The organism is Pseudomonas sp. FA-1 (assembly GCF_056856075.1).
On the sequence record NZ_JBWXTH010000008.1, the window covers coordinates 56,422 to 169,115 of the forward strand.

The 112,694-nt window shown below is 63.2% G+C and carries 101 protein-coding genes, 2 tRNA genes and 2 pseudogenes (2 of these 105 only partly in view); 62 read left to right on the top strand and 43 right to left on the bottom strand.

The genetic code is table 11. The annotated features are described in order from the left end of the window. Positions 1–413 carry the 5' portion of a glutamine synthetase family protein gene (locus AC1MHZ_RS15585; RefSeq protein WP_084856533.1) on the bottom strand. The gene continues 964 nt to the left of window position 1, outside the view, so only the first 413 of its 1,377 coding nucleotides appear in the window; it begins with the start codon at positions 411–413; its stop codon lies off the left edge, out of view. Between the two features lie 667 nt (positions 414–1,080). Here AC1MHZ_RS15585 and AC1MHZ_RS15590 point away from each other — a divergent pair. The 7 genes from AC1MHZ_RS15590 to AC1MHZ_RS15620 all read left to right on the top strand — a co-directional run bounded on the left by AC1MHZ_RS15590 (position 1,081) and on the right by AC1MHZ_RS15620 (position 9,395). Next, entirely contained in the window at positions 1,081–2,439 is a 1,359-nt protein-coding gene (locus tag AC1MHZ_RS15590) for a glutamine synthetase family protein (RefSeq protein ID WP_084856531.1), read from the top strand. 48 nt (positions 2,440–2,487) lie between these two features. Beyond that, positions 2,488–3,849, top strand: coding sequence for an aspartate aminotransferase family protein (locus AC1MHZ_RS15595; protein ID WP_482966591.1), 1,362 nt, complete (start codon positions 2,488–2,490; stop codon positions 3,847–3,849). A gap of 169 nt (positions 3,850–4,018) precedes the next feature. Continuing rightward, positions 4,019–5,116 carry a polyamine ABC transporter substrate-binding protein gene (locus AC1MHZ_RS15600; protein WP_480461728.1) on the top strand — a complete coding sequence of 366 codons (1,098 nt, stop codon included), beginning with the start codon at positions 4,019–4,021 and terminating at the stop codon, positions 5,114–5,116. Between the two features lie 161 nt (positions 5,117–5,277). Beyond that, entirely contained in the window at positions 5,278–6,372 is a 1,095-nt protein-coding gene (locus AC1MHZ_RS15605; RefSeq protein WP_084856526.1) for a polyamine ABC transporter substrate-binding protein, read from the top strand. A 73-nt stretch (positions 6,373–6,445) separates the two neighbouring features. Further along, positions 6,446–7,588, top strand: coding sequence for an ABC transporter ATP-binding protein (locus tag AC1MHZ_RS15610; RefSeq protein ID WP_084856524.1), 1,143 nt, complete (start codon positions 6,446–6,448; stop codon positions 7,586–7,588). Continuing rightward, positions 7,585–8,505, top strand: coding sequence for an ABC transporter permease subunit (locus tag AC1MHZ_RS15615; protein WP_084856522.1), 921 nt, complete (start codon positions 7,585–7,587; stop codon positions 8,503–8,505). The genes AC1MHZ_RS15610 and AC1MHZ_RS15615 overlap by 4 nt, the downstream gene beginning before the upstream one ends. Then, the gene (locus AC1MHZ_RS15620; RefSeq protein WP_084856521.1) at positions 8,502–9,395 is read left to right on the top strand and encodes an ABC transporter permease subunit; all 894 of its coding nucleotides are present in this window, start codon (positions 8,502–8,504) and stop codon (positions 9,393–9,395) included. Before AC1MHZ_RS15615 ends, AC1MHZ_RS15620 begins: the two co-directional genes overlap by 4 nt. A gap of 102 nt (positions 9,396–9,497) precedes the next feature. Here the strand turns inward: AC1MHZ_RS15620 and AC1MHZ_RS15625 are convergent, their stop codons facing one another. Beyond that, the gene (locus tag AC1MHZ_RS15625) at positions 9,498–9,947 is read right to left on the bottom strand and encodes an REP-associated tyrosine transposase (RefSeq protein WP_482966592.1); all 450 of its coding nucleotides are present in this window, start codon (positions 9,945–9,947) and stop codon (positions 9,498–9,500) included. A gap of 271 nt (positions 9,948–10,218) precedes the next feature. Here AC1MHZ_RS15625 and AC1MHZ_RS15630 point away from each other — a divergent pair, with 271 nt between their 5' ends. From AC1MHZ_RS15630 to AC1MHZ_RS15670, 9 genes are all read left to right on the top strand, one after another. Continuing rightward, positions 10,219–11,307 carry an efflux RND transporter periplasmic adaptor subunit gene (locus AC1MHZ_RS15630; RefSeq protein WP_084856517.1) on the top strand — a complete coding sequence of 363 codons (1,089 nt, stop codon included), beginning with the start codon at positions 10,219–10,221 and terminating at the stop codon, positions 11,305–11,307. Continuing rightward, positions 11,304–12,371: an efflux RND transporter periplasmic adaptor subunit gene (locus tag AC1MHZ_RS15635; RefSeq protein ID WP_482966593.1), complete on the top strand. Its 1,068-nt coding sequence runs from the start codon at positions 11,304–11,306 to the stop codon at positions 12,369–12,371. The genes AC1MHZ_RS15630 and AC1MHZ_RS15635 overlap by 4 nt, the downstream gene beginning before the upstream one ends. After that, positions 12,368–15,418 (top strand): efflux RND transporter permease subunit, encoded by a 3,051-nt coding sequence (locus AC1MHZ_RS15640; RefSeq protein WP_482966594.1) that lies wholly within the window; start codon positions 12,368–12,370, stop codon positions 15,416–15,418. The genes AC1MHZ_RS15635 and AC1MHZ_RS15640 overlap by 4 nt, the downstream gene beginning before the upstream one ends. A 198-nt stretch (positions 15,419–15,616) precedes the next feature. Beyond that, a complete protein-coding gene (gene oscA, locus AC1MHZ_RS15645; RefSeq protein ID WP_070092048.1) occupies positions 15,617–15,799 on the top strand; it encodes a sulfur starvation response protein OscA in 183 nt (60 codons plus the stop codon). 47 nt (positions 15,800–15,846) lie between these two features. Further along, entirely contained in the window at positions 15,847–16,854 is a 1,008-nt protein-coding gene (locus AC1MHZ_RS15650; RefSeq protein ID WP_084856511.1) for a sulfate ABC transporter substrate-binding protein, read from the top strand. Between the two features lie 179 nt (positions 16,855–17,033). Continuing rightward, entirely contained in the window at positions 17,034–17,852 is an 819-nt protein-coding gene (gene cysT / locus AC1MHZ_RS15655) for a sulfate ABC transporter permease subunit CysT (protein ID WP_084856509.1), read from the top strand. A 14-nt stretch (positions 17,853–17,866) separates the two neighbouring features. Beyond that, complete coding sequence (gene cysW, locus AC1MHZ_RS15660; protein WP_084856507.1) at positions 17,867–18,739, top strand: sulfate ABC transporter permease subunit CysW; 873 nt, start codon at positions 17,867–17,869, stop codon at positions 18,737–18,739. A gap of 3 nt (positions 18,740–18,742) precedes the next feature. Then, positions 18,743–19,732 (top strand): sulfate/molybdate ABC transporter ATP-binding protein, encoded by a 990-nt coding sequence (locus AC1MHZ_RS15665; RefSeq protein WP_084856505.1) that lies wholly within the window; start codon positions 18,743–18,745, stop codon positions 19,730–19,732. A 164-nt stretch (positions 19,733–19,896) separates the two neighbouring features. Further along, positions 19,897–20,094 carry a hypothetical protein gene (locus AC1MHZ_RS15670; protein ID WP_084856624.1) on the top strand — a complete coding sequence of 66 codons (198 nt, stop codon included), beginning with the start codon at positions 19,897–19,899 and terminating at the stop codon, positions 20,092–20,094. A gap of 63 nt (positions 20,095–20,157) precedes the next feature. Here the strand turns inward: AC1MHZ_RS15670 and AC1MHZ_RS15675 are convergent, their stop codons facing one another. Beyond that, entirely contained in the window at positions 20,158–22,245 is a 2,088-nt protein-coding gene (locus tag AC1MHZ_RS15675) for a TonB-dependent receptor (protein ID WP_480461740.1), read from the bottom strand. A gap of 498 nt (positions 22,246–22,743) precedes the next feature. Between AC1MHZ_RS15675 and AC1MHZ_RS15680 the strand changes: the two genes are divergently transcribed. Further along, entirely contained in the window at positions 22,744–24,051 is a 1,308-nt protein-coding gene (locus tag AC1MHZ_RS15680) for an OprD family porin (protein ID WP_224457622.1), read from the top strand. A 133-nt stretch (positions 24,052–24,184) separates the two neighbouring features. Here AC1MHZ_RS15680 and AC1MHZ_RS15685 read toward each other — a convergent pair whose 3' ends face one another. Next, a complete protein-coding gene (locus AC1MHZ_RS15685) occupies positions 24,185–25,849 on the bottom strand; it encodes an FMN-binding glutamate synthase family protein (protein ID WP_482966595.1) in 1,665 nt (554 codons plus the stop codon). Positions 25,850–26,136: 287 nt separating this feature from the next. Between AC1MHZ_RS15685 and AC1MHZ_RS15690 the strand changes: the two genes are divergently transcribed. Both AC1MHZ_RS15690 and AC1MHZ_RS15695 read left to right on the top strand, forming a co-directional pair. Further along, entirely contained in the window at positions 26,137–26,313 is a 177-nt protein-coding gene (locus AC1MHZ_RS15690) for a type II toxin-antitoxin system HicA family toxin (protein WP_482966596.1), read from the top strand. 18 nt (positions 26,314–26,331) lie between these two features. Continuing rightward, positions 26,332–26,739 (top strand): type II toxin-antitoxin system HicB family antitoxin, encoded by a 408-nt coding sequence (locus AC1MHZ_RS15695; RefSeq protein WP_480461745.1) that lies wholly within the window; start codon positions 26,332–26,334, stop codon positions 26,737–26,739. Between the two features lie 39 nt (positions 26,740–26,778). Here AC1MHZ_RS15695 and AC1MHZ_RS15700 read toward each other — a convergent pair whose 3' ends face one another. From AC1MHZ_RS15700 to AC1MHZ_RS15755, 12 genes are all read right to left on the bottom strand, one after another. Further along, positions 26,779–28,164, bottom strand: a complete 1,386-nt coding sequence (locus AC1MHZ_RS15700) for a flavin-containing monooxygenase (RefSeq protein WP_482966597.1) — start codon at positions 28,162–28,164, stop codon at positions 26,779–26,781. Between the two features lie 363 nt (positions 28,165–28,527). Continuing rightward, a complete protein-coding gene (locus AC1MHZ_RS15705) occupies positions 28,528–28,749 on the bottom strand; it encodes a DUF3079 domain-containing protein (RefSeq protein ID WP_084856493.1) in 222 nt (73 codons plus the stop codon). Between the two features lie 128 nt (positions 28,750–28,877). Next, positions 28,878–28,953 (bottom strand) — tRNA-Thr (locus tag AC1MHZ_RS15710). Positions 28,954–29,040: 87 nt separating this feature from the next. Next, the gene (locus AC1MHZ_RS15715) at positions 29,041–29,289 is read right to left on the bottom strand and encodes a hypothetical protein (protein ID WP_084856427.1); all 249 of its coding nucleotides are present in this window, start codon (positions 29,287–29,289) and stop codon (positions 29,041–29,043) included. A gap of 22 nt (positions 29,290–29,311) precedes the next feature. After that, positions 29,312–29,692 (bottom strand): hypothetical protein, encoded by a 381-nt coding sequence (locus AC1MHZ_RS15720; RefSeq protein WP_253249328.1) that lies wholly within the window; start codon positions 29,690–29,692, stop codon positions 29,312–29,314. An 18-nt stretch (positions 29,693–29,710) separates the two neighbouring features. After that, entirely contained in the window at positions 29,711–29,917 is a 207-nt protein-coding gene (locus AC1MHZ_RS15725; protein WP_043211003.1) for a helix-turn-helix domain-containing protein, read from the bottom strand. Positions 29,918–29,926: 9 nt separating this feature from the next. After that, positions 29,927–30,508 carry a hypothetical protein gene (locus AC1MHZ_RS15730; RefSeq protein ID WP_324816064.1) on the bottom strand — a complete coding sequence of 194 codons (582 nt, stop codon included), beginning with the start codon at positions 30,506–30,508 and terminating at the stop codon, positions 29,927–29,929. 368 nt (positions 30,509–30,876) lie between these two features. Further along, positions 30,877–32,112 carry a methyltransferase gene (locus AC1MHZ_RS15735; RefSeq protein ID WP_465001643.1) on the bottom strand — a complete coding sequence of 412 codons (1,236 nt, stop codon included), beginning with the start codon at positions 32,110–32,112 and terminating at the stop codon, positions 30,877–30,879. A gap of 68 nt (positions 32,113–32,180) precedes the next feature. Then, the gene (locus AC1MHZ_RS15740; RefSeq protein WP_084856422.1) at positions 32,181–32,870 is read right to left on the bottom strand and encodes an ABC transporter permease; all 690 of its coding nucleotides are present in this window, start codon (positions 32,868–32,870) and stop codon (positions 32,181–32,183) included. Continuing rightward, the gene (locus AC1MHZ_RS15745) at positions 32,867–33,562 is read right to left on the bottom strand and encodes an ABC transporter permease (protein ID WP_084856420.1); all 696 of its coding nucleotides are present in this window, start codon (positions 33,560–33,562) and stop codon (positions 32,867–32,869) included. The genes AC1MHZ_RS15740 and AC1MHZ_RS15745 overlap by 4 nt, the downstream gene beginning before the upstream one ends. 55 nt (positions 33,563–33,617) lie before the next feature. Further along, positions 33,618–34,370, bottom strand: a complete 753-nt coding sequence (locus AC1MHZ_RS15750) for an ABC transporter substrate-binding protein (protein WP_482966598.1) — start codon at positions 34,368–34,370, stop codon at positions 33,618–33,620. An 11-nt stretch (positions 34,371–34,381) separates the two neighbouring features. Further along, positions 34,382–35,155 (bottom strand): ABC transporter ATP-binding protein, encoded by a 774-nt coding sequence (locus AC1MHZ_RS15755; protein WP_482966599.1) that lies wholly within the window; start codon positions 35,153–35,155, stop codon positions 34,382–34,384. 195 nt (positions 35,156–35,350) lie between these two features. Here AC1MHZ_RS15755 and AC1MHZ_RS15760 point away from each other — a divergent pair, with 195 nt between their 5' ends. Next, positions 35,351–35,698: a hypothetical protein gene (locus tag AC1MHZ_RS15760; RefSeq protein WP_084856412.1), complete on the top strand. Its 348-nt coding sequence runs from the start codon at positions 35,351–35,353 to the stop codon at positions 35,696–35,698. Positions 35,699–35,761: 63 nt separating this feature from the next. After that, on the top strand, positions 35,762–37,162 hold the full coding sequence (gene gabP, locus AC1MHZ_RS15765; protein WP_482966600.1) for a GABA permease: 1,401 nt from the start codon (positions 35,762–35,764) through the stop codon (positions 37,160–37,162). Between the two features lie 131 nt (positions 37,163–37,293). Here the strand turns inward: gabP and AC1MHZ_RS15770 are convergent, their stop codons facing one another. The 5 genes from AC1MHZ_RS15770 to AC1MHZ_RS15790 form a co-directional block, all read right to left on the bottom strand. Beyond that, entirely contained in the window at positions 37,294–37,737 is a 444-nt protein-coding gene (locus tag AC1MHZ_RS15770; RefSeq protein WP_084856409.1) for a hypothetical protein, read from the bottom strand. A 206-nt stretch (positions 37,738–37,943) separates the two neighbouring features. Next, positions 37,944–38,019, bottom strand: a tRNA-Phe gene (locus AC1MHZ_RS15775). A 90-nt stretch (positions 38,020–38,109) separates the two neighbouring features. Continuing rightward, positions 38,110–38,382 (bottom strand): oxidative damage protection protein, encoded by a 273-nt coding sequence (locus tag AC1MHZ_RS15780; protein WP_084856406.1) that lies wholly within the window; start codon positions 38,380–38,382, stop codon positions 38,110–38,112. Beyond that, on the bottom strand, positions 38,379–39,446 hold the full coding sequence (gene mutY, locus AC1MHZ_RS15785; protein WP_324817230.1) for an A/G-specific adenine glycosylase: 1,068 nt from the start codon (positions 39,444–39,446) through the stop codon (positions 38,379–38,381). Before mutY ends, AC1MHZ_RS15780 begins: the two co-directional genes overlap by 4 nt. Beyond that, the gene (locus tag AC1MHZ_RS15790; protein ID WP_482966601.1) at positions 39,443–41,692 is read right to left on the bottom strand and encodes an AsmA family protein; all 2,250 of its coding nucleotides are present in this window, start codon (positions 41,690–41,692) and stop codon (positions 39,443–39,445) included. The genes mutY and AC1MHZ_RS15790 overlap by 4 nt, the downstream gene beginning before the upstream one ends. 286 nt (positions 41,693–41,978) lie before the next feature. Here AC1MHZ_RS15790 and hisB point away from each other — a divergent pair, with 286 nt between their 5' ends. Genes hisB through hisF form a run of 5 tightly spaced genes read left to right on the top strand, consistent with a single transcriptional unit; the run spans position 41,979 to position 45,016 of the window. Then, the gene (gene hisB, locus AC1MHZ_RS15795) at positions 41,979–42,572 is read left to right on the top strand and encodes an imidazoleglycerol-phosphate dehydratase HisB (RefSeq protein ID WP_084856616.1); all 594 of its coding nucleotides are present in this window, start codon (positions 41,979–41,981) and stop codon (positions 42,570–42,572) included. Then, positions 42,572–43,210 (top strand): imidazole glycerol phosphate synthase subunit HisH, encoded by a 639-nt coding sequence (hisH, locus tag AC1MHZ_RS15800; RefSeq protein WP_084856400.1) that lies wholly within the window; start codon positions 42,572–42,574, stop codon positions 43,208–43,210. The genes hisB and hisH overlap by 1 nt, the downstream gene beginning before the upstream one ends. After that, positions 43,211–43,471: a DUF2164 domain-containing protein gene (locus AC1MHZ_RS15805; protein WP_084856398.1), complete on the top strand. Its 261-nt coding sequence runs from the start codon at positions 43,211–43,213 to the stop codon at positions 43,469–43,471. It abuts the gene before it with no gap. A 27-nt stretch (positions 43,472–43,498) separates the two neighbouring features. After that, entirely contained in the window at positions 43,499–44,236 is a 738-nt protein-coding gene (gene hisA / locus AC1MHZ_RS15810; RefSeq protein ID WP_084856396.1) for a 1-(5-phosphoribosyl)-5-[(5-phosphoribosylamino)methylideneamino]imidazole-4-carboxamide isomerase, read from the top strand. 9 nt (positions 44,237–44,245) lie between these two features. Then, entirely contained in the window at positions 44,246–45,016 is a 771-nt protein-coding gene (gene hisF / locus AC1MHZ_RS15815; protein ID WP_084856393.1) for an imidazole glycerol phosphate synthase subunit HisF, read from the top strand. A 122-nt stretch (positions 45,017–45,138) separates the two neighbouring features. Here hisF and choV read toward each other — a convergent pair whose 3' ends face one another. From choV to AC1MHZ_RS15830, 3 genes are all read right to left on the bottom strand, one after another. Continuing rightward, positions 45,139–46,317: a choline ABC transporter ATP-binding protein gene (gene choV, locus AC1MHZ_RS15820; protein ID WP_084856391.1), complete on the bottom strand. Its 1,179-nt coding sequence runs from the start codon at positions 46,315–46,317 to the stop codon at positions 45,139–45,141. After that, the gene (gene choW / locus AC1MHZ_RS15825) at positions 46,314–47,162 is read right to left on the bottom strand and encodes a choline ABC transporter permease subunit (protein WP_172403014.1); all 849 of its coding nucleotides are present in this window, start codon (positions 47,160–47,162) and stop codon (positions 46,314–46,316) included. The genes choV and choW overlap by 4 nt, the downstream gene beginning before the upstream one ends. Before the next feature lie 88 nt (positions 47,163–47,250). Beyond that, positions 47,251–48,198: a choline ABC transporter substrate-binding protein gene (locus AC1MHZ_RS15830; RefSeq protein WP_084856387.1), complete on the bottom strand. Its 948-nt coding sequence runs from the start codon at positions 48,196–48,198 to the stop codon at positions 47,251–47,253. A gap of 442 nt (positions 48,199–48,640) precedes the next feature. Here AC1MHZ_RS15830 and AC1MHZ_RS15835 point away from each other — a divergent pair, with 442 nt between their 5' ends. Together AC1MHZ_RS15835 and gbdR are read left to right on the top strand one after the other, a co-directional pair. Next, a complete protein-coding gene (locus AC1MHZ_RS15835) occupies positions 48,641–50,017 on the top strand; it encodes an L-serine ammonia-lyase (RefSeq protein ID WP_324817216.1) in 1,377 nt (458 codons plus the stop codon). A 387-nt stretch (positions 50,018–50,404) separates the two neighbouring features. Next, positions 50,405–51,511, top strand: a complete 1,107-nt coding sequence (gene gbdR, locus AC1MHZ_RS15840; RefSeq protein ID WP_084856383.1) for a choline metabolism transcriptional regulator GbdR — start codon at positions 50,405–50,407, stop codon at positions 51,509–51,511. 135 nt (positions 51,512–51,646) lie between these two features. Here gbdR and AC1MHZ_RS15845 read toward each other — a convergent pair whose 3' ends face one another. After that, entirely contained in the window at positions 51,647–51,904 is a 258-nt protein-coding gene (locus AC1MHZ_RS15845; protein ID WP_084856381.1) for a hypothetical protein, read from the bottom strand. Between the two features lie 333 nt (positions 51,905–52,237). On the opposite strand from AC1MHZ_RS15845, the gene AC1MHZ_RS15850 reads away from it, so the two are divergent. Then, on the top strand, positions 52,238–53,818 hold the full coding sequence (locus AC1MHZ_RS15850) for a zinc-dependent metalloprotease family protein (protein WP_482966602.1): 1,581 nt from the start codon (positions 52,238–52,240) through the stop codon (positions 53,816–53,818). Between the two features lie 57 nt (positions 53,819–53,875). Here the strand turns inward: AC1MHZ_RS15850 and AC1MHZ_RS15855 are convergent, their stop codons facing one another. From AC1MHZ_RS15855 to choX, 4 genes are all read right to left on the bottom strand, one after another. Continuing rightward, a complete protein-coding gene (locus tag AC1MHZ_RS15855; protein ID WP_084856377.1) occupies positions 53,876–54,346 on the bottom strand; it encodes a thioesterase family protein in 471 nt (156 codons plus the stop codon). Positions 54,347–54,356: 10 nt separating this feature from the next. Then, a complete protein-coding gene (locus AC1MHZ_RS15860) occupies positions 54,357–55,322 on the bottom strand; it encodes an L-carnitine dehydrogenase (RefSeq protein ID WP_084856375.1) in 966 nt (321 codons plus the stop codon). Between the two features lie 19 nt (positions 55,323–55,341). After that, positions 55,342–56,226 carry a 3-dehydrocarnitine:acetyl-CoA trimethylamine transferase CdhC gene (gene cdhC, locus AC1MHZ_RS15865; RefSeq protein WP_084856373.1) on the bottom strand — a complete coding sequence of 295 codons (885 nt, stop codon included), beginning with the start codon at positions 56,224–56,226 and terminating at the stop codon, positions 55,342–55,344. A 177-nt stretch (positions 56,227–56,403) separates the two neighbouring features. Continuing rightward, positions 56,404–57,348 carry a choline ABC transporter substrate-binding protein gene (gene choX, locus AC1MHZ_RS15870; RefSeq protein ID WP_084856371.1) on the bottom strand — a complete coding sequence of 315 codons (945 nt, stop codon included), beginning with the start codon at positions 57,346–57,348 and terminating at the stop codon, positions 56,404–56,406. A gap of 146 nt (positions 57,349–57,494) precedes the next feature. On the opposite strand from choX, the gene AC1MHZ_RS15875 reads away from it, so the two are divergent. Further along, positions 57,495–58,442, top strand: coding sequence for a GlxA family transcriptional regulator (locus tag AC1MHZ_RS15875; RefSeq protein WP_084856614.1), 948 nt, complete (start codon positions 57,495–57,497; stop codon positions 58,440–58,442). A gap of 120 nt (positions 58,443–58,562) precedes the next feature. On the opposite strand, the gene AC1MHZ_RS15880 is transcribed toward AC1MHZ_RS15875, so the two are convergent. Further along, positions 58,563–58,964, bottom strand: a complete 402-nt coding sequence (locus tag AC1MHZ_RS15880) for a lysozyme inhibitor LprI family protein (RefSeq protein WP_084856368.1) — start codon at positions 58,962–58,964, stop codon at positions 58,563–58,565. A gap of 283 nt (positions 58,965–59,247) precedes the next feature. Here AC1MHZ_RS15880 and AC1MHZ_RS15885 point away from each other — a divergent pair, with 283 nt between their 5' ends. The 6 genes from AC1MHZ_RS15885 to etfB all read left to right on the top strand — a co-directional run bounded on the left by AC1MHZ_RS15885 (position 59,248) and on the right by etfB (position 67,082). Then, complete coding sequence (locus AC1MHZ_RS15885; RefSeq protein WP_084856366.1) at positions 59,248–60,225, top strand: dipeptidase; 978 nt, start codon at positions 59,248–59,250, stop codon at positions 60,223–60,225. Positions 60,226–60,301: 76 nt separating this feature from the next. Then, entirely contained in the window at positions 60,302–60,832 is a 531-nt protein-coding gene (locus tag AC1MHZ_RS15890) for a DUF5943 domain-containing protein (RefSeq protein WP_043211077.1), read from the top strand. A gap of 15 nt (positions 60,833–60,847) precedes the next feature. Beyond that, positions 60,848–62,908, top strand: a complete 2,061-nt coding sequence (dgcA, locus tag AC1MHZ_RS15895) for a dimethylglycine demethylation protein DgcA (protein WP_224457653.1) — start codon at positions 60,848–60,850, stop codon at positions 62,906–62,908. A 208-nt stretch (positions 62,909–63,116) separates the two neighbouring features. Further along, a complete protein-coding gene (gene dgcB, locus AC1MHZ_RS15900) occupies positions 63,117–65,069 on the top strand; it encodes a dimethylglycine demethylation protein DgcB (protein WP_084856360.1) in 1,953 nt (650 codons plus the stop codon). Next, positions 65,069–66,301 carry an electron transfer flavoprotein subunit alpha gene (gene etfA, locus AC1MHZ_RS15905; RefSeq protein WP_480461856.1) on the top strand — a complete coding sequence of 411 codons (1,233 nt, stop codon included), beginning with the start codon at positions 65,069–65,071 and terminating at the stop codon, positions 66,299–66,301. Before dgcB ends, etfA begins: the two co-directional genes overlap by 1 nt. 10 nt (positions 66,302–66,311) lie before the next feature. Beyond that, positions 66,312–67,082: an electron transfer flavoprotein subunit beta gene (etfB, locus tag AC1MHZ_RS15910; RefSeq protein ID WP_324816913.1), complete on the top strand. Its 771-nt coding sequence runs from the start codon at positions 66,312–66,314 to the stop codon at positions 67,080–67,082. 758 nt (positions 67,083–67,840) lie between these two features. On the opposite strand, the gene gbcA is transcribed toward etfB, so the two are convergent. Continuing rightward, positions 67,841–69,133, bottom strand: a complete 1,293-nt coding sequence (gbcA, locus tag AC1MHZ_RS15915) for a glycine-betaine demethylase subunit GbcA (protein ID WP_084856355.1) — start codon at positions 69,131–69,133, stop codon at positions 67,841–67,843. A gap of 293 nt (positions 69,134–69,426) precedes the next feature. Between gbcA and gbcB the strand changes: the two genes are divergently transcribed. From gbcB to AC1MHZ_RS15940, 5 genes and pseudogenes are all read left to right on the top strand, one after another. Then, on the top strand, positions 69,427–70,530 hold the full coding sequence (gbcB, locus tag AC1MHZ_RS15920) for a glycine-betaine demethylase subunit GbcB (RefSeq protein ID WP_465001647.1): 1,104 nt from the start codon (positions 69,427–69,429) through the stop codon (positions 70,528–70,530). 198 nt (positions 70,531–70,728) lie between these two features. Next, positions 70,729–70,959 (top strand): hypothetical protein, encoded by a 231-nt coding sequence (locus AC1MHZ_RS15925; RefSeq protein ID WP_070090739.1) that lies wholly within the window; start codon positions 70,729–70,731, stop codon positions 70,957–70,959. Beyond that, positions 70,956–71,258: a cell division protein ZapA gene (locus tag AC1MHZ_RS15930; RefSeq protein WP_084856348.1), complete on the top strand. Its 303-nt coding sequence runs from the start codon at positions 70,956–70,958 to the stop codon at positions 71,256–71,258. The genes AC1MHZ_RS15925 and AC1MHZ_RS15930 overlap by 4 nt, the downstream gene beginning before the upstream one ends. A gap of 167 nt (positions 71,259–71,425) precedes the next feature. Continuing rightward, a pseudogene (locus tag AC1MHZ_RS15935) lies at positions 71,426–72,454 on the top strand (cache domain-containing protein); the annotation flags it as partial. 135 nt (positions 72,455–72,589) lie between these two features. Beyond that, positions 72,590–73,318 carry a methyl-accepting chemotaxis protein gene (locus AC1MHZ_RS15940; RefSeq protein ID WP_465002210.1) on the top strand — a complete coding sequence of 243 codons (729 nt, stop codon included), beginning with the start codon at positions 72,590–72,592 and terminating at the stop codon, positions 73,316–73,318. Positions 73,319–73,430: 112 nt separating this feature from the next. Here AC1MHZ_RS15940 and AC1MHZ_RS15945 read toward each other — a convergent pair whose 3' ends face one another. Then, positions 73,431–74,471, bottom strand: a complete 1,041-nt coding sequence (locus tag AC1MHZ_RS15945) for a threonine aldolase family protein (protein ID WP_084856344.1) — start codon at positions 74,469–74,471, stop codon at positions 73,431–73,433. 174 nt (positions 74,472–74,645) lie between these two features. Between AC1MHZ_RS15945 and AC1MHZ_RS15950 the strand changes: the two are divergent. After that, positions 74,646–74,840 (top strand): annotated as a pseudogene (locus tag AC1MHZ_RS15950) (integrase core domain-containing protein); the annotation flags it as partial. Between the two features lie 128 nt (positions 74,841–74,968). Here the strand turns inward: AC1MHZ_RS15950 and AC1MHZ_RS15955 are convergent. Further along, positions 74,969–75,412, bottom strand: a complete 444-nt coding sequence (locus tag AC1MHZ_RS15955; protein WP_084856339.1) for a hypothetical protein — start codon at positions 75,410–75,412, stop codon at positions 74,969–74,971. 382 nt (positions 75,413–75,794) lie between these two features. On the opposite strand from AC1MHZ_RS15955, the gene glyA reads away from it, so the two are divergent. The 6 genes from glyA (at position 75,795) to purU (ending at position 83,371) form a co-directional block, all read left to right on the top strand. Continuing rightward, a complete protein-coding gene (gene glyA, locus AC1MHZ_RS15960) occupies positions 75,795–77,048 on the top strand; it encodes a serine hydroxymethyltransferase (protein WP_465001648.1) in 1,254 nt (417 codons plus the stop codon). A gap of 15 nt (positions 77,049–77,063) precedes the next feature. Continuing rightward, on the top strand, positions 77,064–78,314 hold the full coding sequence (locus tag AC1MHZ_RS15965) for a sarcosine oxidase subunit beta family protein (protein WP_043211104.1): 1,251 nt from the start codon (positions 77,064–77,066) through the stop codon (positions 78,312–78,314). 16 nt (positions 78,315–78,330) lie between these two features. After that, positions 78,331–78,663: a sarcosine oxidase subunit delta gene (locus AC1MHZ_RS15970; RefSeq protein WP_043211106.1), complete on the top strand. Its 333-nt coding sequence runs from the start codon at positions 78,331–78,333 to the stop codon at positions 78,661–78,663. Next, a complete protein-coding gene (locus AC1MHZ_RS15975; protein WP_084856334.1) occupies positions 78,660–81,677 on the top strand; it encodes a sarcosine oxidase subunit alpha in 3,018 nt (1,005 codons plus the stop codon). The genes AC1MHZ_RS15970 and AC1MHZ_RS15975 overlap by 4 nt, the downstream gene beginning before the upstream one ends. A 192-nt stretch (positions 81,678–81,869) precedes the next feature. Then, a complete protein-coding gene (locus tag AC1MHZ_RS15980) occupies positions 81,870–82,502 on the top strand; it encodes a sarcosine oxidase subunit gamma (RefSeq protein WP_084856332.1) in 633 nt (210 codons plus the stop codon). An 11-nt stretch (positions 82,503–82,513) separates the two neighbouring features. Further along, positions 82,514–83,371, top strand: coding sequence for a formyltetrahydrofolate deformylase (gene purU, locus AC1MHZ_RS15985; RefSeq protein ID WP_084856331.1), 858 nt, complete (start codon positions 82,514–82,516; stop codon positions 83,369–83,371). A 6-nt stretch (positions 83,372–83,377) separates the two neighbouring features. On the opposite strand, the gene AC1MHZ_RS15990 is transcribed toward purU, so the two are convergent. Further along, positions 83,378–83,716, bottom strand: a complete 339-nt coding sequence (locus AC1MHZ_RS15990) for a hypothetical protein (protein ID WP_084856329.1) — start codon at positions 83,714–83,716, stop codon at positions 83,378–83,380. A gap of 273 nt (positions 83,717–83,989) precedes the next feature. Between AC1MHZ_RS15990 and fdhA the strand changes: the two genes are divergently transcribed. Then, positions 83,990–85,189, top strand: coding sequence for a formaldehyde dehydrogenase, glutathione-independent (fdhA, locus tag AC1MHZ_RS15995; protein WP_084856327.1), 1,200 nt, complete (start codon positions 83,990–83,992; stop codon positions 85,187–85,189). Between the two features lie 148 nt (positions 85,190–85,337). Further along, positions 85,338–85,916 carry a DUF2780 domain-containing protein gene (locus AC1MHZ_RS16000; RefSeq protein WP_084856324.1) on the top strand — a complete coding sequence of 193 codons (579 nt, stop codon included), beginning with the start codon at positions 85,338–85,340 and terminating at the stop codon, positions 85,914–85,916. 93 nt (positions 85,917–86,009) lie between these two features. Here AC1MHZ_RS16000 and AC1MHZ_RS16005 read toward each other — a convergent pair whose 3' ends face one another. Together AC1MHZ_RS16005 and AC1MHZ_RS16010 are read right to left on the bottom strand one after the other, a co-directional pair. Next, the gene (locus AC1MHZ_RS16005; RefSeq protein ID WP_482966603.1) at positions 86,010–87,371 is read right to left on the bottom strand and encodes an APC family permease; all 1,362 of its coding nucleotides are present in this window, start codon (positions 87,369–87,371) and stop codon (positions 86,010–86,012) included. Positions 87,372–87,602: 231 nt separating this feature from the next. Then, a complete protein-coding gene (locus AC1MHZ_RS16010; protein WP_084856320.1) occupies positions 87,603–88,490 on the bottom strand; it encodes an acyltransferase in 888 nt (295 codons plus the stop codon). A gap of 182 nt (positions 88,491–88,672) precedes the next feature. Between AC1MHZ_RS16010 and rloA2 the strand changes: the two genes are divergently transcribed. From rloA2 to creD, 4 genes are all read left to right on the top strand, one after another. Next, positions 88,673–89,173, top strand: a complete 501-nt coding sequence (gene rloA2 / locus AC1MHZ_RS16015) for a retropepsin-like aspartic peptidase RloA2 (RefSeq protein WP_084856318.1) — start codon at positions 88,673–88,675, stop codon at positions 89,171–89,173. A gap of 204 nt (positions 89,174–89,377) precedes the next feature. Continuing rightward, positions 89,378–90,058: a two-component system response regulator CreB gene (gene creB / locus AC1MHZ_RS16020; RefSeq protein ID WP_084856316.1), complete on the top strand. Its 681-nt coding sequence runs from the start codon at positions 89,378–89,380 to the stop codon at positions 90,056–90,058. Further along, on the top strand, positions 90,058–91,491 hold the full coding sequence (gene creC, locus AC1MHZ_RS16025; protein WP_084856314.1) for a two-component system sensor histidine kinase CreC: 1,434 nt from the start codon (positions 90,058–90,060) through the stop codon (positions 91,489–91,491). Before creB ends, creC begins: the two co-directional genes overlap by 1 nt. Before the next feature lie 147 nt (positions 91,492–91,638). Next, positions 91,639–92,967: a cell envelope integrity protein CreD gene (gene creD, locus AC1MHZ_RS16030; RefSeq protein WP_482966604.1), complete on the top strand. Its 1,329-nt coding sequence runs from the start codon at positions 91,639–91,641 to the stop codon at positions 92,965–92,967. A 192-nt stretch (positions 92,968–93,159) separates the two neighbouring features. Here creD and AC1MHZ_RS16035 read toward each other — a convergent pair whose 3' ends face one another. From AC1MHZ_RS16035 to aceE, 5 genes are all read right to left on the bottom strand, one after another. Next, positions 93,160–93,783 (bottom strand): glutathione S-transferase, encoded by a 624-nt coding sequence (locus tag AC1MHZ_RS16035; RefSeq protein WP_084856308.1) that lies wholly within the window; start codon positions 93,781–93,783, stop codon positions 93,160–93,162. Between the two features lie 10 nt (positions 93,784–93,793). After that, positions 93,794–94,459 (bottom strand): peptide-methionine (S)-S-oxide reductase MsrA, encoded by a 666-nt coding sequence (msrA, locus tag AC1MHZ_RS16040; RefSeq protein WP_084856306.1) that lies wholly within the window; start codon positions 94,457–94,459, stop codon positions 93,794–93,796. Between the two features lie 150 nt (positions 94,460–94,609). Next, the gene (locus AC1MHZ_RS16045) at positions 94,610–97,303 is read right to left on the bottom strand and encodes a putative bifunctional diguanylate cyclase/phosphodiesterase (protein ID WP_084856304.1); all 2,694 of its coding nucleotides are present in this window, start codon (positions 97,301–97,303) and stop codon (positions 94,610–94,612) included. Between the two features lie 272 nt (positions 97,304–97,575). Next, positions 97,576–99,216, bottom strand: coding sequence for a dihydrolipoyllysine-residue acetyltransferase (gene aceF / locus AC1MHZ_RS16050; RefSeq protein WP_084856302.1), 1,641 nt, complete (start codon positions 99,214–99,216; stop codon positions 97,576–97,578). Positions 99,217–99,229: 13 nt separating this feature from the next. Next, positions 99,230–101,875, bottom strand: coding sequence for a pyruvate dehydrogenase (acetyl-transferring), homodimeric type (gene aceE / locus AC1MHZ_RS16055; protein ID WP_084856300.1), 2,646 nt, complete (start codon positions 101,873–101,875; stop codon positions 99,230–99,232). Between the two features lie 384 nt (positions 101,876–102,259). On the opposite strand from aceE, the gene glnE reads away from it, so the two are divergent. The 8 genes from glnE to AC1MHZ_RS16095 all read left to right on the top strand — a co-directional run bounded on the left by glnE (position 102,260) and on the right by AC1MHZ_RS16095 (position 112,318). Further along, positions 102,260–105,193: a bifunctional [glutamate--ammonia ligase]-adenylyl-L-tyrosine phosphorylase/[glutamate--ammonia-ligase] adenylyltransferase gene (gene glnE, locus AC1MHZ_RS16060; RefSeq protein ID WP_324816673.1), complete on the top strand. Its 2,934-nt coding sequence runs from the start codon at positions 102,260–102,262 to the stop codon at positions 105,191–105,193. A 155-nt stretch (positions 105,194–105,348) separates the two neighbouring features. After that, positions 105,349–106,398, top strand: a complete 1,050-nt coding sequence (gene waaF / locus AC1MHZ_RS16065; RefSeq protein WP_482966605.1) for a lipopolysaccharide heptosyltransferase II — start codon at positions 105,349–105,351, stop codon at positions 106,396–106,398. Continuing rightward, positions 106,399–107,457 (top strand): lipopolysaccharide heptosyltransferase I, encoded by a 1,059-nt coding sequence (waaC, locus tag AC1MHZ_RS16070; RefSeq protein WP_196154458.1) that lies wholly within the window; start codon positions 106,399–106,401, stop codon positions 107,455–107,457. It begins immediately after the preceding gene. Then, the gene (locus tag AC1MHZ_RS16075) at positions 107,457–108,581 is read left to right on the top strand and encodes a glycosyltransferase family 4 protein (protein ID WP_084856292.1); all 1,125 of its coding nucleotides are present in this window, start codon (positions 107,457–107,459) and stop codon (positions 108,579–108,581) included. Before waaC ends, AC1MHZ_RS16075 begins: the two co-directional genes overlap by 1 nt. Beyond that, on the top strand, positions 108,578–109,384 hold the full coding sequence (gene rfaP, locus AC1MHZ_RS16080; protein ID WP_084856290.1) for a lipopolysaccharide core heptose(I) kinase RfaP: 807 nt from the start codon (positions 108,578–108,580) through the stop codon (positions 109,382–109,384). Before AC1MHZ_RS16075 ends, rfaP begins: the two co-directional genes overlap by 4 nt. Further along, entirely contained in the window at positions 109,384–110,127 is a 744-nt protein-coding gene (locus AC1MHZ_RS16085) for a lipopolysaccharide kinase InaA family protein (RefSeq protein ID WP_416768079.1), read from the top strand. The genes rfaP and AC1MHZ_RS16085 overlap by 1 nt, the downstream gene beginning before the upstream one ends. Next, on the top strand, positions 110,124–110,876 hold the full coding sequence (locus tag AC1MHZ_RS16090) for a lipopolysaccharide kinase InaA family protein (protein WP_084856286.1): 753 nt from the start codon (positions 110,124–110,126) through the stop codon (positions 110,874–110,876). The genes AC1MHZ_RS16085 and AC1MHZ_RS16090 overlap by 4 nt, the downstream gene beginning before the upstream one ends. Beyond that, positions 110,876–112,318 carry a lipopolysaccharide kinase InaA family protein gene (locus AC1MHZ_RS16095; protein WP_084856284.1) on the top strand — a complete coding sequence of 481 codons (1,443 nt, stop codon included), beginning with the start codon at positions 110,876–110,878 and terminating at the stop codon, positions 112,316–112,318. Before AC1MHZ_RS16090 ends, AC1MHZ_RS16095 begins: the two co-directional genes overlap by 1 nt. A gap of 103 nt (positions 112,319–112,421) precedes the next feature. On the opposite strand, the gene AC1MHZ_RS16100 is transcribed toward AC1MHZ_RS16095, so the two are convergent. Both AC1MHZ_RS16100 and AC1MHZ_RS16105 read right to left on the bottom strand, forming a co-directional pair. After that, entirely contained in the window at positions 112,422–112,598 is a 177-nt protein-coding gene (locus tag AC1MHZ_RS16100) for a hypothetical protein (protein ID WP_172403005.1), read from the bottom strand. Next, positions 112,595–112,694, bottom strand: the end of a protein-coding gene (locus AC1MHZ_RS16105) for a PepSY-associated TM helix domain-containing protein (protein WP_482966606.1). Its footprint extends 1,013 nt past the window's final position; 100 of the gene's 1,113 nt are visible here — the last part of the coding sequence; its start codon lies beyond the right edge, outside the window — the gene reads right to left on this strand; its stop codon occupies positions 112,595–112,597. Before AC1MHZ_RS16105 ends, AC1MHZ_RS16100 begins: the two co-directional genes overlap by 4 nt.

The following is a 112,694-nucleotide window of genomic DNA, read 5'->3' on the forward strand; positions in this document are numbered from 1 at the left end:
CCCATCTCGGTGAACTTGCTTACCACCTGGCGCAGGACCTCGCGCGGGTCGGCGAAGAACGGCTCGCCTTCCAGCTCGTGCATGGTCATCAGCAACTGGGCAGTGGGGCGCTTTTGCCAGGGTTCGTTGGAAAGGGTGCCGGGAATCGGGTAGCAGATGCGGTCGGCATCGCCGATGTCCAGGCCCAGCCCGGTGCTTTCGACGGTGGAACCGTTGATATCCAGGGCGAAGAGGGAGGCGGGCAGGTTGATGCCTTTCTCGTAAACCTTGTGGAGGCTGGTGCGCTCGATGCGCTTACCGCGCACCACACCATTCATATCTGCAATCAAAAGGTCAACGTAGAGAACCTCAGGATGTTCCTTAAGGAACGCGTTCGCTTCGTTAAGCTGAACGGCACGCGGGGGTACCGACATGATGCAACACCTTTGTTGTTAAAAATATCAATCAAGGGGGGCTTGCAAGCCCAGTCAATCCGAAAGAACTGGCGAAGTCAAGCCAACCCCATGATGCCCCTAAATGGCACAGCAACGGCAGAAATGCTGCATCTGGGGGCGAATCATTATCCGCTATTTTGGGCTCAAAGAGCTATCTCGCGCTGAGCGTGTTTTATTTTTTACGGAGGAGTTGTGTAAAAAAATGAACAAGGCTAAGCTCGGCCACAACCCAGAACACAATAATACGAGGGTCATATGGTCCGCTTGCCGCGACCTGCAAGCGCTGCCTGCGCCGCGCTGTCAGGTACCCCCAGCATTCATCGCGAGGGCATGGCCCGCCTTGGAGCCGGTGCGCGTGCGCTGCTCGCAATAATTGACGGCTGGCCCGGATCATCCTCCTTTCGTAGCAGTTTCCTGCACGACTTTTCGCTTTTCTGCCCTTCATTCGCTTCACGGACACGCTTGTTTCGAGTGTATCCGCTGCCGTCCCGTGCATGGGCTTTTGCTTTAGCCAAGCACTGCATCCAGAATCAAGGCGCGGGTCTGCCAAGGCACTTGCAGCCAGGCAGCGCCCGCCTTGATCGACGCCAGACGTCAGCGGCGCCCGACCTTCATCAGCCGGGCCACATTACCTCCTGAGGTATTTATGAGTAACAACCTCGACCAGCTCACCGATTGGTTGAAAGAGCACAAGATCACCGAAGTGGAATGCCTGATCAGCGACCTGACCGGCATCACCCGCGGCAAGATTTCGCCGACCAACAAGTTCATCGCCGAAAAAGGCATGCGCCTGCCCGAGAGCGTGCTGCTGCAGACGGTCACCGGCGACTATGTCGACGACGACATCTATTACGAATTGCTCGACCCGGCCGACATCGACATGATCTGCCGCCCCGACGAGAACGCGGTGTTCCTCGTGCCGTGGGCCATCGAGCCGACCGCCCAGGTGATCCACGACACTTACGACAAGAAGGGCAACCCGGTCGAGCTGTCGCCGCGCAACGTGCTCAAGAAGGTCCTCAAGCTGTATGCCGACAAAGGTTGGCAGCCGATCGTCGCGCCGGAAATGGAGTTCTACCTGACCAAGCGCAGCGAAGACCCGGACTTCCCGTTGCAGCCGCCGGTAGGCCGCTCCGGCCGTCCGGAAACCGGTCGCCAGTCGTTCTCCATCGAGGCCGCCAACGAATTCGACCCATTGTTCGAGGATGTCTACGACTGGTGCGAACTGCAGCAGCTGGATCTGGATACATTGATCCACGAGGACGGCACGGCGCAGATGGAGATCAACTTCCGTCACGGCAGCGCCCTGCACCTGGCCGACCAGATCCTGGTGTTCAAGCGCACCATGCGCGAGGCAGCGCTCAAGCACAACGTGGCCGCCACCTTCATGGCCAAGCCCATGACCGGCGAGCCGGGCAGCGCCATGCACCTGCACCAGAGCGTGATCGACGTGGCTACCGGCAAGAACATCTTTTCCAACGATGACGGCAGCATGAGCGAACTGTTCCTGCACCACATCGGTGGGTTGCAGAAGTTCATCCCCGAAGCGCTGCCGCTGTTCGCCCCTAACGTCAACTCGTTCCGCCGCTTCCTGCCGGATACCTCGGCACCGGTGAACGTCGAATGGGGTGAGGAAAACCGCACCGTAGGTCTGCGTGTGCCGGATGCCGGCCCGCAGAACCGCCGCGTGGAGAACCGCCTGCCAGGCGCCGACGCCAACCCCTACCTGGCCATCGCCGCGAGCCTCCTGTGCGGCTACATCGGCATGGTCGAGGGGATCGGCGCCAGCGCGCCGGTCCAGGGTCGCGGCTATGAGCGGCGCAACCTGCGCCTGCCGCTGACCATCGAGGATGCCCTCGAGCGGATGGAGAACTGCCGCGCCCTGGACCAGTACCTGGGCAAGAAATTCATCACCGGCTACGTCGCCACCAAGCGTGCCGAACACGAGAACTTCAAACGGGTAATCAGCTCCTGGGAACGCGAGTTCCTGCTGTTTGCCGTCTGATCAACCCTGGGGCCGCTGGAGCGCGGCTGTCGGATAACGGAGAAGCCCATGAGCGTCAACAACCCGCAAACCCGTGAATGGCAAACCTTGAGCGGCGAGCACCACCTGGCACCCTTCAGCGACTACAAGCAGTTGAAGGAAAAAGGGCCGCGCATCATCACCAAGGCCCAGGGCGTGCACTTGTGGGACAGCGAGGGGCACAAGATCCTCGACGGCATGGCGGGCCTGTGGTGCGTGGCGGTCGGCTATGGTCGCGAGGAACTGGTGCAGGCGGCGGAAAAACAGATGCGTGAATTGCCGTACTACAACCTGTTCTTCCAGACCGCCCACCCACCGGCGCTGGAGCTGGCCAAAGCGATCACCGACGTGGCGCCCAAGGGCATGACCCATGTGTTCTTCACCGGCTCCGGCTCCGAAGGCAACGACACCGTGCTGCGTATGGTGCGCCATTACTGGGCGCTCAAGGGCAAGCCCGGCAAGCAGACCATCATCGGTCGCATCAATGGCTACCATGGCTCCACCGTCGCCGGTGCCAGCCTCGGCGGCATGAGCGGTATGCACGAACAGGGCGGCCTGCCGATCCCCGGCATCGTGCATATTCCCCAGCCGTACTGGTTCGGTGAAGGTGGCGACATGACGCCGGACGAGTTCGGCGTCTGGGCCGCCGAGCAGTTGGAGAAGAAGATCCTGGAAGTCGGCGAGGACAACGTCGCCGCCTTCATCGCCGAGCCGATCCAAGGTGCCGGCGGGGTGATCATCCCGCCTGAGACCTACTGGCCGAAGATCAAGGAAATCCTCGCCAAGTACGACATTCTGTTCGTCGCCGACGAAGTGATCTGCGGCTTCGGCCGCACCGGCGAATGGTTCGGCTCCGACTACTACGGCCTTGCGCCCGACCTGATGACCATCGCCAAGGGCCTGACCTCCGGTTACATCCCCATGGGGGGTGTGATCGTTCGTGACGAAGTGGCCAAGGTGCTCGCCGAAGGCGGTGACTTCAACCACGGCTTCACCTACTCCGGCCACCCGGTCGCGGCGGCCGTGGGCCTGGAAAACCTGCGCATCCTGCGTGACGAGAAAATCATCGAGCGCGCCAAGGCAGATACGGCACCCTATTTGCAGAAGCGTCTGCGCGAGCTTCTGGACCACCCGCTGGTGGGCGAGGTTCGCGGCCTGGGCCTGCTCGGCGCGATCGAGCTGGTCAAGGACAAGGCCACCCGCAGCCGCTTCGAGGGCAAGGGCGTTGGCATGATCTGCCGCCAGCATTGCTTCGACAACGGCCTGGTGATGCGTGCAGTGGGCGACACCATGATCATCGCGCCACCTTTGGTGATCAGCCGTGAGGAGATCGATGAACTGGTGGAAAAGGCACGCAAGTGCCTGGACCTGACCTATGAAGCGGTGCGCTAGCCGTTTGCTAGGCTAGCGATGTGACATTAAGCGGTTACAAGGCCCTGCTTTTCTTGAAACAGCGCCTTGTAACTTGCCAGACTAGCGACTGTTTCAGTCGCCCAGCGCTGTACCGTGGGATCTTGGCTGCTGAACAGATGGCTTGATAATAAATTCTGGAGCATTTCGCATGAAGAAAATGGGCAAGACGTTGCTGGCCACGGCCCTGATGGGTGCCATGGCAACCGCTGTTCAGGCTGAAGACAAGGTATTGAACGTCTACAACTGGTCGGACTATATCGCACCGGACACCATCGCCAAGTTCGAGAAACAAAGCGGCATCAAGGTCAAGTACGACGTCTTCGACAGCAACGAAACCCTGGAAGCCAAGTTGCTGGCAGGCAAGTCGGGTTATGACGTGGTCGTGCCGTCCAACAACTTCCTGGCCAAGCAGATCAAGGCAGGCGTCTACGAAGAACTGGACCGTTCCAAGTTGCCGAACTGGAAGAACCTGGACGAAGACCTGCTCAAGGCCGTGGGCGATGCCAGCGACCCGGGCAACAAGCATGCCTTCCCGTACATGTGGGGCTCCATCGGCATCGGCTACAACCCTGAGAAGGTCAAGGCCGCGCTGGGCGTGGACAAGATCGATTCGTGGGATGCCGTGTTCAAGCCCGAGAACATCGCCAAGCTCAAGAGCTGCGGTGTGAGCTTCCTCGACGCCCCGACCGAAATGATCCCGGCGGCGCTGCACTACCTCGGCCTGCCGAGCAACAGCACCAAGAAAGAAGACCTGAAGAAGGCCGAGGAACTGTTCCTGAGCATCCGTCCTTCGATCACCTACTTCCACTCGTCCAAGTACATCGGCGACATGGCCAACGGCAATATCTGCGTGGCCGTCGGTTACTCGGGTGATCTGGAGCAGTCCAAGGCCCGTGCCCACGAAGCAGGCGACAAGGTCAAGGTCGACTACATCATTCCGAAGGAAGGTGCCGGTACCTTCTACGACATGGTCGCCATCCCTAAGGATGCCGAGCACAAGGATGCAGCCTACAAGTTCATGGACTTCCTGATGCAGCCGGAAGTCATGGCCGAGATCACCAACGCCGTACGCTTCCCGAACGGCAACAAGGCGGCCACCCCGTTCGTGGACAAGGAAATCACCAGCGATCCGAGCATCTATCCGCCTGCCGAGGTGAAGAAGCAGCTGTATGCGATCGCTGCACCTGAAGCCAGCGCACAGCGCCTGATCACCCGCAGCTGGACCAAGATCAAGTCGGGCAAGTAAGCCCGTCTCGAACCCTTCTGGGCCGGGCTTCCCCGGCCCAGAAGGCATGCAAGGCAAATTAGTTTGCGGCATCGATGCAGCGAAGGTAAGTTGCGCGCCGGTTTGCGTGTACGGCGGCGTCGCGCCGGCACCTGGAGGCACTGATCGTGAGGACCACCCACTTGTCTATTTCCTTATTTCGCAAGGCCATGATGGCTGGAGCGGGTCTGACGCTGGCATTCGGCGTCCAAGCAGCGCCGACGGTGCATATCTACAACTGGTCGGACTACATCGGGCCGACGACCCTTGCCGATTTCCACAAGGAAACCGGTATCGAGGCCAAGTACGATGTCTTCGATTCCAACGAAACCCTGGAAGGCAAGCTGCTGGCCGGTCGCACCGGCTATGACGTGGTGGTGCCGTCCAACCATTTCCTCGGCAAGCAGATCAAGGCGGGCGCTTTCCAGAAGCTCGACCGCAGCCTGCTGCCCAATTATTCCAACCTGGATCCTGCGCTGATGAAGCGCCTCGAGAAGAACGATCCGGGCAACCAGTACGCCGTGCCCTACCTGTGGGGTACCAACGGCATCGGCTACAACGTCGAGAAGGTCAAGGCCGCCTTGGGCACCGACACGATCGATTCCTGGGCCGTGCTGTTCGAGCCCGAGAACATGAAAAAGCTCTCCAAGTGCGGTGTGGCCTTCCTCGACTCGGCCGACGAAATGCTGCCGGCGGTGCTCAACTACATGGGCCTGGACCCCAACAGCACCAACGCCAAGGACTACCAGAAGGCCGAGCAGAAGCTGCAGGCCGTACGTCCCTATGTGACCTACTTCCATTCCTCGAAATACATCTCCGACCTTGCCAACGGCGATATCTGCGTCGCAGCCGGCTTCTCCGGCGATGTGTTCCAGGCCAAGGCCCGTGCCGAAGAAGCCGGCAAGGGTGTGAAGCTGGCCTACGCCATCCCCAAGGAGGGCGGCAACCTCTGGTTCGACGTGCTGGCGATCCCCAAGGACGCCAACAACGTCAAGGAGGCCCACGCCTTCATCAACTATCTGCTGAAACCTGAGGTCATCGCCCAGGTCAGCGATTATGTCGGTTACGCCAACCCGAACCCCAAGGCTGGCGACCTGATGGACCAGGCCGTGAGGACTGACGCCGCGGTTTACCCACCGCAGGAAGTGCTGGACAAGATGTTCGTCAATGCCGAGTTGCCACCCAAGGTGCAACGTCTGATGACCCGCAGCTGGACCAAGGTCAAGTCGGGCAAGTAACTATCCAGACCCGCCACGCCGGTTGCGAAAGCCGCACGTGCGGGCATAAAAAATCTTGTTGGGAGTTTCACTCATGGCAGTTGCCTCCGGTGCCTATAAAAAAGCCCTCGAGGGTGGCCAGCAACCCAAGCAGGTGCTGGTCAAGATCGACCGGGTCACGAAAAAGTTCGACGAAACGGTAGCCGTGGACGATGTGTCCCTGGAAATCCGCAAGGGCGAGATCTTCGCCCTGCTCGGTGGCTCCGGCTCCGGCAAATCGACCTTGCTGCGCATGCTGGCCGGCTTCGAGCGTCCGACCGAAGGGCGGATCTTCCTCGATGGCGTCGACATCACCGACATGCCGCCCTACGAGCGGCCGATCAACATGATGTTCCAGTCCTACGCGCTGTTCCCGCACATGACCGTGGCGCAGAACATCGCCTTCGGCCTGCAACAGGACAAGATGCCCAAGGCCGAGATCGAGGCCCGCGTGGCCGAGATGCTCAAGCTGGTGCACATGACTCAGTACGCCAAGCGTAAGCCGCACCAACTCTCCGGCGGCCAGCGCCAGCGCGTGGCCCTGGCCCGCTCCCTGGCCAAGCGCCCCAAGCTGTTGCTGCTCGACGAGCCGATGGGCGCCCTGGACAAGAAGCTGCGTTCGCAGATGCAACTGGAGCTGGTGGAAATCATCGAGCGCGTGGGTGTGACCTGCGTGATGGTGACCCACGACCAGGAAGAGGCCATGACCATGGCCGAGCGCATCGCCATCATGCACCTGGGGTGGATCGCCCAGATCGGCTCGCCGGTGGACATCTACGAGACCCCGACCAGCCGCCTGGTGTGCGAGTTCATCGGCAACGTCAATCTGTTCGAGGCGGAGGTGATCGATGACGCCGAAGGCCATGCGCTGATCGCCTCGCCCGAGCTCGAGCGCAAGATCTACGTCGGCCATGGTGTTTCGACCTCGGTCGAGGACAAGCACATCACCTACGCATTGCGCCCGGAAAAGATGCTGGTCACCACCCAGCAGCCAGACTTCGAGCACAACTGGTCGCGCGGCAAGGTCCATGACATCGCCTACCTGGGTGGCCACTCGGTGTTCTACGTCGAGCTGCCCAGCGGCAAGGTCGTGCAGTCGTTCGTCGCCAACGCCGAGCGCCAGGGCACCCGCCCGACCTGGGGTGACGACGTGTACGTATGGTGGGAAGACGACAGCGGCGTGGTACTGCGCTCATGAACATCCGCAAGCTCAAGCGAGCGCTCAACAAGGTAACCCCGGAGGGCCGCCACCTGGTGATCGGCGTACCGTTCATCTGGCTGTTCCTGTTCTTCATGCTGCCGTTCTTCATCGTGTTGAAGATCAGCTTCGCCGAAGCCGACGTGGCGATCCCGCCCTACACGGAGATCTACAGCTACGTCGAGGACAAGATCCAGCTGGTGCTCAACATGGCCAACTACGGCCTGTTGACCGAGGACGAGCTGTACATCTCGGCCTACCTCGGCTCGCTGAAGATGGCGTTCTTCAGCACCCTGCTGTGCCTGCTGATCGGCTACCCGATGGCCTACGCCATCGCCAACGCACGCAAGGAGACGCAAACCGTCCTGCTGCTGCTGATCATGATGCCTACCTGGACTGCGATCCTGATCCGCGTCTATGCGTGGATGGGCATCCTCAGCAACAACGGCCTGCTCAATGGCTTCCTGTTGTGGACCGGCCTGATCGACCAGCCCCTGCAGATCCTCAATACCAACCTGGCGGTGTACATCGGCGTGGTCTATTCGTACCTGCCGTTCATGATCCTTCCGCTGTACGCCAACCTGGTCAAGCACGACCCGAGCCTGCTCGAGGCGGCCAGCGACCTGGGTTCGAGCACGTTCAACAGCTTCTGGAAGATCACCGTACCGCTGTCGAAGAACGGCATCATCGCCGGTTGCATGCTGGTGTTCATCCCGGTGGTGGGCGAGTTCGTGATCCCGGAACTGCTCGGCGGCCCGGAGACCCTGATGATCGGCAAGGTGCTGTGGCAGGAATTCTTCAACAACCGTGACTGGCCGGTGGCATCCGCCCTGGCGGTGGTGATGCTGGCGATCCTGATCGTGCCCATCCTGCTGTTCAACCGCAGCCAGGCCAAAGAAATGGAGGGCAGGGCATGAAGCGCTTCAGTTTCTCCAAGCTGATGCTGGTGCTCGGCTTGCTGTTCATCTACCTGCCGATGCTGATCCTGGTGATCTATTCGTTCAACGCCTCGAAGCTGGTGACGGTGTGGGGCGGCTGGTCGGTGAAATGGTACGTCGGCCTGCTCGACAACACCCAGTTGATGGGTTCGGTGATGCGCTCGCTGGAGATCGCCTGCTATACCGCGGTCGCCGCCGTGGCGCTGGGCACCCTGGCAGCCTTCGTGCTGACCCGGGTGACCCGCTTCAAGGGTCGCACGCTGTTCGGTGGCCTGGTCACCGCGCCGCTGGTGATGCCCGAGGTGATCACCGGCCTATCGCTGCTGCTGCTGTTCGTGGCCATGGCGCAGATGATCGGCTGGCCGCAGGAGCGCGGCATCGTCACCATCTGGATTGCCCATACCACTTTCTGTGCTGCCTATGTGGCGGTGGTGGTGTCGGCGCGCCTGCGCGAGCTGGACCTGTCCATCGAAGAGGCTGCCATGGACCTGGGCGCCAAGCCGTGGAAGGTGTTCTTCCTGATCACCATCCCGATGATCGCGCCGTCGCTGGCGGCGGGCGGCATGATGTCCTTCGCCCTGTCCCTGGACGACCTGGTACTGGCCAGCTTCGTATCCGGCCCGGGCTCGACCACCTTGCCGATGGAAGTGTTCTCCGCCGTACGCCTGGGCGTGAAGCCGGAGATCAACGCCGTGGCCAGCCTGATCCTGCTGTCGGTATCGCTGATGACCTTCCTGATCTGGTACTTCAGCCGCCGCGCCGAAGAACGCCGTCGCCGCGCTATCCAGCAGGCGATCGAGGAAGGCGCCGCCGCCAACGTCCAGTCGTCGCAGGTCCAGCGCCCGACCCAGGTCGCAGCGTCCGCCTGATGTACCATTCGCGGATAAACCCGCTCCCACAGACCCGCCACGCTTCCAGGCTTGTGGCGGGTCTGTGGGAGCGGGTTTACCCGCGAATGCTTTAGCACCGAATCAAAACCAGACAGTATCCCAGTGCGGGTAGGCCCCGATTCTGCTGACCAGCCCGGCCCGCAAAGGGTTGGCAATGATATACCTGGCTACATCCATCACATGCTCTTCCCGCCGCAGTGCCCGGTCTTGGTATCCACACTGCCATATCGGCCCCTGCCTGACCCCGACCTGGTGCAATGTACGGCTGGAGCGAGATTTGAACCTACGCATCAATGTGCTCAGCGTCACTGCCTTCAACTCGATCAGCCAATGTAGATGGTCCGGCATCACCACCCACGCCAATGACCGGCAGGCTTGTTCCTGTTCTGCCTGACGTAGGTAATGGACGACCAGTCGAGCATGGCGAAAATCCTGAAACAGCGGTTCGCGCTGGTGAGTATTTGTGGTCAACAGATAGAGCCTGCCAGGCTCCGAGAAGCGGCCACGGCGCAGCAAGTGGGATTTGGCCAAGGGCTTTGTAATCTTCCTTGAAACTTACTATTTGCTGAACATTAGCGCTTGAATCGGCGTTCTCTGGGCGGCTGATCGTTTCTGGATATCACAGCGGATGCCCTTCGCGGGTAAACCCGCTCCCACAGGGTCGAACGCGGTGGGAGCGGGTTTACCCGCGAAGATCCGGAAGGCCGAAGTTTTGATGGATCCATGTCAGTGCCAGTTGTGAAACCCTGATCTACGCTTCACTGGCGTCCCTCAATCCATTTGGCACAAGCAAGGAGCCTGCATGACGGTAGCGCGTCCGCTGATGGTCGTTTGCCTGGGGCTGCTGTCCATGCTGTCGGGCTGTGGCAAGGAAGAATCCGCCGCCGAGTTGCCCAGGGTCGGCGTGCTGCAGGTACAACCCACCGATTTCGCCGCCCGGGTCACCCTCACCGGTGATGTCCAGGCGCGGGTCCAGACCGACCTGTCGTTCCGCGTGGGTGGCAAGATCATTTCCCGCAGTGTCGATGTGGGTGACCACGTCAAGGCCAACCAGGTGCTGGCGCGCTTGGACCCCAAGGACCTGCAGAACACCGTCGACTCGGCCAAGGCCGAGGTGTTCGCCGAGCAGGCCCGGGTGACCCAGGCCAGCGCCGCCTTCGTACGTCAGCAGAAGCTGCTGCCCAAGGGCTATACCAGCCAGAGCGAGTACGACTCTGCCGAAGCGGCCCTGCGCAGCAGCCAGAGTGCACTCAAGGCTGCCCAGGCGCAGCTGGCCAATGCCCGCGAACAGCTGAGCTACACGGCCCTGGTGTCCGAGGCCGATGGGGTGATCACCGCGCGCCAGGCCGAAGTCGGCCAGGTGGTGCAGGCGACCATGCCGATCTTCAGCCTGGCCCGTGATGGCGACCGCGATGCGGTGTTCAATGTCTACGAATCCCTCCTGGTGGCACCTCCCAGCGACGAAGGCGTGATCGTGAGCCTGCTGGACAACCCCCAGGTCAAGGCCGAAGGCCGTGTACGTGAAATCACCCCGACGGTGTCTGCCCAGAGCGGCACGGTGCAGGTCAAGGTGGCCTTGCGCAACGTACCGCCGGGCATGCAGCTGGGTTCACCGGTGACTGCCACGGCCAATGCCCAGGGCCGGCCGAGCATCGAGCTGCCCTGGTCGGCCCTGACCAAGGCGCTGCACGAGCCGGCGGTCTGGGTGGTGGGCGAGGGCGACAAGGTGGACCTGCGCAAGGTCCAGGTTTCGCGGTACCTCACGGGCAAGATCGTGGTCGCCGATGGCCTCAAGGGCGGCGAAACCGTCGTCGTCAGCGGCGGCCAACTGCTGCACCCCGGCATGCAGGTGGAAAAGGTCGATGCCAAGGACGGAGGAGCCGCACCATGAAACGCTTGCTGCTGATGCTGTGCGCCGGCGTATCGCTGGCTGCGTGCAGCAGTGATGAAGAAGCCCCCGTGCCGGTGCGGCCGGTGCTGTCGGTGGTGGTCGAGCCGCAGGTGCAATCCCAGCTGGGCCGTTTTGCCGGCAGCATCCAGGCACGTTTCGAGAGCACCCTGGGCTTTCGTGTGTCAGGGCGCATCGCGCGTCGCTGGGTTGACGTAGGTGCCCAGGTGCAGCCGGGCGATACTTTGGCCACGCTCGACCCGACGGACCAGCAGAACCAGCTACGTGCCGCCGAAGGCGACCTGGCCAGGGTCCAGGCGCAGTGGATCAACGCCCAGGCCAATGCGCGCCGGCAGCAACAGCTCTACGACCGCGGCGTCGGTGCCCAGGCGCAGTTGGACATCGCCCAGACCGACCTGAAGACCACCGGTGCTGCCCTGGAGCAGGCCCGCTCGGCGGTCAGCCAGGCCCGTGACCAGCTCGACTACAGTACCTTGCGCACCGACCACGCTGCGGTGGTCACCGCCTGGCAGGCCGAAGCCGGGCAGACGGTCAGCGCCGGCCAGGCCGTGGTCACCCTGGCGCGGCCGGACGTCAAGGAAGCAGTGATCGACCTGCCGATCACCCTGGCCGAGCAGCTCAGCAAGGCACTGACCTTCACCGTCGCCTCGCAACTCGACCCCGCCATCAACACCACCGCCACCCTGCGCGAGCTGGAGCCCCAGGCCGATGCCACCACCCGTACCCGGCGTGCACGGCTGACGCTGGCCAACACCCCGGATACCTTCCACCTGGGGACTGCGATCAGCGTCACCCTGACCTCCGCCGTGTCCCCGCGCAGCGAGCTGCCGCTCAGTGCCTTGTTCGAAGGCGCCGGCAAGCCCCAGGTATGGGTGATCGACCCGCAACAGAAGACCGTGGCGACCCGTGACGTCACCCTGATCGAGCGCACCGCCAGCAGCATCGTCCTGGCGTCCGGCGTGCAGCCGGGCGAGCGTGTGGTCACCGCTGGCGTCAACAGCCTCAAGCCCGGCCAGAAGGTCGCATTCGACGAGGACGCGCAATGAAAGGAAGCTTCAACCTGTCGGAATGGGCGCTCAGGCATCAGTCCTTCGTCTGGTACCTGATGTTCGTCGGGCTGCTGATGGGCATCTTCTCCTACTTCAACCTTGGGCGAGAGGAAGACCCGTCCTTCACCATCAAGACCATGGTGATCCAGACCCGTTGGCCTGGCGCGACCCAGGACGAGATGCTGTACCAGGTCACCGACCGCATCGAGAAGAAGCTCGAGGAGCTCGACTCGCTGGACTACACCAAGAGCTATACCCGCCCGGGCGAGTCCACGGTCTATGTCTACCTGCGCGACACCACCAAGGCCAAGGATATTCCCGAGATCTGGTACCAGGTGCGCAAGAAGATCCAGGATATCCGCGGCCAGTTCCCATCGGGTATCCAGGGGCCAGGTTTCAACGACGAGTTCGGCGACGTGTTCGGCTCGATCTATGCCTTTACCGCCGACGGCCTGACCATGCGCCAACTGCGCGACTACGTGGAGCAGGCCCGGGCAGAGGTCCGTGACGTGCCCAACATCGGCAAGATCGAAATGGTCGGCACCCAGGACGAAGTGCTCTACCTGAACTTCTCGACCCGCAAGCTGGCGGCGCTGGGGATCGACCAGCGCCAGGTCATGCAGGCCCTGCAATCGCAGAACGCCGTGACGCCGGCCGGGGTCATCGAGGCCGGCCCCGAGCGCATCTCGGTGCGCACCACCGGGCAGTTCGCCTCGGAAAAAGACCTTCAGACCGTCAACTTGCGGATCAACGACCGCTTCTTCCGCCTGGCCGATATCGCCGACATCGAGCGCGGCTATGTCGACCCACCGTCGCCGATGTTCCGCTACAACGGGCAGGACGCGATCGGCCTGGCCATCGGTATGAAGGCAGGTGGCAATATCCAGGTGTTCGGCCAGCGGCTCAAGGCGCGAATGGACCGGGTGATCAACGACCTGCCGGTAGGTATCGGTGTGCACACCGTGTCGGACCAGGCGGTGGTGGTCAAGCAGGCGGTCGGCGGCTTCACCAGTGCCCTGTTCGAGGCGGTGGTGATCGTGCTGGCGGTGAGTTTCGTCAGCCTAGGCGTCCGCGCGGGCCTGGTGGTGGCCTGCTCCATCCCGCTGGTGCTGGCCATGGTCTTCGTGTTCATGGAGTACAGCGGCATCACCATGCAGCGGATTTCCCTCGGGGCGTTGATCATCGCCCTGGGCCTGCTGGTGGATGACGCGATGATCACCGTGGAAGTGATGGTCACGCGCCTGGAGATGGGCGAGAGCAAGGAGCAGGCGGCGACCTTCGCCTATACCTCGACGGCCTTCCCCATGCTGACCGGTACCTTGGTGACCGTGGCCGGCTTCGTGCCAATCGGGCTCAACGCCAGCTCCGCCGGCGAATACACCTACACCCTGTTCGCGGTGATCGCGGTGGCGCTGCTGGTGTCCTGGGTGGTGGCGGTGTTCTTCGCCCCGGTGCTGGGCGTGCATATCCTCAACAGCAACAAGCTCAAGGCCCATGAGGCCGAGCCCGGGCGCGTGGGCCGGGCGTTCGAGCACGGCCTGTTGTGGTGCATGCGCAACCGCTGGCTGACCGTGATCGGCACCATCGTGTTGTTCCTGCTGTCGGTGTTCTGCATGCGCTTCGTGCAGAACCAGTTCTTCCCGTCCTCCGACCGCCCGGAAATCCTCGTCGACCTCAACCTGCCGCAGAACGCCTCGATCGAGGAAACCCGCAAGGTGGTCGACCGCTTCGAGGCGACCCTCAAGGGCGACCCGACCATCGAGCGCTGGAGCACCTACATCGGCCAGGGCGCGATCCGCTTCTACCTGCCGCTGGACCAGCAGTTGCAAAACCCCTACTACGCCCAGTTCGTGATCGTCAGCAAAGGCCTGGACGAGCGGGGCGAGCTGATGGCGCGCCTGCAGAAGCGCCTGCGCGAGGACTTCGTTGGTATCGGCACCAACGTCCAGTCGCTGGAGATGGGCCCGCCAGTAGGCCGGCCGATCCAGTACCGGGTCAGCGGCAAGGACATCGACCAGGTGCGCCGGCATGCCATCGAGCTTGCGACCCTACTCGATGCCAACGAGCATATCGGCGAGATGATCTACGACTGGAACGAGCCAGGTAAGGTGCTGCGGGTCGAGATCGCCCAGGACAAGGCACGCCAGCTGGGGTTGTCGTCCGAGGACGTGGCCAACGTGATGAACAGCATCGTCAGCGGTGTGCCGGTCACCCAGGTCAACGACAACATCTACCTGATCAACGTGGTCGCCCGCGCCGAAGACAGCGAGCGCGGTTCGCCCGACACCTTGCAGAACCTGCAGATCCTCACCCCCAACGGCACCTCGATCCCGCTGCTGGCGTTCGCCACGGTGCGTTATGAACTGGAACAGCCCTTGGTATGGCGTCGCGACCGCAAGCCGACCATCACCATCAAGGCCTCGGTCAACGGCGACATCCAGCCCACTGACCTGGTGGCCCAGCTCAAGCCGAAGATCGACGAATTCGCCAGCCAGCTGCCGGCCGGCTATGAAGTGGCCACCGGCGGTACGGTGGAGGAAAGCAGCAAGGCCCAGGGGCCGATCGCCAAGGTCATCCCGCTGATGCTGTTCCTCATGGCGACCTTCCTGATGATCCAGCTGCACAGCGTGCAGAAGCTGTTCCTGGTGGTCAGTGTGGCGCCGCTGGGGTTGATCGGTGTGGTGCTGGCCCTGGTGCCCACAGGTACGCCCATGGGCTTCGTGGCGATCCTCGGCATCCTCGCCCTGGCCGGCATCATCATCCGCAACTCGGTGATCCTGGTCACCCAGATCGACGAATTCCGCGAGCAAGGCCTTTCGCCCTGGGATGCGGTGGTGGAGGCCACCAACCACCGGCGCCGGCCGATCCTGCTCACCGCCGCGGCGGCCAGCCTGGGTATGATCCCGATCGCCCGGGAAGTGTTCTGGGGGCCGATGGCCTACGCCATGATCGGCGGCATCATCAGTGCAACGCTGCTGACGCTGCTGTTCCTGCCGGCGCTGTATGTGGCCTGGTACAAGATCCGCGAGCCGGAAAAAGCCTGACCACAACGCGCCCACTTGTGGAGCGGCCTTGCGCCCCATCGCGGCGCAAGGCCGCTCCTACAAAAGGCTCTGCGAAAATGGTTATATAAAAATTCTTAAACAGTATTTTTCAGAATAAAAGCCGCTCTCTAAGATTGCCCTCAAGCCAGGCGCAATCCCCTTCCTCTGCCCGGCACTTCATTGACAAGGAGAACGAGCATGAGTGCATCTGTGCGTAGCATCGACGGCCAGGACGAAGCCACCATTCTGCGTGAGATCCAGAGCGCCCTGCGTGACCTGCGCTTCGGCGCGGTAGAGATCACCGTGCACAACGCTCAGGTCGTGCAGATCGAGCGCAAGGAGAAGTTCCGCCTGCAGCAGCCCGGCAACAAGTCCGGCTGACCGCGCATCACCTACAAACTAGAAAAATGCCAATCGGGAGCTTCACCATGTCCATCCGCCGTTATGCGCTTGCCGCCCTGGCCAGTGCCGTTTTTGCCGGTTCCGCGATCGCCAAGGACTACGAACTGTTGAACGTGTCCTACGACCCGACCCGTGAGCTGTACCAGCAGTACAACGCCGAATTCATCAAGCACTGGCAGGCCACGCACCCAGACGACAAGGTGAAAATCCAGCAATCCCACGGCGGCTCGGGCAAGCAGGCGCGGGCCGTGATCGATGGCCTGCGCGCCGACGTGGTGACCCTGGCCCTGGCGGGTGACATCGACGAAGTGGCCAAGCTCGGCAAGAGCCTGCCCGCCGACTGGCAAAGCCGCCTGCCGGAGGCAAGCACGCCCTACACCTCGACCATCGTGTTCCTGGTGCGCAAGGGCAACCCCAAGGGCATCAAGGACTGGGGCGACCTGATCAAGCCGGATGTCTCCGTCATCACCCCCAACCCCAAGACCTCCGGCGGTGCCCGCTGGAATTTCCTGGCGGCCTGGGCCTATGGCCTGAAGACCGGCGGTAGCGAGGACAAGGCCAAGGAATACGTGCAGGCGCTGTTCAAGCATGTGCCGGTGCTCGATACAGGCGCTCGGGGCTCGACCATCACCTTCGTCAACAACGGCCAGGGCGATGTGCTGCTGGCCTGGGAGAACGAGGCATTCCTGGCATTGAAGGAAGACGGCGGCAGCGACAAATTCGAGATCGTCGTGCCGTCCCTGTCGATCCTCGCCGAACCGCCGGTGGCGGTGGTGGACAAGAACGCCGAGAAGAAGGGCAACACAGCGATCGCCACTGAATACCTCAAGCACCTGTACAGCCCGGCTGGGCAGACGATCGCTGCGCAGAATTTCTACCGCCCACGTGACGAGAAGGTCGCAGCGGAGTTCGGCAAGCAATTCCCGAAATTGGAGCTGGTGACCATCGACAAGGACTTCGGGGGCTGGAAGACTGCACAGCCGAAGTTCTTCAATGATGGCGGTGTGTTCGACCAGATCTATCAGGCACAGTGATCGCCAAGGAAAAGCGGGGCCGCTTTGCGGCCCATCGCCGGCAAGCCGGCTCCCACAGGAATCGCATGGACCTCTTGTGGGCGCTGGCCGGCGATGGGCTGCAAAGCAGCCCCAGGATTCAGAAGCTTGCACCGGCCCGGGGTTGATCCCGGGCTTCGTGCGTTCAACCAGGGACCTTTATGTCACGTCGTATTTCCCCCGTCATACCCGGCTTCGGGCTGACGCTGGGCTACACCTTGGTGTACCTCAGCCTGATTGTGCTCATACCGCTGGCTGCCATGTTCGTGCATGCCGCACAGCTGACCTGGGATCAGTTCTGGGCCGTGGTCAGCGCGCCGCGGGTACTCGCTGCGTTGAAACTGAGCTTCGGCACTGCGCTGTTCGCTGCCCTCATCAACGGTGTGATCGGCACCCTGCTGGCCTGGGTGCTGGTACGTTATGAATTTCCGGGGCGCAAGGTCATCGACGCGATGATCGACCTGCCGTTCGCCCTGCCCACGGCGGTGGCGGGTATCGCCCTGACGGCGCTGTACGCACCGGCCGGCTGGGTGGGGCAGTTCGCCACCGACCTGGGCTTCAAGATCGCCTACACCCCGCTGGGCATCACCCTCGCGCTGACCTTCGTCACCCTGCCGTTCGTGGTGCGCACGGTACAGCCGGTTTTGGCCGATATCCCGCGGGAAGTCGAAGAGGCTGCCGCCTGCCTGGGCGCCAAGCCGTTGCAGGTGTTCCGCCATGTGCTGGCGCCGGCGCTGCTGCCCGCCTGGCTGACTGGCTTCGCCCTGGCGTTTGCCCGTGGCGTGGGCGAGTACGGCTCGGTAATCTTCATTGCCGGCAACATGCCGATGAAGACCGAGATCCTGCCGCTGTTGATCATGGTCAAGCTGGACCAGTACGACTACACCGGCGCCACCGCCATCGGCGTGCTGATGCTGGTGGTTTCCTTCATCCTGCTGCTGCTGATCAACCTGCTGCAGCGCCGTATCGAAACCCCATGAAGGAGGCCCGGTAGATGTCCAGTTCATCCCTTGGCGCCGCCGCTGCGGCCAACGCTGCCCGCAGGGGCAGCGCCACCTCGCGCCGCGTATTGATCGGCCTGGCCTGGCTGGTGTTCGTGCTGTTCCTGCTGCTGCCGCTGTTCATCGTGGTGTCCCAGGCGTTGAAGAACGGCTTCGGTACCTTCTTCGAGGCGATCTTCGAGCCTGACGCGCTTTCGGCCCTGAAGCTGACCTTGCTCGCCGTGGCCATCTCGGTGCCGCTGAACCTGGTGTTCGGCGTCAGCGCCGCATGGTGCGTGAGCAAGTACAACTTCCGGGGCAAGAGCCTGCTGGTCACCCTGATCGACCTGCCATTCTCGGTCTCGCCGGTGATCGCGGGCCTGGTATACGTCCTGATGTTCGGCGCCCAGGGCCTATTCGGGCCGTGGCTGCAGGACCACGATATCCAGATCGTCTTCGCCTTGCCGGGCATCGTCCTGGCGACCATCTTCGTCACCGTTCCCTTCGTCGCCCGCGAGCTGATCCCGCTGATGCAGGAGCAGGGCACCCAAGAAGAAGAGGCCGCGCGCTTGCTGGGCGCCAATGGCTGGCAGATGTTCTGGCATGTGACCCTGCCGAACATCAAGTGGGGCCTGATCTATGGCGTGGTGCTGTGCACGGCTCGGGCGATGGGCGAGTTCGGCGCGGTGTCGGTGGTGTCCGGCCATATTCGCGGTGTCACCAACACCCTGCCGCTGCACGTGGAAATCCTCTACAACGAGTACAACCATGTCGCGGCCTTCAGCGTGGCCAGCCTGCTGCTGATCCTGGCGCTCTTCATCCTGCTGCTCAAGCAGTGGAGCGAGAACCGTATTAACCGCCTGCGCCACGGCGCAGCGGAGGAATAATTCATGTCGATCGAAGTTCGTAACGTCAGCAAGCGCTTCAACGCCTTCCAGGCCCTGGACAACATCAACCTGGATATCAACAGCGGCGAGCTGGTGGCCCTGCTCGGCCCTTCGGGTTGCGGCAAGACCACCCTGCTGCGGATCATCGCCGGCCTCGAGACGCCCGACCAGGGCAGCATCGTGTTCCATGGCGAGGATGTCTCCGGCCACGATGTGCGTGATCGCAATGTCGGTTTCGTGTTCCAGCACTACGCCCTGTTCCGCCACATGAGCGTGTTCGACAACGTTGCCTTCGGCCTGCGCATGAAGCCTAAGGGCGAGCGCCCGAGCGAAAGCCGCATCGCCGAGAAGGTCCATGAACTGTTGAACATGGTCCAGCTCGACTGGCTCGCCGACCGCTACCCCGAGCAACTTTCCGGCGGCCAGCGCCAGCGTATCGCCCTGGCCCGCGCTCTGGCGGTGGAGCCCAAGGTGCTACTGCTCGACGAGCCGTTCGGTGCCCTCGATGCCAAGGTGCGCAAGGAGTTGCGCCGTTGGCTGGCGCGCCTGCACGAAGACATCAACCTGACCTCCGTGTTCGTGACCCACGACCAGGAAGAGGCCATGGAAGTGGCCGACCGCATAGTGGTGATGAACAAGGGCGTGATCGAGCAGATCGGCTCGCCGGGCGAGGTGTACGAAAACCCGGCCAACGATTTCGTCTACCACTTCCTGGGTGATTCCAACCGGCTGAGCCTGAGCGAAGGCCAGCATGTGCTGTTCCGCCCCCATGAGGTGTCGCTGTCGCGGCATGAGACCGAAGGCCACCAGGCCGCCGAGGTGCGCGACATCCGGCCGTTGGGCGCGACCACGCGTGTCACCTTGAAGGTGCCGGGGCAGAGCGAGTTGATCGAAGCCGAGGTGGTGAAGGACCACGACAGCCTGACCGGGCTGGCGCGCGGGGAGACGTTGTTCTTCCGCCCGAAGGTCTGGCAGAAGATGCCGAATATCTAAGCCGCGACTGATTGCAGCAAGCGTTTCAGGGCCACTTTCCTTGGCAGGGGGTGGCCCTTTTTTATTTCGTTTTTTTCATGGGTTTCAAAGGGATAAGGCGATGCCTTTCTGTAACAAAAGGCCAGTACGTTAGGCGCTCAGAGGCCCCAGGAGAGCGTGTGGACATGAATGCAGCAAGCGAGTCGTCTATTTCCCGTTCGGCGATGGACCCTGAGTCGTTCCGGCGCCTGGCGCAATGGTTGAGGCAGCAGGGAAACACCCAGGCCGCAGCGACCGACCCGAGTCGGCTGCTGGATGGGCGATACCCGCACGGGCTGCTCAGCGATGCCGAGCTCGAGGCGTTGATTGCGGTTTGGCATTGATCACCCCCATGTGGGAGCGGGCTTGCCCCGCGATGGGGCGCACAGCGCCCCCAAAGCCCCTCATCAGAACGTGTAGGTCCCCGTCACCACCAGGCTGCGCGGATCACCGAACTGGATCTGCCCGGCACTGGTCGCCGAACTGTAGTAGGTCTTGTCGGTGATGTTGCTCAAGGCCGCCCGCACATCCCAATCACGGGTCCGATAGCCGGCCAGGGCATCCCAGCGGCCATACCCCGGCATCATGACGGTGTTCTGGGTGTCGGCATAGCGCTCGCCCACCAGTGTCAGGCCGGTCTCAGCGTACCAGCCAAGCTCGGGCTTCCAGGTGACGAACAGGCTACCGTTGCGTTTGGCCACATCATTGATGCGATTGCCTTGCTGGCCGTTGTTGTCCTTGACGATGGTCGCATCCTGCAAGCCGATGCCACCGCGCACATACCAGTTGCCGACCAGGTTGCCCATGGCAGTCAGCTCGATGCCGCGCGAGCGTTGCAGGCCGCTGAGCTGGATAAGGTCCGGGTTGTTCGGGTCGCGGGTGCGGCGGTTGTACAGCTCCAGTTCATAGAGGGCCAGGGTGGTGCTCAGGCGTTCATCGAACCAGTCGCTCTTGACCCCGATCTCCTTCTGCCGGGTCAGCTCTGGGCCCGCATCGTTGCCGTTGCCGGGCGCACCGGGCGTGATGCCGATCAGGCCGCCGCCGACCGGCGAGAAGGTCTTGCTCCAGGAGGCATAGAAGGAGTGGTCGCGCCAGGGCGAATAGACCACGCCCAGGCGAGGGCTGGTGCTGGTACTTTCCTGCTTCTCGGTGAGGTTCTTCAGCTTGCTGGTGGTTTCGACTTCGAAGCGGTCGAAGCGCACGCCGGCGAGCAGTTGCCATTGGTCGTTCAGGCGGACCTGGTCCTGCAGGTACAGGCCGGCGCTTTGCACATCGGTATGGTTGTCGCTGAAAACCTTCATCGCACCGCTGTGCTGGTGCCCGCCGGTAGCGCCGGACAACGGCACCGCGGGAACGCCGACGCCCGAATGCAGCAGCGAATTGCGCCGCTGCTCGCCCACTTCCAGGCCTACCAGCAACGTGTGTTCGAGCCCGTAGGTGTGCACGTGGCCTTCCAGCTCTACGGTGTTGAACAGGTTGCGGGTGCTCAGGTCCTGCTGCCAGCGCTGGCGGCTGACCAGGCCGGTGCTGGGGTTGTAGGCGGTCTGGTAGGTGTTGTCGAAGTCGCTTTCCAGAGTGAACAGGCTCAGCGTGTGGCGCAGTTGCCACTGATCGCTGAGTGCGTAGTTCAGGCGCGAGCGCAGCGTCTGCGCACGGTCGTCGATGTAATCGCGCTGGGTATCGCCATAGGTGGTGTGGCGGCTGACATCGGCGGGCCGGCCGGTCAATGGATTGCCGGGGATGCCTCGGTCGGGCGTGCGGTTGTAGCGGCTGTACTCGTATTGCACCAGCCAGTTCAGCTCGGGCGTCAGCTGCCAGCTCATGGACGGTGCGAACAATTGGCGGCTGCCGTCGATGCCGTCGCGGAAACTGTTGTTGTCCTGGTTGCCCAGGTTCAGGCGCAGGCTGAGGGTATCGGTCGGGTCGGCGCTGAGGTCGGCATACAGGCTGCGCAGGTCTTGGCTGCCGCCTTGGGCTTCGATGCTCGAGCGGCGGCCATGCTCCGGCGCCTTGCTCACCCGGTTGACGATACCGCCCTGGCTGCCGCGGCCATAGAGCACCGCGGCGGGACCCTTGAGCACCTCGACCCGTTCGATGTTATGCAGGTCGCGCACGTACTGGCTGTCGTCGCGCACACCGTCCAGGTAGAAGTCATTGCTGGCGTCGAAGCCGCGGATGCGCAGGCTGTCGAAGCGGGTGTCGGCGCCGCTGCTGACGTTGGGAATACCTTCGAGCGCCTTGCCCAGGCTGTCGTGGCCGTAGTCCAGGCTGTTGCGGGTCTTCACCGTGTCGATGGCCTGGGGCACGTCGCGTACCGGGGTCGAGGTGCGCGTGGCGGTGCTGACTTCGCGAACCTGCGGGTTGTCCTCTTCCCGCTCGCGGTCGGCGGTGACCGACAGTTCCGGCAGGACAGTGGTAGCGGCGCTGGCCAGACCTGCGCCGCAGATCAGCGACAAGCCCAGGGTCAGGCGTGAAAGGTGACAAGGAACGAACATGGGTACATCCGCGAACAAGGTCAATGAAAAAAGGGTGCGGATGTTAATGCGAGTGATTAGCAATTGCCCAGATATTTGTCAGGATATGTCTTTACATGTGTTTCATTTTGTAAAAAATGCCCGTGTCGATGCCCTTTCCTACTTTGGGAAGACGGCGGATGCAGATATTCCATGTGCGAAATAGCTTGCATCGTCGCGCCTTCATCGATAGAGGAAAATTCCTAAAGCCGCTTGGATCTGTCTGGAACTGCTCTGATGAAGACAGGAATTTCGTTATAACAAATTGTATTTCACGATTTTTTGACATTCCGAAGCAGGGGCAGATAGGATTCGGTCAACGCCTGCTGGCCATGACTTGGCCATGCTGCTGGACAAGGCCCGCTCCCGACCATGGCGGGCCTTTCAGTTTGGATCCGCATAGCGTCGAACCTACGAAGGGGCGTTGGTTCCTGGCGTCAAATTGCAGAGCGTTTTTGATTAAGAAATAAGGAAAACAAGATGTTGAAAACCAGGATCAGCCTGGTCGCACTGGCGATGATCGCCGCGACCCAGGCCCAGGCCAACGAGCAGGCCGAAAGCAAGGGCTTCATCGAGGACAGCCACGCCAACGTCCTTCTGCGCAACGCTTACATCAATCGCGACAAGAAGCATGGCACCGACGACCAGATCGAGTGGGGCCAGGCCTTCATCGGCACCTTCAACTCCGGCTTCACCCAGGGCACCGTGGGCGTGGGCGTCGATGCCTTCGGCCTGTACGCCATCCGCCTGGACGGCGGCAAGGGCCACAATGGTGGCGCTGGCGTCGACTTCTTCAAGCCGAGCGACACCGCACCGACCAACTCTCCGCACAACCTCGCCCGTGGCGGCGCGGCAGTGAAGTTCCGTGTTTCCAACACCGTGCTCAAGTACGGTGACCAGATGCCGGCCCTGCCCGTGCTGCAATACGACGACGCCCGCCTGCTGCCAGAGAGCTTCACCGGCACCCTGATCACGTCCAAGGAGATCAAGGGCCTGGAGCTGAACGCCGGTCGCTTCACCCAGGAAGCGCGCAAGAGCGCCGAGGGCCGTGACAGCGGTGGCCTGAAGTCGATCAATGTGTTCGGCGGTAGCTACAAGTTCACCGACAACTTCACCGCGGCGCTGTACACCGCCGACAACGAAGATGTGATGAAGAAGCACTACCTGGGCCTGAACTACGTCTTCCCGATCGCGGCCGACCAGTCCCTGACTCTGGACTTCAACGGCTACAAGTCGGACATCGACAACAAATATGTACGTGCCGCCGGCCTGAACGGCGACTCCAACACCATCTGGAGCCTCGCTGCCACCTACGCCTTCGGCCCTCACTCGATCACCCTGGCGCACCAGCGCAGCACCGGTGACACTGGCTACAACTACGGCTGGTACCAGAACCGTGGTGGCGTGGGTGACGGTGGTTCGACCATCTACCTGGCCAACTCCTACTGGTCCGACTTCAACGCCGAGGACGAACGCTCCTGGCAGTTGGGCTACGGCCTGGACTTCGGTGCCTTCGGTATCCCAGGCCTGACCTACAAGGTCGCCTATGTAGTGGGTGACAACATCAACACCCGCAACGCGGCCAACCCGCAGGGCTTCGGCGAGGGCAAGGAACGCGAGATCTTCAACCAGATCCGCTACGTCGTCCAGGAAGGCCCGGCCAAGGACCTGTCGGTCAAGCTGCGTAGCTCCTTCGTACGCACCAATACCGCAGTTCGCCAGAACGGCTACAACGACGACGGCAACGAAGTCCGCGTATTCGTCGAGTACCCGATCAGCATCTTCTGATCCTGAGGGTGTCTCGAAAGCCCCGGCTCGTCCGGGGCTTTTCTTTTTGAGTTTCTAATCCCACAGGAACCTAAGCGCTTGCGCAGTTTTTTTGGGAGCGGGCTTGTCCCGCGATTGGGGCGCGCAGCGGCCCTTATGCGGGAGTCGTTTCCTCACGGCGTGTCATAGCCGCTATCGGCGCCGCTTCTCCCGCTTGCGGTGCAAAACTGTCACTACGCGCCATCCGCCACATCCGCCCATAGAACTCGCTCTCGATCGAGCCACTGAGCAACTCGCCCGGTTTGAGAAACTGATGCAGCTCGGAAAACAGGCTGATCTGGCTGGGGCTGATACGGCGCGCCAGGTGCTTGGGCTTGAGCTCCGACGGGTGCTCGAGGCCCGCCGCCGCAAGCATCTCGGCCAGGGCATGCAAGGTGTTGCGATGAAAGCTGGCCACCCGCTCGGCCTTCTCCGGCACCACCAGCGCGCGCTGGCGCAGCGGGTCCTGGGTGGCGACCCCGGTGGGGCACTTGTTGGTGTGGCAGCTCTGCGACTGGATGCAGCCGATGGCGAACATGAAGCCGCGGGCAGAATTGACCCAGTCCGCGCCGATGGCCAGCACGCTGGCGATGTCGAAGGCGCTGACGATCTTGCCCGCCGCGCCGATGCGAATGCGATCACGCAGGTTCAGGCCCACCAGGGTGTTGTGCACGAACATCAGCCCTTCGCGCATCGGCACGCCCATGTTGTCGCTGAACTCCCTGGGCGCTGCGCCCGTGCCACCTTCCTTGCCATCGACGACGATGAAGTCCGGGGTGATGCCGGTGGCCAGCATGGCCTTGGCGATCCCCATGAACTCCCAGGGGTGGCCCAGACAGAACTTGAAGCCCACCGGCTTGCCGCCGGACAGTTCGCGCAGGCGATCGATGAACTGCAACAGCTCCACCGGCGTGCGGAAGGCGCTGTGGGCGGCAGGCGAAATACAGTCCTCGCCGACCCGAACGCCCCGGGTGGCGGCAATCTCCGGGCTGACCTTGTGCCCCGGCAGAATGCCGCCATGGCCCGGCTTGGCGCCTTGGCTGAGCTTAATCTCGATCATCTTCACCTGCGGGTCGCGCGCCTGCTCGGCGAAGCGCGCCGGGTCGAAGCGGCCCTCTTCGGTACGGCAGCCGAAGTAGCCGCTGCCGATCTCCCAGATCAGGTCGCCACCATGCGCCCGGTGATAGGGGCTGATGCTGCCCTCGCCGGTGTCATGGGCGAATCGGCCCAGGCGTGCGCCTTTGTTCAAGGCCCCGATGGCGTTGGCGCTCAGGGCCCCGAAGCTCATGGCCGAGATGTTGAAGATCGACGCCGAATAAGGCAGCCGGCACTGCGGGCCGCCGATGGCGATGCGAAACGAGGCTGGGTCCGGGGTTGCCACCGGCAGCATCGAATGGCTGATGAACTCGAAGCCAGGCTTGTAGGCATCGTTGAGTGTACCGAAGGCCTTTTCCGCGCTTTCATTCTTGGCCCGGGCATACACCAGCGAACGTTGTGACCGAGAGAAGGGCAGTTTGTCGTCGTCGCCTTCGATCAGGTACTGGCGGATTTCCGGGCGGATGGTCTCGATCAGGTAGCGGATATTGCCCAGGATCGGGTAGTTGCGCCGCACCGCGTGGTGGCTCTGGCGCAGGTCGTTGAGACCGACCAGGCTGAGCAGCGCCGTTACCAGCGTGAACGGCCAGATCCAGGCGTGCTGGGCGAGGAATGGAAGGCTGGCGAAGGTGAACAGCAGGCAGGCAGCCAGGCAAGCGTAGCGGGTGGAGAATGCGTGTTTCATGGGTCCATCGCTGACGGGATGACCCGACCTAGGATAGGCAAAGGCCGCGCGGGGAAAACCAGGGGGTTCGGTAAAAGACTGTTACCTGACCCGTGAAGCAGAGCGCCGGAGATGCCAGGTCGACGGCAAGATCGTGTATCACTTCTTTCGGCCATGGAGCCGAAGCGCTCGGCATACTTGCCCTGGAGCAGCCCGCTTCATGGTGGGTATGGTGTTGATAACTCCGTATCGGTGGTTATAATAACCACCGTTCGGCTGGCCAAGGAAAGGTCGTAAACAGCCGTGAATTGATTTCACTCATAGAAGCCGACGGTTGGTACCTGGTGCGAAGCCGGGGGAGCCACCACCACTTCAAGCATTCCTGCAAGAAAGGCTTGGTGACGATTCCTCATCCCAAGAAGGACCTGCTGCCGGCCACGATCGCCAGCGTGCTTCGCCAAGCGCAGATCAGGTACACCAGCTGAACCAGGAGATTTACGCACATGCTTTTCCCTATCGCGATCTTCCCCGGCGACGACAGCCATGCCTGGGGCGTCGAGGTACCGGATATACCGGGTTGCTTCTCGGCAGGTGAGGATCTGGACGACGCCATGGCCATGGCCCGCGAGGCCATCGAGGGGCACCTGGAATTGCTCGCGCAGGATGAACAGGAAATCCCCAAGGCCAGCAAGGTCACCGTGCACGCGGCCAACCCAGCCTTTGCCGGTTGTACCTGGGCACTGGTCGACATCGATATCACCCGTTACCTGGGCAAGGCGGAAAAACTCAATATCACCTTGCCGGCCTATCTGCTGAACCGGATCGATGCCTACGTGAAGAACCACCCCGAACAGAAAAGCCGTTCGGGGTTCCTGGCCGAGGCCGCGCTCAAGGTGCTGCAGGGGCAGTGAGGCGCGGCACCTCGTTGCCCTGCAGCAGCCGAGTTGGATTCAGCCCTTGTCCGGCCTCAGGGCGCGGACGTCACCCGGCTCGGCAGTCTCGCGCAGGTATTCCTCCAGCGAGTCGTCCAGCGCCTGCAGCCAGCGCGTGTGATGGGGCACGGCGGCGGTGCCGGTCATCACCGAGCGGTAGGAGCGGTCGCGGTAACCCATGATGTCGTGCTTCTTGTCGTTCTTCCATTTGAGGAAGATGCGGTTGACTGCATCGATGTCGAAGCTTGGGTAGTCGGTCTGGCTGATCAGGTGCTGGATATGCCGGCCCTGGAATTCATACATCGACGCAGTGCTTTCCAAGGCCTCCTCCTCGGCGCGCCAGCGGGCGCTGTCGGCCTGCATGGTGGCGTGGTCGGGCAGGCGGATGCGGCCGAGCATCACGTCGCGGGCGAACCAGGCCTGGGCGTCGAACAGGTTGAAGCTGTACCACAGGTCCTGCATGCCCAGGTACATCAACTGCGGGTTGGCCTCCCACACCACGCCCTGGTACAGGCCCAGCGGCCACAGGCGATTGTTGGTGCGCAGGGTCAACTCGTCGGGCAGGAATGGGAAGTGGTGCTGGTAGCCGGTGCACAGGATGATCGCATCCACCCGCTTGCTGGAGCCGTCGGCGAAATATGCCACATCACCCTCGACGCGTTGCAGTTGCGGCCGCTCCTCCCAGCCTTTGGGCCATTGGTAGCCCATGGGCTGCGTGCGGTAGGCACTGGTGATCGAGCGAGCGCCGTACTTGTAGCACTGCGAGCCGATGTCCTCGGCCGAATAGCTGCTGCCGACGATCAGCACATCCTTACCGGCGAACTCCAACGCATCGCGGAAATCGTGAGCATGCAGGATGCGCCCCGAGAACCGCTCGAAGCCCGGGAACGACGGCACATTCGGCGTCGAGAAATGCCCACTGGCCACGACCACGTAGTCGAATTCCTGCTCGATGCCCTGGCCGGCGGCATAGTCGTGGGCGGTAACAGTGAAGGTACGGCGCTCGGCATCGAAGCGCACCGCCTTGACCACGGTGTTGAAGCGGATGTACTGGCGCACATCGGCTTTTTTCACCCGACCCTGGATGTAATCCCACAGCACTTCGCGAGGCGGGTAGGACGAAATAGGCCGGCCGAAATGCTCATCGAAGCTGTAGTCGGCGAACTCCAGGCATTCCTTCGGCCCGTTCGACCAGAGGTAGCGATACATGCTGCCGTGAACCGGCTCGCCGTGCTCGTCCAGGCCAGTACGCCAGGTGTAGTTCCACATGCCACCCCAGTCGGCCTGCTTCTCGAAGCAGACGATCTCGAGCATGGGTGCGCCCTGGGCATGGGCGGATTGGAAAGCACGCAGTTGCGCCAGGCCAGACGGGCCGGCGCCGATGATGGCGACACGAATAGTCATGAAGATGTCCTGTTAACACAAATCAAAGGCAAGACCTCCCCAACCCCGAATGGCATGGGCCTAGGGCTGTGGATGGGCGAAGGCTTCAGGTGTCAGCAGGCAGGCGGAGGCACGGGGCGCTTGCGCTTGTGCGCCAGCAGCATGTCCCGAGGCGGGATCGACAGGGTGTGGAACAATGTCGAAAGTGGAGAACAGCCGAGGGTGGAGCGGACAACGGCAGGGAAGGGCCCGGTGGCCTTGCCGAGCAAACCGGCAAGCGGGCCATGGGACCGATAGATACGTGTGATCTCGTACATGGGGGCTTGTAATGCCTCTTTTCTTTATGGATGCCTTTTTAGCTATAACGCATCGAAGGAAAGCATTTCAAGGTTTGTCATTGTTCGCGCAAGAGAACGACGGTATCTCGCTTGCCTGTGATTCAGACGCTGTAACCTCGTGGTTCCAGTCTTCACCGAACAACTCTGCCGGGTGTTGGGTCCGCTCCGAACCGTTGCCACAGGCCAGTGCCTTGGCCGGGCAGTACAGGTCGCAGCCCCAGCAGATGCGTTCGGGGTGGCTGGGGTTTAGGGGGAATTTCTTGGCCATGTGCCGCCCTTCGTTTGGCTGTGGATAGCTTCAGAGGCTAGGCGGTGGGGGAAAGGGGGCGTTGATTGGCGTCAACGGGGAGAAACAAAAAAGGCCCACCTTTCGGTGAGCCTTTTGAGTACTGCGTATGGTGCCGGCACCAGGAATCGAACCCGGGACCTACTGATTACAAGTCAGTTGCTCTACCAGCTGAGCTATACCGGCAATGGGGCGTCATTATAGCGATCGGTTGGCGGCTGTAAACCTATTCCTTCCAATAGCTTACGTTGTCCCCGGCAAAGGAGAATTTTCCTACCAGCCACGGTGGATGCTGTTGACGCTCGGCTCGGGCGTAGCGGGGTTGAAGAACAGCTTGTCGTTGTCGCAACCGCGCTTGCGGCAGGGGGTGTCGACGCGCAGGGGCAGGCCGCGGTCGCCGCCCAGTTGCATGCCGGGGGTTTCCCAGCCCAGGGATGGGGTGTTGGGCGAGTAGGTGTTGCCGGCGCAGCCGGTCAGGACCAGGGCGAGGGTGAACAGGGCAAGGGGCTTGGCTTGGGTCACGTGGGCAAAGTCCGTAGGTGGGTCAGTCTGTGTTCAATATGCGCTGGATGGTGCCGCCGCAGGCCAGGTAGCAGCTGTCGTAGTCGCGGTCGCAACTGTAGCTTGCGCCGCTCGAGTACGGGTAGCTTGGGTAGTGGCATCTGTGACGGGCGTCCTTCTTGGTCTTGCTGTCCTGGCAATACTGGTAGCTGCGCAACTCGGCCTGGTACAGGGCGCGCTGGCTGTTTTCCTCCAGGCGGGCCATTTGCTTGCAGTGGTTGCGTTCCATCTGGCAGCTGTTGATGCACTGGATGCCATGGGCGCTGGGCGGTGGCGAGTACCTATAGGTATAGGAGGGGCCGCAGCCGCCGAGCAACAGGCCCGCCAGCATCATGGTGGCGAGGCGTTTTTCTGGGGTGTCCACGGGTGTAACGGTCCTTGATCATTCTTCGCTGAACTCCAGCAGGTCGCCGGGTTGGCAGTTCAGCGCGCGGCACAGCTTCTCCAGGGTTTCGATCTTGAAACCCTTGATCTTGCCGTTCTTCAGCAGTGACAGGTTCGCTTCCGTTATGCCGATGATTTCCGCCAGGTCCTTGGAACGGATCTTGTTCCTGGCCATGACGACGTCGAGGCGGATGATTATCGGCATAGAGGGCGGCTAGACATAACAGTTGTGTTCATCGCTGATGATCTTGGCGTCACGCATGACCAGCGAGAAGGCGCACAGCAGGATGCCCTTCATGATCTCGTAGACGGCCTCGGATGATACACCGATAGACACCACGAATGTGCGCTCCCCGGCCGGCAGGTCGATGGCCAGGGCCAGGCCCTGCAAGGTGTCGATCACCGGCCACAGCAGCGGTGTACCGATGCAGATCAGGCCGACCCACCACAGCATCTTGATGTTTTCCGGGCTCCAGGTGTGGCCCTTGGATAGACGCATGAAGAACAGCCCGGTCAGGAGCAGGGCGAATGCCGACAGAGCGGCGGGAATCATTGCCAGGGCCAGCACCAGGCCCATGGCCAGTTGCGAGGGCTGGTAGCCGTCTTCCAGCAGCAGGGGCATGTTGATGCCGTGGGTTTGCAGGTAGGCGGTGACGGTATCAGGGTAGTCGAATACCCAGAGCAGCGGCGTGCCGAAGAATTCCACCGCGGCGGTGGCCCAGGCCAGGAAAGCGGCGAACGCGCCGATGGTGCGCAAGCGTGAGCGGGCATAGGCCACGGATCTGCTGTTGTTCATGGGATGCCTCCGTACAGGTGATGAACGGGACGGATTATTCGCGAAAAATTATCGCAGCACAATAATTTGTTGCTGTTAAATTGATGTCGCGGCGTTTTGCCGCAACAGGTTGGCTGTGATTGAAAGGGTCCGTTCAGATAGGCCGGAAACACTCGGTTCACACAGATGCTGGAACCTTTATGCACAAGCGTAATGCCACGGACGAGCGAAAGGCATGCCACCGGTGCGGACCGTTGGTCTTTGCGCAAAGGCCTGTTTTTACTGGTTTTGGTTCATCTGGCGGAATAAGCAGATAACCTGAAATAGCCATTGGATCCAAGATTTAGTGATCTTCATCACAAGCTTGTTCACAGAGTTATCCACAGGTTTCAGGCGGGCTGCGGAGGCTCGTCGCGTTCGGCCAGCAGCAACAGGTTGCGGGGCGTCAGGGGGTAGTCGCAGAAGGTGCCGAGGCGCACGGAATACCCATGGTCCTGGAGCAGCAGGGCGCGGTCGAGCACCAGCCACAGTTCCAGCGGCCGGCGGAACAGGTTGCGCACCAGCTCCAGGTTGCGCACCTCGGCCAGGCGTTGCCAGCCGGCAGCCTCCAGCGCCCCCCAGTTCGGCTCGCCATCGATGTGCACGCCCCTGAGTTCGGCCAGGTCACGGCAGTAGCCTGCGAATGGCTTTTCCAGCCACGCGGTTGGAAGCGATGGTGTGGACAAGTATTCATCGCGCTGGCGCTGCTCGCGTTGCAGCAGGTCGAAGCCCAGGCGCCGGGCCATGGACATGTCCCGTTGGCGCCGTACGCGCAGGCTCGAGGTGACGGCTTCGTTCAAGGGCAGGCCGAGGTCGGCCACATCCAGTCGCAGTTTCGAGGCCTGGGCGGCTGTGGATAACGGCTGGTAATGCTCGCCGTGGATGCGGTTGTAGCAGCAGGGCGCTATGGCCAATTGGCGGCAGCCTTTCTGGCTGGCGAGCTGCAGGAGGCGCACATGCAGCTCGCCGCAGGCATGCAGGGCGATCACGCTCTGGTGTGCTTGCAGCTGGTCGGCACTGCTATCGGCCAGTACGTCCTGTTGCACATGGGTGGCCGGCAGCTGGTGATGGTCGCTCAGCGCCTGGCCGGCGGCGACCAGCGTGGCGTCGTATTCCAGGCAGGTCAGGTGTTGCCCTGGCTGAAGCAGGCGACGGCCCAGGTGGCCTTTGCCGGAGCACCAGTCCAGCCATTGGTGGGTGCGCTCGCGGAACGTCAATCGGCGGCTGAAGGCTTCGATCTGCTGCCATTTGCGGCCAGGCACATGCACGTCCAGGCGATGCCCGGCCGCAGGCAGGCCGGCATCGGGCAGCTCGCCGATGGCGGCCAGGCGCCTGGCTTGCTCGGCGAGCTGGGGAAACGGGGCGGGCGCCGGGAGCTGTTCGGGGTGGTGCTGGAAGGCCTCGGCGTCTTCCAGGGAGCGCTGGCGAAGCCAGGTGGAGAGTTCGGGGTGCTCGACCTCCCAGGCCAGGCGAAGCTGGGTGAAGGGACGTGGGTGCCAGAGGTGCTGGTGCTCGACCAGGAAGCGGTCCAGGGCGTGAAAGCGTTCGAGGAGTTGGTCGGCTTGCAGGAAGGGAGGTGTGTTCATGGGAGCACCGGAGCGCAAATCGAAAAAGGGCCGCTGTGCGGCCCTTCGTCATGGATGTGGGATCGTTCTCATCGCCCTTGGCAGGCGTCCACGCGCAACCAGCGCTCCAACACCTTGAAGCCTTGGACCAGCACGAAGGAAATGACCAGGTAGAACACCCCGGCGGCGAAGAAGATCTCCACCGGCAGGTAGGTACGGGCAATGATGGTCCGCGCCATGCCGGTCAGTTCCAGCAAGGTGACGGTACTGGCCAGGGCACTGGCCTTGAGCATCAGGATCACCTCGTTGCTGTAGGCCGGCAGGCCGATGCGTGCGGCACGCGGCAGCATGATGTAGAACAGCGTCTTGCCCCGCGACATCCCCAGCGCTCGGGCGGCCTCAATCTCGCCTTTCGGGATGGCCTGCAGTGCGCCACGCAGGATCTCGGCGATGTAGGCGGCCGTGTGCAGGGTCATGGTCAGCACGGTGCACCAGAACGGATCGCGCAGGTACGGCCACAGCGAACTGGTACGTACCAGGTCGAATTGCGCCAGGCCGTAGTACACCAGGAACAGCTGCACCAGCAGCGGGGTGCCGCGGAAGAAGAAGATGTAGCCGAAGGGCAGGGCGCGTACGTACCAGTGCCGCGAGGAGCGGGCGATACCCAGCGGGATGGCCAGGATCAGGCCGGCGATCACGGCGATGGCTACCAGCTCCAGCGTGAGCGTGGCGCCTTGGGCCAGGCGTGGCAGCCACTTGATGATGACTTCCCAGTTCATTGTTCGGCCCTCACGAAGCCGCGAGCGGCGCGTTTTTCCAGGAAGTGCATGCCGGTCATGGCCACGATGGTCAGGCACAGGTAGATGCAGGCAGCGACCATGTAGAAGGTGAACGGCTCCTTGGTCACGGTCACGCCGATCTGCGCGTGGCGCATGATCTCTTCCAGGCCGATCACCGACACCAGCGCGGTGTCCTTCATCAGGATCATGAACAGGTTGCCCAGGCCAGGCAGGGCGACACGCCACATCTGCGGCAGGATGATCCGCGACAGGATGCGGCCCTTGGACAGGCCCAGGGCCAGGCCGGCTTCACGGTGCCCCTTGGGGATGGCCAGGATGGCGCCCCGGAACACTTCCGTGGCGTAGGCGCCGAAGCACAGCCCGAGGGCGATCACGCCCGCGGCAAAGGCGCTGAGCTCCAGGCCAGGCATGTTCAGGGCTTCGCCGAGGCTGTTCATCAGCCCGACGGTGCCGAAATAGATGAGCAGGACCCAGAGCAGCTCGGGTACGCCGCGAACCAGGGTCGAGTAGGTGCTGCCAAGCCATTGCAGCGGCTTGACCGGGGACGTCTTGGCCAGGGCGCCGAGCAGGCCCAGGACCAGCCCCAGCAGCAGGGCGCAAAGCGCCAGTTTTACGGTCATCAGGGTGCCAGCCGCCAGGGCCGGACCGAATCCGTGCAGGTCGATATTCATGGGTAGCTGCGTTCAAGGGACCGGCACCGCGCAGGGCGGCACCGGTCGGGGCGTATCATTCGATGCTGAACGGGAAGTACTTGTCGTTGATCTTCTTGTACGTGCCGTCGGCTTTGATTTCTTTCAGGGCGGTGTTCAGCTTCTCGCGCAGCGGGTCACCCTTGCGCACGGCGATGCCGATCTTGTCGCTGTCGACCACAGGCTCGCCCTTGAACTCGAAGTTCTGGCCGTCCTTGCTCTTGAGCCACTCGTACTGCACGTACTTGTCGGCCAGGATGCCATCGATGCGGCCGGAGACCAGGTCGAGGTAGGCGTTTTCCTGGGTGTCGTACAGCTTGATCTCGACGTCGTCGCCGTAGTTGTCTTCAAGCCAGGTGCCGGCCAGGGTGGCGCGCTGGGTGCCGACCACCTTGCCCTTGAGCGAGGCCTTGTCGGTCTTGAAGTCGACGTTCTTCGGCGCGATGAACTGCAGCTTGTTGGAGTAGTAGGGGTCGGTGAAGTCCACGGCCTGCTTGCGCTCGTCGGTGATCGACAGCGAGGACACCAGGAAGTCGAACTTCTTGGCGTTCAGGGCCGGGATGATGCCGTCCCAGTCGGAGGTCACGACCGAGCACTCGACCTTCATCTTGGCGCACAGGGCGTCGCCGATGTCCTTGTCGAAGCCGACCACGTTACCGCTGGCGTCCTTGTTGTTGAACGGCGGGTAGGCCGCTTCGATACCCATGCGCAGTTTTTCCGCGGCCATGGCGTTGGCCGAGACGACCAGCGTGGCGGCAGCGGCCAGGAGGAATTTCTTGTAGGTCTGCATGTGTTGCTCCGTTAGCGGTGGCTGGACATGAATTGCTTGCAACGCGCCGAGGTCGGGTTCTCGAACACCTGCTGCGGCGATCCCTGCTCTTCGACCAGGCCCTGGTGCAGGAACACGACTTCACTGGACACCTGGCGGGCAAAGTTCATCTCGTGCGTCACCAGCAGCATGGTACGGCCTTCTTCGGCCAAAGCGCGGATGACGTTAAGCACTTCCTGGACCATTTCCGGATCGAGCGCCGAGGTCGGCTCGTCGAACAGGATGACCTTGGGCTTCATGGCCAGGGTCCGGGCGATGGCCGCGCGTTGTTGCTGGCCACCGGAAAGCTGGGCGGGATAGCTGTGGCGTTTGTCATGGATGCCGACCTTGGCCAGCAGCGCCTCGGCCGCCTCGATGGCCTCGGCCTTGCTCTGGCCAAGCACGCGGCGTGGAGCCTCGATGATGTTGTCGAGGATCGTCATGTGCGGCCACAGGTTGAAATTCTGGAAGACGAAGCCGATCTCGCTGCGCAGGCGGTTGATCTGGCGGTTGTCGGCGGCGATCAGGTCGCCGTTCTTGGCCGACTTGAGCTTGAGCTCCTCGCCGGCGACGAGGATCTGGCCCTGGTGCGGGTTCTCCAGCAGGTTGATGCAGCGCAACAGGGTGGACTTGCCGGAACCGGACGACCCCAGGATGGAAATCACGTCGCCGTCGCGAGCGGTCAGAGAAATGCCCTTGAGAATCTCCTGCTCGCCGTAGCGTTTATGCAGGTTGCGGATTTCCAGCGCGGGCGTGGCCTGGGCCATGTGCGGTCCTCATATGTTCGGGTGCGTTCCCAGCTGTTGGCGGCCTTCCTGGCGAGCGCCAAGCTAGCATAGCGGCGCAACGGCGGCCAACCAGGTCGCAGGCGGCTCGGGTCGCTGGCGGGACACTTTGTCGCATTGGCGCAGTGGACTGTCGCGAGGATGTCCGCAACGCGCTCGCCCAACACCGGAGCCTTGATGAAAAAAGGCGCGATGGTGCCAGCTTTGGACGTGCCTGGGAAGCCGTTTTTGGCCGGGTGGCACTTCCTGGGCCGTTATGCGTGGCACAGGTTGCGCCGTCGGGTTGCGCTTTGCTTGCTGCTTTTTTGTGCGCAGGTGTTACCAAGGCGCACCTTTGGTGCGTTTGTAAGTGGGTATTTCAGTAATCTGTGGCTGGCAGGGCAATTTGATGCTCTTTCGGTCAAGCCGTGGCCGAAAGGCCTGCTGGGACTTGTTTTTCGGGGGCGCCAGGGCATTCGGACGAACGTGATCGCCGAGTGGCGCGGTTATTGCCATTGGGAAAGGGCCGACTGCAGCGACGCCTAAACCAACCCCAGGCGCGCTTCGTTCATGCAGGTCGGGTGGTCCACTCCTTACAAAGGTAGTTTTATGAGCGGTAAGCACAATTCCAATGACCTCGCTCAGGGGCTCAAGCAACGGCATGTCACCATGCTGTCCATCGCTGGCGTGATCGGCGCCGGCCTGTTCGTCGGCTCCGGCCATGCCATCGCCGCAGCCGGCCCCGCCGTGCTGCTGGCCTATGCGGCTGCCGGTACCCTGGTGGTGCTGGTGATGCGCATGCTCGGCGAGATGGCCATCGCCTCGCCGGACACCGGTTCCTTCTCTACCTACGCCGACCGCTCCATCGGTCGCTGGGCGGGCTTTACCATTGGCTGGCTGTACTGGTGGTTCTGGGTGCTGGTGATCCCGCTGGAGGCCAACGCCGCCGCAGCCATCCTGCATGCCTGGTTCCCCGCCGTGGACCTCTGGGCCTTCTCGCTCATCATTACCTTGGCGCTGACCCTGACCAACCTGTGCAGCGTGAAGAACTACGGTGAATTCGAATTCTGGTTCGCCCTGCTCAAGGTGCTGGCGATCATCGGCTTCATCGTGGTCGGCTGCGTGGCCATGTTCGGCCTGGTGCCGGGCAGCCAGGTCAGCGGTGCCAGCCACCTGTTCGACACCCAGGGCTTCATGCCCAACGGCCTGGGCGCGGTGCTGGCAGCCATGCTGACCACCATGTTCTCGTTCATGGGTACCGAAATCGTCACCATCGCCGCCGCCGAGTCGAAGGACCCGGGCAAGCAGATCAGCCGCGCCACCAACTCGGTGATCTGGCGTATCTGCCTGTTCTACCTGGTGTCGATCTTCCTGGTGGTGGCCCTGGTGCCGTGGAACGACCCGGCCCTGGCCGAAACCGGTTCCTACCAGACCGTGCTGAGCCGCATCGGCGTGCCAAACGCCAAGCTGATCGTCGACATCGTGGTGCTGATCGCCGTGACCAGCTGCCTGAACTCGGCGCTGTACACCTCCTCGCGCATGCTGTTCTCCCTGAGCAAGCGTGGCGATGCCCCCGCCGTGGCCCAGCGCACCACCCAGGCGGGTACTCCGCATTGGGCGGTATTGCTGTCCACTGCGGCGGCGTTCCTCTGTGTGTTCGCCAACTACGTGGCGCCGGCGGCGGTGTTCGAGTTCCTGCTGGCGAGCTCCGGCGCTATCGCCTTGCTGGTGTACCTGGTGATCGCTGTGTCGCAGCTGCGCATGCGCAGCCAGCGCGAGGCCCGTGGCGAGAAGATCGCCTTCAAGATGTGGCTGTTCCCAGGGCTGACCTGGACGACCATCGCCTTCATCGTCGCCGTGCTGGCGGTGATGGCGTTGCGGGAAGACCACCGTGCCGAGATCATCGCCACTGCGCTGTTGAGTATTGGTGTGGTTGCCGCCGGCCTGTTGGTGCAGCGCAAGCGCAAGGCCCTGGGCCAGGCTGAAGGGCGGACTGTGCTGGATAACTGATCCGGCTGGCTGAAATGAAGAGGCCGCGCCCGGTGAAGGGCGCGGCCTTTTTTTTGCTCGTGTATCGGCGGGCCCAATCGCCGGCAAGCCGGCTCCCACTGGGATGGTGCATGCAGAGCCTGTAGGAAGCCTCAGCCGAACTGCTTCTGCTGTTGCTGCTGCTTGGCCACCACTTCCGAAGCCGCCACATAGGCCTCCTGGAACTCATCGCTCTCCAGCCAGGCCATGGTGGCATCCTCGTCGGCTCCATCGAGCCACTTACGGTAGGCGGTGAACACCATGACGATGTAGTCGGTAGCGTGTTCTTCCTTGTGCCCCTTGAGCACCAGGGCCAGCAGCGGGTCGACCAGGAACACCGAGATCATCGGCACCAGGCCGTTTTCCTGGGCTTCCTTCATCTTCTCGAACAGACTGCCGTAGCTGCCTGAGTCCATGGCTTTCTTGAACACCTGCTCGACACTGGCGCTGTCGCCGGCACTGGCCTTGACCGCCTGGCCGCTGCGCACCATGCGGTTCTGCTTGGCCTTGGTGGCGGCGCGCTTGGCGCGTTTCTGTTGCTTGGTATTGGAGGCCATGGGCGAATCCTTGGGTGTCTGGAAAATGCGCGTATTGAAGCGCAGATGCCGGAGAAACCCAAGCGTTGCAGGTCGGGGCCGCTGTGCGGCCCATCGCGGGACGGCGCTCAAATGAGTTGGGGGAAATCCAAGACAACAAAAAACCCGCACTAGGCGGGTTTCTTGTTGTCGCTTCGGGTAACTTTTCAACCACCAGAAGCTGAAGGTGGTGCCCAGAGACGGAGTCGAACCGCCGACACGAGGATTTTCAATCCTCTGCTCTACCGACTGAGCTATCTGGGCGACGGGGCGAATTAAAAAGGTTTTCAGACCGTCCGTCAACGACTTTTTGAAAATTTTTTAAATTAATTCCGTCGCTTACGTTTTCCGGGGTCATTCGCTGGGTGGAACGTAGCCTTCGGCCTGGGCGTAGTCTTCGCCGGCGAAGAACTTGTCCATCTCCGTCTGGAGGAATTTGCGGTCCTCGGCGTTCATCATGTTCAGGCGCTTCTCGTTGATCAGCATGGTCTGGTGCTTCTGCCACTCGTCCCAGGCCTTCTGCGAGATATTGTCGAAGATGTCCTGGCCCTTGGCGCCCGGGTAGGGTGGGCGGGGCAGGCCGGGGAGTTCTTCGTTGTACTTGCGGCACTTCACGGTGCGGGTCATCGGGCGTCTCCTGCAATCAATTCGTCGGCCGCGCGTTTGAGCAGCTTCTTGACCGGGGCGGCGAGGCCCAGGCGCGGCGGGGTGGCCAGGTTATACCAGAGCCAGTCGGGCTCGGCCACGGGCGGGCCGAGCGGGTCGACGCGCACCAGCCACGGCTCGATGGCCAGCTGGAAATGGCTGAAGGTATGGGTCAGCCCGTCCAGGGCCTGGCTGGCGGTGGTGCGCAGGCCATGCTGGTAGGCCAGGTCGTCGACCTGCTCGAGGGTGTCCAGCTCCGGCAGGCTCCACAAGCCGCCCCAAAGGCCGCTGGAAGGTCGGCGGTAGAGCAGGATGGCGCCGTCCTGGTTGGCCAGCAGGGGCATCAGTGTGCGGCGCTGGGGCAGCGTCTTGCGCGGCTTGGGTTCGGGGTAGTGGGTTTCCTGGCCGAGCAGGTGGGCTTGGCAGCCGCGCTGCAGTGGGCAGATCAGGCAACTGGGCTTGCTGCGGGTACAGAGCGTCGCGCCCAGGTCCATCATCGCCTGGGTATAGTGGTTGGCTCTGTGTAGCGGCGTGAAGCGCTCCGCGGTAGCCCACAGCATGTTGGCCACCTTGGGTTCGCCGGGGTAGCCGGCCTGGGCGGTGTAGCGGGCCAGCACGCGCTTGACGTTGCCGTCCAGAATCGGTGCGCGGATGCCCATGCTGATGCTGGCGATGGCCCCGGCGGTTGAGCGGCCGATGCCGGGCAGCTCGGTGAGCTGCTCGACGTTGCGCGGGAACTCACCCCCGTGGCGCTCGACCACGATCCTGGCGGCCTTCTGCAGGTTGCGCGCCCGGGTGTAGTAGCCCAGGCCCGTCCACAGGTGCAGCACCTCGTCTTCCGGCGCCTCGGCCAGGGCCTGCACGGTGGGCAGGGCCTGCATGAAGCGGTCGAAGTAGTTGAGCACGGTGCTCACCTGGGTTTGCTGCAGCATGATTTCCGACACCCACACCCGGTAGGGGGTGATGCCCTGTTGCCAAGGCAGGTCGTGGCGGCCGTGCTGGTCGTACCACTGCAGTACGGCACTGGAGAACTGCTCGGGGCTCATCGCTTGAACAGCCCCTTGAGCACGTCCTTCACTTCTGGGCTCACCTTGTCACCGAGTTTTTCGTCGAGCTTTTCCTGCAGGCGGTTGCCGGCCAGCTTGGCCGCCACCTTGCCCAGGCCGTCCTGGTCCAGGCGGCAGGCCTTGGCGCCGAGCTCCAGCGGGCCGCGGCAGCGCAGCGGGATCTCGACGCCGACATAGCGCTCGTTGACCTGGCAGGCCGGGTCCGGCATGGCGCGCTGGTCACCTTCGACGATCACGCCGACGTTGTAGTCCATGCCCAGCACGCGCAGGTCCACGTCACCGTGGCCATTGACGGTCAGGCCTGGGATGCGTGCCTTGAGGTCAGGGTTGCTGGCAACGCCGTTGCGCACCACCAGGCTGCCGCGCAGTTCCTGGAAGGGTGTGTCCTTGCCGCGAGGTTCGCCGCTCAGGGTCTTTCGGTTGAGCGTCGCGATGGCGTGGCACAGCTGCTGCTCGAGGTTGGCATTGACCAGCACGCCATCGGTGATGGTGAAGTTGGCGTTGCCGTTGAGGGTGTCGACCAGCGCCTTCTGGCTGTTGCCGGTGGCGGTCAGGTCGCTGGCCAGGGTCAGCAGGCCCTTGAGCGGCGGTGCCTGGTCAGGGTGTTCGCTTTTGATGAAGTGTTCCACCGGCACGCGATTGACCTTGGTGGTTATACCGACCTGTGGCACGGCTGGGCGCACGTCGACCGTGCCCTTGGCCTCGAAGGTGCCGTCGTACAGGCCGCCGCGCAGGGTTTCGAGCGTCAGCAGGCCGCCCTGGCCGTTGGCCTTGAGCTGGGCGTCGGTGATCGGCAGCTTGTCCAGGGTCAGGGCACCGAACGACAGGTCGGCCTGCAGGTCGACCTGGCGCAGGCGGTCCACCGGCAGCAGCTTGTCGTTGCTCCAGGCCACCTGGGTCGGGGCCTTGGGCAGCGGCGTGGTGCTCGGGCCGGCCACGGCCGTGGCTTCCTGCTGCTTGACCTCAGCCTGGCGTGCGGCAGTGGCGCCTTTGGCCTGCTCGCTCTTGGCCAGCAGGTAGCGGTCGGCGTCGAACTTGTCGCCTTTCAGGCGTACACGCAGAGCTTGTTTGGCGAAGTCTTCGATGGCCACGCGGCCGCTGAAGGTGCTGTCGTCCAGCTTCACCGCCAGGTCTTCCAGGGCCAGGCTGGTGGGGTTGGCCTGCAGGCGAGTGACCAGCTCGAGCTTGGCGAACGCGGCCGGGTCGGCGGTGGCCGGCAGCGGGAGGCCGATGCTGTCGAGGAAGGTGCGCAGGTCGAACTGGGCGATGGACAGGCCACCGCTCAACTGCGGAGTCTTGTCCAGGTCGCGCAGGTTCAGCTCGCCCAGGGCGCGCAGCTGGTTGGCGGACAGCTTCAGGCCGTTCCACGACGCTACGTTGGCCGCCAGGTCGACCAGCAGCTGGCCTTGAGCGGCGAAGGTCATGGTTTTGCCGGCCAGCGGCTCGCCGGAAGTCTCGCCGGTCAGGCGCAGGTCTTCGAAGTTGTAGCGCTTGAGCTTGCGATCGAAGCGCAGTTCGCCGGCCAGCTCCGTGCGTGCCTTGAGGCTCGGCTGGCCGACGCTGAGGAAGGCACTGGCCTTGAGTGGAATGTTCGAGCCTTCGTGGACCGCGCCAGTGCTCAGCTGGATGCTCTCGGCGCTGAAGGTCTGGCCGGTCTTGGCATCGGTGTACTGCACCCGGGCGTTGTTGACGGTCAGGCTGTCGATGTCCAGCTTGACCATGCGCTCGCGGGTATCCTGCTTGTTCGCCGACGCGTCGGCATCGGCGGTAGCGGGTGCCGGGGTCGTGTCGTCCGGTGTGGCGCTGGCGCCTTGCGCGGGCAGCGGTTTGCCGATGTCCTCCCAGTTGCCGTGGCCGTGCTCGTCACGAGCCAGGATCAGGTTCAGGCCTTCGACGCGTACATCGCTCATCTGCACTTCACGGCGCAGCAGCGGCAGCACGCGGACCGACAGGCCGAGCATCTGCAGGTCGGCGAAGGGTTCCTTGGGCTTGGTCAGGGTGGCGATGCTGGCTTCGTGCAATTCCAGGCCCAGCCAGGGGAACAGGCTCCAGCCGATATCGCCATTCAAGGTCAGCTCGACGTGGGCCTTGTCGCGGGCCAGCTGGCGAATCTCGTCTTTATAGTCGTTGGGATCGAAGAGGTGGGTCAGGGCGAAGCCCAGCGCCACGATGATCAGCAGCAACCCGAGAAGCCCCAGCCCCAGGATTTTGCCGAACGCTTTCATGGGCGAGTCCTTGTAGTCCGTTTTTGAAATTCAAGCGGGAGAGTATAGCGCTGTGGGTATGACGTCTGCGTAGTTTGTGGCCTCGGCGATGGCAGGGTCGGCCCAATCGCGGGACGAGCCCGCTCCCACAGGATCAACACTGGCTTGCTGTTCTCCGCACCGTGCCGCATGCGAAACAGGGAAATTACAGATATGCGACATTGCCATATGTCATCCGCGTTCCAAGCGAGCGCGTTCTAGGCCTATAATGGCAGCCTTTTCGCCCAATGATTTTGCGGAGCTGGTGATGGTCGAACGTAAGGCTTCCGTCGAGCGCAATACCCTGGAAACCCAGGTAAAAGCCTCGATCAACCTCGATGGCAGTGGCAAGGCCCGATTCGATATCGGTGTGCCTTTCCTTGAGCACATGCTCGACCAGATCGCCCGGCATGGGCTGATCGATCTGGATATCGAGTGCAAGGGCGACCTGCACATCGACGACCACCATACCGTCGAGGACGTCGGCATCACCCTGGGCCAGGCGTTCGCCCAGGCTATCGGTGACAAGAAGGGTATCCGCCGCTACGGCCATTCCTACGTGCCGCTGGACGAAGCCCTGTCGCGCGTGGTCATCGACTTCTCCGGCCGCCCGGGTCTGCAGATGCACGTGCCCTACACCCGCGCCAGCGTGGGTGGCTTCGATGTCGACCTGTTCCAGGAGTTCTTCCAGGGCTTCGTCAACCACGCCCTGGTGACCCTGCACATCGACAACCTGCGTGGCCACAACACCCACCACCAGATCGAAACCGTCTTCAAGGCCTTCGGCCGCGCCCTGCGCATGGCTGTCGAGCTGGACGAGCGTATGGCCGGGCAGATGCCTTCCACCAAGGGATGCCTGTAATGCAGACGGTTGCGGTAATCGACTATGGCATGGGCAACCTGCACTCGGTGGCCAAGGCCCTCGAGCACGTAGGGGCGGGTAAGGTGCTGGTCACCAGCGACGCCGCTGTGATTCGTGAGGCCGACCGCGTGGTGTTCCCGGGTGTTGGCGCGATTCGCGATTGCATGGCCGAAATCCGCCGCCTGGGCTTCGACAGCCTGGTGCGCGAGGTCAGCCAGGACCGCCCGTTCCTCGGTATCTGCGTGGGCATGCAGGCGTTGCTCGACCGCAGCGAGGAAAACGACGGCGTCGATTGCATTGGCCTGTTCCCTGGCCAGGTGCGTTTCTTCGGCAAGGGCCTGCAGGAGGATGGCGAGCACCTGAAGGTGCCGCACATGGGCTGGAATGAAGTCAGCCAGGTCAATGACCACCCCCTGTGGCATGACATCCCCGACCGCGCGCGCTTCTATTTCGTGCACAGCTACTTCATCGAGGCCGGCAAGGCGAGCCAGGTGGTCGGTCGCGGCCACTATGGCGTCGATTTCGCCGCCGCGCTGGCCGACGGCTCGCGCTTTGCCGTGCAGTTCCACCCGGAGAAGAGCCATACCCATGGCCTGCAGCTGCTGCAGAACTTCGTCGCCTGGGACGGGCGCTGGTAGATGAGCAGATCGCGGACCAAAGCTCCGGTCATCACTCTGGCCCCGGAACAGGAGCGCGAGGCACTCGACACGCTCAAGCGCTTCCTCGAAGACCGCTTCGAGCTGGAGCTTGGGTCGTTCGAGGTAGCCGAGGTCCTCGAGCTGTTCAGCAAGGAAATTGCACCTCATTACTACAACAGGGCGATTGCCGATGTTCAGCTGCACCTCAAGGAGCGGTTCGAGAGCATCGAGAGCGACCTGTGGGCATTCGAGAAGCCCTGAATTCCACTGATTAGACAGGTTCCCAAGATGCTGATTATCCCCGCTATCGATCTCAAGGACGGTGCCTGCGTACGCCTGCGCCAAGGCCGCATGGACGACTCCACGGTATTTTCCGACGACCCGGTGAGCATGGCCGCCAAGTGGGTCGAGGGTGGCTGCCGTCGCCTGCACCTGGTGGACCTGAACGGCGCCTTCGAAGGCCAGCCGGTCAACGGCGAGGTGGTCACCGCCATCGCCAAGCGCTACCCGAACCTACCGATCCAGATCGGCGGCGGCATCCGCTCTCTGGAGACCATCGAGCACTACGTCAAGGCTGGCGTGAGCTACGTGATCATCGGCACCAAGGCGGTCAAGCAGCCTGAATTCGTCGCCGAGGCGTGCAAAGCCTTCCCCGGCAAGGTCATCGTCGGCTTGGATGCCAAGGACGGCTTCGTCGCCACCGACGGCTGGGCCGAGGTCAGCTCGGTGCAGGTCATCGACCTGGCCAAGCGCTTCGAGGCCGATGGCGTCTCGGCGATCGTCTACACCGACATCGCCAAGGACGGCATGATGCAGGGCTGCAACGTGCCCTTCACCAAGGCCCTGGCCGAAGCCACCTCGATCCCGGTGATCGCCTCGGGCGGCATTCACAACCTGGGCGATATCAAGGCCCTGCTGGACGCCAAGGCCCCCGGCATCATCGGCGCCATCACCGGCCGTGCCATCTACGAAGGCACCCTCGATGTCGCCGAGGCCCAGGCCTTCTGCGACAACTATCAAGGCTGAGGACTCGATATGGCACTGGCCAAGCGCATCATCCCTTGCCTGGACGTGGACAACGGCCGGGTGGTCAAGGGCGTCAAGTTCGAGAACATCCGCGACGCCGGCGACCCGGTGGAGATCGCCCGCCGCTATGACGAGCAGGGCGCCGACGAGATCACCTTCCTCGACATCACCGCCAGCGTCGATGGCCGCGACACCACCCTGCATACAGTCGAGCGCATGGCCAGCCAGGTATTCATCCCGCTGACCGTCGGCGGCGGCGTGCGTACCGTGCAGGACATCCGCAACCTGCTCAACGCCGGTGCCGACAAGGTGTCGATCAACACCGCCGCGGTGTTCAACCCGGAGTTCGTGGGCGAGGCCGCCGACCGTTTCGGTTCGCAGTGCATCGTCGTCGCCATCGATGCCAAGAAGGTTTCCGGCCCTGGCGAAACACCGCGCTGGGAGATCTTCACCCATGGCGGTCGCAAGCCGACCGGGCTGGACGCGGTGGAGTGGGCGAAGAAGATGGAAGGTCTGGGTGCCGGTGAGATCCTGCTGACCAGCATGGATCAGGACGGTATGAAGAGCGGTTTCGACCTGGGCGTCACCCGGGCCATCAGCGATGCGCTGGGGATTCCGGTGATCGCTTCCGGTGGGGTGGGCAACCTGCAGCACCTGGCCGACGGGATCCTGGAAGGGCATGCCAGTGCCGTGCTGGCGGCCAGTATCTTCCACTTCGGTGAGTACACGGTGCCGGAGGCCAAGGCCTACATGGCTTCGCGCGGGATCGTCGTTCGCTGAGTCAATGACTGGGGCCGCCTTGCGGCCCAATCGCGGGGCAAGCCCGCTCCCACAGGGATTACGCACCCGGTAGGAGCGGCCTTGTGCCGCGAAAGGGCCGCAAAGCGGCCCCGATAGCGCAATCACCCGTGGCTCTTGCCCAGCAGCGCGTGATACAGCTCGCTGTCGCCGAGAATCCCCACCACCTTGTCGTTCTCCTGCAGCACCAGCTTGTTGCCGGTGTGGTAGCGGATCTGCAAGGCATCGCGCATGCCGATGTTGGCGTTGACCAGCGTTGGCCTGCGGCCCAGGGTCTCCACATCCTGCCCTGGCACCCAGTTCTGCAGGTCCAGGCCGTTCTGGCCCTGGCGGGCGCGCTTGATCGAGCCGCCTTCGCCCAGGTCCAGCCAGGAGTCGCCGCTTGGGTCCAGGCATACCGAGCCGTTGACCCGCTTGCAGTTGTCCAGGCTGCGCATCAGGCTGCGGCCGCACAGGACGTTGAGCGGGTTGGTGTGGGCCACGAAGGTCCGCACGTAGTCGTCAGCCGGGTTGAGGACAATCTCCTCGGGCTTGCTGTACTGGATGATCCGGCCATCTTTCATGATGGCGATGCGGCTGCCCAGCTTCAGGGCTTCATCCAGGTCGTGGCTCACGAACACGATGGTCTTGCTCAGCTTGCTCTGCAGGGCCAGCAGTTCGTCCTGCAGGCCCTGGCGGATCAGCGGGTCGAGGGCCGAGAAGGGTTCGTCCATCAGCAGGATGTCGGCATCCATGGCCAACGCACGGGCCAGGCCCACACGCTGCTGCATGCCGCCAGACAGCTCGTCGGGTTTCTTGTTGCGCCACTGGGTCAGGCCCACCAGCTCGAGCTTCTCGTCCACCAGCTTGCGCCGCTCCTTCTCGGGGCGGCCCTGCATCTCCAGGCCGAAGCTGATGTTCTCGCGCACCGTCAGCCAAGGCATCAGGGCGAACTTCTGGAACACCATGGCGATGCGTTTGGTGCGCATCATCTTCAGCTCTGCCGGGGTGCAATGGGCGATGTCGATGTGCTTGCCTTCATGCTCGACGAACAGCTTGCCACGGCTGACGGTGTTCAGGCCGTTGATGCAGCGCAGCAGGCTGGACTTGCCCGAGCCGGACAGGCCCATGAGCACGCAGATCTCGCCTTTCTTGATATCCAGGTTGGCTTTTTCGACGCCCACCACCAGGCCGGTCTTCTTGAGGATCTGCTCGCGGGTCTGGCCCTGGTCGAGCAGCGACAGCGCTTCGCGTGGCTTGTTGGAGAAGATGACGTCGACGTCTTCGAAACGAATGATGCTCATGACTCACCTCGCGCCGGCAGCTCAGGTTGCTTGCAGATACGGTCCAGCATGATCGCCAGCAGCACGATCGCCAGGCCGGCCTCGAAGCCGAGGGCGATATCGGCGGTGTTCAGTGCGTTGACCACGGGCTTGCCCAGGCCGTCAGCGCCCACCAGGGCGGCGATCACGACCATCGACAGCGACAGCATGATGCATTGGGTGACGCCTGCGGCGATGCTCGGCATCGCGTGGGGCAGTTCGATGCGGGTCAGCAGCTGGCGGCGCGAGCAGCCGAAGGCCTTGCCAGCATCGAGCAGCTCTTGCGGCACATCGCAGATGCCCAGGTAGGTGAGGCGGATGGGCGCGGCAATGGCGAACACCACCGTGGAGATCAGCCCCGGAACCACGCCCAGGCCGAACAGGGTCAGGGTCGGGATCAGGTAGACGAAGGTCGGGACCGTCTGCATCAGGTCCAGGACCGGGCGCATGGCGGTGTAGAACATTGGCTTGTGCGCAGCGACGATACCCAGCGGCACGCCGATGGCCACGCAGACCACCGTGGCGAAGGTTACCTGCGCCAGGGTTTCCATGGTTTCCTGCCAGTAGCCCAGGTTGAAGATGAGCAGGAAGGACAGGGCGACGAAAGCGGTCAGCGCCCATTTGCGCTGGATGAAGTGCGCCAGGGCGGCGAACAGGGCGATGAGGACGTAGGGGTTGAACCAGGTCAGGGAGCTGGTAACTCCGCTGATCATGAACTCGAGGCCCTGGGCGATGGCATCGAAATAGCTGGCGCCGTTCTGGGTCAGCCATTCGACGAAGGAGGCGATGTACTGCCCCAGCGGTATTTTCTGATCGATAAGCATGATAGCGAGCTTCCACCTGCAAAGATTGAAATCAGTCCGGGGCAGGCGAGCCCACCCCGAGGTAGTGCCAATTGCTACTGCATCCTTGTTGTTATTGCGTCAGTTTGGCCTTGGCCGCCTCCAGCCCCGGTTTGCCGTCCACGGTCGTCACCCCGGCCAGCCAGGTGTCGAGCACTTGCGGGTTGTTCTTCAGCCACGCCTTGGCGGCAGCCTCGGGCTTCATCTTGTCGTCCAGGACGTTACCCATCAGGGTGCTTTCCATGTCGAGGGTGAACGACAGGTTCTTCAGCAACTGGCCAACGTTGCTGCACTCCTGCGTGTAGCCCTTGCGGGTATTGGTCAGCACGGTCGCCTTGCCGAATTCGGGGCCGAAGAAATCATCCCCGCCGGACAGGTACTGCATCTTGAAGCGCTTGTTCATCGGGTGCGGTTCCCAACCCAGGAACACCACCGCCTCGCCGCGCTTCTGCGAACGGTCCACCTGCGACAGCATGCCCGCCTCGCTGGACTGGACCAGCTTGAAGCCGGCGTCCTTCAGGCCGAAGGCGTTCTTGTCGATCATGCTCTGGATGGTGCGGTTGCCATCGTTGCCAGGCTCGATGCCGTAGATCTTGCTGCCCAGTTCCTTCTTGAACTTGGGGATGTCGGCGAAATCCTTCAGGCCTTTGTCGTACAGCGCCTGGGGCACCGCCAGGGTGTACTTGGCGTTCTCCAGGTTGGCGCGCACCGTCTCGACCGTCCCGGCGTCGCGGTACTGCTTGATGTCGTTCTCCATGGTCGGCATCCAGTTGCCGAGGAACACGTCCAGGTCCTTGCCGGCGGCCAGCGACTTGTAGGTCACCGGTACCGAGATCATGTTGGTGTGGGTCTTGTAGCCCAGGGCTTCGAGGACAACGCTGGTGACGGCGGTGGTCACGGTGATGTCGGTCCAGCCGACATCCGAGAACCGTACCGTCTGGCACTGCTCGGGCTCTACGGCCTGAGCCAGCAGAGGTGTAGCGAGCATCGCGGCCAGCAAGAGCGAGGGTGAACCTTTCATGGTGGACTCCTGTGATTTTTTCTTCGGGTTTCTCGCGGGCCGCCGGGCTTTCTCTAGGCTCCGGTCGACCAGGCCTGCAGAGGGCAGGTTGCGAGGCCGTGTATTACGAGTCGCTTTCGATAATCCCCCAGCGTTCGGCAATCGCCTACTGGTGGGGTCGTAACCAGTACAGGACGGGTCGCATCCAGTAAGGGCAATGTCGCATATGGATTTTTCCACCCTCCGCCGGGTGTTTTTGCGTCGCCAAGCCCCCTGAAAACGGCGGTCATGTGACCCGGACAGGGCGGCGTTGGTGGACAAAAGTACGTCGGTTGCAGACGGCGGGTGGTGGGTCAAAAGCCTGATGATGCGTGCATTCGCGGCAACCCGCGTCATTAGCCTAGCAGTTGCTCATCCCGCCATATGCCGCGGGCAGACAAGCCCATCAAGAGGTGATTCGACAATGGCCATCAGCGTGTTCGACCTGTTCAAGATCGGTGTCGGGCCTTCCAGCTCCCACACCGTTGGCCCCATGCGTGCTGGCGCCCTGTTCGTCCAGGGCCTGCGTGAACGAGGCGAGCTGGAGCAGGTGCGGCGAGTGGAAGTGCGGCTGTACGGTTCGCTGTCGGCCACCGGTGTCGGCCACGGTACCGACAACGCCACGGTCATGGGCCTGATGGGCGAATGGCCTGACGCCATTGACCCCACGGTGATCGCCCCACGCATTGCCGAGCTGCGCGAAACCAATACCTTGCAGCTCGATGGCCGCCTGCCGGTCGAGTTCGTCTGGGCGCGCGACATGCTGCTGCTGGACGAGAACCTGCCCTACCACCCGAACGCCATGACCCTGATCGCCGAAGGCGTGCAGGGCGAATTGCACCGCGACACCTACTACTCGGTCGGTGGTGGCTTCGTCGTCGATGCCGCCCAGGCCGCCAGCGGTGTGCTGGACGCCGACCAGACCGTGCTGCCGTACGATTTCAACAGCGCGGCCGAGCTGCTGCAGCTGTGCAAGCAAAACGACCTCCGTGTGTCGCAATTGATGATGGAGAACGAGAAAGCCTGGCGCAGCGAGGAAGAAATCCGCGCTGGTCTGCTCAAGCTCTGGGACGCCATGCAGGAATGCGTGAACAATGGGCTCAAGTACGAGGGCACGCTGCCTGGCGGGCTGAATGTTCGCCGCCGCGCTGCCAAGCTGCATCGCAGCCTGCAGGAACTGGGCAAGCCCAACGTGATCGGTTCGACCATGAGTGCCATGGAATGGGTGAACCTGTTCGCCCTGGCGGTCAACGAAGAGAACGCCGCTGGCGGGCGTATGGTCACCGCGCCCACCAACGGCGCGGCCGGTATCATCCCGGCGGTGTTGCACTACTACATGCGTTTCTCCGACGTGGTGGACGAATCCAACGTCGTGGACTTCTTCCTCAGTGCGGCTGCGGTCGGCATCCTGTGCAAGAAGAACGCTTCCATTTCCGGTGCCGAGGTCGGCTGCCAGGGTGAGGTCGGTTCGGCCTGCGCCATGGCTGCCGCAGGCCTTGCCGAAGTGTTGGGCGCTACTCCGCCGCAGGTGGAAAACGCCGCCGAGATCGCTCTTGAGCACAACCTGGGCCTGACCTGCGACCCGGTCGGTGGCCTGGTCCAGGTGCCGTGCATCGAGCGCAACGCCATTGCCGCTGTGAAAGCGATCAACGCCGTACAAATGGCCCTGCGTGGCGATGGCGAACACTTCATCTCCCTGGATCAGGTGATCCGCACCATGCGTGACACCGGCGCCGACATGCACGACAAGTACAAGGAAACGTCCCGTGGCGGCCTTGCGGTCAGTGCCATCGAGTGCTGATGCGCCATTCTGGTCCAAATGTGACCGGTGTGCCGCCTGCTGGCGCACCGGCAGCCTACCGATCGTCGCGTGTCGCTACGCGAAAGGGCTTTGTCGGTGACACTTAAGTCTGTCGCTTCTGGGCAACCTTCCCACAAGTGCTACCGAATTGCTCAAACGTTACAGGTGAAGGCGCTGGCTTGCCTGTTTGCGCTTATTTATCCGACCCGAGAAAAGGCCCGAAAACCGCGCAGCGCGACGTCGTTTTTGGGTTTTTTTGAATAGCCGTTCAATTTAGGCACGGCGTTTGCGTTGAAGTTGGCAAAGCCCCTGCATACGAACTGGGGCCATGACAAGAAACAGTGCCCGCCTGAGGCACGCCCTGCATTGTGCGAGGAGAAATCCGCGATGACGACCTACACCTCCGGGAATCCGACCCAGAACCGCACCGCTCCCCAGTCCATCGGGTTTCTCCTGTTGGACAACTTCACCCTCATTTCCCTCGCTTCCGCCGTCGAGCCGCTGCGCATGGCGAACCAGCTGTCCGGCCGCGAGCTGTACCGCTGGCATACCCTGACCGTCGATGGCGGCCAGGTCTGGGCCAGCGACGGCCTGCAGATCACCCCGGATGCGGCGATGCACAGTGCACCACCGATGGACACGGTGATCGTCTGCGGCGGCGTGGGCATCCAGCGCACCGTCACCCGTGAGCACGTCACCTGGCTGCAAGCCCAGGCCCGGCAATCGCGCCGCTTGGGTGCGGTGTGCACCGGCAGCTGGGCGTTGGCCTGTGCCGGCCTGCTCGATGGCTTCGATTGCAGTGTGCACTGGGAGTGTCTGGCGGCCATGCAGGAGGCCTTCCCGCGGGTCAACATGAGCACGCGCCTGTTCACCCTCGACCGCAACCGCTTCACCAGCTCCGGCGGCACCGCACCGCTGGACATGATGCTGCACCTGATCAGCCGCGACCATGGCCGCGAGCTGTCGGCTGCGATCTCCGAGATGTTCGTCTACGAGCGCATCCGCAACGAGCAGGACCACCAGCGCGTGCCGCTCAAGCACATGCTCGGCACCAACCAGCCGAAGCTGCAGGAAATCGTGGCATTGATGGAGGCCAACCTGGAGGAGCCGATCGACCTGGACGAACTGGCCGTGTACGTGTCGGTGTCGCGTCGTCAGCTCGAGCGGTTGTTCCAGAAGTACCTGCACTGCTCGCCGTCGCGCTATTACCTGAAGCTGCGCCTGATCCGTGCGCGCCAGCTGCTCAAGCAGACGCCCATGTCGATCATCGAGGTGGCCTCGGTATGCGGCTTCGTTTCAACGCCGCACTTCTCCAAGTGCTACCGCGAATACTTCGGCATTCCGCCGCGTGACGAGCGTGTGGGCTCCAACACTGCCCAGCAGGTAGCAATGATGCCGATCCCGCAGGCAATGGCCCTGACCCCGCACGCCGGCCCGATGGCTTCGCTGAGCCAGGCGCGCAACGAGTCGACGTTCGCCAGCGTAAGGCTCTGAAGCAAACGCATAAACCCTGCGGGAGCGGGCTTGTCCCGCGATTGCGTCGGCAGGAACAACACTATTGTTGCTACTGACGCAATCGCGGGACAAGCCCGCTCCCACAGGGGTATTTGTACGTTGGAAAAAGGTGGATCAGGGGCGGTTGTTGAATTGGGCCAATGCCGGCAGCAACTGCTTTTCGATGGCCTGGCGCACCGCCGGCAGGATGGTGGCGCTGCTGGTGTACATCTGCTCGACCATCCCTTTGAGGGCCCGTGCGTTGGGCTCGGTCAAGCCGCGTACCACCGCTTCGCAAGCCTGCTCGGCCGTGGCGCCTGCCGGCATCTCGAAGCCCAGGGCGCGCAGGTGGCCCAGCAGGTCGTCCTGGTCAATCAAATCCGCATGCATCATGGTTTCTTGTCCTTGTTTGCCGCTGTGATTTACGACCGATTCTGTGTTCATGGCGACACACCCGCAAGGGCAGAATATCGCAATGGCCGCTTTGGCTAAGAACAGGTCGTTCCCGGCTAAATCCACTGTCGGGGAAGCCAGCAAACTGGCCTCATTCACGGTACGGAGGGCTTGGTCACCCTCACTCGTTAAAGTGGATGTTTGCTCGCTCTTGGCCCCGGATGCTCACGGCTTTCCGGGGTTATTTTTTTGTGCAAGCCGTGAGTTCTGCCAGTGATGCTTGCCTGCCTCCTGCGATTCAATCGAGCTGAATTCGTTCACTCGAGCAGGACTATGAAAAATTTCTGGAATAAAAGTTTATTGCTGTCAGGCGCCTTGGCTCTGGCAGTAAGCGTCTCCCCCTTCAGCCACGCCCAATCCGCCAACCCTCGTTTGTTTGAGATCGACGAGCAAAGCGATCCGCATGTGATACGGGTGCTGCAGAACGAAGCCGGCACCTATTCATATCTCGGTACGTTGATGGACGATCCATCTATCGAGCAGCTTCGGCTGGTGAAAGTAAATGCTGCATTGATAGCACCCGATACCCAGATGCTTTCGCTGCCCTTGCCGGATGGCAGGACAGTGGATTTTCAATTGAAGCGCTTCAATACCTCGATGCCAGGAATGGAGGGCTGGATTGGGGACGTGCTGTCGGACCGTAAGCGGCTGTACACATCCGACGCGGAAGTAGATATGGACCCGTTCAATTGGGTGTCCTTGGTACGAGATGGCGATCAACTGGCCGGCAGTATTCGTGTCGACGGGCAGCTTTACCGATTGGAGTTTGTCGGGCAGGGGCAACATGCCTTGACCAAGGTAGACGAGTCCAAATTACCGCCTACGGCAGAGCCCCTTCCAGACCCCGAGACGTTGGATACGGATACGGCCGTTGATACAGCCGTGAAGCCTGAACACAGTACTATCCGTCTCCTATTTGTAACCACCATCCAATCCAGGGCGGCTCACCCTGGCATACGAGCAACGTTGGCCCAGGCGCTTCAAAATGCCAACCAATACATGATCAATAGCCGTGTACCCATCAACTATGAGCTGGCTGGGTTCTATGATGCCGACTATGACGAAACGGGTAGAACGTACAAACAAACCCTAGATGACATGCGTTTGTCCAAACCGTTTGGCGTCGATCTACTTCGGGTGAGAGAGGCATTGGGTGCGGATCTGGTCTCGATGTATACGATGGGCAAAGAGTATTGTGGTCTGGCATGGATCAGAGCATCAAAAGCACAAGGTCACTCCGTCATTTCGTGCGCTGGCGCCTTGGCTCATGAATTGGGACATAACCTGGGAGGGAACCACGGCCTGGAAGGGACTGACCCTACCAAGCGTTACAACCACGGTTACCGGCATCGCTCGCCAAACTTCCACACGATCCAAGTGACATCGCACGGGGCAATTCCGTACTTCTCCAACCCGCGCCTGACCTACCAGGGCATTCCGATGGGGACGGTGATGAACCATGACATGGCGCGCCAGTTTGATGACTACAGGGCGGTTGTGGAGAATTTCTATCCGCCTGTTCTCGACGTGACGCTTTACGAACATAGCCATTACAGAGGGCGATCGTGTCACTTTATTCAAGCAGTCGGTTCAGCAATCGACGTACGCCAGCAGTGTGGGGCCGAATGGGGGTCTATTGTAAGTTCTGCCAAAGTTTTAGGGTTGGCGCCAGGTATCACGGTGAGGTTCGAAGGTGCACCAGGCCAATATGAAGAATTTATCAGTAAGGCCTATAGAGGGGCGTTGTCTGTTTATCTGTTTGGCGAATATCCAGATATGAGCTCTGATATTGACTGGGTTAAAGCAGGTTCATCCATGAATGACAAGGTCAGCATGGTAAGCATTTCTCGATAGCGCATGCGGCTTCGACTGAGCACAGACCGGGACATCGTCATGTCCCGGTCTTGGTCGCTAACGGCCCAGTTGGATCAAGCGCCCCACGAATTGTGGGGGCGAATGGTCCACAGCGCTGTTCATCAGCTGCTGTAGTGACGCTGCGCTTGATTCACTGAACGGTGCCGACTTCGGCCCCGCCAGGTCCACATGCAGCAGCATCTGTTCGCTGGCCGCCAGGGCCTCGTCGAAGCCTGCCCGGTGCAGGCTGTGGTACAGGTGCAGGCGCTTCTTGTCGAAACCGATGATCTGCGTCTGCACCCACACCTCGGTGCCGAGCTTCACTTCGTGCAGGTAGTTGATGTGCGCCTCCAGGGTGAACAGCGAATTGCCGCTCTGCCCACGGCTGTCGGCATCCAGGCCGATGCGCTCCATCAGCGCATCGGTGGCGAAGCTGAAGATCAGCAGGTAATAGGCATCGCGCAGGTGCCCGTTGTAGTCGACCCAGTCCTCCTGGACTGGGGTGCGATAGGTGATCAGTGCGGGCATGGCCGTCTCCTCAGTCGCCGAAGGCCATGCCGTGGCTTGCCTTGCTGTTCTTCACGGCGTCCAGCACCGCCAGCAGGGTGTCGTCGCGGTAGCGCTCAAGGGCCGCGATGCTGCGCTCGCCCAGTTGCTCGGCGGTGCCCTCGACCACATCGTCGATCAGCTTGTCGGTGAGCTCCGGTGCCGGCAGGTAGGTCCAGGGCAGCTTCAGCGCCGGGCCGAACTGGGCCATGAAGTGGCGCATGCCAGCATCGCCACCCGCCAGGGTGTAGGTCAGGAAGGTTCCCATGAACGACCAGCGCAGGCCGGCGCCGAAGCGGATCGCGTCGTCGATTTCGCCGGTGCTGGCCACGCCATCGTTGACCAGGTGCAGGGCTTCGCGCCACAGGGCTTCGAGCAGACGATCGGCGATGAAGCCCGGGACTTCCTTGCGCACGTGCAGCGGGCGCATGCCCAGGGCGGTGTAGATGGTCTTGGCGGCTTCGATGGCCTCGGGTGCGGTGTTCTGGCCGCCGACGATCTCCACCAGTGGCAGCAGGTACACCGGGTTGAACGGGTGGCCCACCACGCAGCGCTCGGGGTGGGTGGCCGACTCGTAGAATTCGCTGGGCAACAGGCCCGAGGTGCTGGAGCCGATGATCGCGTTCGGCTTGGCCGCGGCGCTGATCTTGGCGTGCAGGTCGAGCTTCAGGTCCAGGCGCTCCGGGGCGCTTTCCTGGATGAAATCGGCGTCACGTACGCATTCCTCGATGGTGGCCACGAACCGCAGGCGATCTTGTGAGGCACCTGGCGCCAGGCCTTGTTTTTCCAACGCTGGCCAGGCATTGGCGATACGTTTGCGCAAGGCCTGTTCGGCGCCTGGAGCCGGGTCCCAGGCGATCACGTCCAGGCCGTGGGCCAGGGCGCGGGCGACCCAGCCGCTGCCGATGACGCCGCTGCCCAGGGCGGCGAAGGTCTTGATCTCGGTAATGAAAGACATGGCGATTCTCCAAATGGCTTCAGCGGCGCTTGAGGTTCATTTTTTCGCGGCCTTCGGCCGGGGTCAGTACGCGAGCGCCAAGGCGGGTGATGATTTCCACCGCACGCTCGACCAGTTGGCCGTTGCTGGCCAGCACGCCACGGTCCAGGTACAGGTTGTCTTCCAGGCCGACGCGCACGTTGCCGCCCAGCAGCACGGCTTGCGCCGCCATGGGCATCTGCATGCGACCGATACCGAAACCGGCCCAGGTGACGCCGGCCGGCAGGTTGTCGACCATCGCCTTCATGGTGGTGGTGTCGGCCGGCGCGCCCCACGGGATGCCCAGGCACAGCTGGAACAGCGGATCGTCCAGCAGGCCTTCTTTCATCATCTGCTTGGCGAACCACAGGTGGCCGGTGTCGAAGATTTCGAGCTCGGCCTTCACGCCCAGCTCAGTGATGCGCTTGGCGCCGGCGCGCAGTTGGCTGGGGGTGGAGACGTAGATGGCATTGCCGTCGCCGAAATTGAGCGTGCCGCAGTCCAGGGTGCAGATTTCCGGCAGCAGCGCCTCGACGTGGGCCAGACGCTCCAGCGGGCCGATCAGGTCGGTGCCTGGGCCGAACTCCATGGGCGTTTCGCCAGGGCCGATCTCGAGGTCGCCGCCCATGCCGGCGGTAAGGTTGACGATCACGTCCACATCGGCCTCGCGGATGCGCTCCATGACTTCGCGGTACAGCGCTACGTCACGACTGAAACGGCCGGTCTGTGGGTCGCGAACATGGCAGTGGACCACGGTGGCGCCGGCCTTGGCGGCTTCGATGGCGGACTCGGCGATCTGCTTGGGGGTGACCGGGACCAGGTGGCTCTTGGCAACGGTGTCGCCGGCCCCGGTCAGGGCGCAGGTGATGATGACGTCATGGTTCATGATGGTTCCTCGTGATGTTGGCAGCGGCCTGAGCGCCGTAGGAGCGGCCTTGTGCCGCGAAAGAGCTGCGAAGCGGCCCCCTGTTTTCCGTGGGGTGCACGCATCCCTGGGGCTGCTTCGCAGCCCTTTCGCGGCACAAGGCCGCTCCTACAGACGATGTGGCCGTGAAAATTGGTGTCAGTTGGCGGTGAGCTTGAGGTTCTCGGCGGCGGGTTTTCCGTCGAAGGTGGTCACCCCTTCGAGCCAGCGGGCCTTGTCCTCGGGGTGGTCCTTGAGCCACTGGCGGGCGGAATCCAGCGGGTCCTTGTGGTCGAGCAGCGGCTGCATCATGCGGCTCTCGTCCTCGGCGCTGAAGGTCAGGTTGGCCAGCAGCCGGTGGGCGTTGGGGCAGCGCTCGGCGTAGTCCGGCGCGGTGACGGTCCATACCGTGGCGCGGCCTTCGTCAGGCCCCAGGGCATCCTGGCTGTCGCCCAGGTAGACCATGTCGAGGTTGACGTTCATCGGGTGCGGCGCCCAGCCGAAGAACACCACGGCCTGCTTGCGCCGCACGGCGCGGTCGACAGCGGCGAGCATGCCCGCCTCGCTGGACTCGACCAGCTGGAACTTGCCCAGGCCGAACTGGTTCTTGGCGATCATCGCCTTGATCTGAGTGTTGGCGCCGGAGCCTGGCTCGATGCCGTAGATCTTGCCGCCCAGCTCCTTCTCGAACTTGTGGATGTCGGCGAAATTCTTCAGGCCCTTGTCAGCCAGGTATTTCGGCACCGCCAGGGTGGCCCGAGCGTCTTCCAGGCTGGGTTTGTCCAGGACCTTGACCTGCCCCGCCTGGACGAACGGCGTGATGGTCTGGGTCATGATCGGGTTCCAGTAGCCCAGGAACATGTCCAGGCGCTTGTCGCGGATACCGGCAAAGATGATCTGCTGCGAGGCGCTGGTCTGCTTGGTCTGGTAGCCCAGCCCGTCGAGCAGCACCTGGGCCATGGCGCTGGTGGCGATGACGTCGGTCCAGTTGACCACGCCCAGGCGCACGTCTTTGCACACGGCGGGTTCGGCGGCAAGGAGAGGCGTTGCGAGGGTGGTGCTCAGGACAACGGAAAACAGGCTGCGGCGGATGAAGCTGTGCATGGTGGCTCTCCAACGGCAGTGCATATTGTTATTGGGGCCGGCCTCTACGGGCCGTGAGAACACGCTACGCTGGTGGCGGGGTGGAAATTCGCACCCTGGCGACCAACAATTGCACGGAGGCGACCACTTTTGCCGTGGAGCATGCGATGCCGGAAACCATTCATTTCCTCCTGTTGCCGGGCTTCTCGGCCATGGGCTTCATCAGCGCCCTGGAGCCCCTGCGCGTGGCCAACCGGTTCCGCGGGCCGCTGTACCGCTGGCGTGTGCTGAGCCTGGACGGCGGCGCGGTGGAGGCCAGCAATGGCATGTCGGTGAACGCCGATGGGGTGCTGGGGGAGGGGGAATCTGCGCGCATGCTGTTGATCGTTGCAGGCTTCGACCCCTTGGCCTGTTATGGCGCGGCGTTGCATCAGGCGCTGCGGCGCCTGGACCATGAAGGTGTGTTGCTGGGCGGCATCGACACCGGTGCGATGGTGTTGGCCGAGGCCGGGCTGCTCGACGGCCATCGGGCGACCGTGCATTGGGAGGCCCTGGAGGCGTTCAAGGAGCGCTACCCAAGATTGCAGGCGACCCAGGAGCTGTTCGAGATCGATCGCCGGCGCATCACCTGTGCCGGCGGGACCGCGTCCATCGACCTGATGCTCGACCTCATTGGCCAGGGCCATGGCAGCGAGCTGGCGGTGCAGGTGTCGGAGCAGTTCGTGCTTGGACGTATCCGTCCGCGACAAGACCACCAGCGTATGGAGATTGCCAACCGCTATGGTCTTCGCAATAAGAAGCTGGTGCGGGTGATCGGCGAGATGGAGCGCAACACCGAGCAGCCGCTCAACACCGAGGTGCTGGCCGACGGTGTGCAGATCACCCGGCGCCAGTTGGAGCGGTTGTTCCGCCTGCACCTGGACGACACGCCCAGTGGTTTCTATCTGCGACTGCGCCTGGACAAGGCGCGGCAACTGTTACGCCAGACCGACATGAGCGTGCTGGAGGTGAGCATCGCCTGTGGCTTCGAGTCGGCGTCGTATTTCACCCGTTGCTATCGGGCGCGGTTCGAGCGGTGCCCGCGGGAAGACCGACGCACGGCGGTGGTGCACTGAACTGTAGGAGCGGCCTTGTGCCGCGAAAGGGCCGCAATGCGGCCCCAGATCCAATATACCGGGGCCGCTTTGCGGCCCTTTCGCGGCACAAGGCCGCTCCTACAAGGGGAGCGTGGCTGGTTATTGTTGGCCAATGGACTGCAAATACTCCGACCGTTCATCGCTACGCTGCGCCAGGCAGGTGTTCCATGCCGCTTCGAACGCCTTGCCGCCCGGCTTCTCGGCAAAGGTCTCGACCTTGCAGTCGGCGTCGCGCAATTGTGTCCACAGGGCCTGGGCAGCCTGCAGGCGGCTGGTCAGTTGCTGCACCTTGTCGTTTTCGTCCGGGTACTGGTCGGTAATGCGCTGGATGAGATCGTCGAACGCCGCCGCGAGCTCCCGTTCGGCGGTCTGCTTGTTGTAGGCCGCACAGGCATAGCTTTGCGTGTCGTTTTCGACAGTGTCGCAAGGCGTGCTTTCGTCCTCGTTGGCCTGGGCGCCCAGGGCCACGGCCACCAGGGCCAGCCATGCCATTGATTTCATCCGTTTTCTCCTCAACAGGCTGACGAATCGCCGGGATTCTCGCTCACTCCGGGGGCGCTTGGTAGCTCCCTGAAGAAAAGTTCATAAAGCCTGAAAATGCCGTTGTCGAGACCGCCTCTCATCGCCGTATGGCGCACCAGAGGGCGCCTTGTCGGCCTTTGACGCTTTCGGCAAACCCCCTGTCGTTTTTGCACCGGGGCGCCTCGGGCCGCAGGCATATGCTGGCCCCAAAGCGCCGGCACAAGGTTTGGCGCGAGCAAACTCAATAAAAGGGGACAGCCTGATGAGCCCAGCCGAATTGCACGCCGACAGCATCGTCATCGACGGTCTGATCATCGCCAAGTGGAACCGCGAACTGTTCGAGGACATGCGCAAAGGTGGCCTCACTGCGGCCAACTGCACGGTGTCGGTCTGGGAAGGCTTCAAGGCGACCGTCGACAACATCGCTTCCAGCCAGAAACTGATCCGCGAGAACAGCGACCTGGTCATGCCGGTGCGTACCACCGCCGACATCCGCAAGGCCAAGGAGCTTGGCAAGACCGGTATCCTCTTCGGCTTCCAGAACGCCCATGCCTTCGAGGACCAGATCGGCTACGTCGAAGTGTTCAAGCAACTGGGCGTGGGCATCGTGCAGATGTGCTACAACACCCAGAACCTGGTGGGCACCGGCTGCTACGAGCGCGATGGCGGCTTGTCGGGCTTCGGTCGCGAGATCGTCGCCGAGATGAACCGCGTCGGTATCATGTGCGACCTGTCCCACGTCGGCTCCAAGACCAGCGAGGAAGTCATCCTCGAGTCGAAGAAGCCGGTCTGCTACTCCCACTGCCTGCCTTCGGGCCTGAAGGAACACCCACGCAACAAGTCGGACGAAGAGCTGAAGTTCATCGCCGACCACGGCGGCTTCGTCGGCGTGACCATGTTCGCACCGTTCCTGGCCAAGGGCATCGACTCGACCATCGACGACTACGCCGAGGCCATCGAGTACACCATGAACATCGTCGGTGAAGACGCGATCGGGATCGGTACCGACTTCACCCAGGGCCACGGCCAGGACTTCTTCGAGTACCTGACCCACGACAAGGGCTACGCCCGTCGCCTGACCAATTTCGGCAAGATCATCAACCCGCTGGGGATCCGCACTGTCGGCGAATTCCCGAACCTCACCGAGACCTTGCTCAAGCGCGGCCACTCCGAGCGTGTGGTGCGCAAGATCATGGGCGAGAACTGGGTAAACGTCCTCAAGGATGTGTGGGGCGAATAAGCCGCACTCCGAGCCTGAAGGCCCCGGCCAGCAACGTCGGGGCAACCAATAAAAATTTTTCTGGAGTTGAGTTTCCATGGCCAAGATCGCCCCGCAATTGCCAATCGAAGTCGATACCGAGACCGGTGTATGGACCACAGACGCCCTGCCGATGCTGTATGTGCCGCGTCACTTCTTCGTCAACAACCACATCGGTATCGAAGAAGTACTGGGCGCTGACGCCTACGCCGAGATCCTCTACAAGGCCGGCTACAAGTCCGCCTGGCACTGGTGCGAGAAAGAAGCCGAATGCCATGGCCTGGAAGGCGTCGCGGTGTTCGAGCACTACATGAAGCGCCTGTCGCAGCGCGGCTGGGGCCTGTTCGAGATCCAGGACATCGACCTGGACAAGGGCACCTGCAGCGTCAAGCTCAAGCACTCTGCATTCGTCTACGTCTATGGCAAGTGCGGCCGCAAGGTCGACTACATGTTCACCGGCTGGTTCGCCGGCGCCATGGACCAGATCCTCGCCGCCCGTGGCAGCTCCATCCGTACCGTGGCCGAGCAGGTCTACGGTGGTTCGGAAGAAGGCCACGACGACGGCCTGTTCATCGTCAAGCCGTTGTAAGTCGGAGTAAGCGACATGGCATTCGAAGCAATGTTCCAGCCGATCCAGATCGGCAAACTGACCATCCGCAACCGCGTGCTCAGCACCGCGCACGCCGAGGTCTACGCCACCGACGGCGGCATGACCACCGAGCGTTACGTCAAGTACTACGAGGAGAAGGCCAAGGGCGGCATCGGCCTGGCCATCTGCGGTGGTTCGTCCGTGGTCGCCATCGACAGCCCGCAGGAGTGGTGGTCGTCGGTGAACCTGTCGACCGACCGGATCATCCCGCACTTCCAGAACCTCGCCGACGCCATGCACAAGCATGGCGCCAAGATCATGATCCAGATTACCCACATGGGCCGTCGCTCGCGTTGGGACGGTTTCAACTGGCCGACCCTGATGTCGCCGTCCGGTATCCGTGAACCCGTTCACCGCGCTACCTGCAAGACCATCGAGGTCGAAGAGATCTGGCGTGTGATCGGCAACTACGCCCAGGCCGCACGCCGGGCGAAGGAAGGCGGCCTGGACGGCGTCGAGCTGTCGGCCGTGCACCAGCACATGATCGACCAGTTCTGGAGCCCGCGCGTCAACAAGCGTACCGACGAATGGGGCGGTACCTTCGAAGGCCGTATGAAGTTCGGCCTTGAAGTGCTCAAGGCCGTGCGCGCCGAGGTCGGTGACGACTTCTGCGTAGGCATGCGTATCTGTGGCGACGAATTCCACCCCGATGGCCTGAGCCACGAGGACATGAAACAGATCGCCGCATACTACGATGCCACCGGCATGCTCGACTTCATCGGTGTGGTCGGTTCGGGTTGCGACACCCACAACACCCTGGCCAACGTCATCCCGAACATGAGCTATCCGCCGGAGCCGTTCCTGCACCTGGCGGCCGGCATCAAGGAAGTGGTCAAGGTCCCGGTGCTGCACGCGCAGAACATCAAGGACCCGAACCAGGCTACCCGTATCCTGGAGGGCGGTTACGTCGACATGGTCGGCATGACCCGTGCACACATGGCCGACCCGCACCTGATCGCCAAGATCAAGATGGGCCAGGTCGACCAGATCAAGCAGTGCGTCGGCGCCAACTACTGCATCGACCGCCAGTATCAGGGCCTGGATGTACTGTGCATCCAGAACGCCGCGACCTCCCGTGAATACATGGGCGTGCCGCACATCATCGAGAAGACCACCGGGCCCAAGCGCAAGGTGGTGGTGGTCGGTGCCGGCCCTGCCGGTATGGAAGCTGCCCGCGTCGCCGCCGAGCGTGGCCACGACGTGACCCTGTTCGAGAAGAAGGACCAGATCGGTGGCCAGATCACCATCGCGTCCAAGGCACCGCAGCGTGACCAGATCGCCGGTATCACCCGGTGGTACCAGCTGGAGCTGGCCCGTCTGAAGGTGGACCTGCGCCTGGGTACAGCGGCCGACGCCGAGACCATCATGGACCTGCGTCCGGATGTCGTGGTGCTGGCAGTGGGCGGCCATCCGTTCGTCGAGCAGAACGAGCACTGGGGCGCTGCCGAAGGCCTGGTGGTCAGCAGCTGGGACGTGCTGGACGGCAAGGTCGCACCGGGCAAGAACGTGCTGGTATACGACACCATCTGCGAATTCACCGGCATGTCGACCGCGGACTTCCTGGCCGACAAGGGCGCCCAGGTAGAGATCGTCACCGATGACATCAAGCCGGGCGTAGCGATGGGCGGTACCACCTTCCCGACCTACTACCGCAGCCTGTACCCCAAGGAAGTGATCATGACCGGCGACATGATGCTGGAAAAGGTCTACCGCGAGGGCGACAAGCTGGTGGCAGTGCTCGAGAACGAGTACACCGGCGGCAAGGAAGAGCGCGTGGTCGACCAGGTCGTGATCGAGAACGGCGTGCGTCCTGACGAAGCGCTGTACTACGCACTGAAGGATGGTTCGCGCAACAAGGGCCAGATAGACGTCGAGGCGCTGTTCGCCATCAAGCCGCAACCGATCCTCAGCCAGCCGGGCGAAGGCTACCTGCTGTATCGCATCGGCGACTGCGTGGCCCAGCGCAACGTCCACGCGGCGATCTATGACGCCTTGCGCCTGTGCAAGGACTTCTGATCGCACCGCCTCGCTAGAGGCGGGATTGGCTCCCCTGTAGGAGCGGCCTTGTGCCGCGAAAGGGCTGCACTGCAGCCCCAGCAAGTTCGCAGCACTGCTGGAATGCTGGGGTCGCTCCGCGACCCTTTCGCGGCACAAGGCCGCTCCTACAGGGGTCCGCGCCACCCTCGAGGGCGGCGCAAGAATCTAGCTGTTGTGGGAGCCTCCCATGTTGAACACCCTTCTACCCATCCTGCTGTTCGCTGCCCTTGGCCTGGCGGTGCTCGGCGCCCTGCGCCGGGTGCGCATGTGGCGGCGCGGCCGACCGTCCAAGGTCAACCTGATCGGCGGCCTGCTGGCCATGCCGCGTCGCTACCTGGTGGACTTGCACCATGTGGTCGAGCGCGACAAGTACATGTCCAAGACCCACGTGGCTACCGCCGGTGGCTTCGTACTGTCAGCCGTCCTGGCGATCCTGGTGCATGGCTTCGGCCTGCAGAGCAAGATCCTTGGCTACGCCCTGCTGGTCGCCACGGTGATCATGTTCAGTGGCGCCATCTTCGTCTTCAAGCGTCGCCTGAACCCGCCCGCGCGCCTGTCCAAGGGCCCGTGGATGCGCCTGCCCAAGAGCTTGCTGGTGTTCGCCGCGAGCTTCTTCATCGCGACCCTGCCGGTCGCCGGCATCTTGCCTGAAGGTACCGGTGGCTGGCTGCTGGTGGCCGTGCTGGGCGTCGGTGTGCTGTGGGGCGTGTCGGAGCTGTTCTTCGGCATGACCTGGGGCGGTCCGATGAAGCACGCCTTCGCCGGTGCCCTGCACCTGGCTTGGCACCGCCGTGCCGAACGTTTCGGTGGTGGCCGCTCCACTGGCCTCAAGCCGCTGGACCTGGAAGACCCGAACGCGCCCCTGGGTGTGGAAAAGCCGGTGGACTTCACCTGGAACCAGCTGCTGGGCTTCGATGCCTGCGTACAGTGCGGTAAGTGCGAAGCCATGTGCCCGGCCTTCGCCGCTGGCCAGCCGCTGAACCCGAAGAAGCTCATCCAGGACATGGTCATTGGCCTGGCTGGCGGCACCGACGCCAAATTCGCCGGCAGCCCCTACCCGGGCAAGCCGATCGGCGAACACGGCGGCCACCCGCACCAGCCGATCGTCAACGGCCTGGTCGATGCCGAGACCCTGTGGTCGTGCACCACCTGCCGCGCGTGCGTGGAAGAGTGCCCGATGATGATCGAGCACGTCGACGCCATCGTCGACATGCGCCGCCACCTCACCTTGGAAAAGGGCGCGACCCCGAACAAGGGCGCCGAGGTGCTGGACAACCTGATCGCCACCGACAACCCCGGCGGTTTCAACCCCGGTGGCCGGATGAACTGGGCGGCCGACCTCAACCTCAAGCTGTTGTCCGACGTGAAGAGCACCGAGGTGCTGTTCTGGGTGGGTGATGGCGCCTTCGACATGCGCAACCAGCGTACCCTGCGTTCGTTCGTCAAAGTGCTCAAGGCCTCGGGCGTCGACTTCGCCGTGCTCGGCCTGGAAGAGCGCGACAGCGGCGACGTGGCGCGCCGCCTGGGCGACGAAGCGACCTTCCAGCAGCTGGCCAAGCGCAACATCCAGACGCTGAACAAGTACCGCTTCCAGCGCATCGTTACCTGCGACCCGCACAGCTTCCATGTGCTGAAGAACGAATACGGCGCCCTGGGCGGCGAGTACCAGGTGCAGCACCACAGCACCTACATCGCCGAACTGATCGCGGCCAACAAGCTCAACCTGGGCCAGCACAAAGGTGGCAGCGTCACCTACCACGACCCGTGCTACCTGGGCCGCTACAACGGCGAATACGAAGCACCGCGCGACGTGCTCAAGGCATTGGGTATCGAAGTGCGCGAGATGGAGCGTTCGGGCTTCCGTTCCCGCTGCTGCGGCGGTGGAGGCGGTGCGCCGATCACCGATATCCCGGGCAAGCAGCGTATTCCGGACATGCGCATGGACGATATCCGCCAGACCGAAGCCGAGGTGGTGGCCGTGGGTTGCCCACAGTGCACCGCGATGCTCGAAGGTGTGGTCGAGCCACGTCCGCTGATCAAGGATATCGCCGAGCTCGTGGCGGACGTGCTGATCGAAGACGAAGCGCCTGCGGCGGGAAAGTCGCAAGCGGCCAAACGTGAAACTGCGGAGGTGCACTGATGAGCGACATCATCCGCCGCGACCCACGCGCCGAGTGGATCGCCCGTAACCGTCTGCATCCGCTGCACGCAGCGATGCAGACGCAGCAGACCAGCTGGATGGGCCCCAACGGCATCATCCGCAAGAACCCCCATGCGATCGCTGCGGGCTTCATTGGCCCCAATGGTCTCAAGCGCATCGACCGCAGCGGTGCCCAGCAAGGCACCACAGGTGGCGCACGGCGCACCGCTGCGGCCGAAGTGCAGTTGCCGCTGCACCAGGTCGCGGACCCGGCGTTCTACATCGCCGTGGTCCCGGACATGGTCGGTGGCCGCCTCGGCAGCCACGACCGCGACCTGCTGGGCCTGGCCCACAGCCTGGCCGGCAAGGACGGTGCTGTATTGGCGATCGTGTTCGGCGAACACAAGGAAAGCAATTTCGCCACCGCCGGTGTCGACCGCCTGTTGGTGATCGAAGGCGAGGCATACGAAGGTTATGCACCGGAGCAGTTGGTGCAGGGCCTGCGTGCTGTGGATAACCAGTTCGCACCGCGCCATTGGCTGCTGCCCGACAGCCGCACCGGTGGCGGCGAACTGGGCCGTCGCCTGGGCGCCGCACTGGGCGAACGCCCGGCGACGCGTGTCTGGCAGGTCAAGGACGGTCAGTGCATCGGTCGTGCCGGTGCCGGCCAACAGGACCTGCAGCGTACCCTGCCGCGCCTGATCCTGGCCGCGGCCGAGTGCTCGGACCCGGTCAGCGAAACCCGTCACGAAGCATTGCCGGTGGAGTTGTCCACAAGCGTGGCACGCAGCCTGTCGCGTATCGAAGACCTTGGCTCGGTGGCCGTGGACCCGGCCGCCATCGCCATGGCAGAGTCGGAGTTCATCGTTTCCGGCGGCAACGGCGTCAAGGACTGGGACCTATTCCACAAGGCGGCCGCCGCCCTCGGTGCGACCGAAGGCGCCTCGCGGGTGGCAGTGGACGATGGCTTCATGCCGCGTAACCGTCAGGTCGGTGCTACCGGTACCTGGGTTACGGCACGCGTCTACGTGGCCGTGGGCATCTCCGGAGCGATCCAGCACCTGCAGGGCATCGGCGCCTGCGACAAGGTGGTGGCGGTGAACATGGACCCAGGCTGCGACATGATCAAGCGGGCCGACCTGTCGGTGATTGGCGACAGTTCGGCAATTCTCCAGGCGTTGATCGAGGCTGTGGACAACTACCGCAGCGCCGGCCAGCGCGACGCGGCATAAGGGCACGAGCATGAGTACGAAAGTCATCAGCCTGGTCTCCATCGGCGCCCACCCAAGCTCTGGCCGCGCCCGTCGTGCCGAGCAGGACGCCCGCGCCGTGGAGCTGGGTTTGCAGCTGGCTGGGGATAACTTGCAGGTCGTGCATGCGGGCGACCCGCGTGAAGAGGCCCTGCGTGCCTACCTGGGTATGGGGCTGGACCATCTCGATGTGCTGGAGCAGCCTGCCGGCGCCGATGTCCTGGGCGTGCTGGGCGACTACCTGCGCGATGCCGGTGCACAATTGGTGTTGACCGGCAGCCAGGCGGAAACCGGCGAAGGCTCGGGCATGCTGCCGTTCCTGCTGGCCGAGCGCCTGGGTTGGCCGCTGGTGGTCGGGTTGGCGGAGGTGGAGTCCATCGACAATGGCACCGCGCAGGTCCTGCAGGCATTGCCTCGGGGCCAGCGTCGCCGGTTGAAGGTGCGCCTGCCACTGCTGGCCACTGTGGATAACGCTGCACCCAAGCCGCGCCAGAGTGCGTTCGGCCCGGCGCGCCGGGGTGTGCTGGCGGCGCGCAACGTGGCGATCGTCGAGGATGAACTGCTGGCCGAGTCCGAGCTGCAACCGGCCCGCCCGCGGCCCAAGCGGTTGAAGGTGATCAAGGCCAAGAGCGGTGCCGACCGCATGAAAGCCGCCACAGCCAAGGCCAGCGGCGGGGGCGGCAAGGTGCTCAAGGACGTTTCGCCGCAAGAGGGCGCCGAGGCGATCCTCAAGCTGTTGGTGGAGGAAGGGGTGCTGCGCTAGGCATTCCTACGCCAGGGCCGCTGCGCGCCCCTTCGCGGCACAAGGCCGCTCCTACAGAGGTTATGCGATCCCTGTAGGAGCGGCCTTGTGCCGCGAAGGGGCGCGCAGCGGCCTCGATCTTTTACACACCGAATCTGTTCGTCACCCTGTTGATAAAATGTTCACGCTTCGCTGTAGGTCGCGCTGCTCCTAGCCTCCAGCGCTTTGATCAATAATTGAGCAGGCTCTACGCTTCACTTATCCCCGCACCCCTGAACGTTTCCCACAATCGCTGTTGGCGGCTCTGTGGATAATCTGTTTGGCCAATGGCGCAGCCCGCATAGTCAATGGGCTCCAGCCGTTTGTTCGATAATTGATCAAATCCTCTTGAACCGGCGCGTACCAGGGCATTAAGGGGGTCTATCCACAGCGCGTGTGTCAATGACCCAACCTTGCCCACAAAGTCTGTTGGCGGCTCTGTGGACAAGATGTTCGGTAGTCGCTGCAGGCCACGAAATCAAAGGGATACAGTGGATTGATCAAATAACGATCAAATCGTCAGGCTCGTCTACCCCAATAGCTTTCCACAAATAGTGTGTGCCAGGCTGTGGATAAAATGTTGGCTTGTGGTTGCAAGCCCCGGAGGGATAGGGCTGGGTGGCGTTGATCAAGAAATGATCAAGCGGCTGTTGCGGCCAATCGCGGGGCAAGCCCGCTCCTACAGAGGCCTGGACAAAAAAAGAGCAGCCCTGGGCTGCTCTTTTTTGGGAGGGAGCGCCTTACTGCGCTTTCACTTCCTTCAGGTACGGTGCCGGCTCTGCGCCCAGATTGTTGAGCAGGCGCTGGCTGTACCAGTCGATGAAGTTGACCACGCCGAACTCGTAAGTCTTGGAGTATGGGCCAGGCTGGTAGGCGGTGGAGTTGATGCCGCGCTGGTTCTCTTCGGCCAGGCGACGGTCCTGGTCGTTGGTGGCATCCCAGACCTTGCGCATGTTCTCAGGGTCGTAGTCGACACCTTCGACTGCATCCTTGTGCACCAGCCACTTGGTGGTGACCATCGATTCCTGGGCGCTGATCGGCCACACGGTGAAGACGATCATATGGTCGCCCATGCAGTGGTTCCACGCATGCGGCAGGTGCAGGATGCGCATCGAGCCCAGGTCCGGATTCTTGATACGGCCCATCAGCTTCTTGCACGCCTGCTTGCCGTCCATGGTCATAGACACGGTGCCCTTGAGCAGTGGCATGCGCACGATACGGTTACGCAGGCCATGGCTCTTGTGCTCATGCGGGATGCCTTCGGCTTCCCAGGCGGCGGCGGAAGCGGCTACGTGGTCCTTGAACGCCTGGTCGGCACGTGGGTCGTTGGTGTCGTCCCACTCCAGCAGGGTCTTGAGCAACTCAGGGTGCGACCCGTTGCAGTGGTAGCACTCACGGTTGTTTTCCAGCACCAGCTTCCAGTTGGCCTTTTCCATCAAGGTGGTTTGCACCGCCACCTTGGTGTTCTCCATGTCGTACGGTTCCATGTAGTGGTCCAGGGTGGCCAGGAACTCGTCGATGGCAGGCGGGTTCTCCGCCAGGCTGATGAAGATGTAGCCGCCCGCGGTCTTCACGTTGACCGGCTTGAGGCCGTACTTCTTCATGTCGAAATCGTCGCCCATCTCGGTGCCGGCGAACAGCAGGCGGCCATCGATCTCATAGGTCCACTGGTGGTACGGGCAAACCAGTTTGGCGACCTTGCCTTTTTCGCTGGTGCACAGGCGCGAGCCGCGGTGACGGCAGACGTTGTGGAAGGCATGGACCTGGCCTTCGGCGCCGCGGATCACGATGATCGGGTTCTTGCCGATCTGCAGGGTCAGGAAGTTGCCCTTGGTCGGGATCTCGCAGGTCATGCCGGCGATCAACCATTCCTTGTGGAAGATCTCCTGCATGTCGATCTGGAACAGACGCTCGTCGGTGTAGAAAGGCTGGGGCAGCGAGTAGGTGCGCTCGCGGGTCTGCAGCATCTCGGCGGTTGCCTTGCGTGCAGCTTCCAGTGGATCGCCCAGGCTCAGGGTTGCGGTGACGTCCATCGTTTGGTCCTCAGGGCCGAATGCGGCCGGCGAAAGTGGCTAATCGTTGTTGTGGTTTGCCGCAAGGCTGCTTGCTAAAAACAGCGGGTTCTTTTGCCGTGGAGTGTGCGTTCGAAGGCGTCACGAACCATATCCATGGGCGACATGGCCGATTCGAATTCCGACGCGCCAGCCCTTGTAGTGCGGGGCTGGTCGCGATAAGCACGCCGATGTCGCTGATGGGAATGTACTTCGTCGCCGGCTTGCGCATTATCGGAGCCATCAAGGCCGGTAGTCGGCCGCTGGAGATGAACATGTCCGATACCTTCCTCAATCCGGTCACTACCCAGACCTGGGCCAATGGCCGCCACATCGTGCGCTGCGTCAAGGTCATCCAGGAGACCTGGGACGTGCGCACCTTCTGCTTCATGGCCGACCAGCCGATCATGTTCTTCTTCAAGCCTGGGCAGTTCGTCACCCTGGAGCTTGAGATCGATGGCAAGCAGGTGATGCGCTCCTACACCATCTCCAGCTCGCCCTCGGTACCCTACAGCTTCTCCATCACCGTCAAGCGCGTGCCGGGCGGGCAGGTTTCCAACTGGCTGCACGAAAACATGCACGAAGGCTTCGAGCTGGCGGTGCACGGGCCGGTGGGGTTGTTCAACGCCATCGACTTCCCTGCGCCAAAGGTGCTGTACCTCTCCGGTGGTGTCGGGATCACCCCGGTAATGTCCATGGCTCGCTGGTTCTATGACACCAACGGCAACGTCGACATGGTCTTCGTCCACAGCGCCCGCTCGCCGAAGGACATCATCTACCACCGCGAACTGGACCAGATGGCCTCGCGGATCCCCAATTTCAGCCTGCACATCATTTGCGAGAAGCACGGCCTGGGCGAGCCTTGGTCGGGCTACCGCGGCTACCTGAACCAGCGCCTGATGGAACTGATCGCGCCTGACTACATGGAGCGGGTGGTGTTCTGCTGCGGCCCGACCCCCTACATGAACGCGGTCAAGCGCATGCTCGAAGCGGTGGGCTTCGACATGCGCAACTATCATGAGGAGTCGTTCGGCGCGACCCCGCCGGAAGCCAAGGCCGACGCCGTGGAGCACGCCGAGCAGGCTGCCGAGGCCGCCGAGGAACTCGACGCCGCCGACCTCCACCTGGTGGAGTTCGTCGGCAGCGAGAAGAGCATTCGCATCGCCCCAGGCGAGACCGTGCATGCCGCTGCTGCCAAGGTCGGCCTGATGATTCCGAAGGCTTGCGGCATGGGCATCTGCGGTACCTGCAAGGTGCTCAAGCTCGGTGGCGAAGTGGAAATGGACCACAACGGCGGCATCACCGAGGACGACGAGGCCGAAGGGTACATCCTGTCGTGCTGCAGTGTGCCGAAAGGGGATGTGCGGATCGATTACTGATCCCGGACACCTCAAGGGGCCGCTTAGCGGCCCCTTTGTTTTTGGGCGCGCTTTCAGACAGAAGGTTGACCCAGGTCGGAACAACCCTCCAGCACGCCTGTCAATCTAGGCCAAGTCATTGTTTTCCCATATTTAATGGCGAGGCCGCGCGCTTTTCTTTATCGTGTGCGCCCTTTGCAACAACCCCGAGATAGACGCATGTTGGAAGCTTCCCTGAATCAACTCGAGCAGCTGGTCAACGACCTGATGCAGAAGAACGCTCAACTCACCGAGCAGAACACCGCCCTCGGCCAGGAACTGGCCCAGGCCAAGGAAGAGAACGAGACCCTGCAGTTGTCGCTGATGGAACAGGAAGAGAAGCACGGCGCCACCGCCGCGCGTATCCAGGCCCTGGTTGAGCGCGCAAGCGCCGGTGTCGTCAACGCATGAGACTGCAAGCGCAGCCGATCAATGTCGTGTCGATCCTCGGCAACGACTATTCGATCAAGGCGCCCCAAGGCCAGGAAGAAACCCTGGCGCAGGCCGTGCGGATGCTCAACGCCTCCCTGGCCGAAACCAAGCGTCAATACCCGACCCTGATCGGTGACAAGCTGCTGGTGCTGGCAGCCCTGAACCTGTGTTCCAGGCAGATCGAACTGCAACGCGAGCACCAGCAGACCCTCGAGCGCACCCAGGCGCAAATCGACGCCACGGTCGATGCCATCGTGCGGACCATCGCCGAACAGTAAAGCCCTGGCTCGCCGCTGCCCCGCCCCCATTCAGGGGTGGGGCATTGTCCTGGATCACTGGAATAACTGGATACGTAAGTGTATACACTCTCCCCAAAACAATAATTAACGGGGAGCAGGGCATGCGTATCTGGCGGCGAAGTATCCAATGGCAATTGATCGCGAGCATGGGCGCAGCCCTGCTGGCGAGTATTCTCGTGGTGGTCGCGGTCTACACCGCGGCGGTCAACCGCTTGACCGAACGCTACCTGGTCGACACCGCGTTGCCGGCCAGTATCGAGGCCATCCGCAACGACATCGAGCGCATGCTCGGCCAGCCCCTGGTAGCGGCGGCGGATATCGCCGGCAACACGCTGCTGCGGGACTGGCTGGCAGCCGGCGAAGACCCCGCCCAGGCGCCGCGCTTCATCGAGTACCTCGAAGCTGCCCGCCAGCGCAACCAGGCGTTCACCGCATTGTTCGCGGCTACCGCGACCAACCACTACTACAACGAGAAAGGCCTGGACCGGACCCTCAGCCGCGATAACCCCAAGGATCAGTGGTTCTACGGCTATATCGACAGCGGCGCCGAGCGGCTGATCAACATCGACATCGACGGCTCCACCGGCGAGCTTGCCCTGTTCATCGACTATCGCGTGGAAAAGGACGGCCAACTGGTGGGCATCGCCGGCATGGGCCTGCGCATGACCGAGCTCTCCGAGCTCATCCACAACTTCAGCTTCGGCGAGCGCGGGCGGGTATTGCTGGTGCGCAATGACGGCTTGATCCAGGTTCATCCGCAAGCTGAATTCAGCGGCAAGCGACAGCTGGTCGAGCAGTTCGGCGATGCAGCGAGCCAGGCCGTACTAGGTGGCGGTGAAGGGCTGCGCAGCGTGCGCTTCAACCGCGACGGCGAGGACTACCTGGCGTTGGGGCTGCCCCTGCGTGACCTGAACTGGACCTTGGTGGCTGAGGTGCCGGAAGCAGAAATCTACGCACAGATGCACGAGGCCGTGTGGTTGACCAGCCTGATCGGTGGTGCGGTGGCGCTGGTTTCGTTGTTGCTCGTGGTGCTGTTGGCGCGTGGGTTGGTGCGGCCGATCCGCCAGGTGACCTCGGCGCTGGTGCAGATCGGAAGCGGGGCGGGTGACTTGAGCCACCGCCTGGACGACACGCGCGAAGACGAGCTCGGTGACCTGGCGCGTGGTTTCAATCGCTTCCTCGACAGCCAGCGTGCGTTGATAGGCGAGGTGCTGCGCACCACCGAACGCCTGCACCGTTCGGTGGAGCAGGTGACGCAGGTGGTGGACAACACCGCTGACCGCTCCGGCCGGCAGCAGGAAATGACCGAAATGGTCGCCACTGCCGTGCATGAAATGGGGCTGACCGTACAGGACATCGCCCACAACGCCGGCAATGCTGCCCAGGCATCGCAGTCGGCACGCGACGAGGCGCTGCAGGCGCGCGAGGTGGTGCATCGCTCTATCCACAACATCGAGGGCATGTCTGGCGAGATCGGGCGCGCGGCCCAGGCGGTGGGCCAGTTGGCCGACGAGGTCGCCTCCATCGACGAGGTACTGGCAGTGATCCGCAGCATTTCCGAGCAGACCAACCTGCTGGCGCTCAACGCGGCCATCGAGGCGGCCCGGGCCGGTGAGATGGGGCGCGGTTTCGCCGTGGTGGCCGATGAGGTGCGTACCCTGGCGCGGCGCACCCAAGTATCTACCGACGAGGTGCAGCAGATGATCCAGCGCCTCAAGCAGGGGGCCGGCAGTGCGGTGGCGTCGATGCAGGCCGGGCAGCAGGCGACGGGCAGCGGCGTGGAATCCAGTCAGCGCACTGGTGCTTCGTTGGGGGCGATCACCGACCAGGTGGAGCACATCAGCGACATGAACCATCAGGTGGCGACGGCGACCGAGGAGCAGTCGGCGGTGACCGAGGAGATCAACCGGACGGTACAGGGGATTTCCGACCTGGCCCGGGAGACGGCAGCCGAGGTGCAGGTGTGTCGCGAGCAGTGCCAGGCGTTGCGGGGGTTGGCTGATGACCTGGCGCGGCAGATGGGCGGGTTCAAGCTTTAGATGGGCGCTGGCTTCATCGCGGGACAAACCCGCTCCCACAGGTTCCGAGCAGACCTCGATGTCGAGATTTGCAGGGCCTTGTGGGAGCGGGCTTGCCCCGCGATGCGCTTGGTCAGGCGCCGACGATGGCGCGGATGTCCGCCGCCAGCTCGCGTACTCGCGCTTCCTGGGTATCCCACGAGCACATGAACCGTGCGCCACCGCTGCCGATGAAGGTATAGAAGCGCCAGCCCTTGGCCCGCAGTGCCTCCAGTGCGGCTTCCGGCATTTGCAGGAACACGCCGTTGGCCTGCACCGGGAACATCAGTTCCACCCCCGGCAGGTCGCTGACCAGCGAGGCCAGCAGCTGTGCGCAGTGGTTGGCATGGCGGCCATAGCGCAGCCAGGCGCCATCTTCGAGCAGCCCGACCCAGGGTGCGGACAGGAAACGCATCTTCGACGCCAGCTGGCCCGCCTGCTTGCAGCGGTAGTCGAAGTCTTCGGCCAGGGCGCGGTTGAAGAACAGGATCGCTTCGCCCACCGCCATGCCGTTCTTGGTGCCGCCGAAACACAGCACGTCCACGCCCGCCTTCCAGGTCAGCTCCGCTGGCGTGCAGCCCAGGGAAGCGCAGGCATTGGAGAAGCGTGCGCCGTCCATGTGCAGGTTCAGGCCCAGCTCCTTGCAGGTGGCGCTGATCGCCTTGAGCTCGTCGGAGGTGTACACCGTGCCCACTTCGGTGGCTTGGGTGATGGTCACCACGCGCGGCTTGGGATAGTGGATGTCCTGGCGCTTGAGCGCCACTTCGCGGATCGATTCGGGCGTCAGCTTGCCGTCCACGCTTCGTGCGGTGAGCAATTTGGAGCCATTGGAGAAGAACTCTGGCGCGCCGCATTCGTCGGTCTCGACGTGGGCGGTCTCGGAACAGATGACGCTGTGGTAGCTCTGGCACAGGGAGGCCAGGGCCAGGGAGTTGGCGGCGGTGCCGTTGAAGGCGAAGAACACCTCGCAATCGGTTTCGAACAGCTCTCGGAAGTATTCGGCGGCGCGCTCGGTCCACTGGTCGTCGCCGTAGGCGCGTTCATGGCCCAGGTTGGCTTTTTCCATTGCGGCCCAGGCTTCGGGGCAGATGCCGGAATAGTTGTCGCTGGCGAATTGTTGGCTGTTGTCTGTCATGGCTCTGTCCTGTGAACGACGCAGAACAGCACTCTAAACCATCCTCTTGGGCGTTGCCTATGCAGCCATGGAGGCTTGCAGGCCTGATGGGTATCAGGCCTGCGGGACGCCTGGCGGGCAGGCGTCCCAATGGGAAATCGTCAGGCCGTCAGAGGCTGGGTAATTTCGATCGTAGGATATGACTGCTATCAGAACGCGCTGGCCGAACGGATCAACGGAATCCTCAAAACAGAGCTGTTGCTGAGCAATCCAGAAAATCTGGAGCAGGCGAGAAAGATGGTTGATGAGGCGGTGCAGATCTACAACACGGGGCGGCCTCACATGGCTCTGAAAAACAAAACGCCCGATGCGGTGCATCGGGCGTTTTGAGGCCTGTCGGCCTACCTGAACAGGTGTAAACCTATTTCAGGACTAGACAGAATTGGTATTCAGGGTGGCAAGGGTTTTCATATCGGAATTTGGCATGTTCAACACTCTTTATTTGATGACTTTAGTGTTCAGATGCGCGTCATTTCCAGAGTCCATTCGAAGACGGCGAGGCCGTCATCGAACAGGGAGGCATCGACACGGCGTGCGGTGACTCGGTAGGGCGTGCCTTCATAGATGAACCTGTCGTCTCTCGCCGTCCGCATGGCGACTTCCGCTCGGTCCTTGTCAGTCAGGTATACGGGTCTGCCATCCATCTTAAGCGTCACGGAGCTGAGGGAGTTAGAGGGTTTCTCCTTCAGTGAGCGTGGTGCGGTTCGCTCCATCTGGCCGTTGACGATCCATTCGGCATCCATGCCTTGGATGCTTGCGGTCACGGCAGTTACATCACCGGATAAATAATCGCTTTCGGTGGCGGCGCTCAGTTGATCGCCAGGCTGCAGGCAGAGCAGGGCGCGTACGGCCGCTTCGTTCGCAGGCATGGATCGTTTGTCGATAGTGATTTTAATAGTCATGTATTCGCTCGTGTTTTCTGATTACGAATGAAAGTTGTCGTATTGGTCGGGCTGGTCACGCAACTACGTAAAGGCGAATTCATGATGAATATCAGGGTGCCAGGTAACAACTATTACAAGTAAGGGGGAACTTTCGTGCAGAAGCGGACGGGTATTGGCTTTTCCTTATTGCGTCGCCTTCTATATGCCTGTCGGGTAAGCGGCGCGTGAGCGGTGCGGGCGTTCCCACCAGTCGGTTTCGGAACGCTCCATGATCGAATGTCGTAAACGCGCCATTGCAAGGCGTGCGCAGGCATCTGAGCCGACCGTGCCGGCCATACCATCGCCACAAAGGGCCACAGTGCCTCGAAGACAAGAAATGGCCGCTGCCAGGAGACAAACGATGTTCAGCAAGCAAGACCAGATCCAGGGTTACGACGACGCACTGCTGGCGGCGATGAATGCCGAAGAGAAGCGCCAGGAAGATCACATCGAGCTGATCGCCTCGGAGAACTACACCAGCAAGCGCGTCATGCAGGCCCAGGGCAGCGGCCTGACCAACAAGTACGCCGAAGGCTACCCGGGCAAGCGCTACTACGGTGGCTGCGAGTACGTCGACAAGGTCGAGGCCCTGGCCATCGAGCGCGCCAAGCAGCTGTTCGGCGCCGACTATGCCAACGTCCAGCCACACTCCGGCTCTTCGGCCAACAGCGCCGTCTACCTGGCCCTGCTGCAGCCGGGCGACACCATCCTGGGCATGAGCCTGGCCCACGGCGGCCACCTGACCCACGGTGCCAAGGTGTCGTCCTCGGGCAAGCTGTACAACGCTGTTCAGTACGGCATCGACACCAACACCGGCCTGATCGACTACGACGAAGTCGAGCGCCTGGCCGTCGAGCACAAGCCGAAGATGATCGTCGCCGGCTTCTCGGCCTACTCCAAGACCCTGGACTTCCCACGCTTCCGCGCCATCGCCGATAAAGTGGGCGCGCTGCTGTTCGTCGACATGGCCCACGTGGCTGGCCTGGTTGCCGCTGGCCTGTACCCGAACCCGATCCCGTTCGCCGACGTGGTCACCACCACCACCCACAAGACCCTGCGCGGTCCGCGTGGCGGCCTGATCCTGGCCAAGTCCAACGAAGAGATCGAGAAGAAGCTCAACGCTGCCGTGTTCCCGGGCGCCCAGGGCGGTCCGCTGATGCACGTCATCGCTGCCAAGGCCGTGTGCTTCAAGGAGGCGCTGGAGCCTGAGTTCAAGGCCTACCAGAAGCAGGTCATCGACAACGCCCAGGCCATGGCCAAGGTGTTCATCGATCGCGGCTACGATGTCGTGTCGGGCGGTACCGACAACCACCTGTTCCTGGTCAGCCTGATTCGCCAGGGCCTGACCGGCAAAGACGCCGACGCCGCCCTGGGCCGCGCCCATATCACCGTCAACAAGAACGCCGTGCCCAACGACCCGCAGTCGCCGTTCGTCACCTCGGGCCTGCGCATCGGCACCCCGGCCGTCACCACCCGTGGCTTCAAGGAAGCCCAGTGCGTGGCCCTGGCCGGCTGGATCTGCGATGTGCTGGACAACCTGGGTGACGCCGACGTCGAAGCCGACGTTGCCAAGAACGTCGCCGCCCTGTGCGCCGATTTCCCGGTCTACCGCTGAGTGGAGTAACCAACCATGCAACGCTATTCAGGCTTCGGCCTTTTCAAACACTCCCTCAGCCACCACGAGAACTGGCAGCGCATGTGGCGCACGCCGACGCCGAAGAAGGTGTACGACGTGGTCATCGTCGGCGGTGGCGGCCATGGCCTGGCCACGGCCTACTACCTGGCCAAGGAGCACGGCATCACCAACGTCGCGGTGATCGAGAAGGGTTACCTGGGCGGCGGCAACACCGCCCGTAACACCACCATCGTGCGTTCCAACTACCTGTGGGACGAGTCGGCCAAACTGTACGAACACGCCATGAAGCTGTGGGAAGGCCTGTCCCAGGACATCAACTACAACGTGATGTTCTCCCAGCGCGGCGTCTACAACCTGTGCCACACCCTGCAGGACATCCGTGATTCCGAGCGCCGCGTCAATGCCAACCGCCTCAACGGCGTGGACGGCGAACTGCTGAACACCGAGCAGGTGGCTGCCGAGATCCCGTATCTGGATTGCTCGAAGAACACCCGCTACCCGATCCTCGGCGCGACCGTCCAGCGCCGTGGCGGCGTGGCCCGTCACGATGCCGTGGCCTGGGGCTATGCCCGTGCTGCCGACGCCCTCGGCGTGGACCTGATCCAGCAGACTGAAGTGATCGGCTTCCGCAAGGAAAACGGCGCAGTGATCGGTGTGGAAACCAACAAGGGCTTCATCGGTGCCAAGCGCGTCGGCGTGGTCACCGCCGGTAACTCCGGCCACATGGCCAAGCTGGCCGGCTTCCGCCTGCCGCTGGAATCGCACCCGCTGCAGGCCCTGGTATCGGAGCCGATCAAGCCGATCATCGACAGCGTGATCATGTCCAACGCCGTGCATGGCTATATCAGCCAGTCCGACAAAGGCGACCTGGTCATCGGCGCCGGTATCGACGGTTGGGTCGGCTACGGCCAGCGTGGTTCTTACCCGATCATCGAGCACACCATGCAGGCGATCGTCGAGATGTTCCCGATCCTCTCGCGCGTTCGCATGAACCGTCAGTGGGGCGGCATCGTCGATACCTGCCCGGACGCGTGCCCGATCATCTCCAAGACCCCTGTCAAAAACCTGTTCTTCAACTGCGGCTGGGGTACCGGCGGCTTCAAGGCGACCCCGGGTTCGGGCAACGTCTTCGCCGCGAGCCTCGCCAAAGGCGAGATGCACCCGCTGGCCAAGCCTTTCTCGATCGATCGCTTCTACACCGGCGCGCTGATCGACGAACACGGCGCTGCGGCCGTCGCCCACTAATCGGAGACAATTCGTCATGTTGCATATTTTCTGTCCCCACTGCGGCGAGCTGCGCTCCGAAGAAGAGTTCCACTCCTCCGGCCAGGCTCATATCGCCCGCCCGCTGGACCCTAGCGCCTGCACCGACGAGGAATGGGGTACCTACATGTTCTTCCGCGACAACCTGCGCGGTATCCACCACGAACTGTGGGACCACGTCGCCGGCTGCCGCCAGTATTTCAACGTCACGCGTAACACCGAGACCTACGAGATCCTGGAAACCTACAAGATCGGCGAGAAGCCGCAGGTCACCGCGAACAAGCTGAACCCCGCGCAGTCGGCCGTCAAAGGCCAGGGAGAAAAAGTATGAGCCAGGTCTATCGCCTCGCCAGTGGTGGTCGCATCGACCGCAGCAAGGTCCTGAACTTCACCTTCAACGGCAAAACCTACCAGGGCTATGCCGGTGACAGCCTGGCCGCTGCGCTGTTGGCCAACGGCGTCGATATCGTCGGCCGCAGCTTCAAGTACTCGCGCCCACGCGGCATCATCGCGGCCGGCCCGGAAGAGCCGAACGCCATCCTGCAGCTGGGTTCGAGCGAAGCCACCCAGGTGCCGAACGTGCGTGCCACCCAGCAGGCCCTGTACTCGGGCCTGGTCGCCACCAGCACCAACGGCTGGCCGAACGTCAACAACGACGTCATGGGCATCCTGGGCAAGGTCGGCGGCAGCATGATGCCGCCCGGGTTCTACTACAAGACCTTCATGTATCCCAAGTCGTTCTGGATGACCTACGAGAAGTACATCCGTAAGGCAGCAGGCCTCGGCCGAGCACCGCTGCAGAACGACCCGGACAGCTACGACTACATGAACCAGCACTGCGACGTGCTGATCGTCGGTGCAGGCCCTGCCGGCCTGGCCGCAGCCCTGGCTGCCGGCCGTAGCGGCGCCCGCGTGATCGTCGCCGACGAACAGGAAGAGTTCGGTGGCAGCCTGCTCGATACCCGCGAAACCCTCGACGGCAAACCCGCCGCCGACTGGGTCGCCGCAGTCGTCGCCGAGCTGCAGTCGCTGCCGGAAGTGACCCTGCTGCCTCGCGCCACGGTCAACGGTTACCACGACCACAACTTCCTGACCATCCATGAGCGCCTGACCGACCACCTAGGTGACCGCGCCCCGATCGGTCAGGTTCGTCATCGCGTCCACCGCGTGCGTGCCAAGCGTGTCGTGCTGGCCACCGGTACCCACGAGCGTCCGCTGGTGTACGGCAACAACGACGTGCCGGGCAACATGCTCGCCGGCGCCATTTCGGTGTACGTGCGCCGCTACGGCGTGGCCCCGGGCCGCAAGCTGGTGCTGTCGACCAACAACGACCATGCCTACCGCACCGCGCTGGACTGGCACGACGCCGGCCTGCAAGTGGTGGCCATCGCTGATGCGCGCCACAACCCACGCGGTTCGCTGGTCGAGGAAGCGCGTGCCAAGGGCATCCGCATCCTGACCTCCAGCGCCGTGATCGAGGCCAAGGGTTCCAAGCACGTGACCGGCGCCCGCGTCGCTGCGATCGATGCCGTGGCGCATAAGGTCACCAGCCCAGGCGAATGGCTCGAGTGCGACCTGATCGGCAGCTCCGGTGGCTACAGCCCGGTGGTTCACCTGGCCTCGCACCTGGGCGGTCGTCCGATCTGGCGTGACGACATCCTCGGCTTCGTGCCGGGCGACGCCCCGCAAAAACGCGTCTGCGTCGGTGGCGTGAACGGTGTATATCCGCTGGGTGACGCAATTGCCGACGGTTTCGAAGGCGGCGTCCAGGCAGCGACCGAAGCGGGCTTCAAGGCCGTTACCGGCACCCTGCCGAAAGTCGTTGCACGCAAGGAAGAAGCGACCCTGGCCCTGTTCCAGGTGCCGCACGACAAGGGCACCGCCCGTGCGCCGAAGCAGTTCGTCGACCAGCAGAACGACGTCACCGCAGCGGCCATCGAGTTGGCCACCCGCGAAGGTTTCGAGTCGGTCGAGCACGTCAAGCGCTACACCGCGCTGGGCTTCGGTACCGACCAGGGCAAGCTGGGCAACATCAACGGCCTGGCTATCGCCGCCCGTTCGATGGGTATCACCATCCCGCAGATGGGTACCACCATGTTCCGCCCCAACTACACGCCGGTCACCTTCGGTGCCGTAGCGGGCCGCCACTGTGGTCACCTGTTCGAGCCCGTGCGCTTCACCGCGCTGCACGCCTGGCACCTGAAGAACGGCGCCGAGTTCGAGGATGTCGGCCAATGGAAGCGCCCTTGGTACTTCCCGAAAGCCGGTGAAGACATTCATGCCGCAGTGGAGCGTGAGTGCAAGGCAGTGCGCGACAGCGTCGGCCTGCTCGACGCCTCGACCCTGGGCAAGATCGACATCCAGGGCCCGGATGCCCGCGAATTCCTCAACCGCGTGTACACCAACGCCTGGACCAAGCTCGACGTGGGCAAGGCCCGTTACGGCCTGATGTGCAAGGAAGACGGCATGGTCTTCGACGACGGCGTGACCGCCTGCGTCGGCGACAACCACTTCATCATGACCACCACCACCGGCGGCGCGGCACGCGTACTGCAGTGGCTGGAGCTGTACCACCAGACCGAATGGCCGGACCTGAAGGTGTACTTCACCTCCGTGACCGACCACTGGGCCACCATGACCCTGTCCGGCCCGAACAGCCGCAAGCTGCTGGCCGAGCTGACCGACATCGATCTGGACAAGGAAGCCTTCCCGTTCATGAGCTGGAAGGAAGGTCTGGTTGGCGGTGTGCCGGCACGGGTGTTCCGTATTTCCTTCACCGGTGAGCTGTCGTACGAGATCAACGTCCAGGCCAACTACGCCATGGGCGTGCTGGAACAGATCGTCGAGGCGGGCAAGAAGTACAACCTGACCCCGTACGGCACCGAGACCATGCACGTGCTGCGTGCCGAGAAGGGCTTCATCATCGTCGGCCAGGATACCGACGGCTCGATGAACCCGGACGACCTCAACATGGGCTGGTGTGTCGGTCGTAACAAGCCGTTCTCCTGGATCGGCGCACGCGGCATGACCCGTTCGGATTGCCTGCGTGAAGATCGCAAGCAACTGGTGGGACTCAAGCCTGTCGACCCGACCAAGTGGCTGCCTGAAGGCGCCCAGCTGGTGTTCGACCCGAACCAGCCGATCCCGATGGACATGGTCGGCCACGTCACCTCGAGCTATGCCTCCAACTCCCTGGGCTATTCGTTCGCCATGGGTGTGGTCAAGGGCGGCCTCAAGCGCATGGGCGAGCGTGTCTACTCGCCACAGGCTGACGGCAGCGTGATCGAGGCCGAGATCGTGTCTTCGGTGTTCTTCGATCCGAAGGGTGAGCGGCAGAACGTCTGACTCCGTCCTGTGGCGAGCCGGCTGGCCCTATCGCCGGCAAGCCGGCTCCCACAGGAACGATGCAGGTCTAAAGGCTGACGCTGTCCCTGTGGGAGCTGGCTTGCCAGCGATGAGGCCAGCAAGGCCACCACAGGCAATAGGTTCCCCAGAGGCTGTGTCGCTCTGACCAACAGAATTCAAGGCAGGTAAGAAATGAGCGTAATCAACGTCTTCCAGCAAAACCCCGGCTCCAACGCCCGGGCCGAGTCGCCGCTGCACCATGCCGACCTGGCCAGCCTGGTCGGCAAGGGCCGCAAGAACGCAGGCGTCACCCTGCGTGAACACAAGTTCCTGGGTCACCTGACCCTCCGTGGCGATGGCCATGACGCAGCGTTCGCCGCTGGCGTGAAGAAGGCCCTGGGGCTGGAGCTGCCGGTCGCCCTGACCGTCGTCGCCAACGCCGAGATGTCGCTGCAGTGGGTCGGCCCCGATGAATGGCTGCTGATCGTTCCAGGCGGCCAGGAGTTCGCCATCGAGCAGAAACTGCGCGCAGCCCTCGAAGGCCAGCACATCCAGGTGGTCAACATCAGCGGCGGGCAGACCCTGCTCGAACTGCGCGGCCCGAACGTACGCGACGTGCTGATGAAATCCACCAGCTATGATGTACACCCGAACAACTTCCCGGTCGGCAAGGCCGTCGGCACCGTGTTCGCCAAGTCGCAACTGGTGATCCGTCGCACCGCCGAGGACACCTGGGAGCTGGTGATCCGTCGCAGCTTCTCCGACTACTGGTGGCTGTGGCTGCAGGACGCGTCGGCTGAATACGGTCTGTCCATCGAAGCATAAGGAGAACACGCATGAGTCGGGCACCGGACACTTGGATTCTCACCGCCGACTGCCCGAGCATGCTCGGCACCGTCGATGTGGTCACGCGTTACCTCTATGAGCAGCGCTGCTACGTGACGGAGCATCACTCCTTCGATGATCGGCTGTCGGGGCGGTTCTTCATCCGCGTCGAGTTCCGCCAGCCGGACGATTTCGACGAAGCCGGCTTCCGTGCCGGCCTCGCCGAGCGCAGCGATGCGTTCGGCATGGCCTTCGAGCTGACCGCACCGAACCATCGCCCCAAAGTGGTGATCATGGTGTCCAAGGCCGACCACTGCCTGAACGACCTGCTGTATCGCCAGCGCATCGGCCAGCTGGCCATGGACGTGGTGGCGGTGGTATCCAACCACCCGGACCTCGAGCCCCTGGCCCAGTGGCACAAGATTCCGTACTACCACTTCCCCCTGGACCCGAAGGATAAACCAGCCCAGGAGCGCAAGGTGCTGCAGGTGATCGAGGAGACCGGCGCCGAGCTGGTGATCCTCGCCCGCTACATGCAGGTGCTGTCGCCCGAGCTGTGCCGTCGCCTGGATGGCTGGGCGATCAATATTCATCACTCCCTGCTACCGGGCTTCAAGGGTGCCAAGCCCTACCACCAGGCCTACAACAAGGGCGTGAAGATGGTCGGCGCCACGGCGCACTACATCAACAACGACCTCGACGAAGGGCCGATCATCGCTCAGGGCGTGGAGGTGGTCGACCATAGCCACTACCCTGAAGACCTGATCGCCAAAGGGCGCGATATCGAGTGCCTGACCTTGGCGCGGGCGGTGGGGTATCACATCGAGCGACGAGTGTTCCTCAATGCGAACAGGACCGTGGTGCTCTGAGCGCGCCTAGCTTTTATCGCGGGCATGGGCTTTCAAGGTTTCACGGACGGCTGTAACGAACTTCTGGCGCAGGTCCGCACCCAGGTTCTTTCCTGCGATTGGATCGCCGCCGTGGGATAGCCAGCCTGCTTTGAACTCGTGAAGGTCCATGTTTTCGACTTCTTCGTCGAAGCCGTAGCTTGAATTATGGGCCGCGTAATAAAAGATCTTGTCGATGTCCAGAAAGTAGTATTCCTCTGTATTGCTGAACAATGCTGCTTCGATCTCTGGTTCGAAGCCCTGCTGCCTGGCAGCCTCGACCCAGTAGGGCCAGAAGGCGTCTTCAGGGCGTTCATTAACTGTCATGTTGGTTCTCCGGTTCGATAGACGGTGGGTTACTGCACCTCTATCGAAACACTCGGTCGCCGAGCTATTGCGGTAGATATTGATCGTCCTGGGCATGCGTGCGACCACCACCTGGCCAATTGCCGTTCAGAGGCATTTGCCTGTCGTTTCCAGTCAGTGCATCTGGCCTCATCAGGCCCACAATTCCCGGCATTCCAGTAACACATGTCGCCCACGAAGGGTGGCGCTTCCACCACCGCTGCAATAAAAGTACAAATCGAGCGAGGTAAGAGCATGTCTGGTAATCGTGGAGTGGTGTATCTCGGCGCTGGTAAGGTCGAGGTCCAGAAGATCGACTACCCCAAAATGCAGGACCCACGCGGCAATAAGATCGAGCACGGCGTGATCCTCAAGGTGGTCTCCACCAACATCTGCGGCTCCGACCAGCACATGGTCCGTGGCCGTACTACCGCCCAGGTCGGCTTGGTTCTGGGCCACGAAATCACCGGTGAAATCGTCGAGAAGGGCCGCGACGTCGAGCGCATGCAGATCGGCGACCTGGTGTCGGTACCGTTCAACGTCGCCTGCGGTCGCTGCCGCTCCTGCAAAGAAATGCACACCGGTGTCTGCCTCACCGTCAACCCGGCTCGCGCCGGCGGTGCCTACGGCTACGTCGATATGGGCGACTGGACCGGCGGCCAGGCCGAATACGTCCTGGTGCCATACGCTGATTTCAACCTGCTGAAACTGCCGGAGCGCGACAAGGCCATGGAGAAGATCCGTGACCTGACCTGCCTGTCCGACATCCTGCCGACTGGTTACCACGGTGCCGTGACTGCCGGTGTAGGCCCAGGCAGCACCGTCTATGTTGCCGGTGCTGGCCCGGTCGGCCTGGCAGCGGCTGCCTCGGCTCGCCTGCTGGGCGCCGCCTGCGTCATCGTCGGCGACCTCAACCCGGCCCGCCTGGCCCATGCCAAGGCCCAGGGCTTCGAAGTGGTCGACCTGTCCAAGGACACCCCGCTGCACGAGCAGATCGTCGATATCCTCGGCGAACCGGAAGTGGACTGCGCCATCGATGCCGTCGGCTTCGAAGCCCGCGGCCATGGCCACGAAGGTGCCAAGCACGAGGCACCGGCTACCGTGCTGAACTCGCTGATGCAAGTCACCCGCGTTGCCGGCAACATCGGTATTCCGGGCCTGTACGTGACCGAAGACCCGGGTGCGGTGGATGCCGCTGCCAAGATCGGCGCGCTGAGCATCCGCTTCGGCCTGGGCTGGGCGAAATCGCACAGCTTCCACACCGGCCAGACCCCGACCATGAAGTACAACCGCCAGCTGATGCAGGCGATCATGTGGGACCGTATCAACATCGCCGAGGTGGTTGGCGTGCAGGTGATCAACCTGGACCAGGCGCCGCAAGGCTACGGCGAGTTCGATGCAGGTGTGCCGAAGAAGTTCGTGATCGACCCGCACAAGATGTGGGGTGCGGCGTAACACGCTGATGAAAGAGCCCCTCGAATCGAGGGGCTTTTTTATGATGGACAGGTTTATGGCGGCCTCGATGGTCGGCCGGAACATTCCCCGTTTTGCCCAGTCAAATGCTCGTTTCCCAGGCCATCCCGGCCGACGAGGTCCTCCCCCGATGAAAGCGCTTACCCTGGCAACCCTGATGACCCTGGCTGCAAGCCCGGTGTTCGCCTACAACCTGAGCGACGCGGCCAATGCCGTGTCGGCGATGCAGAACCAGAATTCGAGCCAGCAGGGCCAGGTGCAGGCCCCGGCCGCCCAGGCCAACTTGCTCAATACCTTGGGCAGCGAGCTGAAGATCACCCCTGAACAGGCCATCGGTGGTGCAGGTGCGATGCTGGGGCTGGCGCGCAACAACCTGAGTGAAACCGACTATGGCCAGCTGACCCAGGCGGTGCCCGGTCTGGACCTGCTCACCGGTGCCAATGCACTGGGTGGTTTGAGTGGCCTGGGCGCGTTGCTCGGGCAGAACAGCCAGGACGCCTCGCCCCTGGGCAATGCCCTGGGTAACGTCGAGAACCGCAGCGACCTGGACAACGCCTTCAAGCTGCTGGGGATGGACACTGGCATGATCGGCCAGTTCGCCCCGCTGATCCTCCAGTACCTGGGGCAGCAGGGCATCGCCGGCTCTCTGTTGCAGAACTTGGGCAGCCTGTGGGCGACCCCGGCTCCAGCGGCCGTGCCTTCGGTCTGACACGCTTGCATGTAGGAGCGGCCCCAACGATACCTGCGATAACGCTGAAACCCTGGGGCCGCTATGCGGCCCTTTCGCGGCGCAAGGCCGCTCCTACAGGGGGCTTTCGGAGAAGTCCACCAGGCGCACGGGCCGGCGGAAGCCGGCAGTGAGCACTGCCAGGTAGGCCAGGCCCACGGCGAACCAGCACAGGCCGATCACCAGGGTCAGCGCCGACAGGCTGGTCCACAGCCACAGAGTCAGGCCCAGGCCCACCAGCGGCACCAGCCCGTAGCACAGCAGGCCCTTGAGGTTGCGGTGAGCGCTCTGGCCCACCAAATGGGTACGCACCACTGCCAGGTTCACCGCCGAGAAAGCCACCAGCGCGCCGAAGCTGATCAGCGAGGCGAGGGTGGCGAGATCGATGACCAAGGCCAGCAACGAGAAAGCCGACACCAGCACGATGGCGAACACCGGGGTCCCGAAGCGTGGCGACAGCTTGCCGAAGGTGCGCTGTGGCAGCACTTTGTCGCGGCCCATGGTGTAGAGAATGCGCGACACCGCTGCCTGGGAGGCCAGGGCCGAGCCCAGGCTGCCGGCGACGAAGGCGGCGGTGAAGAAGTTGGCCAGGAACTGGCCGCCGGCCTTGAGCATCACTTCGTTGGCGGCGGCATCGGCGTTGGCGAACGTGCTGCCCGGCAGTACCAATTGGCTGATGTAGGCCAGCAGCGTGAACAGCAGGCCCGCGCCCAGAGTGGTGAGGATGATCGCCCGTGGCACGTCGCGGCGCGCATCACGGGTTTCTTCCGCCAGGGTGGAGACCGCGTCGAAGCCCAGGAACGATAGGCACAGCACCGCCGCACCGGCCATCAGGTGGCCGAAGCCCGGCTGGCTGCCATCGCCCAGCAGCGGCGAAAGCAGGTCGACCGGCTGACCAGCCAGGGACTGGTAGGACAGCGCCACGAACACCCCGATGAAGACGATCTGCGCGCCGACGATCAGGTTGCTGGCCTTCGCCACCGAATGGATACCGATCACGTTGAGCACGGTCACCAGGGCAATCGAAGCCAGGATGATGACCCAGGCCGGTATGGCAGGGAAGGCGATGTTGAGGAACAGGCCGATGAGCAGGTAGTTGATCATCGGGATGAACAGGTAGTCGAGCAGCAGTGACCAGCCGGCGAGGAAGCCGACGTTCGGGCCGAAGGCCATGTTGGTGTAGGAATACGCCGAGCCCGCGACCGGGAAGCGCTTGACCATGAAGCTATAGGACGTGGCGGTGAACAGCATCGCCAGCAGGGTCACGAGATAGGCGCCGGCCGTACGGCCACCGGTGATCTCGGTGACGATGCCGTAGGTGGTGAAGATGGTCAGCGGGACCATGTACACCAGGCCGAAGAACACCAGGGCGGGAAGCCCCAGGACACGGCGAAGTTGAGGAGCTGCCACGGCAGCGTTGCAAGGTTGTTTGGCCATCGATCGATCCAGGCATTTTTGTAGTTGTGCGTTGATCGATTTTTATCCACCCAGGTGGGTGATGACAAACAAAGAGTTGCTAATGTCGATTATAAATCTGGATTTTAATCGGTTTGTTCCACCGTGTTTCTAGCCCGATCGCCGGCAAGCCGGCCCCCATAGGTATGGCGGTGCCTCTGAAAACAGCGCAGGACAGGTGGGAGCCGGCTTGCCGGCGATTGGGCAGATTAATTAATGCATCTCGGCGCGCAGTTGCGCGATCCGCTGGTCCTTGTCCAGCCACAACTGGTTCACCCAGGCCTGCACCCTCTGGCGAAAGTCAGGGTCGTTCTCGTAGTCACCCGCAGACAGCGCCGGGTCGAGCTCGCGCACACGGATATCGATGATCACCCGGCTGATGCTGCCATTGAGCAGGTCCCAGAACCCTGGCGCCTTGTCGCCGGGGTAGACGATGGTGACGTCCAGCAGGGCATCGAGCTGCTCGCCGAGCGCTGCGAGCACGAACGCGACACCGCCGGCCTTGGGTTTGAGCAGGTGCTGGTAGGGCGATTGCTGGGCCTGGCGCTTGGCCTCGCTGAAACGGGTGCCTTCCAGGTAGTTGACCACCGTGACCGGCTGGCGCTTGAACAGTTCGCAGGCTGCCTTGGTGATTTCCAGGTCCTTGCCCTTGAGCTCGGGGTGCTTGTCCAGGAAGGCTTTGCTGTAGCGCTTCATGAAAGGGTAGTCCAGCGCCCACCAGGCCAGGCCCAGCAGTGGTACCCAGATCAGCTCCTTCTTCAGGAAGAACTTGAAGAACGGTACGCGGCGGTTGAGGCTTTCGATCAAGGCGGGAATATCGACCCAGCTCTGGTGGTTGCTCACGCAGAGGTAGGAGGTGTCCTGGCGCAGCTTCTCGATGCCGCGGATGTCCCACTGGGTCGGGATGCACAGGGCGAAGATCGCCTTGTCGATCTCCGACCAGGTCTCGGCGATCCACATCACCGCCCAGGAGGCGTAGTCGCGTCCACGGCCCGGCAGCACCAGTTTGAGCAGAGCGAACACCATCAGCGGGCCGATCAGCACGAGGGTGTTGAGCAGCAGCAGGGCGGTGGTGAGGATGCCGGTCAGCAGGCGACGCATAAAAGGACTCTTGTTGTCAGATAAAAGCGGTTGGCAATGATAAGTGGGGCATGGCCCTACGCCAAATGTCCAATGCCCGAACCTGGGGACAAATGTTTCACATTGTGTTGGATAAGCTGTGACAACGAACCTATCGTGCTTGCGCAGTCTAAGTACTGCCCCACCTCAAGGAAGCGTATCCCGTGAAATCGATGCTTGCCCTGTTGTCATTGCTCAGCCTTCCCGTGATGGCTGCCGAACCGACCTTGTATGGCCGTTACGAATACATTGGCGTGCCGGAAATCGGTGAGACGTTCAAAGCCAAGATGGACACCGGCGCCCTGACCGCGTCGCTGTCGGCCAAGGACATCGAACGTTTCACCCGCGATGGCGAGGACTGGGTGCGCTTCCGTCTGGCCACCAAGGATGCCGGCGACAAGGTCTATGAGCACAAGGTGGCGCGCATCAGCAAGATCAAGAATCGCGCCGACGAAGAAGATGAAGGCGAGGAACCGGAGATCACCAAGCGCCCGGTGGTCGACCTGGAGCTGTGCCTGGGTGATGTGAAGCGCACCGTGGAGGTCAACCTGACCGACCGCAGCAGCTTCAACTACCCGCTGTTGATCGGCGCCAAGGCGCTGCGCGAATTCAAGGCTGCGGTGAACCCGGCGAAGAAGTTCACTGCCGGCAAGCCGGACTGCTGATCCAAGGCGGGCCCGCCCTCCTGTAGGAGCGGCCTTGTGCCGCGAAAGGGCCGCTAAGCGGCCCCTGGCTATTTTTTGGGCATCACCGATCCCCTGGGGCTGCTTTATAGCCCTTTCGCGGCACAAGGCCGCTCCTACAAGGGATTGCGTCGTCTGTGAAACTTGCCTATATGTCCAGCTTCGCTATTTGCAAGGCCGGACGCCATGCCCCACATCCTCATCGTCGAAGACGAGTCCGCCATCGCCGACACGCTGGTCTATGCCCTGCAGGCCGATGGCCATAGCACCGAATGGGTGACCCTCGGCAGCGCGGCTGTCGAGCAACAGCGCTTGCGCCCGGCCGATCTGGTGATTCTCGATATCGGCCTGCCGGACATCAGTGGCTTCGAGACCTGCCGCCAACTGCGCCGTTTCACTGAGGTCCCGGTGATGTTCCTCAGCGCGCGTGACGCCGAGATCGACCGGGTGGTGGGGTTGGAGATCGGCGCGGACGATTATGTGGTCAAACCGTTCAGCCCCCGGGAAGTCGCAGCGCGGGTGCGGGCGATCCTCAAGCGCATGGCCCCGCGCGTGGAGGCGTCTCCCCCGGCGGTGGCATTTCAGGTCGACACGCTGGGCATGCAGATCAGCTACCGGGCGCAGCCGCTGGCCCTGACCCGCCATGAGTTTCGCCTATTGCACTGCCTGCTGGAGCAACCCCGGCGGGTGTTCAGCCGCGAGCAACTGCTCGATGCGGTGGGCGTTCCCTCCGACGCCGGCTACGAGCGGACCATCGACAGCCATATCAAGAGCCTGCGCGCCAAGCTGCGCCAGGTCGCCGCCGATGCCGAGCCGATCCAGACCCACCGGGGGCTGGGCTACAGCTACAGCCCGGACCACGCCTGATGCGCCTGGGGATCCGCATCTTCCTGGTGTATTTCCTTTTCGTCGGGTTGTCTGGCTACTTCTTGCTCAATACCGTGCGCGAACAGATCCGTCCGGTGGTGCGCCAGTCGTCTGAGGAAACCCTGGTGGATACCGCCAACCTGCTGGCGGAAATACTGCACGACGATGTGAAGGCCGGCACATTGAACCAGGGGCGCCTGCCACAGGTATTGGCGTCCTATGGCGAGCGCAGGCCGGGGGCTGAGATCTGGGGGTTGGCGAAGAACCAGGTCAGCCACCGTATCTACGTTACCGATGCCAAGGGTACCGTGTTGCTCGATTCAAGCGGCCAGGGCCTGGGCCAGGACTATTCGCGCTGGAACGACGTCTACCTGACCCTGCGTGGCCAGTATGGCGCCCGTTCCACCCGCAGCGACCCGGATGACGAAAGCACCTCGGTGATGCACGTCGCCGCGCCGATCCTCGATGACGGCAAGATCATCGGCGTGGTGACGGTGGCCAAGCCCAACAGTTCGTTGCAGCCCTACATCGACCGTGCCGAGCGCCGCCTGTTGAACCTGGGCCTGGGGCTGATAGGCCTGGGCTTGCTGGTAGGCGCTGCGCTTTCCTGGTGGCTGGCCCGCTCGCTACGTCGCTTGACCCGCTACGCCCAGGCGGTCAGCGAGGGCCAGCGCGCGGCGTTGCCGCACTACAAAGGCGGTGAGCTCGGGCAGTTGGCCGCGGCGGTGGAGCGCATGCGTACCCAGCTCGAAGGCAAGGCCTATGTCGAGCGCTATGTGCATACCCTTACCCATGAACTCAAGAGCCCCTTGGCGGCGATCCGCGGGGCGTCCGAGCTGCTGCAAGGCGATATGCCGGATGAACAAAGGGCGCGTTTCGCCGGCAATATCGAGCGTGAGAGCGGGCGCTTGCAACAGATGATCGAGCGCCTGCTCAACCTGGCCCGCGTCGAGCAGATGCAGGCGCTGGACGATGAGCAACAAGTGGCCCTGGCCGCGTTGGTCGATGAACTGCTGCAGGCTCACACCGCACGCATCGAGGCCGCCGGTCTGCAAGTGCGTCAGCGGGTGCCGGCGGGCCTGCGGTTGTTGTGCGATCCCTTCTTGATGCGCCAGGCCCTGGCCAACCTGCTGGACAACGCGCTGGACTTCACCCCGCAGGGCGGGGCACTGCTGTTCGAGCTGGAGCGCGAAGGGGAACGGGTGGCTTTGAGCGTCTTTAACCAGGGGGAGGCGATTCCCGATTACGCCATCGGGCGCGTCAGCGAGCGGTTCTATTCGTTGCCAAGGCCGGGCAGCGGGCGCAAGAGCACGGGGTTGGGGCTGAACTTCGTGGCCGAGGTGATGCAACTGCATGGCGGGTCATTGGCCGTGGACAACGTCGAGGGCGGGGTGCGCGTGCGGTTATGGTTACCCGCGCGCAGAGTCGGCTGACTTCAAAGGCCATGCTCCTGTAGGCGCGGCCTTGTGTGCACAAAAGGGCTGCACAGCAGCCCCAACTACACCAATCTCCACCAAGTCTCCACACCATCTCCACACACCCGCTCCACACTGCGCCCATCGCAAACGGAGCGCCCACCCATGACCAGAACCCTGAGTTTCAAGCTCGCCACGATCGCCTTGCTGATGGTATTGCTGTTGATCCCCTTGCTGATGATCAGTGGCCTGATTGCCGAGCGTCAGGCCCTGCGCGACAGCGTGGTCCAGGACATTGCCGCAAGCTCGAGCTTCGGCCAACAGATCAGCGGCCCCCTGCTGGTGGTGCCGTATCGCAAGTACGAGCGTCGCTGGGTCGAAAAGGGCGGCCAACGTATGCAGGAAACCGGCACGGTCAGCGGCCAGCTGTATTTTCTGCCGGATACCTTCGACGCGGCTATCGAAGCCGACACCGAACTGCGTGCCCGAGGCATCTACCAGGCCCGCCTGTTCCACGCCCGAGGTCGGCTCGCGGGACGCTTCGAGCTTCCCGAACGCTGGGGCATCGAGAAGGACTTCGACGACTACCGTTTCGACACGCCATACCTGGTGGTGGGCATCAGCGATATCCGCGGCATCGAAAATGCCCCTGAGCTGAACCTGGACGACCAGCGCTTGCCGTTCGAGCCCGGTACTGGCCTGGACTGGCTGGGTGGCGGGGTGCACGTGCGGTTGCCGATGCTCGCCGCAGGCAAGGCGGGTGAATTCGGCTATGCCTTCGACCTCGCCTTGCAGGGCACCGGCCAGCTGCATGTGGTGCCGATGGGCCGCAGCAGCAGTGTGGACATCCGCGCCAACTGGCCGCACCCCAGCTTCATCGGCAACTACCTGCCCAGCCGCCGGGAGATCGATGAGCGAGGCTTCAAGGCCCACTGGCAGACCAGCTTCTTCGCCACCAATCTCGAAGACAGCGTGCGCCACTGTGCCAGCCAAGGACAGTGCGCAGGTTTTGGCGAGCGTGCCTTTGGCGTGAGCTTCGTCGACCCGGTGGACCAGTATCTCAAGGGCGAACGGGCGATCAAGTACGCGCTGTTGTTCATCGCCCTGACCTTCGCCGGCTTCTTCCTGTTCGAGGTGCGCAGGCACCTTGATGTGCACCCTGTCCAATACGCCCTGGTCGGTGTTGCGTTGGCCTTTTTCTACCTGTTGCTGTTGTCATTGTCCGAGCACCTGGGCTTTAGCTTGGCCTATGGTCTGTCGGCTGCGGCCTGTGTGCTGCTGATTGGCTTCTACCTGAGCCATGTGCTGGGCAGCCTATGGCGGGGCGTGGGGTTCGCGGCGGGGTTGGCGGTGCTGTACGGGATGCTCTACGGCCTGCTCAGCGCCGAGGATTACGCGCTGCTGATGGGCTCGCTGCTGTGCTTCGGCCTGCTGGGTGTGTTCATGGTGCTGACGCGCCGACTGGACTGGGCACGGGTGGGAAGGGAGGCATGAGGGAGGATCGGGAAATCGGACGTTGGCTGGCCCGCCAGCTTGGCACGCTGTTCCCGTTGGCGGTATGTGTAGGAGCGGCCTTGTGCCGCGAAAGGGCTGCAAAGCAGCCCCAGGGTTTCGGTGTCGCCATTGATCTTGCTGGGGCTGCGATACAGCCCTTTCGCGGCACGAGGCCGCTCCCACAGGCAGGGGTCAGGCTACCGGGTGCGTAGCGGCCATCGACGGGCGCTTGGCCACGTCGGCGTACCAGGCCGCCAGCCCGGGCTGCTGTTCCCGCCAGCCGAACTGCGGTTGGCGCAGGTCCAGGTAGCCCAGGGCACAGGCCACGCCAATAGCGGCGATGTCGAAGGTCGATGCCAGCTCCGCCAGGTGCTCTTGCTCCAGGTTGGCCAGGCTGCGGCGGATCTTCTCGCCTTGGGCCTGGACCCAGCCGTCCCAGCGTTTGTCTTCGGGGCGCAGGAAGGTCTCGTAACGGGTCGAGACTGCCGCATCCATGATCGCATCGGCCTGGGAGGCCAAGGTCAGGCGACGCCAGCGTGCCGAGCCTTCGCGAGGGATCAGCGGGTTGCCGACGTGCTGCAGGTCGAGGTACTCGCAGATCACCCGGCTATCGTGCAGCACGGTGCCATCTTCCAGGCGCAGGGCCGGGATCTTGCCGATCGGGTTGCCCTGGTTGAGCTGCTCGTCGCCGCTCACCGGGCTCACATTGACCGCCTGCAGGGCAACGCGGTCGAGCTGACCGGTCTCGTGCAGCACGATCATCACCTTGCGCACGAACGGCGAGAGGGGCGAGTGGAACAGGGTCATTGTCGCCATCGGCCGTTCCTCAATTACCTTGCAGGCTGGGCGGCAGGCATACGCCGGTACCGGCGATGCCGCAATAGCCGTCGGGGTTCTTGGCCAGGTACTGCTGGTGGTAGGCCTCGGCGAAATACACGGTCGGGGCCTGGTCGATCTCGGTGGTGATCTCACCGAAGCCGGCCTTGCTCAGCTCTGCCTGGAAGGCATCACGGCTGGCCTTGGCCTGCTCCAGCTGCTCGGGGCTGGTGCAGTAGATCGCCGAGCGGTACTGGGTGCCGATGTCGTTGCCCTGGCGCATGCCCTGGGTCGGGTTGTGCAACTCCCAGAACATCGCCAGCAGCTCGCGGTAGCTGACCTTGTCTTTGTCGAACACCACGAGCACCACTTCGGTGTGCCCGGTCAGGCCCGAACAGACTTCTTCATAGGTAGGGTTGGGGGTGAAGCCGCCTGCATAGCCGACCACCGTGCTGACCACACCTTCACGCTGCCAGAAGCGGCGCTCTGCGCCCCAGAAGCAGCCCAGGCCGAAGATCGCGAAGTCCACGTTCTGGAAGAACGGCCCCAGCAGTGGGGTGTCCTTGAACACGTAGTGGAATTCGGGCAGGGCCATTGGCGTTTCGCGGCCAGGCAAGGCCTGCTCCGCAGTGGGCATGACGTTTTTGTTCACCAGGATTTCCGAACGCAGGACCATGGCCGTTCCTCTGTGGATTTGAAGAGAGAATGATGGCCCTATCGCGGGACAAGCCCGCTCCCACAGGAATTGTGCATGACCCTGTGGGAGCGGGCTTGTCCCGCGATAGGGCCCGAATGAGTTCTATAGTGCCCGAGACTTGCGCGTCTGTCAGGCCACCGGGCCACGCGGATAGCGCCGCAGCCTGGCGACCAGTTCGCGCCCGGGAATCGGCCGGTCGAACAGGTAGCCCTGGCCGACATCGCAGCGGTGCCGGCGCAGGAAGGCCAGCTGTTCGGCGGTCTCGATGCCCTCGGCGACCACCTTGAGCTTGAGGTTGTGGGCCATGGCCACCACCGCCGAGGTGATCTCCATGTCGTCCTGGTTGTCGGGGATCTCGTTGATGAAGCTGCGGTCGATCTTGATAATGTCGATCGGAAACTTCTTCAGGTAGCTCAGCGACGAATAGCCGGTGCCGAAATCATCCATCGCCAGCATAAGGCCCAGGGCCTTGAGCTCGTCGAGCTGGCGGTGGGTGTCTTCGGTGGCTTCCAGCAACAGGCCCTCGGTCAGTTCCAGTTCCAGCAGATGTGGGGGCAGCGCTTCTTCGCGTAGGATGGTGCCGATCGAGCTCACCAGGTCGGGGTCGGAGAACTGCTTGGGCGAGAGGTTGATCGCCACGTGCAGGCTGCCCACGCCGGCGCTGCGCAGCTGCTGGCTCATGCGGCAGGCTTGGCGTACCACCCATTTGCCGATGGGGATGATCAGGCCGGTTTCCTCGGCCACGCTGATGAACTGGTCCGGGCGGATCATGCCGCGTTCGGGGTGGTTCCAGCGCAACAGCGCCTCCAGACCCAGCAGGCGCCCGCTGCGCAGGCACAGCTTGGGCTGGTAGAAGACCTCCAGCTCGTTCTGGGCCAGCGCCCGGCGCAGGTTGTTTTCGACGAACAGCTTGTAGCTGGCCTCGGCGTTCAGCACCTCAGTGAACACCTGCACCTGGTGCTTGCCGTTGGCCTTGGCCTTGTGCAGGGCCAGGCCCGCGTTCTTCATCAGGCTCTGCGGGTCGCTGCCGTGCAACGGTGCACAGGCCAGGCCGACGGAGGCGGTGACGTTGATTAGCTGGTTGTCGACGAACATGGGTTTGTCGAGGGTACGCAGCAGTTGCAGGGCGACCTGCTGGCCGGCTTCCAGGGTAGTGTCGTCGAGCAGCACGGCGAACTCGTTGCTGGCGAAGCGCGCCAGGACGTCGCCACCGCCCAGGCTGTTACGCAGGCGACGGGCCAGGCTGACCAGCAGCTTGTCGCCGGTCTGGTGGCCGAGGCTGTCGTTGATCCGCTTGAAGTTGTCGATGTCCACCAGCAGCAGGCAGATTGGAATCGCGCCTTCACGGGCGAAACGCTCGTCGAGGCTGCGGATGAACGATGGGCGATTGCCCAGGTTGGTCAGGTTGTCGGTGTAGGCCAGGCGCTCGATACGCTGCTGGGCCAGCTTGCTCTCAGTGATGTCTTCGTAGATGCCGATGTAGTGGGTCAGCTCGCGGTTGTCGCCGAACACCTTGGAAATCGACAGTTGCCCCCAATAGGGCTCCAGGCTCTTGCGTCGGCTCCTGAATTCGCCCTGCCAGCTGTTGCCCATGGCCAGGCTGGAGGGCGAGTCGAACAGCAGCTCGCTGAGGTTTTCCAGTGCCGGCAGCTCACCGAGGTGGCGGCCCTGCACTTCATCGGTGCTGTATTGGGTGATGGCGGTGAAGCTTGGGTTGACGTATTCCACCACGCCGTCGCGGTTGACCAGCAGAAAGGCGCTGGCGCTCTGTTCCACGGCCCGTTGGAACAGATTCAGGGCGCTGGTGGCGGTGCGTCGGTTGTGGTTGGTGATGACCTGGGCGACCTGGTCGGCCAGCTCGCCGGCAAAGGCGATCTCGTCGGACTGCCAGGCGCGAGCCGTGCCAGTCTGCTCCAGGCAGAGCACGCCGACCACCTGCCCGTCGACACGGATGCTGGCATCGAGCATGGCGTTGCTGGCGGTGGGGTACAGGCTCTCGGCCATTTCCCGGGTACGTGGGTCCTGGCTGGCGTTGTGGGCGTCGATCGCACGGCTGGCGTGCAGGGCGTCGAGGTAGTCGGGGAAGCGGCTGGCGTCGATGGCGTCCGGCAGGTGGTGGCGCTGGTCATGGCTGCGCCAGGCACTGATCGGTTCGAGCCGCTGATCGTCGAGGTACCAGAGGCTGGCGCAGTCGACCTTGTAGATCTCGCAGGCGCTGCGGGTGATCAGTTCGGCGGCCTCCTGCAGTGAATTGTCGGCGCTGTAGCGCTGGCGGGCCAGGCGCAGGATCAGGTCCTGCTGGGCGCGCACGCGCTCCAGGTGCTCGAGCTGCTCCTGCTGGGCACGCTGGTTCAATTGCAGGGCCAACTGCAGGCGGCTGTTGCGTGACTCGAGGTCGTCGGCGACCGGCGCGGGGTGGTCGTCCTGCTGATCGTCCAGCACTGTGAGGTAGCCGCGCAGCAACTGGCGATTGTGCTGGCGGTAGCCTTCACCGACCTCCAGTACACGCAGGGCCGACCCGCTGGTGTGCAGGGTGTAGCGGACCCGGTAGTGGTTGCGCCGGGCCAATTGCAGTTGGATCTCGTCGTGCAGCGTGTAACGCGCTTCCGGCTCCATGAGGCTGGCGTAGGGCGTGCCGATCAAAGCGCAGAGCTCGGCGGCGGGGAGGCCGAACTGGCGTTCGCAGGCAGGATCCAGGTACAGCATCGCCCAGCTGGCTTCGTTGAGCCTTTCGAAACGCAGCATGCCGAGCCGCGAAGGCACGGGAAGCTGCGTGACGACCTCGGCCGCCGAACGGCTGGCGGCATCGGGTTGGCTTTTCATCGAAGACTCGCTTGAACTGGAGGCGCGGCTTGGGCGCGGCGTATCGGGCAAGGTTGCATGATGTCCCGAGGGCTGGCAAGCGGCCTGGGGGAACGCTGTAGAGAGATTGTCGGCCGGAGGATGGAAGTCTGAAGGCCACGAGTCTGTGGAAGCGGGTGGCATCGTTTGTTCGGGGCAAAAAAAGCCCCGCCAAACGACGGGGTTGAGGTACGAGCGTGGCAGCTCGAAACAGGCCTGCCCCACCCCTTGCGAGGTGAGGCAGGGAGGCTGCATTACAGCAGCATGGTGCGGATATCCGCCAGCACGTCGCCCAGGCGCTTGGTGAAGCGCGCGGCAGCGGCGCCGTTGATCACACGGTGATCGTAGGACAGCGACAGCGGCAACATCAGCTTGGGCTGGAAGGCCTTGCCATCCCAGACAGGCTGCATGGTTGCCTTGGATACGCCGAGGATCGCCACCTCAGGTGCATTGACGATCGGCGTGAAGCCGGTGCCGCCAATGTGGCCGAGGCTGGAGATGGTGAAGCAGGCGCCCTGCATCTCGTCGGACGACAGCTTCTTGGTGCGGGCCTTCTCGGCCAGCGCCGCGGCTTCGGCCGCCAGTTGCAGCAGGCTCTTCTGGTCGACGTTCTTGATCACGGGGACCAGCAGGCCGTCCGGCGTGTCCACGGCGAAGCCGATGTGCACGTACTTCTTGCGGATGATCGCCTTGCCACTGGGGGCCAGCGAGCTGTTGAAGTCCGGCAGTTCCTTGAGCAGGAAGGCACAGGCCTTGAGCAGCAGCGGCAGCACGGTCAGCTTGACGCCAGCCTTCTCGGCCACGGCCTTCTGCGCAACGCGGAAGGCTTCCAGCTCGGTGATGTCGGCGGAGTCGAACTGGGTGACGTGCGGCACGTTCAGCCAGCTGCGGTGCAGGTTGGCGGCACCGACCTGCATCAGACGGGTCAGCGCGACTTCTTCCACTTCACCGAACTTGCTGAAGTCCACGGCCGGGATCGGCGGGATGCCGGCACCACCGGTCGCGCCGGCGGCAGGAGCGTCCTTGGCCTTCTGCATCATGGCCTTGACGTAGACCTGCACGTCTTCCTTCAGGATGCGGCCGTGCGGGCCGGTCGCGGCGACCGCGCCCAGGTCGACACCGAATTCACGGGCCAGCAAGCGCACGGCAGGGCCGGCGTGGACCTTGGCGTTGCTGCCGGCGGCCGGTGCGGTGGCGACCGGAGCTGGTGCTGCAGCCGGAGCCGGCGCTGCGGCAGGCGCTGCGGCTGGTGCCGCCTCGGCCTTGGCAGATGCCGGTGCGGCAGCGGCTGGAGCGGCGGCCGGGGCCGCGCCCGCGACTTCCAGCTTGAGGATCAGGTCACCGGTGCCGACTTCGTCGTCCAGCTTGGCGATCACTTCCTTCACCACGCCAGCGGCAGGCGACGGGATCTCCATGGAGGCCTTGTCGGACTCCAGGGTGATCAGCGACTGGTCGGCTTCGACGGTATCGCCGGCCTTGACCAGGACTTCGATGATCTTGGCCTTGCCCGACGAGCCGATGTCCGGCACGTGGATGTCCTGCACGCTGGCGGCAGCTGGAGCTGCGGCCGGGGCAGGGGCTGCAGCGGCAGCCGGTTTTTCTTCGGCGGCAGGTGCCGCTGCAGGGGCAGCCGCGGCCGGAGCCTCGGGCGCCGCAGCGGCGCCCTCGACTTCCAGGACCATCAGCTCGTCGCCTTCTTTCAGGCGATCGCCCAGCTTGACCTTCAGTTCCTTGATCACGCCGGCTTTCGGGGCCGGGATCTCCATGGAGGCCTTGTCGGACTCCAGGGTCAGCAGGCTCTGGTCGGCCTCGATACGATCACCGACCTTGACGAACAGCTCGATGATTTCACCTTCACCGCTGCCGATGTCAGGTACGCGAATGAGTTCGCTCACTTAAAAATACTCCTCAGCAGTCCAGTGGGTTGCGCTTGTCCGGATCGATGCCGAACTTGACGATGGCGTCTGCCACCACCTTCGGTTCGATCTCGCCACGGTCAGCCAAGGCTTCCAGGGCAGCCAGCACGACGAAGTGACGGTCGACTTCGAAGAAGTGACGCAGCTTCTTGCGGCTGTCGCTGCGACCGAAGCCATCGGTACCCAGGACCTTGTACTCCTTGCTCGGGACCCACTGGCGGATCTGTTCGGCGAAGAGCTTCATGTAGTCGGTGGACGCCACGACCGGGCCCTTGCGACCGGCCAGGCACTGCTCGACGTAGGTCTGCTGCGGCTTCTGGCCAGGCTTGAGGCGGTTGGCGCGTTCCACGGCCAGGCCGTCGCGACGCAGTTCGTTGAAGCTGGTGACGCTCCACACGTCGGCACCGACGTTGTATTCCTCGCGCAGGATCTTCGCCGCTTCGCGGACTTCGCGCAGGATGGTGCCCGAACCGAGCAGCTGCACGTGGTGCGCGGCTTCGCGGGTGTCTTCTTCGAGCAGGTACATGCCCTTGATGATGCCTTCCTCGGCGCCGGCCGGGATGGCTGGCTGGGTGTAGGCTTCGTTCATCACGGTGATGTAGTAGAAGACGTCCTGTTGCTCTTCGGTCATCTTCTTCATGCCGTCCTGGATGATCACCGCCAGCTCGTAGCCGTAGGTCGGATCATAGGTGCGGCAGTTCGGGATGGTGGCAGCCATCAGGTGGCTGTGACCGTCTTCGTGCTGCAGGCCTTCACCGTTGAGGGTGGTCCGGCCGGCGGTACCGCCGATCAGGAAGCCACGGGTGCGGCTGTCGCCAGCGGCCCACGCCAGGTCACCGATACGCTGGAAGCCGAACATCGAGTAGAAGATGTAGAACGGCAGCATCGGCTGGTTGTGGTTGCTGTACGAGGTACCGGCGGCGATGAACGACGACATGGCGCCAGCTTCGTTGATGCCTTCCTCGAGGATCTGGCCCTTCTTGTCCTCGCGGTAGAACATCACCTGGTCCTTGTCGACCGGCTCGTAGAGCTGGCCCACGGACGAGTAGATGCCCAGCTGGCGGAACATGCCTTCCATACCGAAGGTACGAGCTTCGTCCGGGATGATCGGGACGATGCGCTGGCCGATTTCCTTGTCCTTGACCAACTGCGCCAGGATACGCACGAAGGCCATGGTGGTGGAGATCTCACGATCGCCCGAACCGTCCAGGATCGCCTTCAGGGTTTCCAGCGGCGGGGTCGGGACGCTGAAGCTCTTGGCACGGCGCTGCGGTACGAAGCCACCCAGGGCTGCGCGACGCTCGGCCAGGTACTTGGCTTCGGCGCTGCCTTCTTCCGGACGGAAGAACGGCAGGTTTTCCAGGTCGGCATCCTTGACCGGGATGTCGAAGCGGTCACGGAAGTGACGCAGGCTGTCGACGTCGACCTTCTTGGTGTTGTGCGCGGTGTTCTTGGCTTCGCCGGCACCGGTACCGTAACCCTTGATGGTCTTGGCCAGGATGACGGTCGGCTGACCTTGATGGTTGACCGCCTGGTGGTAGGCCGCATAGACCTTGTACGGGTCGTGGCCGCCACGGTTGAGCTTCCAGATCTCGTCGTCGGACAGGTCTTCGACCATGGCCTTGAGTTCCGGGGTGTTGAAGAAGTGCTCACGGACGTACGCACCGTCCTTGGCCTTGTAGTTCTGGTATTCGCCGTCGATGACTTCGTCCATGCGACGCTGCAGGGCACCGTTGGTGTCCTTGGCGAACAGTGGATCCCAGAAGCGGCCCCAGACGACCTTGTTGACGTTCCAGCCGCCGCCACGGAACACGCCTTCGAGTTCCTGGATGATCTTGCCGTTGCCGCGAACCGGGCCGTCGAGGCGCTGCAGGTTGCAGTTGATGACGAAGATCAGGTTGTCCAGCTTCTCGCGGCCGGCCAGGGCGATCGCGCCCAGGGATTCCGGCTCGTCGCACTCGCCGTCGCCCATGAAGCACCAGACCTTCTGCTTGCCGGCCGGGATGAAGCCACGGGCTTCCAGGTACTTCATGAAGCGCGCCTGGTAGATCGCCTGGATCGGGCCCAGACCCATGGAAACGGTCGGGAACTGCCAGAAGTCAGGCATCAGCCATGGGTGCGGGTAGGAAGACAGGCCCTTGCCGTCCACTTCCTGGCGGAAGTTGTTCATCTGGTCTTCGCTGATGCGGCCTTCGAGGAAGGCGCGGGCGTAGATGCCTGGGGAGGCGTGGCCCTGGAAGAAGATCAGGTCGCCGCCATGCTCCTCGGTCGGAGCCTGGAAGAAGTAGTTGAAGCCGATGTCGTACAGGGTGGCGCTGGAGGCGAAGCTCGAAATGTGGCCGCCCAGGTCCGAGTCCCGCAGGTTGGTACGCATGACCATGGCCAGGGCGTTCCAACGTACCATCGAGCGGATGCGGCGTTCCATGAACAGGTCGCCAGGCATGCGTGCTTCGTGGGTAACGGGGATGGTGTTGCGGTATGGCGTGGTGATTGCGTACGGCAGCTGGGAGCCACTACGGGTGGCCAGCTCGCCCATACGGGTCATCAGGTAGTGAGCGCGGTCTTCGCCTTCTTTGTCGAGGACCGACTCCAAGGCATCCAGCCATTCCTGGGTTTCGACGGGATCGAGGTCTTGCATGGCTTGCTCCAGGGCGGAAAGGCCACCAGAATCGGGGGCCTGAGTTTGCGACTGGCCTTTTGGGCAGACGTCGTGAATTCTTGGATTAGCCGGACAGTCATCCGGCGCCGTGTAGTTTTACTACAAATGATTCGGCATTTCATGCTTTTGAAGAGCTGGGGTAGTAGTAAAACTACAGAAAAGCGGCATTTTGTCGCACTCTGGCTTGTGGGGAAAAACGTTCCCGTAGGTTGGGACTGGGCTCTGATCGGGTGAATCTTGATGTTTTTTACCAATGATTCGTTTATTTCAGCTATTTCCAACTTTTGTATGACAGTCCAACCGTGGTCCGGCACCCCCTTGGCCGCACCTACCCCTCTCTTTCACGCCGATCAAGGATAGACCATGCGCCTGCCTTTGCCGCTCGATCTGCCCGCTGCCCTGCAACCGCTGGTCGCACGTAATCAACAGTCCCTGCGCGAGGCGATCGTCGGTCTCGACGGGTTGGACCTGGACCGTTGGAGCCCGGCCCAGCGGCACGCGTTCGATCAGGTTGCCGCCGCCAGCGATTTCGTCCTGGAAGTGGCCCTGCGTGAGCCGGCCATGCTCTTCGACCTGCAAGCCAGTGGCGAACTGGATCGGCCCTTCGCCCCCGGCGAGCTGTGCGCGCGCATCGCCGCCGCCGCCCAGGCCGCCCAGAGCGAGGACGAGCTGGCGCGCAACCTGCGCCGTGAGCGCAATCGCCAGCAGGTGCGCATCATCTGGCGCGACATTACCCGCCAGGCGGTGCTGGGCGAGACCTGCCGCGACCTTTCCGACCTGGCCGACGCTTCCATCGACCAGGCCTATCAATGGTTGTACCCACGCCATTGCCAGCAGTTCGGTACACCCATCGGCAACCGCAGCGGCCAGCCGCAGCACATGGTGGTGCTGGGCATGGGCAAGCTGGGGGCGGTGGAGTTGAACCTGTCCTCGGACATCGACCTGATTTTTGCTTTCCCCGAAGGCGGCGAGACTGAAGGCGTCAAGCGCTCGCTGGACAACCAGGAATTCTTCACCCGCCTGGGCCAGCGCCTGATCAAGGCACTGGACCCGGTGACCGTCGACGGCTTCGTGTTCCGCGTCGACATGCGCCTGCGCCCCTACGGCTCGGCCGGTGCCCTGGTGCTGTCGTTCAATGCGCTGGAGCAGTACTACCAGGACCAGGGCCGCGACTGGGAACGCTACGCCATGATCAAGGCCCGCGTCGTGGCTGGCGACCAGGTTGCCGGCGCCCAGTTGCAGGACATGCTGCGCCCGTTCGTCTATCGCCGTTACCTGGACTTCTCGGCGATCGAGGCGCTGCGCACCATGAAGCAGCTGATCCAGCAGGAAGTGCGACGCAAGGGCATGGCCGAGAACATCAAGCTTGGTGCCGGCGGTATCCGCGAGGTGGAGTTCATCGCCCAGGCGTTCCAGCTGATCCATGGCGGGCGCGACCTGAGCCTGCAGCAACGGCCGCTGCTCAAGGTGCTGGCCACCCTGGAAGGCCAGGGCTACCTGCCGCCTGCAGTGGTCGCCGAGCTGCGCGAGGGGTATGAGTTCCTGCGCTACACCGAGCATGCCATCCAGGCCATCGCCGACCGCCAGACGCAGATGCTGCCCGAGGACGACAAGGACCGCGCGCGCGTGGCCTATATCCTCGGCTTTGCCGACTGGCCGGCCTTCCACGCGCAGCTCATGCACTGGCGTGAGCGCATCGACTGGCATTTCCGCCAGGTGATCGCCGACCCGGATGATGAGGACGGCGAGGGCGAGCTGGTGGTCGGTGGCGAGTGGTCGCCGTTGTGGGAACAGGCCCAGGACGAGGAGGCGGCTTGCCGTCAGCTGGAAGAAGCCGGGTTCCGCCAGAGCGCCGAGGCTCTGCGCCGGCTGGCTGCCCTGCGGGCAAGCCCACAGCTGCGCTCGATGCAGCGCATCGGTCGCGAGCGCCTGGATGCCTTCATTCCGCGCCTGCTGGCCCAGGCCGTGGAACACGACGACCCGGACCTGGTGCTGGAGCGGGTGCTGCCGTTGGTCGAGGCCGTGGCGCGGCGCTCGGCCTACCTGGTGTTGCTCACCGAGAACCCGGGCGCTTTGCGCCGCCTGCTCACCCTGTGTGCGGCCAGCCCATGGATCGCCGAGCAGATCGCCCGCTTCCCGCTGCTGCTCGATGAGCTGCTCAACGAAGGCCGCCTCTTCAGCCCGCCATTGGCGCCGGAACTGGCGTCCGAGTTGCGCGAGCGCCTTACACGCATCCCCGAGGATGACCTGGAACAGCAGATGGAGGCCCTGCGCCACTTCAAGCTGGCCCACAGCCTGCGGGTGGCCGCGTCGGAAATCACCGGCAACCTGCCGCTGATGAAGGTCAGCGACTACCTGACCTGGCTGGCCGAGGCGATTCTCGACCAGGTGCTGGCCCTGGCCTGGCGCCAGACCGTGGCGCGCCATGGCCAGCCCCGGCGCAGCGACGGCAGCCTGTGCGATCCGGGCTTCATCATCGTCGGCTATGGCAAGGTCGGTGGCATCGAGCTGGGCCATGGTTCGGACCTTGACCTGGTATTCATCCATGATGGTGACCCCCAGGCCGAGACCGATGGCGCCAAGCCCATCGATGGCGCGCAGTTCTTCACCCGCCTGGGCCAGCGCATCATCCACATGCTGACCACCCAGACCAACTCCGGCCAGCTCTACGACGTCGACATGCGCCTGCGCCCTTCGGGGGCTGCGGGCCTGCTGGTGAGCTCACTGGGCGCCTTCGAGCGCTACCAGCAGAACGAAGCCTGGACCTGGGAGCACCAGGCCCTGGTGCGGGCGCGGGTGCTGGTGGGCTGCAAGCAGGTGGGGGCGGCCTTCGAGCAGGTGCGGGCGCAGGTGCTCGGCCAGCCGCGTGACCTGGCCAAGCTGCGGGCGGAGGTGAGCGAGATGCGCGCCAAGATGCGCGACAATCTCGGTACCAAGAGCACCGCCGCAGGCACTGCCGCCAATGCCTTCGAGGCCGGCGTGCCGTTCGATATCAAGCAGGATGCCGGCGGTATCGTGGATATCGAATTTATGGTGCAATACGCCGCTTTGGCCTGGTCCCACGACCATCCGGCCATGCTGCGCTGGACCGACAATATCCGCATCCTGGAAGAGCTCGAGCAGGCCGGCCTGATGCCTGCCCGCGATGCTGTGCTGCTGCGTGAGGTGTACAAGGCGTTCCGCTCGGCCTCCCACCGCCAAGCCCTGCAGAAGCAGGCGGGGGTGATCGATGCGGCGCAGTTTGCCGACGAACGCCGCGAAGTGCGCCGGATCTGGGGGGAGCTGGGGTTGACGTGAGGTTGCCGAGGCCGTCCTGCGGCCCTTTCGCGGCACAAGGCAGCCCCAAAAATCCATGCCTCACTACCGGTGGTACACTGTCCGCCACATAGCCTGAATATAAAGAGGGGAGGCCAGGCCAGCGCCGGGCCTCCCCGAACGTTTCTGGACCAAGCATGAGAATACTGATCATTGGCCCCAGCTGGGTCGGCGACATGGTGATGGCGCAGACCTTGTTCCAGTGCCTGAAGCAGCAGCACCCCGAATGCATGATCGATGTGCTGGCTCCCGAGTGGAGCCGGCCGATCCTCGAACGCATGCCCGAGGTGCGCCAAGCCTTGAGCTTCCCGCTCGGCCATGGCGCGCTGGAGCTGGCCACGCGCCGGCGTATCGGCAAATCGCTGGCGGGCCAGTATGACCAGGCGATCCTCCTGCCCAACTCGTTGAAATCCGCGTTGGTGCCGTTCTTCGCCGGCATACCCAAGCGCACCGGTTGGCGCGGCGAGATGCGTTTCGGCCTGCTCAACGACGTACGCAAGCTGGACAAGGCCCGTTACCCGCTGATGATCGAGCGCTTCATGGCGCTGGCCTACGCGCCCGGCGCCGAGTTGCCGCAGCCCTACCCGCGACCGAGCCTGCAGATCGAAGCGCAGAGCCGCGACGCTGCCCTGGCCAAGTTCGGCTTGGCACTGGATCGCCCGGTGCTGGCGCTGTGCCCGGGGGCCGAATTCGGCGAGGCCAAGCGCTGGCCGGCCGAGCACTACGCCGAAGTGGCCGACGCGATGATCCGCCAGGGCTGGCAGGTATGGCTGTTCGGCTCGAAGAACGACCACCCGGTGGGTGAGTCGATCCGTGACCGGCTGATCCCAGGGTTCCGTGAAGAATCCTATAACCTGGCGGGGGATACTTCGCTGGCCGAGGCCATCGACCTGCTGTCGTGCGCCGATGCGGTGGTGTCCAACGACTCGGGCCTGATGCACGTGGCAGCCGCGTTGAACCGCCCGCTGGTGGCCGTCTACGGTTCTACGTCGCCGGGCTTCACGCCGCCGCTGGCCGAGCATGTGGAAATCGTGCGCCTGGGCATCGAGTGCAGCCCCTGTTTCGACCGGACCTGCCGCTTTGGCCACTACAACTGCCTGCGCCTGCTCGAGCCGGCGCAGGTGATCGCCGCGCTCACGCGCCTGGGCGGGCCGAACCTGATCGATGTCATGGCCGAGGTCGACTAAGTGCGGGTCCTGATCATCAAGACGTCCTCCCTGGGAGACGTGATCCACACCTTGCCGGCTATCACCGATGCTGCCCACGCCATTCCCGGCATCCGCTTCGACTGGGTGGTGGAAGAAGGCTTCGCGGAGATCCCCAGCTGGCATCCTGCCGTCGACCAAGTCATCCCGGTGGCTATTCGCCGCTGGCGCAAGAACCTCTGGCAGACGCTCAAGAGCGGCGAGTGGAAGGCGTTCAAGCAGCGCCTGCGCGAGCGCAAGTACGACCTGGTGATCGACGCCCAGGGCCTGGTCAAGTCGGCCTGGCTGACCCGCTACGTCAAGGCGCCGGTGGCCGGGCTGGACCGTTATTCGGCGCGCGAAGGCTGGGCCAGCCGCTTCTATGACCGGCGCCTGTCGGTCGCGGTCGGCCAGCATGCAGTGGAGCGGGTGCGCCAGTTGTTCGCCCTGGCCCTGGCCTACGACCTGCCCGAAGGCCTTGGCCGCTACGGCCTGGACCTCGACCGCCTGCAACTGCCACCTGCCGCGCCCTACGTGGTATTCCTGCATGGCACCACCTGGGCCACCAAGCACTGGCCCGAGGCCTACTGGCGCGAGCTGGCCGAGCGTTTGGGCCGGCGTAACCTGCAGGTGCGCCTGCCTTGGGGCAACCCTGCGGAGAAGGCACGCGCCGAGCGCATCGCCCAGGGCTTGAAGAACTGCGAAGTACTGCCCAAGTTGAACCTGGCGGGGGTCGCACGCGTGCTGGCGGCAGCCAAGGCCTGCGTGGCGGTGGATACCGGCCTTGGCCACCTGGCGGCGGCGCTGGATGTGCCGACCATTTCGCTGTTCGGCCCGACCAACCCGGGCCTTACCGGCGCCTACGGGCGCAGCCAGGTCCACCAGGCCAGCGATTGGCCGTGCGCGCCTTGCCTGCAGAAGAAGTGCACCTATAAACCGAGCGCCGAAGACCTGCGCCGGTTCGATCTCAAACGCGAGTGGCCGTTGTGCTTCACTCGCCTGAATCCCGAGCATGTGGCGAGCCGCTTGAGCGCGTTGCTGCTGGCTGAGGATGTTCGTTGATGCAACTGGCTTTCGTGCTCTACAAATATTTCCCCTTCGGCGGGCTGCAGCGCGACTTCATGCGCATCGCCCTGGAGTGCCAGAAGCGGGGGCACCAGATCCGTGTCTACACGTTGATCTGGGAAGGTGACATTCCACCGGGTTTCGAGGTGCTGGTGGCGCCGGTCAAGGCGCTGTTCAACCATCGGCGCAACGAGAAGCTCAGCGCCTGGATGGCCGCCGACCTTGCCAAGCGCCCGGTCGACCGCCTGATCGGCTTCAACAAGATGCCCGGCCTGGATGTGTACTACGCCGCCGACGGCTGCTTCGAAGACAAGGCCCAGACCCTGCGTGGCGGCCTGTACCGTCGCTGGGGCCGCTACCGCCACTTCGCCGAATACGAGCGGGCGGTGTTCGCCAAGGATGCCCACACCGAGGTGCTGATGATCTCCGAAGTGCAGCAGCCGCTGTTCATCAAGCACTACGGCACGCCGGTGGAGCGTTTCCACCTTTTGCCACCGGGTATTTCCCAGGACCGCCGCCGCCCTGCCGACGCCGATGCGATCCGCGCCGATTTTCGTAAGGAATTCGGCCTGGGCGATGATGACCTGCTGTTGGTGCAGATCGGCTCGGGCTTCAAGACCAAGGGCGTCGACCGCAGCCTCAAGGCCCTGGCCGCGCTACCTTCGGCCCTGCGCAAGCGTACCCGGCTGATGGTGATCGGCCAGGACGACCCCAAGGTATTCCAGTTGCAGAGCGCCACGCTCGGCCTGGGCGAGCAGGTGCAGTTCCTCAAGGGGCGCAGCGACATCCCGCGCTTCCTGCTTGGGGCTGACCTGTTGATCCACCCGGCCTACAACGAGAACACCGGCACCGTGCTGCTCGAGGCGCTGGTCGCCGGCCTGCCGGTGCTGGTGTCCCAGGTGTGCGGCTACGCCCACTACATCGCCGAGGCCGACAGCGGCCTGGTGCTGGACGAGCCGTTCGAGCAGGACCAGCTCAACCGCTACCTGCAGCGCATGCTCGAAGATGCCCAGGCTCGCGCCGACTGGTCGCGCAACGGGCTGGCCTTCGCCGACACCGCCGACTTGTACAGCATGCCGCAGCATGCTGCCGACGTGATCCTCGGGCAGGAGGCCGCATGAAGCTGATACTGGCCGAACCCTTCAAGCGCTTGTGGGCCGGACGCGATCCCTTCGAGGCCGTGGAAGGCTTGCAGGGCGAAGTGTTCCGTGAACTCGAAGGCCGGCGCACCTTGCGCACCGAGGTGGACGGTGAGGGCTACTTCGTCAAGATCCACCGTGGCATCGGCTGGGGCGAGATCTTCAAGAACCTGTTCAGCGCCAAGCTGCCGGTGCTCGGTGCCGGCCAGGAGTGGCGGGCGATCCAGCGCCTGCATGAAGTCGGCGTGCCGACCATGACCGCGGTGGCCTATGGCGAGCGCGGCAGCAACCCGGCCACGCAGCATTCGTTCATCGTCACCGAAGAGCTTGCGCCGACCATCAGCCTGGAAGACTTCAGCCTCGACTGGGTCAGGCAGCCGCCGCAACCACGCCTGAAGTGGGCGCTGATCGCCGAGGTGGCGAAGATGACCGGTGGCATGCACCGTGCCGGGGTCAACCACCGCGACTGCTATATCTGCCATTTCCTGTTGCACACCGACCGACCGGTGACGCCCGAGGGCCTGAAACTGTCGGTGATCGATCTGCACCGTGCCCAGACCCGTGCCAGCATCACCCGCCGCTGGCGTGACAAAGACTTGGCCGCCCTGTATTTCTCGGCCCTGGACATCGGCCTGACCCGCCGCGACAAGCTGCGCTTTTTGCGTGGCTACTTCCAGCGCCCGTTGCGCCAGGTGCTGGCCGACGAGGCCGCGCTGCTCGCCTGGCTCGAACGCAAGGCGCAGAAACTCTACGATCGCAAGCAACGCTATGGGGATGCGCTCTGATGGCGGGTTGGACACTGGCACCAGGCTACGAAGGCCTGGCGGCGGATTTCGGCAGTCTGGATGCGGTGTTCGCCCTTCAGGGCGAACGCCTGACCCGCGACCCGCTCAGCGAAGTGGTGCGCATCGAGCGCGACGGGATCAACTACTACGTCAAGCGCTACACCGGCGCTGGCAAGGCCTTGCGCCGCTATGTTGGCCGCCCGCGAATCAAGGCCGAGTGGCAGAACCTCAAGCAGTTCGCCAAATGGGATATTCCCACCGCCGAAGTGGTGGCCTACGGCCTCGAGCGCAACGGCCTGGCCTTCGGCCGCGGTGCCATGATCACCCGCGAGCTGCCGCGCACCGAGGACCTCTCGGCCCTGGCCGAGCGTAACGACCCACGGCTGGCCGACCGCGCCTGGGTCGACCATGTCAGCCGCCAGTTGGCGCGCCACACCCGGGTGATGCACGCGCACCGTTTCGCCCACAATGACCTGAAGTGGCGCAACCTGCTGGTGGACGACAACGCCACGGTGTTCTTCATCGACTGTCCCACCGGCGACTTCTGGCGCGGCTGCCGCGCCTGCATGCTGCGCCACCGCCTGATCAAGGACCTGGCATGCCTGGACAAGGTCGCCAAATACCACCTGTCATCGACCCAACGCCTGCGTTTCTACCTGCAATACCGTGAGCAGAAACGGCTCACGGCCAAGGACAAGCAGTGCATTCGCCAGGTGGTGAGCTTTTTCGAGGGAAGGGAATGACCGACTACCTGGCCAGCGCCGACCAGGCGCTGCTGCAACGTCATGGCTTGAACGACTTCGAGGCGCTGTGGGCGCTGCAACTGGACGCCGTGGACGAACCCAACACCGGCCGTGGCGGCTGGAGCAGCGTCTTTCGTCTTGAGCTCGAGGGTAAAGGGTTCTATCTCAAGCGCCAGAGCGACTACCTCACCCGCACCCTGCACCGCCCGTTCGGCGAGCCGACCTTCGCCCGAGAGTTTCGTAACATCAGCCGTTACCAGAAGCTGAAGATCCCCGCCTTGCAGGCGGTGTTCTATGGTGAACGCAAGGGTAACGGCCAGCATCGGGCCATCCTCATGACCCGTGCCCTGGACGATTGGCGTGACCTGGACAGCCTGCTTGCCCAGTGGCCGCAGTTCGATGCCGCCAGCCGCTTGGGCATTCTGCAGGCGTGCGGCCAGCTGGCCCGTACCCTGCACGCTGCAGGCCAGGTGCATGGCTGTTTCTATCCCAAGCACATCTTCCTGCGTGAACGTCGCGAAGGCTGGCAGGCTCAACTGATCGACCTGGAAAAGACCCGCCCGCTGCTGTTCGGCATGCGCGACCGGCTCAAGGACCTCGAGCCCTTGCTGCGCCGCGCTGGTGCCTGGAGCGAAGCGGATGTGCGCAGCCTGCTGGCGGCCTATCTTGAACAGCCGGCAGACAGTACGCTGGTCGATACCTGGCTGCAGCGCCTGGTGCGCCGCCGCCGTGAAAAGGAGGCGCGCTGATGCAACTGTCCGAATTGAAGAACGCCGGGCGCAGCCCATCGCTGCCCCTGACCGTGACGTTGGCCGACGCCGCCGGCAGTGCCGACCTGCAGCTGCTCAGCCTGCTGCGCGTGCTGCCGGGCCAGCGCTATGTCGGCGCCGGCATCTGGCGTGGCACCCCGGTACTGGCCAAGCTGCTGGTGGGCAGCAATGCCGCCCGCCATTTCCAGCGTGAGCTGGAGGGTGTGAAGCTGCTGTCCGGTCAGGGTCTCACGACCCCGCAACTGCTGGCAGACGGCCTCAAGGAAGGTGAGGGCGGCTGGTTGCTGTTCGAATTCCTCGAGGGCGCACAGAGCCTTGCCGACGCCTGGGCCAATGTCGAAAACCTGCCGGTGCTGGCCGACGAGCAACAGCTGGTATTGGGCGAAGCCCTTGCGACCGTGGCGCAGATGCATGCCAAGGGTCTGTGGCAGGAAGACCTGCACCTGGACAACCTGCTGCGCCATGGCGGCAAGCTGTACCTGATCGACGGCGCGGGCATCAAGGCCGAAGCCCCAGGCCAGCAACTGTCGCGCCAGAAGGTGCTGGAGAACCTGGGCGTACTGTTCGCCCAGTTGCCCAAGCGCCTGGAGCCGTTCATCGAAGAGCTGCTGGTGCACTACCTGCTGGCCAACGCCGAACATGCCTTGCCGCTGGAGGCGCTGCAGAAGCAGATCGACAAGGTGCGCAACTGGCGTCTGAAGGACTACCTGGAAAAGGCCGGGCGCGAGTGCACGCTGTTCAGCGTCGAGCGCAGCCTGTCCGGATTGCGGGCGGTTCGCCGGTCTGAGCGTGAGGCGCTGTTGCCGGTACTGGAGCAGGCCGATGCGTTGATCGACGAAGGCCACCTGTACAAAACCGGTGGTGCGGCCAGCGTGGCGCGTATCGAGGTGGGTGGTCGCACCCTGGTGCTCAAGCGCTACAACATCAAGAACACCGCCCACTGGTTCAAGCGCTTCTGGCGTCCGAGCCGCGCCTGGCACTCGTGGATCGAAGGCCATCGCCTGGAGTTCCTCGACATCGCCACGCCACGGCCATTGGCGGTGCTGGAGCAGCGGGTGATGGGCCTGCGCAGCCGCGCCTACCTGGTGACCGAGTATGTCGACGGGCCGGACCTGATCGAGTGCTTCGGGCCCTACGTGGAAAGCGGCGATGCGCCACAGGAGCAGGTGCAGGCCTTGGTGCACCTGATGCAGCAGCTGATTCACGAGCGCATCAGCCATGGCGACTTCAAGGGTCACAACCTGTTCTGGAAGGATGGCCAGTGGTCGCTGATCGACCTGGATGCCATGTGCCAGCACGCCACCCAGCTGAGCTTCGCCCCGGCGTACACCCGGGACCGGGCGCGGATGCTGCGCAACTGGCCCAGTGACAGTGCGCTGCATCGACGGTTGGATGAGCTGTTGCCGCGGTTGGGCGAGTAATCAGAGGCTGCTTTGCAGCCTTTTCGCGGCACAAGGCCGCTCCACAGGGCTTGTAGGAACGGCCTTGTGCCGCGAAAGGGCCGCCAAGCGGCCCCCTAGGGCCTCACTTCCAACACAGCCCCCGAAGCCCCAGCACTGCCGGTATCCCCAGCCCCACCCACGCCAGCACATCCCACCCGCCGTCCCCCAACAGCGCGGCGAACAACCCTCCGGCACCGAGCACGGCAATCGCCATGGGCCAGGCAAAGATCTGCCGCGTCGGCTGCGACCTGTGGCTCATGCCGTCACCTCCCGTGCCTTGCGCTGCTTCCCCCACCACAGGTAAACCCCACTGCCGAGCACGATGATGGTCAGCACATCGAGCACTGCCCAGAGG

Bases quoted from the DNA above. Each gene is read 5' to 3' on its own strand.
- AC1MHZ_RS15590 (WP_084856531.1), top strand. From the start codon at position 1,081: ATGAGTAACAACCTCGACCAGCTCACCGATTGGTTGAAAGAGCACAAG.
- AC1MHZ_RS15595 (WP_482966591.1), top strand. From the start codon at position 2,488: ATGAGCGTCAACAACCCGCAAACCCGTGAATGGCAAACCTTGAGCGGC.
- AC1MHZ_RS15600 (WP_480461728.1), top strand. From the start codon at position 4,019: ATGAAGAAAATGGGCAAGACGTTGCTGGCCACGGCCCTGATGGGTGCC.
- AC1MHZ_RS15610 (WP_084856524.1), top strand. From the start codon at position 6,446: ATGGCAGTTGCCTCCGGTGCCTATAAAAAAGCCCTCGAGGGTGGCCAG.
- AC1MHZ_RS15615 (WP_084856522.1), top strand. From the start codon at position 7,585: ATGAACATCCGCAAGCTCAAGCGAGCGCTCAACAAGGTAACCCCGGAG.
- AC1MHZ_RS15620 (WP_084856521.1), top strand. From the start codon at position 8,502: ATGAAGCGCTTCAGTTTCTCCAAGCTGATGCTGGTGCTCGGCTTGCTG.
- AC1MHZ_RS15630 (WP_084856517.1), top strand. From the start codon at position 10,219: ATGACGGTAGCGCGTCCGCTGATGGTCGTTTGCCTGGGGCTGCTGTCC.
- AC1MHZ_RS15635 (WP_482966593.1), top strand. From the start codon at position 11,304: ATGAAACGCTTGCTGCTGATGCTGTGCGCCGGCGTATCGCTGGCTGCG.
- AC1MHZ_RS15640 (WP_482966594.1), top strand. From the start codon at position 12,368: ATGAAAGGAAGCTTCAACCTGTCGGAATGGGCGCTCAGGCATCAGTCC.
- oscA (WP_070092048.1), top strand. From the start codon at position 15,617: ATGAGTGCATCTGTGCGTAGCATCGACGGCCAGGACGAAGCCACCATT.
- AC1MHZ_RS15650 (WP_084856511.1), top strand. From the start codon at position 15,847: ATGTCCATCCGCCGTTATGCGCTTGCCGCCCTGGCCAGTGCCGTTTTT.
- cysT (WP_084856509.1), top strand. From the start codon at position 17,034: ATGTCACGTCGTATTTCCCCCGTCATACCCGGCTTCGGGCTGACGCTG.
- cysW (WP_084856507.1), top strand. From the start codon at position 17,867: ATGTCCAGTTCATCCCTTGGCGCCGCCGCTGCGGCCAACGCTGCCCGC.
- AC1MHZ_RS15665 (WP_084856505.1), top strand. From the start codon at position 18,743: ATGTCGATCGAAGTTCGTAACGTCAGCAAGCGCTTCAACGCCTTCCAG.
- AC1MHZ_RS15670 (WP_084856624.1), top strand. From the start codon at position 19,897: ATGAATGCAGCAAGCGAGTCGTCTATTTCCCGTTCGGCGATGGACCCT.
- AC1MHZ_RS15675 (WP_480461740.1), bottom strand. From the start codon at position 22,245: ATGTTCGTTCCTTGTCACCTTTCACGCCTGACCCTGGGCTTGTCGCTG.
- AC1MHZ_RS15680 (WP_224457622.1), top strand. From the start codon at position 22,744: ATGTTGAAAACCAGGATCAGCCTGGTCGCACTGGCGATGATCGCCGCG.
- AC1MHZ_RS15685 (WP_482966595.1), bottom strand. From the start codon at position 25,849: ATGAAACACGCATTCTCCACCCGCTACGCTTGCCTGGCTGCCTGCCTG.
- AC1MHZ_RS15695 (WP_480461745.1), top strand. From the start codon at position 26,332: ATGCTTTTCCCTATCGCGATCTTCCCCGGCGACGACAGCCATGCCTGG.
- AC1MHZ_RS15700 (WP_482966597.1), bottom strand. From the start codon at position 28,164: ATGACTATTCGTGTCGCCATCATCGGCGCCGGCCCGTCTGGCCTGGCG.
- AC1MHZ_RS15705 (WP_084856493.1), bottom strand. From the start codon at position 28,749: ATGGCCAAGAAATTCCCCCTAAACCCCAGCCACCCCGAACGCATCTGC.
- AC1MHZ_RS15725 (WP_043211003.1), bottom strand. From the start codon at position 29,917: ATGCCGATAATCATCCGCCTCGACGTCGTCATGGCCAGGAACAAGATC.
- AC1MHZ_RS15730 (WP_324816064.1), bottom strand. From the start codon at position 30,508: ATGAACAACAGCAGATCCGTGGCCTATGCCCGCTCACGCTTGCGCACC.
- AC1MHZ_RS15735 (WP_465001643.1), bottom strand. From the start codon at position 32,112: ATGAACACACCTCCCTTCCTGCAAGCCGACCAACTCCTCGAACGCTTT.
- AC1MHZ_RS15740 (WP_084856422.1), bottom strand. From the start codon at position 32,870: ATGAACTGGGAAGTCATCATCAAGTGGCTGCCACGCCTGGCCCAAGGC.
- AC1MHZ_RS15745 (WP_084856420.1), bottom strand. From the start codon at position 33,562: ATGAATATCGACCTGCACGGATTCGGTCCGGCCCTGGCGGCTGGCACC.
- AC1MHZ_RS15750 (WP_482966598.1), bottom strand. From the start codon at position 34,370: ATGCAGACCTACAAGAAATTCCTCCTGGCCGCTGCCGCCACGCTGGTC.
- AC1MHZ_RS15755 (WP_482966599.1), bottom strand. From the start codon at position 35,155: ATGGCCCAGGCCACGCCCGCGCTGGAAATCCGCAACCTGCATAAACGC.
- AC1MHZ_RS15760 (WP_084856412.1), top strand. From the start codon at position 35,351: ATGAAAAAAGGCGCGATGGTGCCAGCTTTGGACGTGCCTGGGAAGCCG.
- gabP (WP_482966600.1), top strand. From the start codon at position 35,762: ATGAGCGGTAAGCACAATTCCAATGACCTCGCTCAGGGGCTCAAGCAA.
- AC1MHZ_RS15770 (WP_084856409.1), bottom strand. From the start codon at position 37,737: ATGGCCTCCAATACCAAGCAACAGAAACGCGCCAAGCGCGCCGCCACC.
- AC1MHZ_RS15780 (WP_084856406.1), bottom strand. From the start codon at position 38,382: ATGACCCGCACCGTGAAGTGCCGCAAGTACAACGAAGAACTCCCCGGC.
- mutY (WP_324817230.1), bottom strand. From the start codon at position 39,446: ATGAGCCCCGAGCAGTTCTCCAGTGCCGTACTGCAGTGGTACGACCAG.
- AC1MHZ_RS15790 (WP_482966601.1), bottom strand. From the start codon at position 41,692: ATGAAAGCGTTCGGCAAAATCCTGGGGCTGGGGCTTCTCGGGTTGCTG.
- hisB (WP_084856616.1), top strand. From the start codon at position 41,979: ATGGTCGAACGTAAGGCTTCCGTCGAGCGCAATACCCTGGAAACCCAG.
- hisH (WP_084856400.1), top strand. From the start codon at position 42,572: ATGCAGACGGTTGCGGTAATCGACTATGGCATGGGCAACCTGCACTCG.
- AC1MHZ_RS15805 (WP_084856398.1), top strand. From the start codon at position 43,211: ATGAGCAGATCGCGGACCAAAGCTCCGGTCATCACTCTGGCCCCGGAA.
- hisA (WP_084856396.1), top strand. From the start codon at position 43,499: ATGCTGATTATCCCCGCTATCGATCTCAAGGACGGTGCCTGCGTACGC.
- hisF (WP_084856393.1), top strand. From the start codon at position 44,246: ATGGCACTGGCCAAGCGCATCATCCCTTGCCTGGACGTGGACAACGGC.
- choV (WP_084856391.1), bottom strand. From the start codon at position 46,317: ATGAGCATCATTCGTTTCGAAGACGTCGACGTCATCTTCTCCAACAAG.
- AC1MHZ_RS15830 (WP_084856387.1), bottom strand. From the start codon at position 48,198: ATGAAAGGTTCACCCTCGCTCTTGCTGGCCGCGATGCTCGCTACACCT.
- AC1MHZ_RS15835 (WP_324817216.1), top strand. From the start codon at position 48,641: ATGGCCATCAGCGTGTTCGACCTGTTCAAGATCGGTGTCGGGCCTTCC.
- gbdR (WP_084856383.1), top strand. From the start codon at position 50,405: ATGACGACCTACACCTCCGGGAATCCGACCCAGAACCGCACCGCTCCC.
- AC1MHZ_RS15845 (WP_084856381.1), bottom strand. From the start codon at position 51,904: ATGATGCATGCGGATTTGATTGACCAGGACGACCTGCTGGGCCACCTG.
- AC1MHZ_RS15850 (WP_482966602.1), top strand. From the start codon at position 52,238: ATGAAAAATTTCTGGAATAAAAGTTTATTGCTGTCAGGCGCCTTGGCT.
- AC1MHZ_RS15855 (WP_084856377.1), bottom strand. From the start codon at position 54,346: ATGCCCGCACTGATCACCTATCGCACCCCAGTCCAGGAGGACTGGGTC.
- AC1MHZ_RS15860 (WP_084856375.1), bottom strand. From the start codon at position 55,322: ATGTCTTTCATTACCGAGATCAAGACCTTCGCCGCCCTGGGCAGCGGC.
- cdhC (WP_084856373.1), bottom strand. From the start codon at position 56,226: ATGAACCATGACGTCATCATCACCTGCGCCCTGACCGGGGCCGGCGAC.
- choX (WP_084856371.1), bottom strand. From the start codon at position 57,348: ATGCACAGCTTCATCCGCCGCAGCCTGTTTTCCGTTGTCCTGAGCACC.
- AC1MHZ_RS15875 (WP_084856614.1), top strand. From the start codon at position 57,495: ATGCCGGAAACCATTCATTTCCTCCTGTTGCCGGGCTTCTCGGCCATG.
- AC1MHZ_RS15880 (WP_084856368.1), bottom strand. From the start codon at position 58,964: ATGAAATCAATGGCATGGCTGGCCCTGGTGGCCGTGGCCCTGGGCGCC.
- AC1MHZ_RS15885 (WP_084856366.1), top strand. From the start codon at position 59,248: ATGAGCCCAGCCGAATTGCACGCCGACAGCATCGTCATCGACGGTCTG.
- AC1MHZ_RS15890 (WP_043211077.1), top strand. From the start codon at position 60,302: ATGGCCAAGATCGCCCCGCAATTGCCAATCGAAGTCGATACCGAGACC.
- dgcA (WP_224457653.1), top strand. From the start codon at position 60,848: ATGGCATTCGAAGCAATGTTCCAGCCGATCCAGATCGGCAAACTGACC.
- dgcB (WP_084856360.1), top strand. From the start codon at position 63,117: ATGTTGAACACCCTTCTACCCATCCTGCTGTTCGCTGCCCTTGGCCTG.
- etfA (WP_480461856.1), top strand. From the start codon at position 65,069: ATGAGCGACATCATCCGCCGCGACCCACGCGCCGAGTGGATCGCCCGT.
- etfB (WP_324816913.1), top strand. From the start codon at position 66,312: ATGAGTACGAAAGTCATCAGCCTGGTCTCCATCGGCGCCCACCCAAGC.
- gbcA (WP_084856355.1), bottom strand. From the start codon at position 69,133: ATGGACGTCACCGCAACCCTGAGCCTGGGCGATCCACTGGAAGCTGCA.
- gbcB (WP_465001647.1), top strand. From the start codon at position 69,427: ATGTCCGATACCTTCCTCAATCCGGTCACTACCCAGACCTGGGCCAAT.
- AC1MHZ_RS15925 (WP_070090739.1), top strand. From the start codon at position 70,729: ATGTTGGAAGCTTCCCTGAATCAACTCGAGCAGCTGGTCAACGACCTG.
- AC1MHZ_RS15930 (WP_084856348.1), top strand. From the start codon at position 70,956: ATGAGACTGCAAGCGCAGCCGATCAATGTCGTGTCGATCCTCGGCAAC.
- AC1MHZ_RS15940 (WP_465002210.1), top strand. From the start codon at position 72,590: ATGGTCGCCACTGCCGTGCATGAAATGGGGCTGACCGTACAGGACATC.
- AC1MHZ_RS15945 (WP_084856344.1), bottom strand. From the start codon at position 74,471: ATGACAGACAACAGCCAACAATTCGCCAGCGACAACTATTCCGGCATC.
- AC1MHZ_RS15955 (WP_084856339.1), bottom strand. From the start codon at position 75,412: ATGACTATTAAAATCACTATCGACAAACGATCCATGCCTGCGAACGAA.
- glyA (WP_465001648.1), top strand. From the start codon at position 75,795: ATGTTCAGCAAGCAAGACCAGATCCAGGGTTACGACGACGCACTGCTG.
- AC1MHZ_RS15965 (WP_043211104.1), top strand. From the start codon at position 77,064: ATGCAACGCTATTCAGGCTTCGGCCTTTTCAAACACTCCCTCAGCCAC.
- AC1MHZ_RS15970 (WP_043211106.1), top strand. From the start codon at position 78,331: ATGTTGCATATTTTCTGTCCCCACTGCGGCGAGCTGCGCTCCGAAGAA.
- AC1MHZ_RS15975 (WP_084856334.1), top strand. From the start codon at position 78,660: ATGAGCCAGGTCTATCGCCTCGCCAGTGGTGGTCGCATCGACCGCAGC.
- AC1MHZ_RS15980 (WP_084856332.1), top strand. From the start codon at position 81,870: ATGAGCGTAATCAACGTCTTCCAGCAAAACCCCGGCTCCAACGCCCGG.
- purU (WP_084856331.1), top strand. From the start codon at position 82,514: ATGAGTCGGGCACCGGACACTTGGATTCTCACCGCCGACTGCCCGAGC.
- AC1MHZ_RS15990 (WP_084856329.1), bottom strand. From the start codon at position 83,716: ATGACAGTTAATGAACGCCCTGAAGACGCCTTCTGGCCCTACTGGGTC.
- fdhA (WP_084856327.1), top strand. From the start codon at position 83,990: ATGTCTGGTAATCGTGGAGTGGTGTATCTCGGCGCTGGTAAGGTCGAG.
- AC1MHZ_RS16000 (WP_084856324.1), top strand. From the start codon at position 85,338: ATGAAAGCGCTTACCCTGGCAACCCTGATGACCCTGGCTGCAAGCCCG.
- AC1MHZ_RS16005 (WP_482966603.1), bottom strand. From the start codon at position 87,371: ATGGCCAAACAACCTTGCAACGCTGCCGTGGCAGCTCCTCAACTTCGC.
- AC1MHZ_RS16010 (WP_084856320.1), bottom strand. From the start codon at position 88,490: ATGCGTCGCCTGCTGACCGGCATCCTCACCACCGCCCTGCTGCTGCTC.
- creB (WP_084856316.1), top strand. From the start codon at position 89,378: ATGCCCCACATCCTCATCGTCGAAGACGAGTCCGCCATCGCCGACACG.
- creC (WP_084856314.1), top strand. From the start codon at position 90,058: ATGCGCCTGGGGATCCGCATCTTCCTGGTGTATTTCCTTTTCGTCGGG.
- creD (WP_482966604.1), top strand. From the start codon at position 91,639: ATGACCAGAACCCTGAGTTTCAAGCTCGCCACGATCGCCTTGCTGATG.
- AC1MHZ_RS16035 (WP_084856308.1), bottom strand. From the start codon at position 93,783: ATGGCGACAATGACCCTGTTCCACTCGCCCCTCTCGCCGTTCGTGCGC.
- msrA (WP_084856306.1), bottom strand. From the start codon at position 94,459: ATGGTCCTGCGTTCGGAAATCCTGGTGAACAAAAACGTCATGCCCACT.
- AC1MHZ_RS16045 (WP_084856304.1), bottom strand. From the start codon at position 97,303: ATGAAAAGCCAACCCGATGCCGCCAGCCGTTCGGCGGCCGAGGTCGTC.
- aceE (WP_084856300.1), bottom strand. From the start codon at position 101,875: ATGCAAGACCTCGATCCCGTCGAAACCCAGGAATGGCTGGATGCCTTG.
- glnE (WP_324816673.1), top strand. From the start codon at position 102,260: ATGCGCCTGCCTTTGCCGCTCGATCTGCCCGCTGCCCTGCAACCGCTG.
- waaF (WP_482966605.1), top strand. From the start codon at position 105,349: ATGAGAATACTGATCATTGGCCCCAGCTGGGTCGGCGACATGGTGATG.
- AC1MHZ_RS16075 (WP_084856292.1), top strand. From the start codon at position 107,457: ATGCAACTGGCTTTCGTGCTCTACAAATATTTCCCCTTCGGCGGGCTG.
- rfaP (WP_084856290.1), top strand. From the start codon at position 108,578: ATGAAGCTGATACTGGCCGAACCCTTCAAGCGCTTGTGGGCCGGACGC.
- AC1MHZ_RS16085 (WP_416768079.1), top strand. From the start codon at position 109,384: ATGGCGGGTTGGACACTGGCACCAGGCTACGAAGGCCTGGCGGCGGAT.
- AC1MHZ_RS16090 (WP_084856286.1), top strand. From the start codon at position 110,124: ATGACCGACTACCTGGCCAGCGCCGACCAGGCGCTGCTGCAACGTCAT.
- AC1MHZ_RS16095 (WP_084856284.1), top strand. From the start codon at position 110,876: ATGCAACTGTCCGAATTGAAGAACGCCGGGCGCAGCCCATCGCTGCCC.
- AC1MHZ_RS16100 (WP_172403005.1), bottom strand. From the start codon at position 112,598: ATGAGCCACAGGTCGCAGCCGACGCGGCAGATCTTTGCCTGGCCCATG.